This is a genomic window from Haladaptatus marinus (assembly GCF_051194195.1).
In genome coordinates, this window is record NZ_JBLZNK010000003.1 from 1,088,134 (window position 1) to 1,197,374 (window position 109,241).

Annotated in this window: 124 protein-coding genes and 1 tRNA gene (2 of these 125 only partly in view); 69 read left to right on the forward strand and 56 right to left on the reverse strand. The window is 59.5% G+C overall.

Going from position 1 to position 109,241, the window contains the following annotated elements:
• The 3 genes from ACN2TU_RS11815 to hjc form a co-directional block, all read left to right on the forward strand.
• Nucleotides 1-499, forward strand: the 3' portion of a protein-coding gene (locus ACN2TU_RS11815) for a hypothetical protein (RefSeq protein WP_435155540.1). Its footprint begins 212 nt before the window's first position; the window shows 499 of its 711 coding nt (coding positions 213-711); its start codon lies beyond the left edge, outside the window; the stop codon is at nt 497-499.
• On the forward strand, nt 448-774 hold the full coding sequence (locus ACN2TU_RS11820; RefSeq protein WP_435155541.1) for a hypothetical protein: 327 nt from the start codon (nt 448-450) through the stop codon (nt 772-774). Before ACN2TU_RS11815 ends, ACN2TU_RS11820 begins: the two co-directional genes overlap by 52 nt.
• A gap of 67 nt (nt 775-841) precedes the next feature.
• On the forward strand, nt 842-1,330 hold the full coding sequence (gene hjc, locus ACN2TU_RS11825; RefSeq protein ID WP_435155543.1) for a Holliday junction resolvase Hjc: 489 nt from the start codon (nt 842-844) through the stop codon (nt 1,328-1,330).
• A 38-nt stretch (nt 1,331-1,368) separates the two neighbouring features.
• Here hjc and ACN2TU_RS11830 read toward each other — a convergent pair whose 3' ends face one another.
• The gene (locus ACN2TU_RS11830) at nt 1,369-2,052 is read right to left on the reverse strand and encodes an SWIM zinc finger family protein (RefSeq protein WP_435155544.1); all 684 of its coding nucleotides are present in this window, start codon (nt 2,050-2,052) and stop codon (nt 1,369-1,371) included.
• Between the two features lie 247 nt (nt 2,053-2,299).
• Between ACN2TU_RS11830 and ACN2TU_RS11835 the strand changes: the two genes are divergently transcribed.
• Nucleotides 2,300-2,506 (forward strand): hypothetical protein, encoded by a 207-nt coding sequence (locus tag ACN2TU_RS11835; protein ID WP_435155546.1) that lies wholly within the window; start codon nt 2,300-2,302, stop codon nt 2,504-2,506.
• A gap of 23 nt (nt 2,507-2,529) precedes the next feature.
• Nucleotides 2,530-2,733, forward strand: coding sequence for a DUF7472 family protein (locus ACN2TU_RS11840; RefSeq protein WP_435155547.1), 204 nt, complete (start codon nt 2,530-2,532; stop codon nt 2,731-2,733).
• Here the strand turns inward: ACN2TU_RS11840 and ACN2TU_RS11845 are convergent.
• Nucleotides 2,730-3,797, reverse strand: a complete 1,068-nt coding sequence (locus ACN2TU_RS11845) for a DNA primase large subunit PriL (RefSeq protein WP_435155549.1) — start codon at nt 3,795-3,797, stop codon at nt 2,730-2,732. The genes ACN2TU_RS11840 and ACN2TU_RS11845 overlap by 4 nt on opposite strands.
• 144 nt (nt 3,798-3,941) lie before the next feature.
• Here ACN2TU_RS11845 and ACN2TU_RS11850 point away from each other — a divergent pair, with 144 nt between their 5' ends.
• Nucleotides 3,942-4,529, forward strand: a complete 588-nt coding sequence (locus tag ACN2TU_RS11850) for a DUF7474 family protein (protein ID WP_435155550.1) — start codon at nt 3,942-3,944, stop codon at nt 4,527-4,529.
• A 46-nt stretch (nt 4,530-4,575) separates the two neighbouring features.
• Here the strand turns inward: ACN2TU_RS11850 and ACN2TU_RS11855 are convergent, their stop codons facing one another.
• A complete protein-coding gene (locus ACN2TU_RS11855) occupies nt 4,576-5,319 on the reverse strand; it encodes a DNA polymerase sliding clamp (protein WP_435155551.1) in 744 nt (247 codons plus the stop codon).
• A 170-nt stretch (nt 5,320-5,489) separates the two neighbouring features.
• Here ACN2TU_RS11855 and ACN2TU_RS11860 point away from each other — a divergent pair, with 170 nt between their 5' ends.
• Both ACN2TU_RS11860 and ACN2TU_RS11865 read left to right on the forward strand, forming a co-directional pair.
• A complete protein-coding gene (locus ACN2TU_RS11860) occupies nt 5,490-5,639 on the forward strand; it encodes a hypothetical protein (RefSeq protein WP_435155552.1) in 150 nt (49 codons plus the stop codon).
• Between the two features lie 108 nt (nt 5,640-5,747).
• Nucleotides 5,748-6,506: an RlmE family RNA methyltransferase gene (locus ACN2TU_RS11865; protein WP_435155554.1), complete on the forward strand. Its 759-nt coding sequence runs from the start codon at nt 5,748-5,750 to the stop codon at nt 6,504-6,506.
• An 82-nt stretch (nt 6,507-6,588) separates the two neighbouring features.
• Here ACN2TU_RS11865 and ACN2TU_RS11870 read toward each other — a convergent pair whose 3' ends face one another.
• Genes ACN2TU_RS11870 through ACN2TU_RS11880 form a run of 3 tightly spaced genes read right to left on the reverse strand, consistent with a single transcriptional unit; the run spans nt 6,589 to nt 9,751 of the window.
• Complete coding sequence (locus tag ACN2TU_RS11870) at nt 6,589-7,314, reverse strand: queuosine precursor transporter (RefSeq protein ID WP_435155556.1); 726 nt, start codon at nt 7,312-7,314, stop codon at nt 6,589-6,591.
• Nucleotides 7,307-7,480 (reverse strand): ribbon-helix-helix domain-containing protein, encoded by a 174-nt coding sequence (locus ACN2TU_RS11875; protein WP_435155557.1) that lies wholly within the window; start codon nt 7,478-7,480, stop codon nt 7,307-7,309. Before ACN2TU_RS11875 ends, ACN2TU_RS11870 begins: the two co-directional genes overlap by 8 nt.
• A gap of 36 nt (nt 7,481-7,516) precedes the next feature.
• The gene (locus tag ACN2TU_RS11880; protein ID WP_435155558.1) at nt 7,517-9,751 is read right to left on the reverse strand and encodes a twin-arginine translocase subunit TatC; all 2,235 of its coding nucleotides are present in this window, start codon (nt 9,749-9,751) and stop codon (nt 7,517-7,519) included.
• A gap of 94 nt (nt 9,752-9,845) precedes the next feature.
• Here ACN2TU_RS11880 and tatC point away from each other — a divergent pair, with 94 nt between their 5' ends.
• On the forward strand, nt 9,846-10,709 hold the full coding sequence (tatC, locus tag ACN2TU_RS11885) for a twin-arginine translocase subunit TatC (protein ID WP_435155559.1): 864 nt from the start codon (nt 9,846-9,848) through the stop codon (nt 10,707-10,709).
• A gap of 208 nt (nt 10,710-10,917) precedes the next feature.
• On the opposite strand, the gene larE is transcribed toward tatC, so the two are convergent.
• Entirely contained in the window at nt 10,918-11,793 is an 876-nt protein-coding gene (gene larE / locus ACN2TU_RS11890; RefSeq protein ID WP_435155561.1) for an ATP-dependent sacrificial sulfur transferase LarE, read from the reverse strand.
• A gap of 744 nt (nt 11,794-12,537) precedes the next feature.
• Here larE and ACN2TU_RS11895 point away from each other — a divergent pair.
• The 3 genes from ACN2TU_RS11895 (at nt 12,538) to ACN2TU_RS11905 (ending at nt 16,282) form a co-directional block, all read left to right on the forward strand.
• Nucleotides 12,538-14,535, forward strand: coding sequence for a MutS-related protein (locus ACN2TU_RS11895; RefSeq protein ID WP_435155562.1), 1,998 nt, complete (start codon nt 12,538-12,540; stop codon nt 14,533-14,535).
• 383 nt (nt 14,536-14,918) lie between these two features.
• Nucleotides 14,919-15,077, forward strand: coding sequence for a DUF1059 domain-containing protein (locus ACN2TU_RS11900; protein WP_435155563.1), 159 nt, complete (start codon nt 14,919-14,921; stop codon nt 15,075-15,077).
• A 74-nt stretch (nt 15,078-15,151) separates the two neighbouring features.
• A complete protein-coding gene (locus ACN2TU_RS11905; protein WP_435155564.1) occupies nt 15,152-16,282 on the forward strand; it encodes an ORC1-type DNA replication protein in 1,131 nt (376 codons plus the stop codon).
• Nucleotides 16,283-16,288: 6 nt separating this feature from the next.
• Here the strand turns inward: ACN2TU_RS11905 and ACN2TU_RS11910 are convergent, their stop codons facing one another.
• Nucleotides 16,289-16,594 carry a DUF7718 family protein gene (locus ACN2TU_RS11910; RefSeq protein WP_435155566.1) on the reverse strand — a complete coding sequence of 102 codons (306 nt, stop codon included), beginning with the start codon at nt 16,592-16,594 and terminating at the stop codon, nt 16,289-16,291.
• Between the two features lie 88 nt (nt 16,595-16,682).
• Here ACN2TU_RS11910 and ACN2TU_RS11915 point away from each other — a divergent pair, with 88 nt between their 5' ends.
• On the forward strand, nt 16,683-17,009 hold the full coding sequence (locus ACN2TU_RS11915) for an HVO_A0114 family putative DNA-binding protein (protein ID WP_435155568.1): 327 nt from the start codon (nt 16,683-16,685) through the stop codon (nt 17,007-17,009).
• Between the two features lie 56 nt (nt 17,010-17,065).
• Here ACN2TU_RS11915 and ACN2TU_RS11920 read toward each other — a convergent pair whose 3' ends face one another.
• A complete protein-coding gene (locus ACN2TU_RS11920; protein WP_435155570.1) occupies nt 17,066-17,467 on the reverse strand; it encodes a carboxymuconolactone decarboxylase family protein in 402 nt (133 codons plus the stop codon).
• 259 nt (nt 17,468-17,726) lie between these two features.
• Nucleotides 17,727-18,413 (reverse strand): SDR family NAD(P)-dependent oxidoreductase, encoded by a 687-nt coding sequence (locus ACN2TU_RS11925; RefSeq protein ID WP_435155571.1) that lies wholly within the window; start codon nt 18,411-18,413, stop codon nt 17,727-17,729.
• Nucleotides 18,414-18,499: 86 nt separating this feature from the next.
• Between ACN2TU_RS11925 and uvrB the strand changes: the two genes are divergently transcribed.
• A complete protein-coding gene (gene uvrB / locus ACN2TU_RS11930) occupies nt 18,500-20,566 on the forward strand; it encodes an excinuclease ABC subunit UvrB (protein WP_435155572.1) in 2,067 nt (688 codons plus the stop codon).
• A 177-nt stretch (nt 20,567-20,743) separates the two neighbouring features.
• Entirely contained in the window at nt 20,744-21,658 is a 915-nt protein-coding gene (locus tag ACN2TU_RS11935) for a sulfite exporter TauE/SafE family protein (RefSeq protein ID WP_435155574.1), read from the forward strand.
• A gap of 61 nt (nt 21,659-21,719) precedes the next feature.
• Here ACN2TU_RS11935 and ACN2TU_RS11940 read toward each other — a convergent pair whose 3' ends face one another.
• Together ACN2TU_RS11940 and ACN2TU_RS11945 are read right to left on the reverse strand one after the other, a co-directional pair.
• Nucleotides 21,720-22,844 carry an SPFH domain-containing protein gene (locus tag ACN2TU_RS11940; protein ID WP_435155576.1) on the reverse strand — a complete coding sequence of 375 codons (1,125 nt, stop codon included), beginning with the start codon at nt 22,842-22,844 and terminating at the stop codon, nt 21,720-21,722.
• Nucleotides 22,845-23,483: 639 nt separating this feature from the next.
• A complete protein-coding gene (locus tag ACN2TU_RS11945) occupies nt 23,484-25,217 on the reverse strand; it encodes an excinuclease ABC subunit C (protein ID WP_435155577.1) in 1,734 nt (577 codons plus the stop codon).
• Nucleotides 25,218-25,502: 285 nt separating this feature from the next.
• On the opposite strand from ACN2TU_RS11945, the gene ACN2TU_RS11950 reads away from it, so the two are divergent.
• Nucleotides 25,503-26,966 carry an arylsulfotransferase family protein gene (locus ACN2TU_RS11950; protein ID WP_435155579.1) on the forward strand — a complete coding sequence of 488 codons (1,464 nt, stop codon included), beginning with the start codon at nt 25,503-25,505 and terminating at the stop codon, nt 26,964-26,966.
• A 75-nt stretch (nt 26,967-27,041) separates the two neighbouring features.
• On the opposite strand, the gene ACN2TU_RS11955 is transcribed toward ACN2TU_RS11950, so the two are convergent.
• Entirely contained in the window at nt 27,042-27,644 is a 603-nt protein-coding gene (locus ACN2TU_RS11955) for a hypothetical protein (protein WP_435155581.1), read from the reverse strand.
• Nucleotides 27,645-27,730: 86 nt separating this feature from the next.
• On the opposite strand from ACN2TU_RS11955, the gene ACN2TU_RS11960 reads away from it, so the two are divergent.
• The 4 genes from ACN2TU_RS11960 (at nt 27,731) to ACN2TU_RS11975 (ending at nt 30,117) form a co-directional block, all read left to right on the forward strand.
• Complete coding sequence (locus ACN2TU_RS11960; protein ID WP_435155582.1) at nt 27,731-27,985, forward strand: DUF7967 family protein; 255 nt, start codon at nt 27,731-27,733, stop codon at nt 27,983-27,985.
• 44 nt (nt 27,986-28,029) lie between these two features.
• Nucleotides 28,030-28,947 (forward strand): ABC transporter ATP-binding protein, encoded by a 918-nt coding sequence (locus ACN2TU_RS11965; RefSeq protein WP_435155583.1) that lies wholly within the window; start codon nt 28,030-28,032, stop codon nt 28,945-28,947.
• Nucleotides 28,944-29,822: an ABC transporter permease gene (locus tag ACN2TU_RS11970; RefSeq protein WP_435155584.1), complete on the forward strand. Its 879-nt coding sequence runs from the start codon at nt 28,944-28,946 to the stop codon at nt 29,820-29,822. The genes ACN2TU_RS11965 and ACN2TU_RS11970 overlap by 4 nt, the downstream gene beginning before the upstream one ends.
• Before the next feature lie 97 nt (nt 29,823-29,919).
• Nucleotides 29,920-30,117 (forward strand): hypothetical protein, encoded by a 198-nt coding sequence (locus ACN2TU_RS11975; RefSeq protein ID WP_435155586.1) that lies wholly within the window; start codon nt 29,920-29,922, stop codon nt 30,115-30,117.
• Nucleotides 30,118-30,180: 63 nt separating this feature from the next.
• Here the strand turns inward: ACN2TU_RS11975 and ligA are convergent, their stop codons facing one another.
• On the reverse strand, nt 30,181-32,244 hold the full coding sequence (ligA, locus tag ACN2TU_RS11980) for an NAD-dependent DNA ligase LigA (RefSeq protein ID WP_435155588.1): 2,064 nt from the start codon (nt 32,242-32,244) through the stop codon (nt 30,181-30,183).
• Between the two features lie 107 nt (nt 32,245-32,351).
• On the opposite strand from ligA, the gene ACN2TU_RS11985 reads away from it, so the two are divergent.
• A complete protein-coding gene (locus tag ACN2TU_RS11985; protein WP_435155589.1) occupies nt 32,352-32,693 on the forward strand; it encodes a hypothetical protein in 342 nt (113 codons plus the stop codon).
• Nucleotide 32,694: 1 nt separating this feature from the next.
• Here ACN2TU_RS11985 and ACN2TU_RS11990 read toward each other — a convergent pair whose 3' ends face one another.
• Nucleotides 32,695-33,240, reverse strand: coding sequence for a YIP1 family protein (locus tag ACN2TU_RS11990; RefSeq protein ID WP_435155590.1), 546 nt, complete (start codon nt 33,238-33,240; stop codon nt 32,695-32,697).
• Nucleotides 33,241-33,322: 82 nt separating this feature from the next.
• On the opposite strand from ACN2TU_RS11990, the gene ACN2TU_RS11995 reads away from it, so the two are divergent.
• A complete protein-coding gene (locus tag ACN2TU_RS11995) occupies nt 33,323-33,496 on the forward strand; it encodes a hypothetical protein (RefSeq protein ID WP_435155592.1) in 174 nt (57 codons plus the stop codon).
• 5 nt (nt 33,497-33,501) lie between these two features.
• On the opposite strand, the gene ACN2TU_RS12000 is transcribed toward ACN2TU_RS11995, so the two are convergent.
• Together ACN2TU_RS12000 and ACN2TU_RS12005 are read right to left on the reverse strand one after the other, a co-directional pair.
• Nucleotides 33,502-33,651: a hypothetical protein gene (locus ACN2TU_RS12000; protein ID WP_435155593.1), complete on the reverse strand. Its 150-nt coding sequence runs from the start codon at nt 33,649-33,651 to the stop codon at nt 33,502-33,504.
• 172 nt (nt 33,652-33,823) lie between these two features.
• On the reverse strand, nt 33,824-34,906 hold the full coding sequence (locus ACN2TU_RS12005; protein WP_435155595.1) for an aminopeptidase: 1,083 nt from the start codon (nt 34,904-34,906) through the stop codon (nt 33,824-33,826).
• A 102-nt stretch (nt 34,907-35,008) separates the two neighbouring features.
• On the opposite strand from ACN2TU_RS12005, the gene ACN2TU_RS12010 reads away from it, so the two are divergent.
• Together ACN2TU_RS12010 and ACN2TU_RS12015 are read left to right on the forward strand one after the other, a co-directional pair.
• Nucleotides 35,009-36,025, forward strand: a complete 1,017-nt coding sequence (locus ACN2TU_RS12010) for a threonine aldolase family protein (RefSeq protein WP_435155597.1) — start codon at nt 35,009-35,011, stop codon at nt 36,023-36,025.
• A gap of 68 nt (nt 36,026-36,093) precedes the next feature.
• Nucleotides 36,094-36,267: a hypothetical protein gene (locus ACN2TU_RS12015; protein ID WP_435155599.1), complete on the forward strand. Its 174-nt coding sequence runs from the start codon at nt 36,094-36,096 to the stop codon at nt 36,265-36,267.
• A gap of 6 nt (nt 36,268-36,273) precedes the next feature.
• Here ACN2TU_RS12015 and ACN2TU_RS12020 read toward each other — a convergent pair whose 3' ends face one another.
• Nucleotides 36,274-36,426, reverse strand: coding sequence for a DUF7859 family protein (locus tag ACN2TU_RS12020; protein WP_435155600.1), 153 nt, complete (start codon nt 36,424-36,426; stop codon nt 36,274-36,276).
• Nucleotides 36,427-36,511: 85 nt separating this feature from the next.
• Between ACN2TU_RS12020 and ACN2TU_RS12025 the strand changes: the two genes are divergently transcribed.
• A complete protein-coding gene (locus ACN2TU_RS12025) occupies nt 36,512-37,156 on the forward strand; it encodes an ArsR/SmtB family transcription factor (RefSeq protein WP_435155601.1) in 645 nt (214 codons plus the stop codon).
• A gap of 120 nt (nt 37,157-37,276) precedes the next feature.
• Here ACN2TU_RS12025 and ACN2TU_RS12030 read toward each other — a convergent pair whose 3' ends face one another.
• Complete coding sequence (locus tag ACN2TU_RS12030; protein WP_435155602.1) at nt 37,277-37,798, reverse strand: metallophosphoesterase; 522 nt, start codon at nt 37,796-37,798, stop codon at nt 37,277-37,279.
• Between the two features lie 76 nt (nt 37,799-37,874).
• Here ACN2TU_RS12030 and ACN2TU_RS12035 point away from each other — a divergent pair, with 76 nt between their 5' ends.
• Together ACN2TU_RS12035 and ACN2TU_RS12040 are read left to right on the forward strand one after the other, a co-directional pair.
• Entirely contained in the window at nt 37,875-38,846 is a 972-nt protein-coding gene (locus tag ACN2TU_RS12035) for a cation diffusion facilitator family transporter (RefSeq protein WP_435155604.1), read from the forward strand.
• A 125-nt stretch (nt 38,847-38,971) separates the two neighbouring features.
• Nucleotides 38,972-41,155 (forward strand): ATP-dependent DNA helicase, encoded by a 2,184-nt coding sequence (locus ACN2TU_RS12040; protein WP_435155605.1) that lies wholly within the window; start codon nt 38,972-38,974, stop codon nt 41,153-41,155.
• 21 nt (nt 41,156-41,176) lie between these two features.
• Here ACN2TU_RS12040 and ACN2TU_RS12045 read toward each other — a convergent pair whose 3' ends face one another.
• Both ACN2TU_RS12045 and ACN2TU_RS12050 read right to left on the reverse strand, forming a co-directional pair.
• Nucleotides 41,177-41,677 carry a 2'-5' RNA ligase family protein gene (locus ACN2TU_RS12045; protein WP_435155607.1) on the reverse strand — a complete coding sequence of 167 codons (501 nt, stop codon included), beginning with the start codon at nt 41,675-41,677 and terminating at the stop codon, nt 41,177-41,179.
• A 45-nt stretch (nt 41,678-41,722) separates the two neighbouring features.
• The gene (locus tag ACN2TU_RS12050) at nt 41,723-42,832 is read right to left on the reverse strand and encodes a DUF7537 family lipoprotein (RefSeq protein WP_435155608.1); all 1,110 of its coding nucleotides are present in this window, start codon (nt 42,830-42,832) and stop codon (nt 41,723-41,725) included.
• A 353-nt stretch (nt 42,833-43,185) separates the two neighbouring features.
• Here ACN2TU_RS12050 and ACN2TU_RS12055 point away from each other — a divergent pair, with 353 nt between their 5' ends.
• The 9 genes from ACN2TU_RS12055 (at nt 43,186) to argF (ending at nt 52,071) form a co-directional block, all read left to right on the forward strand.
• The gene (locus ACN2TU_RS12055; RefSeq protein ID WP_435155609.1) at nt 43,186-44,355 is read left to right on the forward strand and encodes an argininosuccinate synthase; all 1,170 of its coding nucleotides are present in this window, start codon (nt 43,186-43,188) and stop codon (nt 44,353-44,355) included.
• Nucleotides 44,348-45,808: an argininosuccinate lyase gene (argH, locus tag ACN2TU_RS12060; RefSeq protein ID WP_435155611.1), complete on the forward strand. Its 1,461-nt coding sequence runs from the start codon at nt 44,348-44,350 to the stop codon at nt 45,806-45,808. The genes ACN2TU_RS12055 and argH overlap by 8 nt, the downstream gene beginning before the upstream one ends.
• 150 nt (nt 45,809-45,958) lie before the next feature.
• Nucleotides 45,959-46,123, forward strand: a complete 165-nt coding sequence (gene lysW, locus ACN2TU_RS12065) for a lysine biosynthesis protein LysW (RefSeq protein WP_049969434.1) — start codon at nt 45,959-45,961, stop codon at nt 46,121-46,123.
• 1 nt (nt 46,124) lies between these two features.
• Nucleotides 46,125-46,985 (forward strand): lysine biosynthesis protein LysX, encoded by an 861-nt coding sequence (gene lysX / locus ACN2TU_RS12070; RefSeq protein ID WP_435155612.1) that lies wholly within the window; start codon nt 46,125-46,127, stop codon nt 46,983-46,985.
• Complete coding sequence (argC, locus tag ACN2TU_RS12075; RefSeq protein WP_435155614.1) at nt 46,985-48,061, forward strand: N-acetyl-gamma-glutamyl-phosphate reductase; 1,077 nt, start codon at nt 46,985-46,987, stop codon at nt 48,059-48,061. Before lysX ends, argC begins: the two co-directional genes overlap by 1 nt.
• A complete protein-coding gene (locus tag ACN2TU_RS12080; protein ID WP_435155616.1) occupies nt 48,058-49,008 on the forward strand; it encodes an acetylglutamate/acetylaminoadipate kinase in 951 nt (316 codons plus the stop codon). The genes argC and ACN2TU_RS12080 overlap by 4 nt, the downstream gene beginning before the upstream one ends.
• Entirely contained in the window at nt 49,005-50,138 is a 1,134-nt protein-coding gene (locus ACN2TU_RS12085) for an aspartate aminotransferase family protein (protein ID WP_435155617.1), read from the forward strand. The genes ACN2TU_RS12080 and ACN2TU_RS12085 overlap by 4 nt, the downstream gene beginning before the upstream one ends.
• Nucleotides 50,135-51,190 carry a [LysW]-lysine hydrolase gene (locus ACN2TU_RS12090; RefSeq protein ID WP_435155618.1) on the forward strand — a complete coding sequence of 352 codons (1,056 nt, stop codon included), beginning with the start codon at nt 50,135-50,137 and terminating at the stop codon, nt 51,188-51,190. The genes ACN2TU_RS12085 and ACN2TU_RS12090 overlap by 4 nt, the downstream gene beginning before the upstream one ends.
• Nucleotides 51,187-52,071 carry an ornithine carbamoyltransferase gene (gene argF, locus ACN2TU_RS12095; RefSeq protein ID WP_435155619.1) on the forward strand — a complete coding sequence of 295 codons (885 nt, stop codon included), beginning with the start codon at nt 51,187-51,189 and terminating at the stop codon, nt 52,069-52,071. Before ACN2TU_RS12090 ends, argF begins: the two co-directional genes overlap by 4 nt.
• A gap of 10 nt (nt 52,072-52,081) precedes the next feature.
• On the opposite strand, the gene ACN2TU_RS12100 is transcribed toward argF, so the two are convergent.
• The gene (locus ACN2TU_RS12100; RefSeq protein ID WP_435155621.1) at nt 52,082-52,558 is read right to left on the reverse strand and encodes a hypothetical protein; all 477 of its coding nucleotides are present in this window, start codon (nt 52,556-52,558) and stop codon (nt 52,082-52,084) included.
• Between the two features lie 171 nt (nt 52,559-52,729).
• Between ACN2TU_RS12100 and ACN2TU_RS12105 the strand changes: the two genes are divergently transcribed.
• The 3 genes from ACN2TU_RS12105 to thrC all read left to right on the forward strand — a co-directional run bounded on the left by ACN2TU_RS12105 (nt 52,730) and on the right by thrC (nt 55,846).
• Nucleotides 52,730-53,728: a CapA family protein gene (locus ACN2TU_RS12105; protein ID WP_435155623.1), complete on the forward strand. Its 999-nt coding sequence runs from the start codon at nt 52,730-52,732 to the stop codon at nt 53,726-53,728.
• A 152-nt stretch (nt 53,729-53,880) separates the two neighbouring features.
• Nucleotides 53,881-54,480: an N-acetylmuramoyl-L-alanine amidase gene (locus ACN2TU_RS12110; RefSeq protein ID WP_435155624.1), complete on the forward strand. Its 600-nt coding sequence runs from the start codon at nt 53,881-53,883 to the stop codon at nt 54,478-54,480.
• Between the two features lie 109 nt (nt 54,481-54,589).
• Nucleotides 54,590-55,846: a threonine synthase gene (gene thrC / locus ACN2TU_RS12115; RefSeq protein ID WP_435155625.1), complete on the forward strand. Its 1,257-nt coding sequence runs from the start codon at nt 54,590-54,592 to the stop codon at nt 55,844-55,846.
• A gap of 25 nt (nt 55,847-55,871) precedes the next feature.
• Here the strand turns inward: thrC and ACN2TU_RS12120 are convergent, their stop codons facing one another.
• The 6 genes from ACN2TU_RS12120 to ACN2TU_RS12145 form a co-directional block, all read right to left on the reverse strand.
• Entirely contained in the window at nt 55,872-57,110 is a 1,239-nt protein-coding gene (locus tag ACN2TU_RS12120) for an MFS transporter (RefSeq protein WP_435155627.1), read from the reverse strand.
• Nucleotides 57,111-57,241: 131 nt separating this feature from the next.
• On the reverse strand, nt 57,242-58,825 hold the full coding sequence (serA, locus tag ACN2TU_RS12125) for a phosphoglycerate dehydrogenase (protein WP_435155629.1): 1,584 nt from the start codon (nt 58,823-58,825) through the stop codon (nt 57,242-57,244).
• Between the two features lie 100 nt (nt 58,826-58,925).
• Complete coding sequence (locus tag ACN2TU_RS12130) at nt 58,926-59,399, reverse strand: DUF8108 domain-containing protein (RefSeq protein ID WP_435155630.1); 474 nt, start codon at nt 59,397-59,399, stop codon at nt 58,926-58,928.
• Nucleotides 59,399-60,364 (reverse strand): prohibitin family protein, encoded by a 966-nt coding sequence (locus tag ACN2TU_RS12135; RefSeq protein WP_435155632.1) that lies wholly within the window; start codon nt 60,362-60,364, stop codon nt 59,399-59,401. The genes ACN2TU_RS12130 and ACN2TU_RS12135 overlap by 1 nt, the downstream gene beginning before the upstream one ends.
• Nucleotides 60,365-60,485: 121 nt before the next feature.
• Nucleotides 60,486-60,668 carry an N-acetyltransferase gene (locus ACN2TU_RS12140; RefSeq protein ID WP_435155634.1) on the reverse strand — a complete coding sequence of 61 codons (183 nt, stop codon included), beginning with the start codon at nt 60,666-60,668 and terminating at the stop codon, nt 60,486-60,488.
• Nucleotides 60,616-60,951 carry a GNAT family N-acetyltransferase gene (locus ACN2TU_RS12145; protein ID WP_435155636.1) on the reverse strand — a complete coding sequence of 112 codons (336 nt, stop codon included), beginning with the start codon at nt 60,949-60,951 and terminating at the stop codon, nt 60,616-60,618. Before ACN2TU_RS12145 ends, ACN2TU_RS12140 begins: the two co-directional genes overlap by 53 nt.
• A 118-nt stretch (nt 60,952-61,069) precedes the next feature.
• Here ACN2TU_RS12145 and serB point away from each other — a divergent pair, with 118 nt between their 5' ends.
• Nucleotides 61,070-61,705 carry a phosphoserine phosphatase SerB gene (gene serB / locus ACN2TU_RS12150; RefSeq protein ID WP_435155637.1) on the forward strand — a complete coding sequence of 212 codons (636 nt, stop codon included), beginning with the start codon at nt 61,070-61,072 and terminating at the stop codon, nt 61,703-61,705.
• Between the two features lie 84 nt (nt 61,706-61,789).
• A complete protein-coding gene (locus ACN2TU_RS12155) occupies nt 61,790-62,194 on the forward strand; it encodes an Hsp20/alpha crystallin family protein (RefSeq protein WP_435155638.1) in 405 nt (134 codons plus the stop codon).
• On the opposite strand, the gene ACN2TU_RS12160 is transcribed toward ACN2TU_RS12155, so the two are convergent.
• Genes ACN2TU_RS12160 through ACN2TU_RS12170 form a run of 3 tightly spaced genes read right to left on the reverse strand, consistent with a single transcriptional unit; the run spans nt 62,184 to nt 65,419 of the window.
• Nucleotides 62,184-62,948 carry a S1C family serine protease gene (locus tag ACN2TU_RS12160; RefSeq protein WP_435155639.1) on the reverse strand — a complete coding sequence of 255 codons (765 nt, stop codon included), beginning with the start codon at nt 62,946-62,948 and terminating at the stop codon, nt 62,184-62,186. The genes ACN2TU_RS12155 and ACN2TU_RS12160 overlap by 11 nt on opposite strands.
• 45 nt (nt 62,949-62,993) lie before the next feature.
• Complete coding sequence (gene metX, locus ACN2TU_RS12165; protein WP_435155640.1) at nt 62,994-64,145, reverse strand: homoserine O-acetyltransferase MetX; 1,152 nt, start codon at nt 64,143-64,145, stop codon at nt 62,994-62,996.
• Nucleotides 64,142-65,419 carry an O-acetylhomoserine aminocarboxypropyltransferase/cysteine synthase family protein gene (locus ACN2TU_RS12170; RefSeq protein ID WP_435155641.1) on the reverse strand — a complete coding sequence of 426 codons (1,278 nt, stop codon included), beginning with the start codon at nt 65,417-65,419 and terminating at the stop codon, nt 64,142-64,144. The genes metX and ACN2TU_RS12170 overlap by 4 nt, the downstream gene beginning before the upstream one ends.
• A gap of 163 nt (nt 65,420-65,582) precedes the next feature.
• Here ACN2TU_RS12170 and ACN2TU_RS12175 point away from each other — a divergent pair, with 163 nt between their 5' ends.
• Together ACN2TU_RS12175 and ACN2TU_RS12180 are read left to right on the forward strand one after the other, a co-directional pair.
• Nucleotides 65,583-66,230 carry a DUF3267 domain-containing protein gene (locus ACN2TU_RS12175; protein ID WP_435155643.1) on the forward strand — a complete coding sequence of 216 codons (648 nt, stop codon included), beginning with the start codon at nt 65,583-65,585 and terminating at the stop codon, nt 66,228-66,230.
• Nucleotides 66,227-66,436: a hypothetical protein gene (locus ACN2TU_RS12180; RefSeq protein WP_435155644.1), complete on the forward strand. Its 210-nt coding sequence runs from the start codon at nt 66,227-66,229 to the stop codon at nt 66,434-66,436. Before ACN2TU_RS12175 ends, ACN2TU_RS12180 begins: the two co-directional genes overlap by 4 nt.
• A gap of 18 nt (nt 66,437-66,454) precedes the next feature.
• On the opposite strand, the gene ACN2TU_RS12185 is transcribed toward ACN2TU_RS12180, so the two are convergent.
• The 5 genes from ACN2TU_RS12185 to ACN2TU_RS12205 form a co-directional block, all read right to left on the reverse strand.
• Nucleotides 66,455-67,081 carry a TMEM175 family protein gene (locus tag ACN2TU_RS12185; RefSeq protein WP_435155645.1) on the reverse strand — a complete coding sequence of 209 codons (627 nt, stop codon included), beginning with the start codon at nt 67,079-67,081 and terminating at the stop codon, nt 66,455-66,457.
• Between the two features lie 55 nt (nt 67,082-67,136).
• On the reverse strand, nt 67,137-68,306 hold the full coding sequence (locus ACN2TU_RS12190) for a pyridoxal-phosphate-dependent aminotransferase family protein (RefSeq protein ID WP_435155646.1): 1,170 nt from the start codon (nt 68,304-68,306) through the stop codon (nt 67,137-67,139).
• Between the two features lie 95 nt (nt 68,307-68,401).
• Complete coding sequence (locus ACN2TU_RS12195; protein ID WP_472850205.1) at nt 68,402-68,821, reverse strand: DUF7965 family protein; 420 nt, start codon at nt 68,819-68,821, stop codon at nt 68,402-68,404.
• A 49-nt stretch (nt 68,822-68,870) separates the two neighbouring features.
• Entirely contained in the window at nt 68,871-69,596 is a 726-nt protein-coding gene (locus tag ACN2TU_RS12200; RefSeq protein WP_435155648.1) for a TIGR00266 family protein, read from the reverse strand.
• 154 nt (nt 69,597-69,750) lie between these two features.
• A tRNA-Arg gene (locus ACN2TU_RS12205) sits at nt 69,751-69,825 on the reverse strand.
• Between the two features lie 92 nt (nt 69,826-69,917).
• On the opposite strand from ACN2TU_RS12205, the gene ACN2TU_RS12210 reads away from it, so the two are divergent.
• Nucleotides 69,918-70,499 carry an AAA family ATPase gene (locus ACN2TU_RS12210; RefSeq protein WP_435155649.1) on the forward strand — a complete coding sequence of 194 codons (582 nt, stop codon included), beginning with the start codon at nt 69,918-69,920 and terminating at the stop codon, nt 70,497-70,499.
• Nucleotides 70,496-70,909, forward strand: a complete 414-nt coding sequence (locus ACN2TU_RS12215; protein ID WP_435155650.1) for an RNA-binding domain-containing protein — start codon at nt 70,496-70,498, stop codon at nt 70,907-70,909. Before ACN2TU_RS12210 ends, ACN2TU_RS12215 begins: the two co-directional genes overlap by 4 nt.
• Before the next feature lie 3 nt (nt 70,910-70,912).
• On the opposite strand, the gene ACN2TU_RS12220 is transcribed toward ACN2TU_RS12215, so the two are convergent.
• From ACN2TU_RS12220 to fer, 4 genes are all read right to left on the reverse strand, one after another.
• A complete protein-coding gene (locus ACN2TU_RS12220) occupies nt 70,913-71,470 on the reverse strand; it encodes a magnesium transporter (RefSeq protein ID WP_435155651.1) in 558 nt (185 codons plus the stop codon).
• Complete coding sequence (locus ACN2TU_RS12225; protein ID WP_435155652.1) at nt 71,471-72,055, reverse strand: magnesium transporter; 585 nt, start codon at nt 72,053-72,055, stop codon at nt 71,471-71,473.
• Nucleotides 72,056-72,135: 80 nt separating this feature from the next.
• Entirely contained in the window at nt 72,136-73,521 is a 1,386-nt protein-coding gene (locus ACN2TU_RS12230; protein WP_435155653.1) for a signal recognition particle protein Srp54, read from the reverse strand.
• A gap of 153 nt (nt 73,522-73,674) precedes the next feature.
• A complete protein-coding gene (gene fer, locus ACN2TU_RS12235) occupies nt 73,675-74,319 on the reverse strand; it encodes a ferredoxin Fer (RefSeq protein WP_435155654.1) in 645 nt (214 codons plus the stop codon).
• Nucleotides 74,320-74,433: 114 nt separating this feature from the next.
• Between fer and thpR the strand changes: the two genes are divergently transcribed.
• The 10 genes from thpR to ACN2TU_RS12285 all read left to right on the forward strand — a co-directional run bounded on the left by thpR (nt 74,434) and on the right by ACN2TU_RS12285 (nt 81,760).
• Entirely contained in the window at nt 74,434-74,991 is a 558-nt protein-coding gene (thpR, locus tag ACN2TU_RS12240) for an RNA 2',3'-cyclic phosphodiesterase (protein WP_435155655.1), read from the forward strand.
• A 53-nt stretch (nt 74,992-75,044) separates the two neighbouring features.
• Nucleotides 75,045-75,197 (forward strand): 50S ribosomal protein L39e, encoded by a 153-nt coding sequence (locus tag ACN2TU_RS12245; RefSeq protein WP_266079873.1) that lies wholly within the window; start codon nt 75,045-75,047, stop codon nt 75,195-75,197.
• Nucleotides 75,197-75,475, forward strand: a complete 279-nt coding sequence (locus ACN2TU_RS12250; protein ID WP_435155656.1) for a 50S ribosomal protein L31e — start codon at nt 75,197-75,199, stop codon at nt 75,473-75,475. Before ACN2TU_RS12245 ends, ACN2TU_RS12250 begins: the two co-directional genes overlap by 1 nt.
• 4 nt (nt 75,476-75,479) lie before the next feature.
• Nucleotides 75,480-76,145, forward strand: coding sequence for a translation initiation factor IF-6 (locus tag ACN2TU_RS12255; protein ID WP_435155657.1), 666 nt, complete (start codon nt 75,480-75,482; stop codon nt 76,143-76,145).
• A 239-nt stretch (nt 76,146-76,384) separates the two neighbouring features.
• A complete protein-coding gene (locus ACN2TU_RS12260) occupies nt 76,385-76,993 on the forward strand; it encodes a DUF7344 domain-containing protein (RefSeq protein WP_435155658.1) in 609 nt (202 codons plus the stop codon).
• A gap of 221 nt (nt 76,994-77,214) precedes the next feature.
• Nucleotides 77,215-77,670 carry a prefoldin subunit alpha gene (gene pfdA / locus ACN2TU_RS12265; protein WP_435156180.1) on the forward strand — a complete coding sequence of 152 codons (456 nt, stop codon included), beginning with the start codon at nt 77,215-77,217 and terminating at the stop codon, nt 77,668-77,670.
• Nucleotides 77,671-77,676: 6 nt separating this feature from the next.
• Entirely contained in the window at nt 77,677-78,840 is a 1,164-nt protein-coding gene (gene ftsY / locus ACN2TU_RS12270) for a signal recognition particle-docking protein FtsY (protein ID WP_435155659.1), read from the forward strand.
• Between the two features lie 425 nt (nt 78,841-79,265).
• Nucleotides 79,266-80,231: a methyltransferase domain-containing protein gene (locus ACN2TU_RS12275; RefSeq protein WP_435155660.1), complete on the forward strand. Its 966-nt coding sequence runs from the start codon at nt 79,266-79,268 to the stop codon at nt 80,229-80,231.
• Between the two features lie 51 nt (nt 80,232-80,282).
• Nucleotides 80,283-81,281 carry a thymidylate synthase gene (gene thyA / locus ACN2TU_RS12280; protein WP_435155661.1) on the forward strand — a complete coding sequence of 333 codons (999 nt, stop codon included), beginning with the start codon at nt 80,283-80,285 and terminating at the stop codon, nt 81,279-81,281.
• On the forward strand, nt 81,278-81,760 hold the full coding sequence (locus ACN2TU_RS12285) for a dihydrofolate reductase (RefSeq protein WP_435155662.1): 483 nt from the start codon (nt 81,278-81,280) through the stop codon (nt 81,758-81,760). Before thyA ends, ACN2TU_RS12285 begins: the two co-directional genes overlap by 4 nt.
• Here ACN2TU_RS12285 and ACN2TU_RS12290 read toward each other — a convergent pair whose 3' ends face one another.
• The 3 genes from ACN2TU_RS12290 to ACN2TU_RS12300 are packed head-to-tail and all read right to left on the reverse strand — an operon-like array spanning nt 81,761 to nt 83,143.
• A complete protein-coding gene (locus ACN2TU_RS12290) occupies nt 81,761-82,138 on the reverse strand; it encodes a hypothetical protein (RefSeq protein WP_435155663.1) in 378 nt (125 codons plus the stop codon).
• Between the two features lie 43 nt (nt 82,139-82,181).
• Nucleotides 82,182-82,544, reverse strand: coding sequence for a DUF7473 family protein (locus tag ACN2TU_RS12295; protein WP_435155664.1), 363 nt, complete (start codon nt 82,542-82,544; stop codon nt 82,182-82,184).
• A 38-nt stretch (nt 82,545-82,582) separates the two neighbouring features.
• Nucleotides 82,583-83,143 carry a TATA-box-binding protein gene (locus ACN2TU_RS12300; RefSeq protein ID WP_435155665.1) on the reverse strand — a complete coding sequence of 187 codons (561 nt, stop codon included), beginning with the start codon at nt 83,141-83,143 and terminating at the stop codon, nt 82,583-82,585.
• A gap of 188 nt (nt 83,144-83,331) precedes the next feature.
• Here ACN2TU_RS12300 and ACN2TU_RS12305 point away from each other — a divergent pair, with 188 nt between their 5' ends.
• Both ACN2TU_RS12305 and ACN2TU_RS12310 read left to right on the forward strand, forming a co-directional pair.
• Nucleotides 83,332-84,063, forward strand: a complete 732-nt coding sequence (locus ACN2TU_RS12305) for a tetratricopeptide repeat protein (RefSeq protein WP_435155666.1) — start codon at nt 83,332-83,334, stop codon at nt 84,061-84,063.
• Nucleotides 84,063-84,353, forward strand: a complete 291-nt coding sequence (locus ACN2TU_RS12310) for a DUF424 domain-containing protein (RefSeq protein ID WP_435155667.1) — start codon at nt 84,063-84,065, stop codon at nt 84,351-84,353. Before ACN2TU_RS12305 ends, ACN2TU_RS12310 begins: the two co-directional genes overlap by 1 nt.
• A 19-nt stretch (nt 84,354-84,372) precedes the next feature.
• Here the strand turns inward: ACN2TU_RS12310 and ACN2TU_RS12315 are convergent, their stop codons facing one another.
• Nucleotides 84,373-84,552 carry a hypothetical protein gene (locus ACN2TU_RS12315; RefSeq protein ID WP_435155668.1) on the reverse strand — a complete coding sequence of 60 codons (180 nt, stop codon included), beginning with the start codon at nt 84,550-84,552 and terminating at the stop codon, nt 84,373-84,375.
• A gap of 117 nt (nt 84,553-84,669) precedes the next feature.
• On the opposite strand from ACN2TU_RS12315, the gene ACN2TU_RS12320 reads away from it, so the two are divergent.
• The 6 genes from ACN2TU_RS12320 to sufU all read left to right on the forward strand — a co-directional run bounded on the left by ACN2TU_RS12320 (nt 84,670) and on the right by sufU (nt 90,178).
• Nucleotides 84,670-85,917 carry an aminotransferase class V-fold PLP-dependent enzyme gene (locus tag ACN2TU_RS12320; protein ID WP_435155669.1) on the forward strand — a complete coding sequence of 416 codons (1,248 nt, stop codon included), beginning with the start codon at nt 84,670-84,672 and terminating at the stop codon, nt 85,915-85,917.
• A gap of 79 nt (nt 85,918-85,996) precedes the next feature.
• Entirely contained in the window at nt 85,997-86,533 is a 537-nt protein-coding gene (locus ACN2TU_RS12325) for a DsbA family protein (protein WP_435155671.1), read from the forward strand.
• A gap of 291 nt (nt 86,534-86,824) precedes the next feature.
• A complete protein-coding gene (locus ACN2TU_RS12330) occupies nt 86,825-87,466 on the forward strand; it encodes an HD domain-containing protein (RefSeq protein ID WP_435155673.1) in 642 nt (213 codons plus the stop codon).
• A gap of 34 nt (nt 87,467-87,500) precedes the next feature.
• Nucleotides 87,501-88,349 carry an ArsR/SmtB family transcription factor gene (locus ACN2TU_RS12335; protein ID WP_435155675.1) on the forward strand — a complete coding sequence of 283 codons (849 nt, stop codon included), beginning with the start codon at nt 87,501-87,503 and terminating at the stop codon, nt 88,347-88,349.
• A 95-nt stretch (nt 88,350-88,444) separates the two neighbouring features.
• Nucleotides 88,445-89,734, forward strand: a complete 1,290-nt coding sequence (locus ACN2TU_RS12340; protein WP_435155677.1) for an MFS transporter — start codon at nt 88,445-88,447, stop codon at nt 89,732-89,734.
• Between the two features lie 27 nt (nt 89,735-89,761).
• Nucleotides 89,762-90,178 (forward strand): Fe-S cluster assembly sulfur transfer protein SufU, encoded by a 417-nt coding sequence (gene sufU / locus ACN2TU_RS12345; protein ID WP_435155679.1) that lies wholly within the window; start codon nt 89,762-89,764, stop codon nt 90,176-90,178.
• Nucleotides 90,179-90,397: 219 nt separating this feature from the next.
• On the opposite strand, the gene radA is transcribed toward sufU, so the two are convergent.
• The 3 genes from radA to htpX form a co-directional block, all read right to left on the reverse strand.
• Nucleotides 90,398-91,429, reverse strand: coding sequence for a DNA repair and recombination protein RadA (gene radA, locus ACN2TU_RS12350; protein WP_435155680.1), 1,032 nt, complete (start codon nt 91,427-91,429; stop codon nt 90,398-90,400).
• A gap of 153 nt (nt 91,430-91,582) precedes the next feature.
• A complete protein-coding gene (gene pspAB, locus ACN2TU_RS12355; RefSeq protein ID WP_435155682.1) occupies nt 91,583-92,188 on the reverse strand; it encodes a PspA-associated protein PspAB in 606 nt (201 codons plus the stop codon).
• A 57-nt stretch (nt 92,189-92,245) separates the two neighbouring features.
• Nucleotides 92,246-93,124 (reverse strand): zinc metalloprotease HtpX, encoded by an 879-nt coding sequence (htpX, locus tag ACN2TU_RS12360; protein WP_435155683.1) that lies wholly within the window; start codon nt 93,122-93,124, stop codon nt 92,246-92,248.
• Nucleotides 93,125-93,296: 172 nt separating this feature from the next.
• Here htpX and ACN2TU_RS12365 point away from each other — a divergent pair, with 172 nt between their 5' ends.
• From ACN2TU_RS12365 to ACN2TU_RS12375, 3 genes are read left to right on the forward strand one after another with little or no spacing between them, the layout of a single operon-like run.
• On the forward strand, nt 93,297-94,178 hold the full coding sequence (locus ACN2TU_RS12365) for an NAD-dependent epimerase/dehydratase family protein (protein WP_435155685.1): 882 nt from the start codon (nt 93,297-93,299) through the stop codon (nt 94,176-94,178).
• Nucleotides 94,179-94,220: 42 nt separating this feature from the next.
• Nucleotides 94,221-95,333, forward strand: coding sequence for a 60S ribosomal export protein NMD3 (locus ACN2TU_RS12370; protein WP_435155687.1), 1,113 nt, complete (start codon nt 94,221-94,223; stop codon nt 95,331-95,333).
• A complete protein-coding gene (locus tag ACN2TU_RS12375) occupies nt 95,326-96,330 on the forward strand; it encodes a class I SAM-dependent methyltransferase (protein WP_435155688.1) in 1,005 nt (334 codons plus the stop codon). The genes ACN2TU_RS12370 and ACN2TU_RS12375 overlap by 8 nt, the downstream gene beginning before the upstream one ends.
• A gap of 113 nt (nt 96,331-96,443) precedes the next feature.
• Here the strand turns inward: ACN2TU_RS12375 and ACN2TU_RS12380 are convergent, their stop codons facing one another.
• The 7 genes from ACN2TU_RS12380 to ACN2TU_RS12410 all read right to left on the reverse strand — a co-directional run bounded on the left by ACN2TU_RS12380 (nt 96,444) and on the right by ACN2TU_RS12410 (nt 106,238).
• Nucleotides 96,444-97,514 (reverse strand): N-acetylmuramoyl-L-alanine amidase, encoded by a 1,071-nt coding sequence (locus ACN2TU_RS12380; RefSeq protein ID WP_435155690.1) that lies wholly within the window; start codon nt 97,512-97,514, stop codon nt 96,444-96,446.
• A gap of 86 nt (nt 97,515-97,600) precedes the next feature.
• Entirely contained in the window at nt 97,601-99,403 is a 1,803-nt protein-coding gene (locus ACN2TU_RS12385; RefSeq protein ID WP_435155691.1) for a helicase C-terminal domain-containing protein, read from the reverse strand.
• A gap of 82 nt (nt 99,404-99,485) precedes the next feature.
• Entirely contained in the window at nt 99,486-101,780 is a 2,295-nt protein-coding gene (locus tag ACN2TU_RS12390) for a cation:proton antiporter domain-containing protein (protein WP_435155692.1), read from the reverse strand.
• A 97-nt stretch (nt 101,781-101,877) separates the two neighbouring features.
• Nucleotides 101,878-103,038 carry a site-2 protease family protein gene (locus ACN2TU_RS12395; protein WP_435155693.1) on the reverse strand — a complete coding sequence of 387 codons (1,161 nt, stop codon included), beginning with the start codon at nt 103,036-103,038 and terminating at the stop codon, nt 101,878-101,880.
• Nucleotides 103,039-103,083: 45 nt separating this feature from the next.
• Nucleotides 103,084-103,293, reverse strand: a complete 210-nt coding sequence (locus tag ACN2TU_RS12400) for a DUF7561 family protein (RefSeq protein ID WP_435155694.1) — start codon at nt 103,291-103,293, stop codon at nt 103,084-103,086.
• Nucleotides 103,294-103,427: 134 nt separating this feature from the next.
• Complete coding sequence (locus ACN2TU_RS12405; protein ID WP_435155696.1) at nt 103,428-105,842, reverse strand: lamin tail domain-containing protein; 2,415 nt, start codon at nt 105,840-105,842, stop codon at nt 103,428-103,430.
• A gap of 120 nt (nt 105,843-105,962) precedes the next feature.
• On the reverse strand, nt 105,963-106,238 hold the full coding sequence (locus tag ACN2TU_RS12410; protein ID WP_435155698.1) for a DUF7967 family protein: 276 nt from the start codon (nt 106,236-106,238) through the stop codon (nt 105,963-105,965).
• 72 nt (nt 106,239-106,310) lie between these two features.
• Here ACN2TU_RS12410 and ACN2TU_RS12415 point away from each other — a divergent pair, with 72 nt between their 5' ends.
• Entirely contained in the window at nt 106,311-107,159 is an 849-nt protein-coding gene (locus ACN2TU_RS12415; protein ID WP_435155699.1) for a YkgJ family cysteine cluster protein, read from the forward strand.
• Nucleotides 107,160-107,180: 21 nt separating this feature from the next.
• On the opposite strand, the gene ACN2TU_RS12420 is transcribed toward ACN2TU_RS12415, so the two are convergent.
• On the reverse strand, nt 107,181-107,354 hold the full coding sequence (locus ACN2TU_RS12420) for a DUF5786 family protein (RefSeq protein ID WP_435156181.1): 174 nt from the start codon (nt 107,352-107,354) through the stop codon (nt 107,181-107,183).
• Nucleotides 107,355-107,527: 173 nt separating this feature from the next.
• On the opposite strand from ACN2TU_RS12420, the gene ACN2TU_RS12425 reads away from it, so the two are divergent.
• Nucleotides 107,528-108,544, forward strand: a complete 1,017-nt coding sequence (locus ACN2TU_RS12425) for a DUF5784 family protein (protein ID WP_435155701.1) — start codon at nt 107,528-107,530, stop codon at nt 108,542-108,544.
• Here the strand turns inward: ACN2TU_RS12425 and ACN2TU_RS12430 are convergent.
• Nucleotides 108,541-108,825, reverse strand: a complete 285-nt coding sequence (locus tag ACN2TU_RS12430) for a DUF5789 family protein (protein WP_435155702.1) — start codon at nt 108,823-108,825, stop codon at nt 108,541-108,543. The genes ACN2TU_RS12425 and ACN2TU_RS12430 overlap by 4 nt on opposite strands.
• A 245-nt stretch (nt 108,826-109,070) precedes the next feature.
• On the opposite strand from ACN2TU_RS12430, the gene ACN2TU_RS12435 reads away from it, so the two are divergent.
• Nucleotides 109,071-109,241 carry the beginning of a PHP domain-containing protein gene (locus ACN2TU_RS12435; RefSeq protein WP_435155703.1) on the forward strand. The gene runs 618 nt beyond the window's last position, so 171 of the gene's 789 nt are visible here — the first part of the coding sequence; it begins with the start codon at nt 109,071-109,073; its stop codon lies beyond the right edge, outside the window.

The window sequence follows — 109,241 nt, forward strand, 5'->3', positions numbered from 1 at the left end:
GTTCGAAACCATCGAACTGGACAGCGAACGACGAAGTCTCGTCGTCACGTTCGAATCCAGCCCCGTAGTAGAAGCGTATCTCGATGACGGCGAAACGACGACGGGCAGTTCGGGAGACGAAACCGAGAACGGAACAAATCAACCAGAAGGAGAGGTGAACGGAACCGAGAGTGGAGCAAGTAGCAACGAAACCGGTTCACTCACACCGCCGACGTTTCGCTCGCTTCTATCCTTCCCATCGGCGTCGCACAGGCACGAGGCAGAGGTGGCCGTGGCGGAAGAGGCGGTCGGAGTGGCGGAAGCGGGAAGAGTGGCAGCGGGAGCGGGTCGAAAAGCGGAGGCGGTAGCGGAAGCGGCGGACGATCGAAATCCGGGAATCGCGGGAGCGGGAAAAGTTCGTTCCGCGGTCGAAATGGTCGGTTCAAGTGGCACGGCGGCCACTACGCGATGTGGCACGACCGATACGGGGACGAAGTGGAAGAGTACGACGCAATCGTGAACGGGTGTGGAATCGGGGACATCGGTTCCGAGGAGACGACCGAATACGACCTCCCGGGAGCAGGCCCCATCGGGTGGGACAACGACTGCGACGGCGACCACACTGAGATGCAGTTCACGACGGACGAGGCAGGATGGTATCGCGTCGGTGCTCGACTAGGAACTTCGGACGGGGAGCATGATTTCGGCTGGGAAGCGGTAGACGTGAAAATCGTCAAAGGGACGGACTCCGAGTGGGAAATCGACAGCCAGTGGAAAGTTTCGCTGCGACTCTGAGTCGGTCGCGTCCGCCGCGTCGTGCGAAAAGCGGAAGTCGGTGCGTACGAGAAGTCGAAGCAGACACATGGCGAACGCGAAAGGCGATAGACTGGAGCGCGAACTCGTCAACAAACTGGACGAGGAAGGGTTCGCGGTCATGCGCGCTCCCGCGAGTGGGGGTGCGACCCAGCGCGAACTGCCGGACGTGCTGGCCGGAAACGGCGACGTATTCTACGCTATCGAGGCGAAATCCAGTTCCGGTGACCCGATTTATCTCTCCGGGGAAGAGGTCGAAGCACTGGTCTACTTCTCGCAGAACTTCGGCGCGAAACCCAAAATCGGCGTACGATTCGACCGCGAGGACTGGTACTTCTTTCACCCGGCGGACGTGCACCAAACTGATGGGGGCAACTACCGGGTAAAGAAGGAAACCGCGTTGGAGGAAGGCGACTCGATGACCGCCCTCAAAACCGACGACGAGAAAGACGCAGCGGAACACGGGATCGATGACGTGCTCAACGCGGTTGCGGAAGGTATCCTCTCGGTGGACGAAGCGGAAGCGATGCTGGAGTAGTCACTCGCGAAACCGATATAAAAAATGCCAACGGGGGACTACTCGTAGTCCGTCTCCGGAAAGTCCGTCAGTTCGGACTGGTCACCCGGCGGCTCGGGGCGTCGGAGTCGCGAGCGCGGGAACGAGTAGTGGCGCAAATGCGACGGTTGCAACTGCTCGGGTCGCAACCCCGCCGGAATCGGGTAGAGAACTTCCACCACGGGGTCGTCCGCCGGGTATCCTTCGTTCATCGGATACTCGGCCACGGTGCAGTCTTTGCCCGGCACTTCGACGGAATCGGCGCGGAAACCTGGCATTCGGACGACGACCATGAGGTCACCGGTTCGTCGGTCGATGACGGGTTCACCGGGTTGCAGTTCGCAGTGGTCACAGAAGTGAACCGCGTCCGCCTTCCGCTCGTCTACGAACACGACCGACTCACATCGGGCGCATTCGACTGCCTCCTTGCCCGGTGGTGGAACCCGGCCCTCGTTTATTTCGATGGCTACCCGGCGGATGTGTTTGCACCGAACCCCGCGCATCATGTGGTCGGGGCAGGTGCATCGACCGCCGAGCAGGTCGGCAAAGTAGGTGTGGTCGCTCTGGCTTTCAACTTCGTAGAGACCGCCACCGAGCGGCGTGACGGCCATTCGCTCCGCTCTGGCACGTTGCGAGCGAGGGTCGGTCTCGCCAGTGTCTGCCAGCGGAGCCAACGATACTTTTCTGGAAGCGGCTGTGTTCATGATGTTGCTTCCTCCTACGCGAAACGAATCCGACGAAATCGACACGCATCAACACCTCTGCGGTCGTTTCTACGTGTAATAGATAGGGACTCAACCAACCTAAGAGTTTCACCTGTTCTCGCAAGTATCAGGTCGTTTTCTGGTTTGTTTTGATGGTAATGGCCCGTTGAAAGTGGACGAAGGATGCGATTTTGGAGTGATTTCTCAATGTTCGCGTTCAAAACTGTTCCTTTGATTTCGACTACGGTTGCCGACTCCAAATGACCGCCACCGCAAGCGGCCGAGTGCGCCGACCGCTGGCACGACGCTCCGCATGCGGTCGTTTGGCGTCGAGAGTTGCAGTCACGACGAGGTAATCGAGAAATGTGGAGTCTCACCGATAGGCGAGGAAGCATGGGAAACCAAAGCGTATTCACAGACCACCCACTCCGACCGAGAAACGGAGAACTTTTGACGGAACCGCGGGAAACGCCGGACATGAATCTCGAGGGCGAGACGCTCCGTGACATCGTCGTCTCCGTCGTGTCGGTCGGTCTATTTATCGCAGCCATGCTCGTCGTTGGCACTCAGTTCGACAGCGGCGGCCTCACGGAACAGGGAGCGCTCGCAGTCGTTGCCGTCATGCTCGGCTTCATCCTGCTGATGACCGCCGTCGGACTCTGGCTGGCAAATCAACACTAACGGTCGCGCCAATCCGTCACAGCGCCGTTTTCGTCCAGCGCGTCCTCGTAGTAGACGAGGGGATGCGTAATCGTCTCACAGCGGTCGTCTTTGTTCACGCAGTCGTCGTACGCCTGGAGCGTCGCGCAACTCGGTGGCGCGAACTGTGCGGTTCGCTCGTCACGCACTCGCTCGACGCGGTAGCGCAGTCTGTCCGCCCGCGCCGTCCCCCGGACTTCACAGAGCGATAGAATCTCGTCCGTGTCGAGACCGATACTGGCGAGAAACGAGACGAGGGAAAATTCCGAGGCGGGAGCGAGGCGCTCACCATCCCGAACGTCCGCGAGCAACGCTTTCATGCACGGGGGGAAGAATCCGGGCGCGAGCGTGTCGATATCGTGTGAGAAGTCGGCATCGGTGAACGACGCCTCCAGTTCCGAAACCTCTTCGGACAGTGCCTCCTCGATTTCCTCCGGCACGGAAAGCGGAAGGTCGGATGCGATGCGCATCTCCGTAGACGCCCGAAGCAGTTCATGAAGCTCCGCCTGCGACACGCCGACGAGTCCATCCGAAAGTCGCCGCGAGACGAGTCTCCATTCGTCGCCAGAAAAATCGCCGATGAGCGAGAGGTACGTGCCGACCGCGACGCCGAAATCGTCCTCGCGCTTCACGACAGACTTGGAGAGGTCGAAATCGGTGAGCAGCGTGTCGAGCGTGAGCGAGATTCCTTGCGTGCTCTTCAAGCCATCGTCCGGTGCCTCGAAGTCGGCGACGAACTGCTCGTAAGCAGTTCCCGCCTCGGCACTGGCGTATTTTTCGACCGCACCGGGTGCGTCGAGAAGCGACACGAGCATCCGTGCGATGGGATACGAGAGCACCTCTGCAGTCGTCCCCCATCGTCGTCCGTCCGCCGCTGGACGAACTGTTCCATCAAGCAGTGCGCGGCGCACGCGCTCCACGCCACGCTCAACCGCAGGGTGGCGGTCGCCCTCGCCAGCGATGATCTCGGCGAGGTTGATGTTCGCATCCCGAACCGCCTCACGAGCGGACGTGAGAAACGGATACCGGGCGTGGAGCGAGTTCATACTCGCCAATTTGTGCGGTCACGAATAAACGCGACGGTCGCTCGGTAACGGTCGATTACCTCGATTCGTCGGAATGGAAATTCGACGTTTCCCGACTGCATCGGAATCCAATCATCTATTACCGACGCGCGAGAAACGGGTTTCGTGCCACGTTTCGCGTATCCGTGTCCCGACTGTCGAACCACGACGAACCTCCACGGCCCGGACTGTCGATTCGACGGGGAACCGTGGGCGGACATCGAAAAGTCGTACACGGACATCATCGCGGTTCTCACCACCGATTCTCACGCGGAAGGGGAACTCCGCGAAGCAGTTCACGGGCGCTGGGATGCGCTCCATGCCGCGGCGCTAGACCGCCTTCGCCACGAAAAGAGAGTCATCGAAAACGACGGTGCGCTCCGACTCCTCACCGCCGACGAGTTCCGAGAGACCGTGTCGGAGCCGAGTTTCGAGCCGATGCAAACGATCTACGAAAAAGGGAGTGTTCCGGGAACGCACGATAACGCCGTCTTTGCCATGATCGCATGGTACGAGATGGTTGGCCTGTCGTGGCCCGAAACGCGCGAAAACGTCGTCGAATGGCTCCACAAGAGCGGAACATGGAGTCGCGGCGGATTCGAGGAATCCTCGCCCGAGGAGTTGGTCGAAAGCAAGCGTCACGTCTACGAAGCGGGATACGGTTGGAAGGAGAAAGCTCAATCCGCGAAGTCGGTTATCGACCGCAATCTCTGAGTTCGACTGCCGCTCAACGAACTGAGAGGAAAAACGAATCGGACAGTTAGTCGCTCTGGATACGCGGCGCAAGCATGTATGTAACCTCACCCATGCCTTCTGCGGTTTCGAAGTGAATCTTCACCGGGAACTCCTCGCCGAGATAGATGGTCACTTCGCCGTTTTTCGGGAGCGCCTTGTTCATATCTTTCAGATAGTCGAGACTGAACAGGGAGTGAGCAGGACCCGCAGTGAGGTCGATGAGGTCGTCGGTGTCGAGTTTCAAATCGACGTTGTCGGTGTCGCCCTCCGCTTCGACGTAGAACAGCTCGTCGTCCTCGTCAACACCGAGTGCGATGTGGTCGGAAACCATGTCGGCGGCTTTGACAGCGCGGTCGATATCCGAGCTTTCGACGACGATGGTTGCGGGAAGGTCGAGGTCCGGGATGTCGGGTTCCTGCCGGATGGAGTCCGGGTCGATGAGTGCGAGGGTGTACTCCAGTCCGTCGATTTTGATGTGGAGTTTTCGGGTTTCCTCGTCCAGTTCCATCTCGATGAGTTGGTCGGAACTGGCCATTCCCGCGATACTTTCGAGTCGATCTAGATTGACGCCGATGACGCCGCCATCGGCCTCGTAGGATTCGAATGCCTCGTTGGAGAGTTGGAGGTCAACCATCCCGACGTTTGCCGGGTCAACCGCCTTGATAGCGAGGCCATCCTCCTCGAGGTGGATTTTGCACTCATCCACCAGGACGCCCACGGAGTCAATCGTCGTCCGGAGCGTATCCGCGCTCACGATAGCCTTGAACATGTTGGCGATTGCTACGAAACCGCGGCATAAAAAGTCACCCGTTCGCGCGCGCGACGTGTGCGTATGACAAACAGTTTTCTGCCCGACTCACCGCTTCCTACCGATTATTACATCCGGTACTAAACAGATTTTTGATAAACGTTTTAGGGGAGAAGGTACTCTTGCCAAATATGTCGCAGGAGTCGCGGTCAGACGGATATACGCTCGATGAAGACGACCCACGGTGGGGGATTTGCGACTACTGCAAGAAAAAGGTCTTCGTCGGCGGAAAGAACAAATCGGATCTCGTCCGACATCAGGACGAGTGTGAGTATCGCTGACCGACATTCTATCGCTAATATCAGTTTGGAGCGGTCGCCGAATGGAGAAACGGTGAGCGGAGCGAACGAAGGGCGTTTACGCTTCGGAACGATACCATTCAGCAACAAATGGCTCGCAAAGACCACTACTACAACAAATCCAAGCAGGAGGGGTATCGCTCCCGATCCGCCTACAAACTACAACAGCTGGACGAAGAGGCACACCTCATCGACAGCGGCGAAACGGTTATCGACCTCGGTGCGGCCCCCGGCGGTTGGCTACAGATCGCAAAAGAAAAAGTCGGCGACGCCGGAACCGTCGTCGGCGTTGACCTCCAGCGAATCAACGAGTTGGACGATGTCGAGACGATTCGCGGCGATATGACGGAAGAGAAAACGCGCGAGAAAGTCCGCGAGACGGTCGGCACCGCCGACGTAGTGCTCTCGGACATGGCACCGAACATGACCGGCGAGTACAGTCTCGACCACGCTCGCTCGGTCTACCTTGCCCGACAGGCGTTCGAGACGGCGCTGGAAGTGCTCGACAGCGGCGGGGATTTCGTCGCGAAGGTGTTCCAGGGGCCAGATTTGGCCGACCTGCGCGCCGACATCAAGGACGAATTCGAGTACGTCAGAACGATGAGTCCCGACGCCTCGCGAGACGAATCGTCCGAAGTGTATCTCGTCGCCCGAGGCTACCTCACCGCACCCGTCGAAGCGGGTGATACCCTCGAAGTGACTATCGAAAGCGTCGGCGACGAAGGAGATGGTATCGCAAAAGTCGAGGGCTACACGCTGTTCGTCCCGAGCACCGAAGCAGGCGACACGGTCGAAATCCGCGTTGAAGAAGTGAAACCGCGGTTCGGGTTCGCACAACGAATCGACTGACGGTTCCTGTCGTCAATAATCGAGGCTCGATATGCCAACCGGAGGTTCGATTCGCCAGCGTTCGCTTTCAGACCACTGAGCGTTAGTCCGCCGTGCTCGGATATGACGGTGCGTGACCCTGCGAACGTAGATAGCCGACGACGGCGTAGACGAGCGGCGTATCGAAGAAGGCGATGAGAAGTTTCAGGATGTACTGGCCGACGATGAGCGCGAGGATGATTTCACCGGGGAGTTTCGCTCCGATGCCGAGGTACTGCGGGAAGACGAAAAAGGCCACGCCGACAAAGATGACGGTGTCGATGGCCTGACTGCTTGCCGTCGAACCGATGTTGCGCGCCCAGAGATGCGCGCCGCCGGTAAGTTCGCGGATTTTGTGGAACACGACGACGTCCCAGTTTTGACTCACGAGGTAGGCCAGGAGGCTACCGACCACGATGGGCGTGCTCGCCCCGAGAACGGTTCGGAACTTTTGTGGATCGACACTGGACTGTGCGGCAGGGGCCTGTATAGTAGACCAGACGAGTACGAGCATGACGAAATTCATGGCGAACGCGACGTTCACCAGTCGCGTCGCCGCCTTTCGGCCGTACAGTTCGGAGTAGCAATCCGACGCGAAAAAGGTCAGCGCGTAGGCCAGCGCCGCGCCCGGGAGGACGAGTGCATCGCCAGCGATTGGCAGCGAAAACGGAAGCGAGAACGCCAACACCTTCGCCGCGGTGAGTTGGGCCGTCACGAGCGCCGTAATGAACAATGCAGCGATGGCGAGTTGGCCCGTGGCGAGAAGTGATTGCGGTCTCCCGCTAGTCATCCTGCAATCTCCCGTGTCGTTCGTCTATCTCGTCCAAAACGTCCAGCATCTTCCTGACGGAGGCACGAATCGCCTCGCTTCGGTTGACGAACTTCCCGTCCTCACCGACGTGCTCGTCCAAATCGGCGAGCAGTTCGTCGGGCACTTCCACGCTTATCTTGCTCATACCGTGATATTCTCAGAAGCATACTTAAGGACACCGTCAGGCGCGTCTGCCGCCGAGCGTGAGCACCCACAGGATGGCGAGACCTAGTCCATAGGCGAACGAGACAGGAATGGCGACGAGGAACATCGTGTAAAGGCTGTCCGGCGTCACCAGCCCCGCGACTGCGAACGTGCCGACGACGAAGACCCGCCAGCGGTTGCGCATCGATTTGTAGTTGAGGATGCCCCCGACGTGGAACAGGAACATCGTGATCGGGATATCCGCGAGGAGACCGATACCGACCGTAGTGAGGAAGACGAGCCAGAAGAAACTCTTCACCCGGTAGGAGATCAGCATGTCCGCGGCGTGGGCGTCGGTGACGAGCCACGAAATGATGCTCGGAGCGACGAGGCCGTAACCGATAGCGCTGCCGACCACGAGACCGCCGAAGAGCATCGCACCCCAGATAAAGAACACGTTGCGGTTCCCCTTGACAAGGGTGCGCTCTTTCATCGCGGGCCAGCCGTAGTACATCACCATCGGGAGGACGGAGACGGCGGCGAGCAGGGTACTGATTTTCACCTCGAAGATGAGCGCCTCGACCGGGTGGAGCGTCACGATGTTGAGGAGGTCACCCTGCTGAACGACTTCCTGTGGAACACGGCTCGTGAAGTCCTCCCTGATGTAGCCGATACCGCCCCGATACAGCGCGACGAACACACCCGCGAGGACGAGCATGAACACGGCGACGATGCGGAACATCTTCGACGTGAGGCTCTGGAAAATGAACGCGATATCGTAGTAGTAGCCGCCGATGTCGTCTTCGGTCGTTTCGTCCTCGGTAAAGGCGTTCGCCATACCGGCAGCAGTGCTCTGGAAGACGTTCCCGTCGTCCTCGCTCGGTTGGTTCGCAACGTCCTCGGCGAGCGGCGCGTCATCCTCCTCGCTGACTTCGGGTTCCGTCTCTTCCGCTTCCTCGTGGACTCCGTCCCACCGGTCGAGGATTAGTTGCGCTTTGTCGGGGTCGTCGTTCTCCATCGCGGCACGCGCGTGGTCGAGCGATTCGCTCTCGCTCATCTCCTCGAACACTTCGGGCGGGGCGGCACGAACACCTGCGGCGTCGAGTTCGTTGATGCCGATTTCACTCGGTGCGCCGGAGCGCTCCATGGTCGAACCCGCGTCGAGCGAGGCGAAGAGGAAATAGAGAACCGCGATGACGAGGCCAAGGAGCGCGACACCAGCCACGACAGCGATGACGGCCGACTCACGGGGAAGGCCGAGAAGTTGTTCGAGCGTCGGGATATCGTTTACGGGCCGATATTCCGCCGGGAGTTTGGGAAGCAGTTCGGTTTCCACGTAGTCGCCGCCGCCACGCGAAATGAACAGGTAGGAACCACCCGCCGCGATGAGGGTGATGCCGACGATGTGGTTCCACTTCTCCCGAACCGTCTTCCGCAAACTCACTTCTTCACTTCCGCGACGGATGGTGACGACGATTTTCGTCAGGTAGAGGCTGAACCCGTAGAGGACGAGCAGCGGCGCAGCCCACATAATCTGCGTGAACGGGTCCGGGGGCGAGAAGAACGCACCGAACGTGAAGATGCCGATGACCGCGTATCGCCACTTGTCACGGAACGTTTCGTAGGGCACGACGCCCGTGTAGCCGAGAATGCTCATGATGAGCGGCATCTCGGCGGCGAGGCCGAACGAGAGTGTGAGGACGAGAACGAACTCCGTCCACTCCACGATACCGTAGTTTGGACTGAACCCCGCGTTGACCGCGTTTTTCGCGAGGAACTTGAACATCAGCGGGAAGAAAAGCGAGTAGCCGTACGAGAGACCCCCGATGAACAGGAGAATGGCGAGAACGACCATCGGGATGATTTTCCAGTAAGAAAGGGAGAGGTCGGGATACCATTCTCGCTGGCGAAGCGAGTCGCGACTGAGATAGAGCAAAACGGGGAGTGCGATGAGTGCACCCGCAACCATCGCGAGTTTCGCCTGGAGCAGGATAACGTCGAACGGGGTTACCGCAACGATTTTGACGTTGTTCATAACGTGCTGTGGCATCCCGGAGGTCGTAACGTCCTTCAGAAACGGCCAGATGCCCGGAAACGGCCCGATGGCCGTCGTCATCGCGTAGAACGTCCCAAGGAACCCGATGACGAATACGATGAAGACTTTCTGCAGATGTTTCTGCGCAGTCGAAAGCATCGCTCCGAGCGTTTCACGGCCACTAGCGACGGTCTTCGCGGTATCTTCACCGATAACGCTGTTCCCCGAGGTAGACATTCCTTGCGAATGGTAACCCCGTCCCAGTTATCAATCTTCTCGTCTCGCAAGATGAAGAAAGCCTATAATAACCCGGATACCTAGCACCGGGTGAATGGGCGAAGAATCGGAGGCGACGGCAGGAAGTAATCTCTCGAAGTCCCCGAGCTCGGAGGATGCTCGGGAGCCGCCGGAGGAAGAGGAACACCTTTACGCGCCAGAAGATCCGGAACCGGCGGTCGAACGACCGAGCCAGCCGACGGAAGACGAGGAAATGCCGTTGGCAGACCACATCGAGGAGATGATAAAACGGCTCGCGGCCATTCTCATCGTTGCGGGCGTCGTGAGCGTCATCACGTTGCCGTTCGCAGACACCGTCATCAACTTCCTCTGGGACTCGGTGCTTCCAGTCAGCCAAAAGACGCGTCCTCGGCTCTACCATCCGCTCGCACTCGTCATGACGGAACTCAAGGTCGCCAGCCTCGCCGGGGTTATCATAGCCCTCCCCGTGATGGTGTACCAGACGTACCTGTTCATGCGCCCCGGTCTGTATCCCCACGAGCGTCGGTACTACCTCGCTGCGGTTCCGACGAGCCTCATCCTCGCCTTCGTCGGCGTCAGCTTCGCCTACTTCCTCATCCTCCCCGCCATCTTCACCTACTTCCTCTCGTACACGCAGGGAGCGGAAGTCGTCACCGTCGCGTTCGGACTGACGAAAACATTCAACCTCATCCTGATGATGATGGGCGTGCTCGCCGTCGTCTTCCAGATTCCGCTGCTCATCATGCTCGCCATCATGATGGGGCTGACGACCCGACAGTGGATGGCCGACCGCCGCCTCTACTTCTGGAGTGGCTTCCTCGGCTTCTCGTTCCTGTTCAGCCCCGACCCGACCGGGATGGCCCCGTTCCTCGTGGCACTCACGATGGTCGGATTGTTCGAAGGAACGCTGTTCCTCCTGAAGTGGACGGGCAGGTAACGTTTCATATCGGCTTCCCATCGAACATCGATTACTCGCGAAACGGCTGCTTTCGAAAGCCGTAATCAGGTTATAACTAAGGGCATTGGTTATCTATTGGAAGATAGCGTTCGTGCCTTGCCCTTAGCTCGCGTGCCAGCAGCTACAGACCGCAGTTCGCGTGCCAGCAAACTGCCACCCTTTGGGTGCGAACGCCCACGCACGATTTCTACGAATCAGTCGGGTACTCGGTCGCAAACACGTCTTCGACCAGCGGCTCGTTCGTTCGTTCCGATTCGCCCTCGGGACTAACGCTTCCGGTTCGGTAGCCACCCAAATCCAGCGTAACGTGGTCGAAGCCGAGCTCCGTGAGATAGTCGTGAGCGGCGCTTGCGAATTCCTCGTCCAACGCGCGGTAGAGTTCGTCTTCGCCGACTTCGATACGCGCGAGCCCATCGTGGTCGCGGATACGAAACTGCGAAAAGCCCCATTGGCGAAGCAGTGCTTCCGCTCGCTCGATGCGTGAAAGTCGCTCTTCGGTCACTTCCAACCCGGTCGGGATGCGCGAGGAGAGACACGCCATGGACGGTTTGTCGGCGACCGAGAGCCCATACTCGTCCGCGATTTCACGAACTTCGGCCTTCGAGATATCGTGTTGGAGCAGCGGCGAGTAGACGTCGAGCTCCTCCACTGCGCGCAGACCGGGACGATGGTCGGCATCGACATCGTCGGCGTTCGTTCCGTCGCAGACGATGTCGATGCCGAGTTCGCTCGCTTTCTCGAACATCGTCCCGAGGCGCATCGTCCGGCAGTGATAACAGCGGTCGTCGTCGTTGGCGACGAACGCAGGGTCGTCGAGTTCGCTGAATTCTGCGATTTCGTGTCGGATGCCGATTTCTTCGGCGACACGCGTTGCGTCTTCGAGTTCGGCATCCGGAAGCGTCTCGCTCTTCGCGGTACACGCAACGGCGTCGTCGCCGAGCGCGTCGTGTGCTATGGCAGCGACGACGCTCGAATCGACGCCACCGCTAAACGCGATGAGCACACCATCGCGCTCGGCGAGGTCAGCCTTTACAGCGGTCAGTTTCTCCTCGGCAGTCGGCATACCAGGGTATCTCGTCCGCGTACGCAAAAGCCCCTCGTGACGAGCGTTTCGTGAGGAATGTTTGCCTGTTCGTTCGTGAAAACGAGTACAACTTCGGATTTTTGACAGCAGATGTGAAGCAGATCGGTGGTTCGTGGACGAAATCAAAGAACAGGATACGACCGGCAGTCTACCGGTTCCCAACGGGCACAAGTGCGACGCTTCGGGTTCGGACGACAGAAAAGCGTACGCCAGAGACGCCGATTTTCACCGATGGTGTCGCTAGCTGCCATCGATTCGGAACAACGATACTTAAACCAACATTCAATCGTAAAAGTCAGTTATAAAAATAAGCTCTAGAATATATGTTTTTGAAAATTTATTTTGGTTGAATGGATTTAATTATTATTGTATGCATTTAACTAGAGCATATCAGACAATATCAATGATGGCGCAAGTTCGAGCCGTCGAACGATTCTAAAAGCAGTCGGTGCCGGTGCGCTGGCCGGTATCACGATTGGTGCCGGTAACGCCGCCGCTGAGGGCGTCGAGCCGATGGTTTTCTGCGAAGACGAGACGAAGTGTTCCACCTACCCCTGTGACCAAGCGACGGGCGGACAATACATGGAACTCAGCCGAGAGTGTTGTACGTACGCGGACGGCTCCGTCGACTGCGAGCCGTGGTCGAACAACGGCTGTTGTTAATTCCGCACGCAACCGCGTGTCGGGAACGTTTTTTATTGGTGACGAAATACCTCGGAGCGAATGGATTTCGAGGCGATACCCGGTGTTGGGGCGAAAACAGCCGATGCGCTCGCGGAACTCGATGACTCCGAATACGCGCTGAAAACCGGCGACGTGGCGACACTCGCACGAGCACCCGGCATCACGGAAGGGCGTGCCGCGGCCATCGCGCGCGCCGCAATCAGGATTCGACACGACGACCCGGGCGGCTTTCTCGCAACCGACAGAGCACGGGAGCTGTATCGAGACGTGCTCGCCCTCCTGCAAGCGCGGGCCGTCACGAGTTACGCGGAGAAACGTCTCGAAACGCTGTATCCGAGCGCGACCGCGTCCCGTATCGAAGAAGTGCGCGAGTTCACCACGCGAGCGATGGAACGCGAGCCGACAGCCGAGGTGCGCGATGCTCTTTGCGGGGTCGAGCCGCTGGCAAACCCCCGCGACGTGAGCGTCCGTGACCGCTGTTTGGCAACGACGGACGCCGAGCGATACGCCGAAGCGCGGAAGAAAATTCCCGAGCTCCCCGTCGAGGTGGTCGAAGACGCCCGCGAGTTGGCCGAACTGGCGCGTGGCTACTCCACCGTCGTCGCGCTGGACGAGTCGTTCACAGGCGTCACCGTCGAGGGGGACGTTCGTGTCGAACCCGCGGCGCTGGAAACTCCAGCTGAACTCGTCCCCGAGCGACCGCTGGCCTTCTTCGCGGAGAATCGCGAGACGCTTCTCGCCGCGGCGGAGGTTCACCGCGCCGCCGGAATGAGTGCCCCGCTCGATATCGAGGCGCTGGAGTCGGCGCTGGCACGCGTCACCAGGGACGGAGGCGTGACGGGCGACGATGAACTCGCCCGACTAACGGATGCGATAGCCGACTTGGATGCCGCCGTTTCGATGGCGGAAAGCGTTGCCAACGACCGACTACGGGATGCAATTCGGGAGCGCGACGTGACCATCGAAGGGTCGGACCTGCTCTCGCTGGTCGAGCGCGGTGCTGGCGTGGATTCCCTCCTCTCGCGTGAACTTGCGGACGAGTACGATGCTGCGGTCGAAGAGGCACGGGAGCATCTGGTGGAGACACTTTCGCTGGACGCTGGCGAAACCGAAATCGCTCGACAGGCGTTTCCCGACGACCCATCGTTTCCCGTCGAACACGACGAGAGCGTGATTACACGCCTTCGAGAGGAGTTGGAAGCCGAGAAGTCCCGACGGGAGGAACGACACAAACGCGATTTGGCGGGCACCCTCGCGGACGAACGTGAGTCGGCGGAGACACTCGTCCACGCCGCGCTCGAACTGGACGTGGAACTCGCGATTTCCCGGTTCGCTCGGGACTTCGAGTGCGTACTGCCCGATTTCGGCGGGAAGGGGTTCGACGGTGATGAAATCGGCGGATTCGACATCGTCGGCGGACGCTCACCAACGCTCGACGTGGATTTTTCGGAGGTCGAACCGGTCGATTACGGGGTTTCAGGTGTCGCACTCCTCTCCGGCGTCAACAGCGGCGGGAAAACTTCGACGCTCGATTTGGTGGCGCTCATCGTCATCCTCGCACAGATGGGGCTTCCGGTACCCGCCACGTCGGTTCGCCTGGCGCGATTCGAGGAGTTACACTACCACGGCAAGACACAGGGCACCCTCGACGCCGGGGCGTTCGAGAGCACGCTTCGGGAGTTCGCGTCCCTCGCGGATGGGGAGGCGGGCCGACTCGTGCTGGTGGACGAACTGGAGAGCATCACCGAACCCGGCGCGAGCGCGAAAATCATCGCCGGAATTCTGGAGGAACTCGGCGAACGCGACGTAACCGGCGTGTTCGTCTCCCACCTCGCGGATGAGATTCGAGACGTGGCAGACGAGGAGGTCGCGGTGGACGGCATCGAGGCCAAGGGGTTGGAAGACGGGGAATTGGTCGTCGAACGTTCCCCGGTGAAAGACCATCTGGCGCGGTCTACGCCCGAGTTGATCGTCGAGAAACTGGCCGACAGCGGGGAGAGTGAATTTTACAGTCGGTTGCTGGAGAAGTTCGACTAGCGATGGGATTTCGTTTGTGAATTAAAAGGATAACTACGAGACACACCACCGCAGAGAGTTGGGACTAGGAAGTCACGACAACACACGACCGCCCCACAAACGCCACGTCCTCCCCAACCGATTCGCTCACTCGCTCGCGCTCGCTCACTCATCCCTCGCGCGACTTCGGCATGCCAGCGCGCGCCACATAGTCCCGTTGGAGTTTCGTGAATCGCTACCTACCGAGAAAAACCGAATCATCGAACGAGAAAGGCAGTTTTCCACAAAAATGCCCGATAACAACTCATTCCCAGCGTCAGTTCACAGCCAGAAACATTACCTACACACCCATCGTCACCGTTTGCACCCCGACGAGGGGCGCGGAGAGAAAGGAGGACACACAAATGGCACAACAGTTCGAATGTACGCAAATGGATTGTGACTTCATGGTACGGGCGGACGACGAGAACGAAGTGGTCGAGATGGTTCAAGAACACGCCCAGAACAAACACGGTATGTCGATGGATAGAAACGACATCCAAGGCGCAATTCAGCAGAGATAGGGCCGAGACGCCCAGTTTACCGTCTTTTTGTCTCTGGCGAAGAATTAAGTACCTCCGGAAGCGTGGTGAAAGTGATGGCAGACGACCCCGACGAGGGGATGTTGTCGTGGGACGAGTCGGTGTTCCGCGAGGAGCACGTCTTCGAAATCGACTACGTGCCGGAGACGTTCGAACACCGCGCATCCCAGATGCAGAGCTTGCAGTACGCCCTCAGACCAGCAGTGCGTGGGTCGCGCCCCCTCAACGTCATGGCACGCGGACCGCCCGGGACTGGCAAGACGACCGCGGTGCAGAAGCTGTTCGATGAACTGTCGGCACAGACCGACGTTCGAACCGTGCGCGTCAACTGTCAGGTCGATTCGACGCGATACGCGATTTTCTCCCGTATCTTCGAGGGCATTTTCGAATACGAACCGCCATCGAGCGGGATTTCGTTCAAAAAGCTGTTCCGCCAGATAACCGAGAAACTGGTCGAAGAGGACGAAGTCCTCGTCGTCGCGCTGGACGACGTGAACTACCTCTTCTACGAGGGAGAAGCCTCCGATACGCTCTACTCACTCCTGCGCGCCCACGAGGCCCACAGCGGGGCAAAAATCGGCGTCATCGTCGTCTCCTCCGACCTCAACCTGGACGTTATCGAGGAACTCGACACGCGCGTCCAGAGCGTCTTCCGCCCCGAGGACGTGTACTTCCCAGTCTACGACCGCAAAGAAATCGTCGGCATCCTCGGCGAGCGCGTCAAACGCGGCTTCCACGAGGGCGTCATCGGCCCCGAGGTTCTCGACCGCGTCGCCGAACTCACCGCCGAGAGCGGCGACCTCCGGGTCGGTATCGACCTGCTCCGCCGGGCCGGATTGAACGCCGAAATGCGCGCCAGCCGAACCGTGAGCCTCCAAGATGTGGAGGATGCCTACGAGAAATCGAAGTTCGTCCACCTCTCACACAGCCTGCACGCGCTGAGCGAGAACGAAGTCTCCCTCGTCCGCGTCATCGCCGAACACGACGGCGAGCAGGCGGGTGACGTGTACGAGGCGTTCCACGACGAGACTGACCTGGGCTACACGCGCTACTCGGAAATCATCAACAAACTCGACCAACTCGGCATCATCGACGCCACCTACACCAACGTCGAAGGTAGAGGGCGGTCGCGGTCGCTGTCACTGCGATACGACCCGGATGCTGTGCTGGCGCGGTTGGAAGACTGAGGCGTGTTATCTGTTGTTTTCGTAGCTTTCTGCGTATCGTCGCCAGTTATCGCTAAGGCGGTCGATTGCATCCCAGATAGTACCATTGAAGGTAGCTTTCGGCTCGTTGGGACGAAAAAATTTATCCAAATGCATGAATCCGTGAGCAGTATCGATACGGGCGATTTGAACTTCGTTTTCGATTTCAGAATCGTTGTAATGGACAGTTACAGCGAAGTCGGTAATGTGATTGAAATTTGGCGACACCCGAACCGTCAGAAAATACGGTCGATTTTCGTAGTGGCCCAGTAAACTCGTGTATTCTTCCGGCACGGAGACTCTGGTTTCGGTATCAGATAAAAACGTTCGCCGTGATAGCACCTGGAATTACTTATTCGTTGATGTTGAATGTCAACGTGCGATGGCAGTAGAGACGAACCATATGCGAAAGCGGACTGAGCTTGTTAATGCGCTCGCACGAGGTGGATTTACGGATGTACTCTTCCTCGACTACGATTCCGCCGAGCGAGTTCTCACACCGAAACGAAGGGAATTGCTGGATAGAGTCAAAAATGAGGACATCAAATCGGTACGGGGGCTTTCGAAACAGGTCGGGCGCGACAAAGCCGCAGTGAGTCGTGATTTGGACGTGCTCTTCCAGTACGATATCATCAAGTACGAGCGAGATGGAAATCGCAAGATTCCGATTCCGAAACACGAGACGGTGCTGGTCGAACCGATTTTCTGAACTGCTCTCTTTGACACACTCGATTCCACAAAATACGTAGACGGCAACCGGCCGATTCAGTCGGCCCCTGCCGCCGCCTGCTGCTTTTCGATGTACTCGACGATTTCGGTCGTTTCTTCGACGAACCCGTCCAGGTCAACCTCCATTCCGTGGAGCACCGTCGAGAAGTACTGCGTCGTGCTGGCGAGGTTGACGGCCTCTTCGAGTTCGACCTCCGTGACACTCTCCATTCGTGCATCTTCCTTGTGGAAGTGGGTGCAGTACGGGCAGCCGATGGCCGCCGCCACGCCGACGCCAATGAGCGCTTTCTCCCGTGCGGACAGTTCTGTCTCCCCAAATTCGAGGTCTCGAACGAGTTTCCAACTGTGATCGCTCGCTGGCTCTGAAAGGTTCTCTATCCAACTTGGAACCTGCCCACAGTCTTCTTCGATTTCGTTCCGTATTTCGGTCGATACCATGTTTCCCCCATTGGATTTCGTAAATGCGTGTACAACTTTCACCTAATCGTTGTCGGTGTCGCACTGGAAATCCACCTGCAATGACGACCAGCGAAGTAATGAAAATCAGCTAATGGCGTCTGATAACAGAACGTATAGCGTTACAGATTTTGCAGTGTAGATTATGAACTACCATGGTAACACGCGGACTAGTACTGAAAAACCACCGCAATTCGCTTCGAGAGGACTGTTTTCGGCAGTAAAATCGTAATTTCTCGCCTCAAAAATCCTCGACGTACGGGCGTAAATCAAATTCGAGCGTCCACGCGTTCCTATCCTGTTCCACGAGATGCCAATATGACTCGACGATGGCGTCGGGGTCGAGATACTCCTCCGGCGAATCGACGTCCGTATCGGACGGGAGAATACCGCCGTCGATGACGATGTGTGCAACGTGAATTCCCTTCGGGCCGAGTTCGCGGGCCATCGACTCCGCCAACCCTCGCACTGCGAACTTCGCACTGCTGAATCCGACCGCACCGCCGCGCCCGCGAACCGCCGAGGTTGCGCCGGTGAACAGTATCGTCCCGCCGTTATCGAGCATGTCAGGGAGAGCTTCCTTCGAGCAGAGGAACCCACCGTAGGCCGCGACTCGCCACGCCTGTTCGAACTCGTCCGTAGAGCAGTCCCGCAAGCCGTTCCACGTCGCGCCGCTGGCATGATTGACCAGTATCTCGACGGGGCCGAGTTCGTCGCGGACGCGCTCGAAGCCTCGTGCGACCTGCTCAGGGTCGGAGATATCGACTTCGACGGCGACGGCTGGAGTCGGAAGTTCCTCGGCCAGCATTTCGACGTAGTCGCGTGAGCGAGCGAAAAGGCCGACGGAACAGCCTTCCTCTGCGAACTTTCGGGCGAGCGACGCGCCGAGTCCAGGGCCGACCCCGGCGATGATAGCAGTGCGTGACATACACAGAGCACGAGGTAGCTCGATAGAAACGTACTGGCTCATGCAAACGACCCGCTCAAGTACCTCCAATCCCTACGGAAAATACCATGAGTGACACCCAGTCAGGCCCGCTCAGGCCCGACAATCCGGACGCCGAAACGGAGTTCCGGGTGGACGCCCCGTTCGACCCGGCAGGTGATCAACCCGAAGCCATCGAGCAGTTGGCGGCGGGATTCGACGAGGGAATGGACAAGCAGACCCTGCTGGGCGTCACGGGATCGGGAAAGACGAACACCGTCTCGTGGGTGGTAGAGGAAATCCAGAAGCCGACATTGGTCATCGCCCACAACAAGACGCTGGCGGCGCAGTTGTACGAGGAGTTCCGAAACCTCTTCCCGGACAACGCGGTGGAGTACTTCGTCTCCTACTACGACTACTATCAACCCGAAGCCTACGTCGAGCAGACCGACACCTACATCGACAAGGATGCGTCCATCAATGAGGAAATCGACCGCCTCCGCCACTCCGCAACGCGCTCCCTTTTGACACGGGACGACGTAATCGTCGTCGCGTCGGTGTCCGCGATTTACGGACTGGGTGACCCGCGAAACTACGAGGAGATGAGCCTACGCCTCGAAGTCGGCGAGCAAATCGGACGCGACGAACTGCTCGCCCGCCTCGTGGATTTGAACTACGAACGCAACGATATGGACTTCACGCAGGGTACGTTCCGCGTCCGAGGCGACACCGTCGAAATATTCCCGATGTACGGGCGGTATGCGGTTCGCGTCGAACTCTGGGGCGACGAAATCGACCGGATGGTGAAAATCGACCCGCTGGAAGGCGAAGTGAAGTCCCAAGAACCCGCCGTCCTCGTCCACCCGGCGGAACACTACTCGATTCCAGAGCAGACGATGGAAGATGCGATCGCCGGAATCGAGGAGGATTTGGAGAATCGGATCCGCTACTTCGAGCGAAACGGCGACCTCGTGGCGGCCCAGCGAATCGAGGAACGAACGACGTTCGACTTGGAGATGATGAAGGAGGCTGGCTACTGTTCGGGCATCGAGAACTACTCCGTCTATCTCTCCGACCGCGAAGTCGGCGAGGCACCCTTCACCCTTCTCGATTACTTCCCCGACGACTTCCTCTGTGTCATCGACGAGTCCCACCAGACGGTTCCACAAATCAAGGGTCAATTCGCGGGCGACAAATCCCGCAAGGACTCGCTGGTGGAAAACGGGTTCAGACTACCGACGGCCTACGACAACCGCCCGCTCACGTTCGAGGAGTTCGAGGAAAAAAGCGCGAAGACGCTGTACATCTCCGCCACGCCCGCCGACTACGAGCAGGAGGAGAGCGAGCAAATCGTGGAACAAATCGTTCGACCGACGCACCTCGTCGACCCGATGGTCGAAGTGAGCGACGCGTCGGGCCAGATAGACGACCTGATGAGTCGAATCGACGCGCGAGTCGAAAACGACGAGCGCGTCCTCGTCACGACGCTGACGAAGCGGATGGCCGAAGACCTCACCGAATACCTCGAAGAGGCGGGTGTCGCCGTCGAATACATGCACGACGAGACGGACACCCTCGAACGCCACGAACTGGTTCGCGGGCTTCGATTGGGCGAGTTCGACGTGCTGGTCGGCATCAACCTGCTCCGCGAAGGGTTGGACATTCCGGAAGTGTCGATGGTCGCGATTCTCGACGCCGATCAACAAGGCTTCTTGCGCTCCGAAACCTCGCTCGTCCAGACGATGGGTCGCGCGGCCCGCAACGTCAACGGCGAAGTCGTCCTGTACGCCGACGAGGTGACCGACGCGATGGCGGACGCGATGGACGAAACCCGACGCAGGCGACAGATTCAACAGGATTTCAACGAGGAACACGGCTACGAACCGCAAACCATCGACAAGGAAGTCTCGGAGGCGAATCTCCCGGGAAGTAAAACTGATACCAGCAGCGTCACCGGAAGCGCACCCGAAACGGACGAAGAGGCGGTCCAATACATCGAAGAACTGGAGGCACGAATGCAGGAAGCCGCGAGCAACCTCGAATTCGAACTCGCCGCCGACATCCGCGACCGAATTCAAGAGGTCCGTTCGGAGTTCGAGGTGGACATGGGTATCGAACCCGAAGGCGGCGTCGAACCGGAATTGGACGAGTTCTAATCTGCATTATCGTTCTCATCGATTCTTTCGAACACCAACCTTTTTCACTGAGAGTAGTCGTGTAGCAGGCACGATGGTACGAGTCCCCCGAGCGGACGCGCTGAATCGACCAGTGAGCGAGACACGGCGAACCGAGTCGCAACACACGTCCCTGCCGGACGAGGGGGTTAGCTGAGAATGTCGCTTCCGCTGGGCTTCTCGCCGGTCGGTCTACTCACGTTCGTTCTGCTGACGTTCGCCATCTGCACGACCGTCAACACCTTCGCCATGGAGGCAGCAGTGCTGTTCACGCCCGCATTCCTGTTCGTCTATCCGAAACTGGTTCCGGCGTTTCCCGACCTCGCGTTGCAGGGCGCAATCGGTCTCGCGCTGTTCGTCGAACTGTTCGGGTACACGAGTAGCGTCACGGCCTACTGGTTCCGCGGGCAGGTAAACTGGGATATCGCCAAATCCATCCTCGTCGTTAGCGTCCCGATCGCTATCGGCGCCCGAGCGGTGTCCTATTTCGTTCCGTCCTCGGCACTCAAACTGCTGTTCGGCGGAATGTTGCTCGTGCTCTCGGGCATTCTCTACGGAGCACATCGTGACGGAAAATCGCTGACCGATTGGGTTTCTGACACCCGATTCGAGGAACTCCTTCCTAACGGGTCGGATGCGGTACGGACGGACGGTGGGACACCCACCACCCAGTTCGACCGATTCGACCGTGTCATCGCAGGCGTTGGCGGGGCAATGGCGGGACTCGTCGGTATCGCCATTGGCGAACTCGCACAGACGCTGCTAACGGTTCGCAAGAAGGTATCCATTCGTCTCTCCACCGGAACGAGCGCGCTCGTCCTTCACGGAACTATCGTCTCCGCACTGGCGGCGAACCTCGTCCTCCTACGCTACGCTCCGGCGTCGTTCAGCGGTCACGACTTCACCGTCCCGTTCGGATTCGGCCTCGTCGCCGGGGTGACCTGTATCGGCGGCGGCCAGATGGGTGCGCTACTCAACAGTCGTGTTCCCGAAGACAGAACGATTCAGACGATGATAGTGGCCTACTCCCTCGTAGGTGTGTTCACCCTCTTCCGCGTCTTCGTCCTCGGCTGACGCCGCCGCGATTTTCCGGTTGCGTCGCTTTAACTTCGCTTGGCCGATTCGACTCCGTCACTCAGTTGGGTTCGGGTTCAACGTCGCCAGCGAGTTCCGACCCCTCGACGGCATCAATATCGAGTTCCGACAGCATCTCCTCGATATCGTCCAACCCGAGCAGTTTCTCGGTTTCCGGGTCGAACTCGTTGCTCTCCAGCATCGCGCCGTTGCCCTGCACGTCGCTTCCGGAGAGACGCTTTCCGTACCGACCGACCAGCGAGGAGAGTTCCTGCGGCAGGACGAACGTGGCCGATTCGCTCTCGCCGATTCGCTTGAGCGAATCCATGCCGCGGTCGATGATTGCCCGTTCACCCATCGATTCGGCGGATTTCGCGCGGAGGACGATGGAAACTGCATCCCCCTGTGCTTCGAGAATTTGGCTCTGTTTTTCGCCCTGCGCGCGGATGATGTTCGAGGCTTTCTCACCCTCCGCCGTCTCGATGGCGCTCCGGCGTTCGCCCTGTGCTTCGAGAATCATCGCCCGACGGCGACGTTCGGCACTGGTCTGTTGTTCCATCGCGCCGACGACGGAGCGACTCGGCATGACTTCGCGGACTTCGACGCTCTCGACGCGAATCCCCCATTCGTCGGTCGGCGGGTCGATTTCCTCGCGGATTCGGGTGTTGATAACGTCTCGCCGACTGAGCGTCTCGTCCAGTTTCATATCCCCCAGCACTGCTCGGAGAGTCGTCTGTCCGAGATTTGCGACGGCTTTCTCGTAGTCATCGACGCCGAGAAACGCGCGTTCCGGGTCCATCACCCTGACGTAGAGGATGGCATCCGCAACAACCGGCGAGTTGTCCTCCGTAATCGCCTCCTGCTTCGGCACGTCGAACACCCGCGTCCGCATGTCGAACCGGTGCGTCGCGCTGACGAACGGCGGGATGAAGTGAATGCCGGGGTCGAGGAGTTTGCGGTACTCGCCGAAGACGGTCAGCGCGCGTTTTTCGTACGGACCCACGATTTCCACGGCGCTATTCACCGTAATCGCGGCGAGACCAAGCAGGAGGATACCCGCAATCGCCATCGCGTCGAGATACGGCAGTGCGAGGAGAAGGAAAACCACGAAACTGATGACGAGGAGGACTGACCCTGCGCTCACCCTCGCGGTCGTCTTGCCGAGAGTGTAGAGGGGGTGGTTCATACGTGTGAGTTACGGCACCAGTCGCTTAACCGTTACGTGCTACCGAATGTCACGTGGGTTGGTTTTGACGTGCTCTTTGTGTCGCACATTCGCGCTAGCTACTGCCGAAACGGTCTCTACGTCCTTTTGCTAGCTATTACCGACTCCAAACATGCCGCACCTCGTCCTCCCCAGCCTCCTCCCTCATTTCGGACGAGCGAACCTCGTCCGAGTTCTCGTTTACTGCGTTCACGAGAACACCATTCGGTCGTCCCTCGCGCGAGCGAACCGGAGGTTCGCTACCGCGCGCCGAAGAAGTTCGTGACGATTCGAGATAGCCGGATTTTCCATGTGGCGTGCGCTGGCACAGGCCCGAGGAGTTTCCCTCCGAGGGCCTGTGGTGAAGCCGCGCGAGATCTTCCTGAACAAGATGAAAGAATGGCTCGTCAGCGCGTGCTCTGACGGTGGACGACCGCAGGGAGTCGGTTGGGGAGGGTGTGGCATGCGAGGTCGCGAAGCGACCTCGGTGGCAAGCGGCAACGCCGCTAGCAGGCGGTGCGGGTGCGGTTATTTGGTGTCGGAAGTTGCTACCTCAGAGAAAACAAACCAACCACTCCCTGCACAACGGTGCGAGGAGTCAAAAGCAGGAAAATCCCGTTGTCAGAATCGTTCCCGAAGTGCGGATACCGTCTTTCCACCGATTCCATCAACCTCGCGCAGTTCGGAATCCGAAGCGGAGCTAATCCCGTCCAGACTGCCGAACCGGCGGAACAGCTTTCGCCGCGTCTCCGGCCCGATGCCGCGAACGCCGTCCAGTTCGGTCGAAATGTTGTCGCGGAGGGTCTGGTGGTACTGCACCGCAAATCGATGGGCTTCGTCGCGCACCCGCTGGAGGACGTGCAACTGCGGGGCGTCGCTCGGCCAGTCGAAGGCTCGGGTCGGCGTGACGACGATTTCCTTGGCCTTCGCCAACCCGACGGCGGGCACGTCCCACCCGACCTCGTCGAGCGCGTCGCGCGCCGCGTCCAACTGTCCCTTCCCGCCATCGATGAGCAACAAATCGGGGTTCGGTCGCTCGTCACGCCCTTCGAGTGCCCGTTTCGCGCGCCAGCGAATCAGGGCACGCATGTTGTCGTAATCGTCGTTCTTTTCGCTCAGTTTCTTCCGCCGATAGTCCGATTTCTCGGGCGACCCACCAGCGAAGACGACGTTGCTACCGACGACGGACGACCCCTGCGCGTGGCTCACGTCGAACCCCTCGATTCGCTCGATTGCGGACATCGAGAGTTCGTCGGCCAAGGCTCGCAGTTCGTCGGGCGCGTTCGCACCCCGGCGGGCGTTTTTCAGCGCCAAATCGACGAGGGTTGCCTCGCGGCCCGCGCCCGGAACACGAACGGCAACGCTTTCGGCTTTCAACCAGTCCAATACGTCCGAATCGTCGGGGCGCTCCGAGAGCAGAAGGGCGTCCGGAAGGTCGCGCTCGGCGTAAAATTGCGGGATGAAGCCGCCGAGCACCGCGGCCACGTCGTCGCCGTGCGGCACGGAAAGCGTGTGTCGGTCGCGGTCGACCAGCTGCCCGCGTTCGCTGTGCAGTCGGGCGACGGTCGCCTGTTCGCCCTCGACAGAGGCGCCGAGCACGTCCACGATTCGCTCGTCAGTCCGCGAGGAAATCGCATCGGCGTCGCCGCCGTGGAACGACTCGACCGCTTCGAGTCTGTCGCGGAGGTTGGCCGCGCGCTCGAACTCGCGGCCTTGTGCGGCGTCCTCCATCTCCCGGTGCAGGGGACTCACCAGTACGTCCGTTTCGCCGCTCAAGAATCGTTCGACGCTTTCGACGTCGGCGAGATACGCCTCACGCCCGATTTCGTTCGTGCAGGGCGCGGTACAGAGGCCGATGTCGTAATCGAGACACGGCCGGTCGCGGTTGGCGAACTTGTAATCGGAACAGCCCCGAATTCCGTAGGTCTCCCGGAGCGCCTTGACGACGGTTTCGACGTGGGACTTGTTCGTGAACGGGCCGAAAACGGTCGCACCCTCGCGATCCGGGTCGCGGGTGATCTCGATTTGCGGAAACTCGTGGCCCGTCACCTGTACGAGCGGATACGATTTGTCGTCTTTCAGCCGAACGTTGTACCGCGGTTGGTAGCGTTTGATGAGGTTCGCTTCCAACAAGAGCGCCTGGGTTTCCGTGTCGGTTACCGCGAAATCGAGCGCGTCGGCGCGTTCGACCATCCGACCGATTCGATTGCTTCTCGGATCCGCGTATGACCGAACCCGTGCTCGAAGATCCACCGCTTTGCCGACGTACCGGACGGTGTCGCCCTCCAAAAACTGATACACTCCGGGTTCACGGGGAAGTTCCGTCGCGCGCTCTCTGACCGTCGCGGCGTCCATTGCTTTCGGCTAGTCGGTGCGGGAGTTTGAACCTGTCCCTATCGGGGGTCGTTTCTCGTCTCTCGATTGCCGATACTACCCTTTACGTTGCCCTTCGGTGGCGCCTGGAATGCTAGCACGCCACTAAATACATTTCAATACCGATACAATATTTGTCGCGTTCGACCAATCGTTTTTATTCAGCGGGTAACGATAGTGGGGGTAGAACATGGCTAATCGCACGAACGAGATAGTATCGATTCCGAACCGAACTGGATGGACTGACGTCCATCGATAATCGCATCTATGATTTCAATCTCTAAACGCCGCCTTCGAGCGCTGTTTGCCGCCCTCCTCGCACTATCGGTCGTGACGGTCGGCTACGGAGTCGCGACATCGTGGACGGAGACGACGTTCGAATCCCATATCGACGGAAACGACGTGAATCGAGACGTGAAAGTAGCGCCCGAAACAGATGGCATCACGGTCATCGCCACGGACTCCAACTCCTGGCGCGGACAGGCCAGCGAAGGACCACGGGCGAGGGCCGAACTCGTCGCGCTCAATCCGAACGGAACAGTGAGGTATTACAACGACACACACACCCGCTATTGGGACGTTGACCCGGTGCCGGGAACCTCCGCGACGGTCGAGTACTCCTACGCCGACCATCTCAGTGGGGACGAGTGTCCGGGTGCCGACGAGTGGAACGCGAGCGACTACGGCGTCAGCCAAGAGACGTGGGACACCTACTACGAAACCCACGGCGACGTAAACGCCTGTACGTACAACGGCGTCGAGCGCGTGAACCTTACGACCGGCGAAGTTCAACAGGTGTGGGGTCAGCCAACGCCCGGAAAGGAGGCGACGCGATACCACGACGTTGACCGGATCAACGAGACGCATCTCGTCGTCGCCGACATCTACCTCGATGGGGTGTTCGTCATGAACACCGAGTCCGACCAAATCGAGTGGCGCTGGAACGCCTCCGACGACTTCGACACACAGAAAACCGGTGGATCGTTCCCCAAGGATTGGTCACACATCAACGACGTCGAAGTCCTCGATGACGGGCGTATTACGGTGAGCATCCGTAATTTGGACCGCGTCGTGTTCCTGTCCCCGGACGACCATTCCGCTATCAAGCAACAGTCCCTCGGCGAGGAGGATAACTACGACATCCTCTACGAGCAACACAACCCCGACTACATCAACGAATCCAACGGCGGCCCGGCCGACATCGTCGCCGACAGCGAGAACAACCGCGTCATCGAATATCAGCGAAACGGCGACGGAAAGTGGGAGCAAACGTGGATATGGCGGGACGGACGAATGCAGTGGCCGCGGGACGCAGACCGGCTTCCGAACGGTCATACGCTCATCGGAGATTCGAACGGCAATCGCGTCTTCGAAGTCGATGAGAACGGCAAGGTCGTTTGGCAGCTCAATATCGCGTTCCCCTACGAAGTGGAACGGCTCGGAACCGGCGACGAATCCACGAACGGCCCGAGTGCCCAGTCCGCGAACGTCGCTTCCCGCACCGGAAACGTTGGGGACCAGTTCTGGATTGCAGTGAAGGGCTTCATTCCGGGTAAATACCTGAACGGGTTGATGTACATCACCCCGGTCTGGATGGGTGTTCCCGAAGTGTTCGCCATCGCGCTCGGCTTCGTCGTTGCCCTCGTGTGGGGCGGCATCGAAGCGGGCTGGTACGTGAGTCGACGCCGAGAGACATTGGCGGAGCGTTCCGACGAACAGTCCACGGACTGAGTCGACGACTGATTCCGTGTTTCAATCGATTTTCGACGCAATTTTTGCGCCAGAATTCACTCCCGTTTGTCGCGTTTACTGCTGGATTTCTTCCCGTCCGAGTACGGAACGAATCCGGCGGGCCGCGTCTTCGGCCTCTTCGCCAGCGACGGGAACGTAAATCGGCTCGCGGCCAGCGCGCTCGATAACCAGTTCCTCGGATCGAGTGGTGAAGTACAGTCCGCCGAACGTGAGTGCGGCGAACAACAGCACACCGCCGATTAGCAGTAGTGCATCCGTGAGAACGCCAAACATAATCGCCATGGACGAAATCATTTGTCCGATGCCGCCGACGATTTGTCCGTCCGATGTCTCCGTGCTGCCGAGTTCCGTGAGAATGCCGCTGCTGTTCAACAGGTAGCCCCCGCCGAGTAGAATGATTCCGTAGACGACGCTCCGGATAGTCCACGAGAGATAGCCATTTTGGCCGGTCGGCTGGACGCTTGCATTGAGGACGTTGGGCCGGTCTGCGTGGTCGAACCGTCTTCCACCACCCTCCGGCATGAACGCGAGGACGCGATGACTCGTTACAGCGATTCGCGCGCCTTCGAGTTCGATTTCTTCTTCGATTTCTTCGCCCGCGAACAGCATATCCAACAGACGGTCATCGGACGCCTGGGATAGCGGGGACTGTCGCATCGTTTATCGGGACTATCACTGAGTTAAATAAGGTTGCGGCTGTGCCCCTCGCCAGATACAAACCGAAGACGAGTGAAGATTTGGCCATGACCGACGTGCGCGTCTGGCTCGTGGAGCGAACGTACAGCGACCGCGACCTGTTGACGCTGGTGTACGCGACACCCGACGGCGAACGATACCTGCAAAAAGAGCTGGCGGGCCGACTCGGCGGCGAGACGACTGCCGCAATCGATGTCGAAGAGGAGCGGCTCGCGCAAGTGGCCGACGAGGCCGTTCGGGAGCGATACGCGGCCGAAACGGAACGAATGATGGAGAAACACGACCCGGGAGATATGGTGTGACATAGAACAGTAACGTTTTATGTCCGTTGCTGCAACCCGGAACCATGACCGCCATTCGACTCGACGGTGTGACCAAACGATACGGGACAGTCACCGCCGTCAACGACCTCTCGCTCGAAGTAAAGGAGGGAGAGGTGTTCGGTTTTCTCGGGCCGAACGGAGCGGGAAAATCGACGACTATCAATCTCATCCTCGACTTCATTCGGCCGACGGAGGGCACCGTCGAAGTCCTCGGACGGGACGCACAGGAGGAGAGCGTCGCCGTCCGCGAACGAACCGGCGTCCTGCCGGAAGGCTTCTCGGTGTACAATCGTCTGACGGGGAGACAGCACATCGAGTTCGCCATCGAATCGAAGGAGACGAACGACGACCCGGACGAACTCCTCGACAGAGTCGGGCTTTCGGCGGACGACGCCGCCCGAAAGGCGGGCGGGTACTCGAAAGGAATGGCCCAGCGACTCGCCTTCGCTATGGCACTCGTCGGCGACCCAGACCTGCTCATTTTGGACGAGCCATCGACCGGACTCGACCCGAAAGGCGCGCGCGAAATGCGCGAAATCGTCCGGCGGGAGAAAAACCGCGGCGCGACGATATTTTTCTCCAGCCACATTCTCGGACAGGTCGAAGCCGTCTGTGACCGCGTCGGAATCCTGCGCGACGGCGAACTCGTCGCGGAGGACTCCATCGAGGGGCTTCGCGAGACCGTCGGCGGCGACACGACACTCGTCATCGATACGACCTCGCTGCCGTCGGACGCCGTCGAAGAGGTTCGTAAAATCGACGGCGTAACTGGCGTCAACCGGGACGGAAACACCCTGTTCGTCACCTGCGAGACGAACGTCAAAACGACGGTCATCGCCACGCTGGAGAACGCGGGTGCCGACATCGAGGACTTCGACACCGAGGAGGCCTCGCTGGAAGACCTCTTCATGACCTACACGGAAGCCGAGGTGAAAGCATGACGTGGCAGGCAGTCGCCCGGAAGGATTTCCACGATTCGCTCCGGTCGCGGTGGCTGTGGGTGCTGTCGGCGATTTTCGTTGGCCTCTTCGTCGGCAGCGCGTATTTCGTCGGGAAGGGTCTCGGCAACACGAACCAAAACGCCAGCACCGATGCGTTCATCGGCTTGCTCGGTGGCAGGGTCGTCGCGATCCTCGTGCCGCTTATCGCGCTCGTCGTCGCCTACAGCGCCATCATCGGCGAACGGGAGTCGGGAACGATGAAGCTCATGCTGTCGCTTCCCCACTCCCGACAGGATGTCGTCGTCGGCAAACTGCTCGGACGGAGCGGTGTCATCGCTGTGCCGATTCTCCTCGGCATGGTGGCCTCTGCAATCGTGCTCGTATTCTACGGCATTTCTCTCAAAATCGTGAGTTACATCCTGTTCACGATTCTGACGGTTGCGCTCGGCGTGACGTTCGTCAGCCTCGCCATCGGGATTTCGTCCGCCACGTCCACGAATCGCCGCGCGATGGTCGCCTCCGTTGCGTTGTACGTCGTGTTCACGCAACTGTGGACCTACATCCGCAGGGTCGTCCTCGTGATGAACGATAAACTCTCGCTCGGCTTGGGGAACATAGAAATCGTGAAGTACGGCTTGTTCGTCAAATACTTCAACCCGGTTCGTGCCTACGAATCGTTGGCCGCGGCCCTGTACATGAATTCGACACTCGGAGCGCGACTGTACGGTGCGGGACGACTCGGCCCGGTTATCGAACAGCAAATGGGCACGGTACCGTTCTATCTCTCCAACGCCGTCGTGATGGCGCAGTTCCTGCTTTGGTTGCTCATCCCCGTCGCGGTCGGCTATCTGCTTTTCGACCGAGCGGACCTGTGACCACCGAATTCGTGTCCCAAAACGCCGTTTCGTTTTGAACCGACATGGAAGCAGCACGGAGCATTGACCGTCCCTGCCGGGAATGTTTCGACAGACCATGACCCTCCTCCACGAAATCGGATTCCACCTCGGTGCTATTTTTCTGACGATGGTTTCGTTTCGGGTGTACTACGATGGATTGGAACGGCTGTCGAACCTGGAAGCAGGGCTGTGGGCCGTCGCGGTACTGCTGACTGCGCTCTGGCGTCGCTCGCCTTCGACTCGCTCCTGCTGGCGGCCGCCGTGGTTGCGATAGTGGCCCTGCTGTATGCCTTCCGGAGTCATCGATTTGCGCGGTCGTCACCCTGAACGGTTTTGACTACCGTTCCCGTTCGACGCCGTTCCCTTCCAACACGTCCCAGAATTCGTCCTCTTCGAGCACCGGGACGCCTCGCTCCTCGGCGTCGTCGCGTTTCGTCTGTCCCGGATTGTCGCCGACGACGAGGTAGTCAGTATTGCCGGACACGCTTCCCGTGGCGTTCGCGCCGTGTGCTTCGACGAAGTCCGAAATCTCGGAGCGCGATTGGGAGAGCGACCCGGTGAACACAAAGGTTAGTCCGGCGAGTTCGTCGCCGCCCGCCGTCTCCTCGCGGTCCGGTTCGACGTGAGACAGGAGTTCGTGGACGACGTCGCGGTTGCGCTCGGAGTCAAAAAACTCCCGAATTTGGTCGGCGACGACCGGCCCGATGTCGGGAACCGATTCGAATTCGTCACGGGAGGCGTCCATCAACGCGTCCATCGACCCGAATTCGCGGGCCAACGCTCGCGCCGTCTCAAAGCCGACGCGAGGAATCCCGATGGCCGAAACGAAATTCGCGAGTGGGGGCTGTCTCGAATCTTCGATTTCGCCGAGGAGATTTTCCGCACTCCTCTCACCCCACCCATCGAGTTCGAGCAGGTCGTCGGCGTCGAGTTCGTAGAGGTCGGGCAGTGATTCGATGAGGTCGCCGTCGATGAGTTGTTCGACGCGCTCCTCGCCCAAGCCCTCGATGTCGAGTCCGCCGTCGCTCGCGTAGTAGGCGACGGCGCGACGGAGTTGGGCGTCACAGGCGAGGCCGCCGGTGCAGAACGCGATCGGGCCGTCGCGCTCGACAGGACTGTCACAGACCGGGCAGTGGTCGGGAAACTCGTAGTGCCCCTCGCCCCCCTTTTCCACGACTTCCGAAACGTACGGAATCACGTCGCCCGCCCGCTGTACTCGCACTTCGTCGCCGATATTGACGTTCTTTTCCGCGATTTCTTCCGGATTATGCAGGCTGGCGCGCGAGACGGTGACGCCGCCAACGTCAACCGGTTCGAGTAGGGCAACTGGGGTCAGTCGCCCCGTCCGTCCGACCTGGAGTATCACGTCGGTAATTTCGGTCACTTCCTCGCGCGCCGGGAACTTGTAGGCGTAGGCCCATCGGTACGAGCGCGCGGTGGTTCCGAGTTCGTCGCACGCGCTTCGGTCGTTCACCTTGATGACGACCCCGTCGATTTCGTAGTTTAGATCCTCACGTTCTGCCATCAGGTCGTCGCGGTAGGCAATTGCGTCCCCGATGTCCTCAACGAGTTCCGTTCGGCCGACCACCTTCAGGCCGTAGGTCGGCAGGGCTTCGTACTCCGCCCAGTGAGTCGGGAACTCCTCGCTCGCGTCCAGCACGTCGTAGAAGAAACAGTCCAGCGGGCGTTCTGCGGTCACTGACGGGTCGAGTTGCCGGAGTGACCCGGCAGCGGCGTTCCGTGGATTGGCGAACGGGTCGTCGCCCTCCTCGACTCGCTCGCGGTTGAACGCCTGGAAGGCGTCCCGGGGCATATACACTTCGCCGCGAACCGCGAGGAAATCGGGGTAGTCGCCGCGGAGATGGTGGGGAATACTCGAAATCGTGCGTACGTTTTCGGTTACGTCGTCTCCCTCCCGTCCATCGCCGCGGGTCGCGGCGCGGACGTACTCACCGTCTTCGTAGACGACTTCGAGCGACAGGCCGTCGAACTTCGGGTCGCAGACGTATTCGACATCATCTACCTTCCGTCGGATACGGTCGTCGAAGGCGCGCACGTCGTCCGCCTCGCCGCTGGAGTCGATTGAGAGCATGGACGTGACGTGCTTGATGGTTTCCAGTTCGTCCACGGGTTCGCCGCCGACCCGGCGAGTCGGACTGTCGTCCGTCCGGATGTCGAAGGCGTCCTCGAGTTCCTGCAAGCGCGTAAAGAGCGCGTCGTAGGTTCGGTCGGCGATGATAGGGTCGTTTTCGACGTAGTAGCGATAGTCGTGGTGTCGAATCGCGTCCCGGAGGAGTTCGGCCTGTTCATGTGCGCTTTCATCGCTCAGTGCTTCGACCGAGTCGAAATCGGTCTGTGGGTCTTCGACGTAGGGATTTTCGTCCGCACTCACCTCAGCCATTGTCTGGGGATTGTTCGGCGTCGGGTAAAATAGTTCAGCAACCGGGCAGCGAGATGCCTGCAATAGCAGCCTGAATTTTTTCCACGATTGCGGTCGGTTTCCGGATTATGATGAACTACAGCGTTCATGAACCGGAGTTCGACGACACGACGGATGACGACTGGAGCGCCCCGCAGGAAAACGACTTCGACACGGACGACCTTTCGGAAATCGCGAGCCATTTCGTGCTCTCCGCCTCGGGATTCGACAGCCCGGACACGTACGACGACCTCAAACTCCCCGTCGTGGGGGCAGATGGACGGTTGAACGAGAATGCCGTCCAAACCGCCTACAGCGGCGGCCATAGCGTCGAAGCGGTCGAGGATATCGACGACGACACCAAACAGGACGCGAAGAACGTACTCAAATCGTTGGCGGACGAGTTTGACGACCTCGATTTGACCGACTGAACTACGCGGTTTCCAACAGGACACGTGCGAGCATCAGGGCAACCGGAACCCCCGCGGTGAGCACCGAGTTTCGAAACGAGAGGTCGTGGGTGTGTCGCAGTCCGAACGACCAAATCGCACCTTGCCAGACGATGGCGAGCGTACTGATGAGAAACGGGAGTTTGGAAGACAGTTCCGGTTCGTACGCAAACGACGTCAGCAGATGCGAGAAGATAAGCGGAAGAAACCCCCACGCGGCCACCTTGACCGTCGTACCGAACGATTCTCCACCGTCGAAGATTGAGGACGCGAGAACGTGGAGAATACTCGCATAGATGCCAAGCAGAAGCAGGTTCCAGACGAACGCAATCGGTATGTTAAAGAGGAGTGTGACGACCGTCATTATCGCTGAATAAGTTTCAGATTGCTCGGGAGCACCTGCGATGACGGATGCGGCCGATACAGCGGATGCGAAACTAGCGACCACGACCATGATTGCGGGCGGAATCGAGGAGAGTGGTGTTCGCTCCCTGAAATAGCGATTTGGATCGTAGAAAAACTCAAGCATGCCGAAAATTTGGCAGTAATGTCACATTAACGTATCTGCTGAAACGAAAACGACTTTCAACGTACCGTTACTCGCCTGACGTATGAGCGACGATTTTCCAGGTGTCCGCTATTCGACTGCAACACTGGACTGGGCGTGCGAGAAACACGACGCACTCGGCGAACATCGACGAATCGATGCTGAGCGACTGCGGAATCGGTTGATTTCGCGCCTCTTGTCACGGTTGCTGAAGCGAGTGTTCGCTCCCCTTCAGTAGTGAGTCTACAGCAGTTCGCCGACGTTTTCGATGGCGTTTCGACAGAACGGACAACGATAGTTAGTAGAGAACCCACTGGATTGGGCGACCGTCTTTGTCTCCAGTTCGTGGAATGCGATGTTCCGACGACAGTCCGGACAGGGTACTTTTGACACGATTGTTCCTTACTACCGGAGATACTTAAATCGCAGGTGGCAGAATAATTATATAATTTTACATCATCGCGCTTTTTTCTATATCAGTCCGAAGCTACAGCTACAAACCCGTATCAGATGCACTAATTCTAGAATGATTACAACAGATATGACTACAGAGTGACCCGTCACGCTACTCTTCGAAAGTGAACGTTCCGCCCCGCTGAACGACTTCGCCGTCGACTTCTATCCGCGAATCCTCGCTCATGTCGACGATCATATCGACGTGAACTGCGCTCTCGTTTTGCTCCTGTTCTTCGGGAACGCAGATGTCGTACGCCATGCCGACCGCGAGGTGGACGGTGTCGCCCATCTTCTCGTCGAAAAGCATGTTGTAGGAGAACTGGTCGATGTCGCGGTTCATCCCGATACCGAGTTCGCCGAGTCGGCGCGCACCCTCGTCCGTGTCGAGGACGCCCGCGAGCACTTCCTCGTTCTTTTCGGCACTGAAATCGACGACCTCGCCCTCCTCAAATTCGAGCCACACGCCTTCCACGATGTGACCCTGATGGACGAGCGGTTTGTCGAACAGCACTTCGCCCTCGACGGAGTCGGGTACCGGCGCGGTGAACACCTCGCCGCCCGGGAGGTTGTTCTTTCCGTGGTCGTTGATGGTTTTCATGTCCATCACGGACATGCTGAGGTCGGTGGTGTCGCCCGAGACGATGCGCACTTCGTTCGCGCCGTCGAGGGTTTCGACCATCTGCTGCTGGAACTTGCGCTGTTCGTCCCAGTCTTTGTTCATCGCGCCGTAGACGAACGCTTCGTACGTGTCGGTGCTCATCTCGGCCAACTGCGCGCTTCCCGGCGAGGGATGCTGTGTGAGACACCATGGCATCGAGAGGATTTCCTCCTGTACCGGTTGGTAGGCTTGATTGTACGCCGCGTGCGTCTCCGCGTCCACGTCGCTCATGTCGGAGGCGTTTTCGTGTGCTCTGACGTGGACGACCGCGTCCGCGGCCTCGAACAATGCTCGTTCGTGTTCCGGGGTGTCGAGGTCATCGGGGGAAATCGACTTGAGAAATGCGGCGCGTTTTCGATCCCGTCGTCCGGCGGTGACGAGCGGGAATGCGCCGCGCTCGCCGAGCAGCTCCGACAGTGCAATCGCGAGGTCGTCGGCGACCGACGGAACGCGAAGCACGACGTTGTCGCCCGCCTCGATATCGAGCGAATGATCAACGATGATTTCGGCGTGTTTCCGAATCCGTGAATCCATGATGATGGATTTCATGGATGCCGGAAACCGCTTTCGATACGCCACCCCGGAACGGCGTCGCCTACCCTCGATTATTTGTCCACTGCCACGGAAGGGGCGCACATGATAGATCTGCGGAGCGACACAGTAACGAAGCCGAGCGACGAGATGCGCGAATCCGCCCACGAGGCCGACGTCGGCGACGACGTGTACGGCGAAGACCCGACGGTCAACGAATTGGAAACGCGCGCCGCCGAGTTGATGGGGATGGAATCAGCCCTTTACGTTCCGACGGGGACGATGGGCAACCAAATCGCCGCGCGCGTCCACACCGACCGCGGGCAGGAAATCCTCGTTGAACGCGAGAGCCACATCTACAAATGGGAACTCGGCGGACTGGCACAGCACGCAGGCCTACAGGTTCGAACGCTTGACGGTGGCGAGCGAGGGATTCCGACGCCCGAACAGGTACAGTCGGGTTACGTCGAGGAAGACGCACACAGACCGGGAACCGGCCTTCTGAGTCTCGAAAACACACACAACAGCAAGGGTGGCGTCGCCATCTCCCCCGAGAAAATCGACGCGGCGGCGGAGGCGGCCCACGACCTCGACGTTCCCGTTCACCTGGACGGTGCGCGAGTGTGCAACGCCGCCGTCGCACACGACGTGTCGCCCGCCCGATTTACCGACGAGGTCGATTCCGTGATGTTCTGTCTCTCGAAAGGTCTCGGCGCACCGGTCGGGTCGATGCTCGCCGGGAGCGAAGGCTTCATCGCGCGCGCTCGGCGCACGCGAAAGCTGTTCGGCGGCGGAATGCGGCAGGTCGGCGTGTTGGCCGGGCCGGGACTGTTGGCGCTCGACAACGTCTCCCGACTCGCGGACGACCACGAAAACGCTCGCGTCCTCGCCGAGGGGTTGGCCGACGCCGACGGTCTCGCGGTACAATCGCCGGAGACGAATATCGTCCTCGTGAACACGGAAGAGGCGGGACTGACGGCCGACCAGTTCCTGACTGCGTGCGAAGAGATGGACGTTCTCGGGACACAGTTCGATACCCACGTCGCTCGGTTTTGTACGCACTGGGATGTGAATCGAGAAGACGTGAAAACCGCGGCTGAGAGCGTTCGAAACGCGCTCTGAGCGGAACCTGACCGGTAGGACATCACAGCATCCAGAAAGCATTTGATTAATCGATCGGTCAGAGCGGTATGCAAACGACGGACGCCCTCTTGCTCGGAATCCTGTTGGTGTTGTTCGACGGAATCGCGATTCTTGATGACGTACTCCTCCCTTCCGAATGGGCGGTCGGCACGCTGTGGCTTGGGCTCTTCGTCGGTGTCGATGGCGCGGTGTTCGATCAGTTCGGGCCGACGGAGTCGTAGTCGGGATTATCGCTGGCCTTTCTGCACGCCTTCCTGAAAGCCAGTCATCGTCCGACGGATGAACAAGTAGATGAAGAAGACGAAGGCGAGCATCGCGACGAGTAGACCGACGAACACGGGGTCGCCGAGGAAGTCTCCGATGATTCCGAGTGGTTGCATACTCGTGCCTATCAGTTCACGAACCAAATTCGTTTCGCCGTGCTAGTGACAAAGTTGATTGACGAGCGGTTTCATATGCATAAATATGGCAGACCTCTTGCCCTCCAGCACGGACGTGGAACCCCCGACGGGTGGCAACCCGCGGGTACTCGGCGTCGATAGCGACGACGCCGACGATTTGCTCGGGGCACTCTCGTCAGGGACGGCCCGAAGCCTCCTCTCCGCGCTTCACGAACAACCCGCGACTGCGTCCGAACTGAGTGACGAAGTGGACACCTCGCTTCAGAACGCCCAATATCACCTCCAGAAGTTAGAAGACGCCGAACTCATTTCTCCGGTCGATACCATCTACTCGGAAAAAGGCAGAGAAATGAAAGTGTATGCACCGACGGACGGCCCACTTATCCTCTTTGCCGGGCGTGAAGATCAGGCAACGGGACTCAAGGACGCTCTCTCCCGCGTCCTCGGTGTTTCCGTCCTACTCGGCGTCGTCAGTGCCGCGATTCAGTACGCGGTCACGGAAGGAATAGTGGGAATCGGTGGGCAAGCGGCCGAGAAGAGCACCGATTCGAGCGGCGGAATAAGTATCGCATCGAACGAGGGGGCACAGGTTTCCCAGGATGCAGCGAGTACTGTAGCGACGACGGTTCCGCCGGGCGTGCTGTTCTTTGCGGGCGGAGCGCTCGTCCTCGCACTCGGCGCTATCTGGTTGTATTACGTTCGAGATTGATGCGAATTTCCCATGTGGAATGGATAACTAAAACGCTTTTTTGAGCTTACCAAGGGTACATTATGTCGTAGTGCATACTATGAAATGGAACCGCCCTGCTTCGGCCCTCCGCCAACGCCATCAGCTTTCCACCACCCCTCCAACGGGAAACTCCTGAACGAGTTTCCCGTTCCGCCTGTAAATCGCACCACCGAAGTCTTCCTCTTGCGGTTCCAATTCGATGTGTGTCGGGAGTCCGCCTCGTGGCCTTGCGTGACTCCCGGGATTCATCAACAGTACTTCGCCAGTGTCTTCTGCGAGATGTCTGTGTGAGTGACCGAAAACGACCACGTCAGCGTCTCGTTCCCGTCCGAACAGTTCCAGTCCCGTGCTTCCGCCTCGTCGTCGATGTGTCAGTGCGAACCGAACCCCGTTCTCCTCGAAGGTTCGAACTTCCGGGAGTCTGTCGAGCACTCCCGGAGTCGCATTGTTGCCGTGAACCGCGACGAGTCGATTGCTCTCCGACTCGAACGCATCGAGCGCAGCCTCGGTCGTGAAATCGCCCGCGTGCACGACGAGGTCGGCCGCACGGACTGCATTGAGGGTTCGTCCCGAGAGTTCGTGCCCCGTCTCGCTGTGCGTGTCGGAGACGATAGTTATCATATTCCGGTGTTGGCATCGAATCGACTTCCTTGTTCCGTCGTAAGGACTTTGACACCTCCGTGACGCTATTCGAGTAATGGCGAGTAGCAAATCCGTCGTGATTGCCGCCCTCATCGCGAACGGGGCAATTGCCGTGTTGAAGTTTATCGGGTATCTCCTCACTCTGAGTCCGGCGATGCTCTCCGAGACGTATCACTCCATTTCCGACACTGGAAACCAGGTATTCCTCCTCATCGGCATTCGGTACAGTGGACGTGAGGCGACGAGAGGCCACCCCTTCGGCTACGGCAAGGCACAGTTTTTCTACAGCTTTCTGGTTAGCGTCCTCCTCTTCGGTATCGCCGGGTGGGAGAGCGCGAAACACGGGTATAACGCGTTGATGAACCCACACGTCGAACACGCCAAGCCAGTCCACCTTCTTGGACAAACGTTCGACCCAGTGTATGTCAACTACGCCGTCCTCATCGGTGCCATCCTCTTCGAAAGCTACGCGTTCATCAAGGCATACAAGGCGATGAAAATCGAAATCAACCGTCGCGACTGGAGCGGCTTTCGGGAAGCCTTCCGCAAGACCAGCGACGTGACGACGTTGACGGCGCTCACCGAGGACACCATCGCTCTCGGCGGTGCCGGAATCGCGCTACTCGGCGTCTACCTCTCCCGAGCAACTGGGAACCCGATGTACGACGCGGCGTCCGCCCTCCTCATCGGCCTCATGCTGATGGGATTTGCCATCGCGCTCGCGTGGGAGAACAAGCGTCTTCTCCTCGGCGAGAGTCTCCCAGAAGAAGAGGAAAACGATCTCCGCACGATGCTCAAAAAATCGGAGGGCGTCACGGAGATTATCGACTTCCGAACCGTCTACTTCGGTTCTGGGAAGGTCATCATTACCGCAGACGTGGCCTTCGACCCGGAACTCGACACGGGTGAAATAGACGATCGAATCACCCAAATCGAAAACGAGATGTTCGACGCGAACGACCACGTGAAGAAGGTGTACATCGAACCCGAAGTACAGGAGGAGACGGCGTCGCAGCCCGTCGTTTAGAGTTTGGTTTTGGGTTTTCTTTTAGAATGCGGTATCGACTGGGAGGAACTCACGTCTGCATATCAGACCCGGCACAATCTCGCGTAGGCAAGCCTTTTTGAACCAAGCCGCGAATATCCCGTATCGTGTCGACGACGAACGAGTACATGCGGTTCTTCCCCTACGAGTCGCCCTACGACAATCAACAGGAGGCGATGGACCGCATCTACAACGGGCTGGCGCGCGGACAGGACGTGGTCTTCGAAGGCGCGTGCGGGACGGGAAAGACGCTTTCGTCGCTCGTCCCAGCGCTGGAATACGCCCGCGAGGAGGACAAGACGGTGGTCATCACGACTAACGTCCACCAGCAGATGCGCCAGTTCGTCACCGAAGCGCGCGAGATAAACCGAAACGAATCCCTGCGCGCCGTCGTCTTTCGCGGCAAAGGGTCGATGTGCCACATCGACGTGGATTATCAGGAATGTCAGGTGCTTCGGGACAACACCTACGAAGTCGTCGATAAGGAACGCGACAAGCAGGAACTCGAACAGCGCCAGCGCGAACTGCTCGAAGTGATGCAGGATGGCGACAAAACCGCCGCGGAAGCCCGCAGTGCGGTGATGGACGAACTCGACCAGATACAAGATGAAGTCGAGAATCTGCGCGAAGCGAACGTCTGTGACTACTACTACAACAACCTCACCGAGGATACTGGCGAGTTCTACCAGTGGCTCTACAAGGACGTTCGGACGCCCGACGACATCTACGAGTACGCCGAAGAACAGGGGATGTGTGGCTACGAACTGCTGAAAGACGGAATGGAGGGCGTCGATTTGGTCGTCTGCAACTATCACCATCTGCTCGACCCGATGATACGCGAGCAGTTCTTCCGGTGGTTGGGCCGCGACCCGGAGGAGGTTATAACCATCTTCGATGAAGCGCACAACATCGAGGGGACGGCCCGCGACCACGCCTCCCGGTCGCTGACCGAGAACACCCTCGACAGCGCGCTGGACGAGTTGCAGGAGAGCGACGACTTCCGCAGCGAGACGGGGTTCAACGTGCTCGCCGCGTTCCAACGCGCACTGAAAAACACCTACGAGGACTCCTTCGGCTTCGGCGAACGCGAAGCAGTCGGCGAGAACTGGCAGGACGTAGCAGTTGCGAACGAGAACAAACGCGACGACCTCACCCTGAATTTCCTCCAGGAATATACCGGAAAGGGAATCGACGACGAACTGGACGACGCGCTGAGCCTCGCCAAGGAACTCGACCAGCAGTACGAGGAAGCGTACAAGGAAGGGGACGCGAAAACCCGGCAGGAATGCCAGACGCTCCAAGCCGCGAGTTTCGTCAAATCCTACATGGACGAAGGGGCCGAACTCAGCCAGTACCCCGTCGTCGGAGTTCGGCGCGACGACGGCACCGACGAGGTGTACGGGAGAGCAGAACTATACACCTGCATCCCGCGCGAAGTGACGAAAGATCTCTTCGACGAGGTGTACGCGACGGTGCTGATGAGCGCAACCCTTCGCCCCTTCGACGTGCTATCGGACGTGCTCGGGTTGACGGAACCAGTGACGCTCGCCTACGGTCTCCAGTTTCCGGAAGAAAACCGCCGAACGTTCGCCGTCGAATCGCCCGCGCTGTTCGCTAGCGAGCGAAGCGAACGGGAGACCCAAGAAACCATCGCGGACGTGCTGACCGACACGGTCAAATTCACCGCCGGAAACACAATCGTCTTCTTCCCGAGCTACAGCGAGGCCGAACGCTACCGTGACCTCGTGCGAAACCGAATCGACGGACAACTGTATTTCGACGAGGCGGGTACGCCGGTCGAAGAACTCCGGCAGCAGTTCACGACCGACGACGGCGGCGTCCTCTTTACCTCGCTCTGGGGGACGCTGGCGGAAGGCGTCAGTTTCGACGGCGACGACGCTCGAACCGTGGTTGTCGTCGGGGTACCGTATCCGCATTTGAACGACCGAATGGACGCCGTGCAGGACGCTTACGACAGAGTGTTCGCCGACCGCTCCGGGAGAAACTCTGGCTGGGAGTACGCCGTCGAAATTCCGACGATTCGGAAGACGCGGCAGGCGCTCGGCCGCGTGATTCGCTCGCCGGAGGATTTCGGCATCAGGGTGCTACTGGACAAACGTTACACCGAAAAGAGCGTGCGAGAAATGGGCAAGTACAGCGTCCGAGAGACGTTCCCGTCTGAAGAACGGGATGAAATGTTGGATATCACCCCCGAAAAGCTCAAATTCGCCATGCTGAACTTCTTCAATGATAAGGACGCGTGGGACGGCGAACCGCCGAAACCGCAGTGAATCGGGGTTGGTCGCGGTAATTCACGCAGGAAGCGAAATCGTCGCGGTCGGTTCCTCGTAAGTCGCATCCCAAAGTTGGAGTCGCGTGACGTTCCACGTAATCGGATCGATGTCGTGTTCCGTGAGTTGCTGAGCTACATCCGGATTTCCGCCACGAGCGAGCGTCACGTGCGGGACATAGTCGTCGCCCTCGATGTCCTCGATGCGGTCGAACTCGGCGATCAGTTCGCGATGGAGTTCGTGTAGGCCGGGGCTTTCGACGGTGAGGTAGACGACGGGGCCATCTCCGCGTGCCGGATTTTCGAAACAGTCGATTTCTGAAATTCGGGCTTCAAATGCAGGAGACCCGACGAGCGTGGTTCGAACCTGCATTTCGAGACGGTCGTAGTCGTCGCGGTTGCCGAATCGCTTGACGACTAAGGTGTGCTGGTCGCGCACGCTGTCGAACTGGAAAAGCGACGGCCGCAGTTGCTCGGCGAGTCGGGCGACCTCGCCGGGAACGGGAACGTTGAGGCTGTACACTATCTGATTCGAGAAAGGGGAAGGATATGAGGGTGGCGTTCGTCGTCAGTCATTTCCGGACGAACCGTCCAAAGCACGGGTAGTCCAGTTTTCGGTGCCGATATCGACCCAGACAGTCCAGTTGGAAAGTGAAATGGCCGATTCGTTTGCCGGTGGCTGATTCACAGCCACCTCCCCGTCTGCGATAAGTCGTCCATTTCCGCTTTCCTCAAAGCCCTGAACCGAGAGATACGCGACATCGCCCGGTTTGAGTGGTTTCGAAAGTTCGACATCGCCGTATGGCCGGGTCGAGCGGTTGGAGGGGTCGAACAGGGAGAATACGACGGTTGTGCCCGCCGGAACGACTGCACCACCTTCGTGTTCGATAGCGATGATATCGGATTCGGAGTGCACGGTTATCCGTGGCACGTTGCTAACCCAGTCCGGTTTCTGCGGTGGTGATTCCACCGCCGAATACCGATACGAGAAATCGACCGAAACGGCTCGGCTACCGCTCGTTTGGAGCGACCCGGAGAGTTCGTGAATCAGCCCCCGCTCGTCCACGAAGACGGTTGCGGAGAGGGATTGGGTGTCGGGAAGTTCGGTGTGGCTACTCGCTCGGTAGCGATACAATCTGGTTCCGTTTCGAACCGTCGTTCCGTCCCACGTGAAATCCGAACTCGAGAGGATTCGTTTCATCTGGGAGTCGTTCTCGATGTCCTCTCGAATCGGATACGAGATGTTGGTCATAGAGCGATATCGGTTCTCCTCCTTCTCTCTCGAAATTTTCATCATCGTAGTGTAATTCGCCACGTAGCCTTCGTACGAACCCCGAAAACCGACGTAATCGGGGAGGTCACCCTGCTGGTTAACGCGGGTTCGTTCCTCTCCAACGTGCGCGACGAGGGTCGAGTTTGCCCATTCCTTCGAACCAACACTATGATTCGGGCGAATCCGAACCTCCTTTCGATAATTCATTCCAGCCAAAGCGGACTCATGAGCGGAGAGCAGTCGTTCCGCGTCGAATATCCACTGTGTGTTCGCGCCGGGGGGCGGATTCAGATTGGTTTGTGAGTCCGTCTTCGGCTCCGGTGACTGCTCCAACCACGGGATGTAGTCGGCACACCCAGATGTGACGATGAGGAGGGCGAGCAGGAGGGCAGGGAGTCGTCGCATTCTACATCGTTTCTGATGACAGGTGATAAATTATAGCCAACAGAAACGAATCGCTGGCAACCCTTGCCGCGCCGAAAGGCTTTATACGAATCACGCGAGAACAGTCTCGTAATGTCGTGGACTCGCGCCACCGGGGTCGCCCCTGCCGTGAGCGACGAGTCCGCCTTCACCTCCTTCTGCGTGCGACGGCGGCCGGGGCTTTTCTAGTCCCAATAATACCTATTCCACCCCGACCCGACGTTCGTTCAACGCGAATCCACACGCTATTAATTTGCCTATAGTCCATTTTGCAACTTTATTTCTAAAATTTTTGAGAAGAATTTAAGTGGGTGGAGTCCCTGGCATCGTTCACAATGAAATCCGTTGCACTCGCCTTCTCGGGCGGTCTCGACACCACAGTATGCGTCCCACTCCTCGAAAAGGAGTACGACTACGACGAGGTCATCGGCGTCACCGTAGACGTAGGACAACCAGAAGAGGAATTCGCGGAAGCGGAGGAAACCGCGGAAGCACTCAATCTCGAACACTACGTCGTGGACGCGAAGGACGCGTTCGCGGAACAGTGCCTCGACGCGGTGAAAGCCAACGCGACGTATCAGGGCTATCCGCTCGGGACAGCACTCGCACGTCCGGTAATCGCCGAGGCGATTCTGGATGTCGCGAAGGAGAACGATTGTGACGGCATCGCGCACGGTTGTACCGGGAAAGGGAACGACCAGTTGCGCTTCGAGGCGGTCTGGCGCGCTTCCGACTTGGAAGTCATCGCACCAGTGCGTGAACTCGGCCTGACTCGCAAGTGGGAGATGGAGTACGCCGACGACCACGACCTGCCAGTCGAGGGCGGCAACGAGGGCGTCTGGAGCATCGACACGAACCTCTGGAGTCGTTCCGTCGAAGGCGGCAATCTGGAAGACCCCGGCTACGTCCCGCCGGAGGAAATCTACGAATGGACCGAAAAACCAGGTACGGAAACCGAGCTCGTCGAAATCGAGTTCGAGAACGGCAAACCCGTCGCAATCGACGGCGAATCCTACGACGCAGTTGAACTTATCGAGTATCTGAACGAACTCGCGGGCAAACACGGCGTCGGTCGCACCGACCTCATGGAAGACCGTATGCTTGGCCTGAAAGTGCGCGAGAACTACGAACATCCCGCGGCGACGACCCTCCTCAACGCACACGAGGCCCTCGAAGGACTGGTGCTGACGAAAGAGGAGCGCTCGTCTAAGACGGGTATCGACCAGCAGTGGTCCGAAAAAGCCTACGAGGGACTGCTTTCCGCACCGCTCGTGGACGCCCTCGACGGCTTCATCGACACGACGCAGGAGAAGGTCACCGGTACGGTAACGGTCAAGTTCGAAGGCGGACAGGCCCGTCCGGTCGCCCGCGAAAGCGAATACGCGGTGTACTCCGAGGACGCCGCCTCGTTCAACACCGAAACCGTCGGCAAAATCGAGCAGGCCGACGCGACTGGCGTCGCGAAATACCACGGCTATCAGTCCCGCCTCGCGAATAATGAGTGAGCACGGGAGCGGAATCGGCGGCGACGGGGATGTCGTCCGCGGCGACCGCTTCAGCGGCGGTCCCGCCCGCGGATTTCTCTCGTCGCTATCCGCCGACGAACGCATCTTCGCGGCAGACCTCACGGTAGACCGCGCCCACGTCGTGATGCTCGCGGAACAGGGCATCATCGAGGACGAAACGGCGGGTGAGATTCTCACGGCGCTAAACGTGGTCGAAGTCGATGGCCACGGGTCGCTTCCCGACGGCGAGGACGTGCACGCCGCAATCGAGACGTCGGTCGTCCAGAAGGTCGGTGCCGACGGCGGCAAGATGCACACCGCCAGAAGCAGGAACGACGAGGTTGCGACATGCATCCGCTACCGCCTCCGCGAGGACGTTTTGGACGTTCTGGATGCGACCCTCGCGCTCCGCAAAGCACTGCTCGAAGTCGCCGAATCGCACGCGGATACGGTGATGCCGGGGTACACGCATCTCCAACCCGCCCAACCGACCACGGTCGGCCACTTCCTCGCGTCCTACGAGCAGGCGATTGCGCGCGACACGGCTCGCCTGCTTGATGCGTACGGGAGGGTGAACCAGTGCCCTCTCGGCGCTGCGGCGTTCGCGGGAACGCCGTTCGACGTGAACCGCGAGCGCGTAGCAAAACTGCTCGGATTCGATGCGGTTCTCGGAAATTCGATGGACGCGGTATCCACCCGCGATTTCCTCGTGGAGACGATATCCGCGCTGGCCAACCTCGCCACGACCCTCTCCGGAATCGCGGAAGATCTCGTTGTCTACTCGAATCGCGGGTTCGTGGAACTGTCGGACGATTATTCGTCAACGTCGTCAATCATGCCCCAGAAGAAGAACCCCGACACCCTCGAATTGGTTCGTGCGGTGGCGGGCGATGCCCACGCCGGATTGTCAGGCTTGCTTTCGACGCTCAAAGGACTTCCACGCGCATACAACCGCGACCTTCAGCGCGCGACACCCCACGCGTGGGACGCCACCGACGCCGTGATCGACGCAGTCGAGGTCACGGCGGGCGCGGTGGCGACCGCGACGTGGAACGAAGACGTGCTGGCCGAAGCGTCCGAGGAGGGCTTTTCCACCGCAACAGGAGTTGCCGACCTGCTGGCGATGTGCGGCGTCCCGTTCCGCACGGCACACGAACTGGTTGCGACGGCGGGAGAGGCAAACTACGACGCGCTCGATTCCGCCGCGAAGGACGTACTCGACGCACCACTCGCCGAATACGTACCTCGTGAGGAGGTCGAGTCCGCACTCGACCCCGAAACGAGCGTCGTGATGCGCGATTCGCACGGCGGCCCTGCCGATGATGTGATGGTCGAAGGGTTGAGCGACGCCGAGGCGACGCTCGTCGTCCACGAAGAGACAGTCGCCGAACTCGCCGAATCGCTTGATGCAGCGAACGAACTGCTCCAGACAGAGGTGAACGACTATGTCTAAACTACCGCGACCCCTCCGGGGGCAACTTATTTGATCACAAATTCGAACCGCGAAATTCGCCTCCTCACGCCGTGAGACGGTAGTCTGACCTTTTTATTCATAATTAATAACGACGGATTTAAGTCCGATAGTGCGATATGGGAGAGTACAATGGCAGAATGCGTTGAGTGTGGGGCGGACGTACCCCTGCACGACGATCTGGAATCGGGCGAAATCATCGACTGTGCAACCTGCGGTGTCGAACTAGAAGTCATCGACGTGAACCCGCCAGTCCTCGACCGGGCACCCGAGCTCGAAGAGGACTGGGGGGAGTAAATTGCAGGTTGGACTGCTCTACTCCCGTATCCGCAAGGACGAAAAGCTCCTGCTCGCCGAACTCCGTGACCGCGGGCACGAGGTGACGAAAATCGACGTGCGCAAGGAGACGTTCGACCTGACGGACGCGCCGGACACCTTCGAAAACCTCGACCTCGTCATCGACCGCTGTCTGGCAACGAGTCGGAGCCTGTACGCCACGCAGTTCTGCGAGGCCTACGGCATCCCCGTCGTCAACAGCCACGAGACGGCCGACATCTGCGCCGACAAGGTGAAAACCAGCCTCGCGCTCGCGGGCGCTGGCATCCCTACGCCCGCGACGAAAGTCGCATTCACAACGAAAAGTGCGATGGAGGCCATCGAGTCCTTCGGCTACCCCTGCGTGCTCAAACCCGTTGTCGGGTCATGGGGTCGGCTTATGGCGAAAATCGACTCGAAAAGCGCGGCAGAAGCCATCTTGGAACACAAAGCCACGCTTGGCCACTACGAGCACAAGGTGTTCTACGTGCAGGAGTTCGTGGACAAACCCGGCAGGGATATCCGCGTCCTCGCACTGGACGGCGAACCCGTCGCCGCGATGGCCCGCCACGACGACCACTGGCTGACGAACGCCGCGAAAGGTGCCGAAACCACGACGTTCGAACTGGATTCGGAAGCCGAGTCGTTGGTCGAACAGGCCAGCGATGCGGTCGGTGGCGGCCTGCTCGGCGTCGATCTGATGGAGACCGACTCGGGCTACACGATTCACGAAGTGAACCACACGGTCGAATTCAAGGCGCTGAACGAAGCGGTGAACCTGGACGTTCCCGCCAGCGTCGTCGATTGGTTGGAATCCAAGGTTGGAATGGAGGTGGTTGCCTGATGGCCGCCGCGACCGACGCCGAGACCACGGAGAGCGCTGAAACGCTCTCCGCCACCGTCATCGGAGCCAGCGGATTCACCGGCGGGGAACTACTCCGTCTGCTCTCCGGCCACCCGAATTTCGAGGTGGCGCAAGCGACGAGCAGGGAGTACGCAAACAAGACGGTCGGGTCGGTGCATCCCAACCTTCGCGGGACGAACCTGCGCTTTTCCGAACCCGGTGACCTCGAATCGGTGGACGTGCTGTTCGCCGCGACGCCCCACGGCGTCTCGATGGAGCACGTGGACGAGTTCACGGAGTGCGCCGACACGGTGGTCGATTTGAGCGCCGACTTCCGCCTCGACACCAAAGAAGAGTACGACGAGTGGTACGACGGACATACCTGCCCAGAATATCTGGACGAAGCAGTGTACGCCCTCCCGGAAATCTTCCGCGAGGAACTGCTCGGCGCGGAGTTGATTGCGGCGGGCGGCTGTAACGCCACCGCGACGATTCTCGGCCTGTATCCCCTGTTCGACGCGGGCATTCTGTCCGGAAGCGAGCAACTCGTCGTGGACGTGAAAGTCGGGTCGTCGGAAGGCGGCGCGACACCCAGCAAGGCATCGAGCCACGTCGAACGCTCTGGAATCGTTCGTCCCTACGCACCGACGGGCCACCGCCACGAGGCGGAAATCGAGGGCATTCTGGATACCAGCGTCTCGTTTACCGCCCACGCCGTGGACATGGTTCGCGGAGCATCCGCGACGAGTCACGTCTTCCCCAACTCACCGGTTTCGAAGGGTGACCTCTGGAAGGCGTACCGGAACTGCTACGAGGACGAACCGTTCGTCCGCCTCGTCGCGGGCGGGAGCGGCGTCTATCGCTACCCCGAACCGAAGGCGGTCGCCGGAACGAACAACGCCGAAGTCGGGTTCGAACTCGACCCGAGCAACAAGCGCGTGGTCGTCTTCAGCGCCATCGACAACCTGATGAAGGGGTCGGCGGGACAGGCGGTTCACGCCGCAAACGTCGCACTGGGATTCGAGGAAACTACCGGACTGGAGTTTCAGGGACTGCATCCCGTGGGGTCGCCATGAACGGAAAAGGGTACACACACGACGAACTGTTCGACGCACACGACCAACTCATCGACAACGACAACGTTCCGAACGACGGCCTCCGCGCTGATGGAGGTATAATCGAAGACGAGACCACGCCCATCGTCGTGAAAATCGGCGGTGCCCGCGCGGTGAATCCGGCGGGCGCGCTGGGCGACATCGCCCACCTGACCGCCAACGGCGAGGACGTGGTGGTCGTCCACGGCGGTTCGACCGCCGTGGACGACACGCTCGAAGAACTGGGCGAGGAACCCGAATACGTCGAATCACCCAACGGCGTCGTTGGACGTTTCACCGACGAACGCGCGATGGAGGTGTTCGAGATGGTCATGCCCGGGGAACTCAATACAGACTTGACTGCGGATTTGCAGGCCGAAGGCGTCCGCGCCGTCGGGCTTTCGGGCGTCGATGGAGCGCTCCTAACCGGTCCCAGAAAATCCGCCGTTAGGGTGGTCGAAGATGGCAAAAAGAAAATCCGTCGTGGTGACCACTCCGGCAAAATCAAGGATGTGAACGCCTCGCTTCTCGAAACACTGCTCGGGGAGAACTACACGCCCGTCGTGACGGTGCCGATGTTGGCCGACGACGGAACGGCGGTCAACGCCGATGCTGACCGTGCGGCGGCGGCAATCGCTGGCGCGCTCGGCGGCGAGCTCGTCGTCCTGACGGACGTTCCGGGGCTCCTCGAAAATCCGGACGACGAAACGACGCTCATCGAGCAGGTCGCCACTCCTGCAGAGATGGCGACTGCAAAGCAGGTGGCTGAAGGGTTCATGACGAAGAAGGTCATGGCGACCACCGAAGCCCTGAAAGGCGGCGCGAAATCGGTCGTCATCGCGGATGCGAACAACCGTGACCCGATTACCGCGGCACAGAAGGGCCACGGAACGAAGTTCACGCCCGCCTCAGTGGGAGGGTCACAATGAGCGAATTCGTCTACTCCCAGAAGCCCATCCCAATCGAGCGCGGTGAGGGAGTGTACCTCTACGCCGAGGATGGCACCGAATATCTCGATTTCGGCGCGAGCTACGCGGTTTCGCCGGTCGGGCACTGCCACCCGGAAGTCGTTTCGGCGGTCGAGGAACAGGCCGCGGAACTGCTGTTCGTGCACGCCTCGTACCCGACCGAATCCCGCGATTCGCTGTACGAGAAGTTGGCAACGGTTGCCCCTTCCGGCCTCGAAAACGTCTGGCTCTGTAACTCCGGCACCGAGGCGAACGAAGCGGCGTTGAAGTTCGCCCGGAGCGCGACCGGAAACTCGAAAATCGTCGCCGCGAAGCGTGGTTTCCACGGACGCACCATGGGGTCGCTGTCGGTGACGTGGAAGCCGAAATATCGCGCGCCGTTCGAACCGCTCGTGGACGACGTGGAGTTCGTCACCTACGGCGACGAGGACGAACTCGCGGACGTAGTGGACGACGAAACCGCCGCCGTCATCCTCGAACCGGTGCAGGGTGAAGGTGGCGTCAATCCCGCGACGAAGGACTATCTTCAGACGGCACGCGAATTGACGACCGATTCGGGGGCCGCACTGGTGTTCGACGAGATTCAAACCGGGCTCGGTCGGACGGGGTCGCTCTGGGCGTGCGAACACGCGGGAGTGACGCCCGACATCCTCACGACTGCGAAAGGATTGGCCAGTGGCCTGCCAATCGGGGCGACCCTCTGTGCCGACTGGATAGCCGAGGATGCCGGGTCACACGGTTCAACCTTCAGCGGCAGTCCGGTCGTCAGTGCGGCGGCGGAGGCGACCCTCTCCGTGCTCGTTGACGAGAACCTTCCGGCGCATGCGGCTGAGATGGGCGAATATCTCCAGTCGGAACTGCACGCCGCGAACCTCCCGGTTCGCGACGTTCGCGGTCACGGGTTGATGGTCGGTATCGAGGTGAAACGTGGCGCGAATCGTGTCGTGAAGGAACTCGCACTGTCGCATGGAATACTCGCGCTTCCGGCGGGACGGAGCGTCCTGCGTCTGCTGCCGCCGTTGACCGTGGAAACGGAACATCTCGATGCCGTCGTCGATGCCCTCTCCGACGTGCTGGGGGAAACACAATGACCCTGTCAAAACCTATGACGACTACGAAAATCACACAATCGGAGGCGCACGACCTGCTGGTCGAACTGGTGGAAACACCATCGGTATCGGGTAATGAGGAGGATTGCGCCGACCTACTCGTTTCGTTCTTCGAGGAACGAGACCGTGAAGCGTGGATAGACGACGCTGGCAATGTCCACGCGCCGGGAAACGGAATCCTGCTGACATCGCACATCGACACCGTCCCAGGCGAGATTCCAGTCGAATTGGACGACGGCGTCCTTTGGGGTCGCGGAAGCGTCGATGCCAAAGGACCACTCACCGCGATGGCAGTCATAGCATTCGAAACGGGCGCGAGTTTCGTCGGCGTGGTCGGCGAAGAGACCGATTCGCGCGGCGCTCGTCATCTCGTGGAAAACTACGCGGAACCCAACTTCGTCGTGAACGGCGAACCCAGTGGCTGGGATGCCCTGACGCTCGGTTATCGTGGGTTCATGTCCGGAACCTACTCGGTTTCCGTCGAATCCACGCACACCTCTCGCCCGGAAGCGAACGCCATCCAGCACGCAGTCGGATGGCTCTCTGCAGTCGAATCGGCGTTCGACTCGGACGCCGATTCCGTCTTCAAGTCCGTGACCGCGAAACCGGTTTCGTTCGACGGCGGACTCGCTGCCGACGGATTGACGACCGAGGCGGAGGTCGAAGTACAGTTCAGAATCCCGCCGGGAACGACGGCGGACGAGATTTGCGAGATTGCTGACGCCGAGTTGGAGGCAGGAAGCGTCTCGTGGAACGAGGCGATTCCCCCGACGATGGCTAGTCCGCGCACCGAGCTGTCGCGGGCGTTTCGCGTAGCGATTCGCGGAGAAGACGGCGACCCGAGTCTGCTCCGCAAAACCGGGACGAGCGATGCGAACATCTACGCGGAAGCGTGGGATTGTCCGGTCGTGACCTACGGACCGGGCGACTCGTCGCTCGACCATACGCCGGACGAACACATCGAACTCGCCGAGTTCGACGAATCAGTGGCCGTCCTTTCCGGGGTCTGCGAATCGTTGGAGGGGAAGCCATGACTCGCCATTTCCTCGACGTTGACGACCTGTCCCCGGACGAATTGGCGGAAGTGCTGGCGCTAGCCGAGGAGTTCAAATCGAACGGATCGCCGCCCGAACTGGCCGGGCAGACGCTCGCCATGTTGTTCGAAAAACCGAGCACCCGCACCCGCCTCTCGTTCGAGACGGGGATGACGCAACTCGGCGGGCACGCCGTGTTCATGGGACCGGACGACACCCATCTCGACCACGGTGAACCCGTCTCCGACACGGGCCGAGTACTCTCGCGTTACGTGGATTTCGTCATGGGTCGCGTGTTCGACCACGATTGTCTGGTCGAGATGGCCGAATACGCGACGGTGCCGATTATAAACGGACTGTCCGACATCGCTCATCCGTGTCAGTCGCTCGCCGACCTGCTCACGATTCAGGAACAGTTCGATTCGTTCGAAGACCTGTCCGTCGCGTGGGTCGGCGACGGAAACAACGTACTCAACTCCTTCGCAATCGCGGCATCGACGGTCGGACTGGATCTGACGATTGCGACGCCCGAAGGGTACGAACCGTCGAACGACGCGCTTTTGCGGGCGAGCGACCGTGGTCGCTCGCCCGTGTTGACGAACGACCCCGAGGAAGCAGTGGCCGACGCGGATGTCGTCTACACCGACGTCTGGGTCAGCATGGGCCAGGAGGACGAACGCGAGGAGAAACTGGCCGCGTTCGATGGCTTTCAACTGAACGACGAACTGCTACCCGACTCGGCGCTCGCTATGCACTGTCTACCAGCCCATCGCGGCGAGGAGATTACCGGCGACGTGCTGGAAAGCGATCGCTCGCTATCGTGGGACCAAGCCGAAAACAGGCTTCACGCACAGAAGGCTCTGTTGGCGTATCTCGCTTAAAAAGGGTGACTCAGCGGCGATACCACGCGGCGAACACCGCGCCCAACACGACGCCGTAAACGAGGTGACCGACGAGGCTCATTGGGTCGAAGTTCGGAACCGGGGGCATCTCCATTCCGATCGCACCCAACCACAGGGGCATGACGATGCCCGCGGCGACGACCCACAGGAGGACACCGTATGCCGCCCCGAGGCCGGTCGTTGGTGCGATTCTATCGGCGTATTTTCGGAGACGAGTCATGGTCATGATGCCCCCGAAAACGAGGCCGAACACGATGCTGTGGAAGAGGTGTGCAACCCATCCCATCGTCGCGCCGTCGAGTCCGTAGAGGGACGCGATGGCTGGCATCATCCCCATGGATTGCATGAGGACGCCGAAAACGATGCCACCAGCCAGTCCGCCGAGAATCGAACTCGACCACGTCCTGTTGATTACCCCGCGCTCTCGCACCGATTCTCTGATGCTTTTTGTTCTCTGTTGTGCCATACCGAATAATTATCATGAATAAATATATAGGTTTCCGCAGATATCGGACAGGACGGATAGCAGCGAGAACCGCTAACACCACCGATTATCCTGAAATAGCGGGATGGAAAACGTCCCAATCAGCGGGTAGCCTTTTGCTCTCATCGTGCGAAGATATGGGTAGGGATTACGATGGGACAGAGGGATTCGGTTCGATTCGGGTTTACGGGGGACGTAATGATTGGACGGTTGATCGACGAACGGCAGCGACAGCGCAGTATCACTTCCATCTGGGGTAACGTCGAGGAGCATCTCCAATCGTTGGACGGCCTGTTCATCAACCTCGAATGTTGCCTCTCAGCGCGCGGGACGCCGTGGACGGACACCTATCGGCCGTTCCACTTCCGAGCGGATCCGGATTGGGCGATTCCGGCGCTACAAGCGGTCGGCGTCGAGTGGGCGACGCTCGCCAACAACCACATTCTGGATTACGGTGCGGACGCACTCACCGATACCATCGACTATCTCGACGAGGCGGGAATCGCTCACTCCGGCGCAGGTGCTGACAAAAATGCGGCCCACGCTCCTGCCTTCGTCTCGGTCGGCGGCCTCGACATCGCATTCGTCTCATTCACCGACAACACACCCGAATTTGCCGCAGAACGGGACGAACCCGGCACGGCGTACGTGGAGTTCGACGTAACCGACGACAAAGCGGCGCGCATCGTCGGTGACTCCCTCGCACAGGCCCGCGAAACAAACCCCGACTTACTCGTTGCGTCGCTTCATTGGGGGCCGAACATGCGAACCGAACCCAGCGTCGAGTTCCAGGAGTTCGCTCGCTGGCTGTCCGAACAGGGCGTCGATATCATCCACGGCCACAGTGCACACGTCTTCCACGGCGTTGAGGTCGTCGACGAGACGCTCGTCCTGTACGATACGGGTGATTTTCTGGACGATTACGCGGTCGATTCCGAGCGACGAAACGACCGGGGATTCTTGTTCGAACTGGCCGTACAAGACGGCGACCTCACGGAACTTCGACTCCATCCGACCGAAATCTACGACCTTGCCGTCCACGAGGCGGAACATTACGCAGGCAACTGGAGTATGCAACAGATGGATACCCTTTCGTCGGCGTTCGGAACGCAGTTCGAGCGTGAGGACGACGTACTCGTGCTTTCGTTGTAGCCAAGCGACGGCGTCGCCGTATTACGTTAAAACCCGTCTCATCCCGTCTCGTGTCAACTGGTTCGAATGTGGGATTTTGTTTCTAATTAGTACATTATTTTAATATATTACTAAAAGAAATAATAGTGGACAAAGAGAGTAGAAAATGCATCATGCAATCACGACGTACACTACTGAAGCGAATCGGTGCGGCAGGAACGGCGAGTCTCGGCGCGGTGGCAGTGTCGAGCAGCACGGCGGCGGCAAAGCCAGCGGTTGACTGGGAACCGGCCCATTCGAGCAACTATACGTCCGCGAACCGTGGTGCGGCAGAAATCGACGCCATCGTCATCCACGTCGCCCAAGGGTCTGCCGAAGGGACGGTTAACTGGTTCCAGAACCCGGACACCAACGTCAGCGCTCATTACACCATCCGGGACGACGGGTACAAATACCAGAGCCTCAGCGACATCAACATCGGCTGGCACGCTGGCGGCGTTTCGTGGTACAACGACGCCACCATCGGCATCGAACACGGCGGCTACGTGAGCAGTGGGTTCCCGGACGCACAGTACCAGAGTTCCGCCGAACTCGTCCGCTGGTTGTGTGACCAGTACAACATCCCGAAGAGTCGAATCTCCGGCGTCGGTGCGTGCGGCGGAGAGAGCGGCATCATGGGGCACCATCAGGTACCCGAAGGCGATTGTGGCTACAACGACCACACCGACCCCAGGAGCAACTGGGACTGGGACTACTACATGAGTATCATCTAACGACGACCGCACGCATTCACGCTATTTTTACACCGACCAGCAACCACCAACTGGTTAGCGTTGCCACCGACCATCCCATTTTTCACCGCCGAACACATCCAACCGGGCAATGACGCTGACGCTCTCGAATCCAACCGCGCCAGTCCCCGACAGTGCCGACGACGGGGTATGGCTCGCCTGTATCGACTGTGAGTGGACCGGCCCCCCGTTCGACGAGATTCGCTATCGCTGTCCCGACTGTGACGGCCTGCTCGAAGTGCGCTACGCCAACCATCCGACGTTCGACGATTTCGAGGGTAGCGGCGTCTGGCGCTACGCCGACGCCCTCCCCGTCGAATCCGGCGTGAGCATCGAGGAAGGAAACACGCCGCTGTACGAAACACCCACAATCGAGGACGAAGTGGGCGTCTCAAACCTGCGCGTCAAACACGAGGGGATGAACCCCACCGGCAGTTTCAAAGACCGCGGGATGACGCTGGGCGTGAAAGTCGCCAAAAAACTCGGCACGGACAGATTGGCCTGCGCCAGCACCGGAAACACCAGCGCGGCGCTCGCGTGCTACGGTGCGCGGGCCGGAACCGAAGTCCTCGTTCTCCTCCCCGCCGGAAAAGTCGCCGCCGGAAAGGTAGCACAAGCGAGTCTTCACGGCGCGCGAATCCTCGAAGTGGACGGCAACTTCGACGACTGCCTCGATATCGTGTCTGACCTCGCGAACCGCGGCGAGGCCTACCTGCTCAACTCGCTCAACCCCTTCCGACTGGAGGGACAGAAAACGATTGGACTGGAAATTATCGAGCAGTTCCGCGACCAGACCGGCGACCTGCCCGACCGAATCGTCCTCCCGGTCGGCAACGCCGGGAACACCAGCGCACTGTACAAAGCGTTCCGCGAACTCGTCGCAGCAGGGGAACTGACGCCCGAGGAAGTGCCAATTCTGACCGGCGTACAGGCAGAAGGCGCGGCCCCGATGGTCGAAGCCATCGAAACAGGCGCGGACGAAGTTCGTCGCTGGGACGACGTCGAAACGATTGCCACCGCCATCCGAATCGGCAATCCGGTCAACGCCCCGAAAGCACTGCCAGCGATTCGGGAAACCGGCGGAACCGCGATCACCGTCACGGACGAAGAAATCACCGACGCACAGCGAGCGTTGGCAGGAGACGGTATCGGCGTCGAACCCGCCAGCGCGGCGAGCGTCGCTGGCCTGCGAAAACTTCGAGAGTCGGGAGGGATTTCGGCGGACGAGAACGTTGTCTGTTTAACCACGGGGCACTTGCTGAAAGACCCCGACGCCGCCGCAGCGGCGGGTGTCGAACCGGAACCCGTGCCCGCCGACACCGATGACGTGCTCGAACACCTTTCGTGATATAGCGCTGCTGACGGTGTACGGACTACCGCGCTAGCAAGAGAACGATGCTCGCGCTGACGAGCAAACAGATGAGGAGGCCCGAAAATGCGACGGCGTATCCGGCCCGCTCCGCGACGAATCCGACGTAGGTCGTTCCGAGGCTGCCGAGACCAACGTAGATGGTTCGGGTCGCCCCGAGGTCACCGCCCATACTGCCGTCCGGAAACACGTCCATCAGGTGTGCCTGCATCGCCGGTGGGAAGGCCATCAGCCCCGCCGAGAAGACGACCACGCTCCCCGTAACTGCGAGCGTGCTGCTGGTAACGATGACGCCTGCGAGGGCAAGCGTCGCAACCACCAGCGATCCGGCGGCGACGACGGGTCGCGAGATTCGGTCACCGAGCGACCCTGAGAAGGGTTTCACCAGTGCACCGACGACGAACAACACGGCGAAGCCACCGCCCGCGAGTTCCGGCGAGAAATCTTTCGCATTCTGCAAAAACGTCGGGAGGAATCCCGTGACGGACTGCCAGACGAAGGCGTACAGCGAGTAGGCGACGAGCAGTGCCGCGGTTCGGCGGTTGGCAAATCGCGTGGCGGTCTTTTGAACATCGAGGAGCGCTGCTTGGCTGGTTCCCACATCGAATTGTGGAGCGGTGTACTCCTCGCGGTTCCAGCGATGAAGGAGGATGAACACGACCACGAGAAGGAGGACGACCGGAAGGAACGCGAAACGCCACGTCGCAGTTGCGAGCACGACGACTGCAAGCCCCGCCGCGACCGCACCGCCACCGTCCCCCGATGCCCCGTGGAGGCCGAACGCCTGTCCCCGGCGGGTGACGAACAGGTCGGAAACGAGCGCTCTGGCAGGAGTGGGGTAGAGACCAGCGCCAATCCCGACGACTGCCGCGCCGAGCAGGAACACCGAGTAAGTCGGCGCGCTGGCGAGCACGCCAAATCCGACGATGAGGAGCGAGAGTCCGGTCGCGAGCAACGTTTTTCGGGAAAGGTTGTCGGAGAGCCTCCCGCTCGGATACTGACCGAGGGCGTACAGCCCCCAGAGCAGGGTGAACGCCAATCCAGCCTGAAACTCCGTGATGTGAAGCGAGTTCATCACGGTTGGAAGCATGGGCGAAAGGACGAGCCTGCCCGTTTGAATTATCGCCCAGCCGAGTGAAACCGCAAGCAGGAGTTTGCCGGAATAGCCCGTCACCAGTCGCTCGTCGTCCGCAGGTGGGGCGTCGTCCGTGGGTTGAGGTTCGTCTTCGAGTTGCTCGGCCACGATTTGAAGGGAGGAATGGTGGGTACTTGAGTCCGGCTTTCGCGGCGGGGCCAACTATCGGAATCCAGTCGCCGCAACCTCACCGGTGTTGGTTCCGTTTTCGTATAAAAAGTTAGTCCGTGAAACGGTCGTTATGCGCCGTTCAGCCCGATACTCCGCACCTCGATGATGCGTTCGTCGGCTTCGAGTGCCTCCTTGGCGGCCGTCGTGAGTTCGTCGTCCAGGTTGTAAACCGACAGTGCTTCCCCGCCGTCGGTTTCACGGGCGTTGAACATCCCTGCGATGTTGATGTCGTGTTCACCGAGCACGGTGCCAACGAATCCGATGACGCCGGGTTTGTCCTGATTGCGCGCGACCAGCATGTGGCCGTGGGGAATCGCATCGACGCGATAGCCGTCGATGCGCACGATTCGCGGGTCGTCGCCCGCGAACAGGGTTCCCTCGACAGTGATTTCCTCGTCCGCACTCTCGACCGTGACCGCAATGAGACTCTGGAAGTCCGCCGCCTGTCGGGTCTTGCTCTCGGTGACCTCGACGCCGCGTTCCTCCGCGATTTGTGGCGCGTTGACGGCGTTGACATGCCATTCGAGCGGTTGGAAGATGCCTTTCTGGGCGCTGGCCGTGACGAGGTCAACTTCCTCCTCGGCGATGTCACCCTCGTAGTTCACTTCGATGCGCTCGATGCGCTCGTCGAGGAGTTGTGTGGCGATTTTGCCCGCCGTCTCCGCGAGTTCGATGTAGGGACGGACGCGGGGGAACGCGCTCTCTTCGACGGACGGCGCGTTGAGAGCGTTGATGACTGGCTCTTCCTTGAGTGCCGCGACCACCTGGTCGGCGGTGCTGGTGGCGACGTTCTCCTGTGCCGCCTCCGTGCTCGCGCCGAGGTGAGGCGTGACGATGACGTCGTCCACGTCGAGCAGTGGATTGTCCTCCGAGAGCGGTTCCTCTGCGAACACGTCGATGGCCGCACCCGCGAGAATTCCGTCTTCGACCGCGTTGGCGAGCGCTTCCTCGTCGATGACGCCGCCGCGAGCGCAGTTGACGACGTAGCCGCCTTCGATCTGCGCGAGCTCCTCGTTGCTGATGAGACCCTCAGTTTCGGGGGTGAGTGGCGTGTGAACCGTGAGGAAGTCCGCCCGGTCGAGACATTCATCCAGTTCGACCAGTTCCGCACCGAGTTGTCGGGCGAGGTCTTCGCTGATATATGGGTCGTACGCGACGAGTTCCATCCCGAGGCTATCGAGTTTTTTGGCGACTTCCTGCCCGACTCTGCCGAGTCCGACGATACCGAGCGTTTTCTTGTTCAGTTCCGTCCCGAGGTAGTCGCCCTTCGCCCACTCGCCGTTCTTGAGTCGGATGTGCGCCTGTGGGATGGAGCGCGCGGCGGCAAACGCCATTGCGACCGTATGCTCGGCGGCGGCGCGGACGTTGCCCTCCGGAGCGTTGGCGACGATGACGCCGTGTTCGGTCGCGGCTTCGATATCGATGTTGTCCACGCCGATACCAGCGCGGCCGACGATGACGAGTTCGGATGCGGCCTCGAACACGTCGCGGTTCACGTCTGTGCCGGAGCGGACGACGAGTCCGTTCGCGTCCGCGACTGCGTTCAAAAGGGCATCGTCCTCTACATCGTAGGCCGTCTCTACCTCGTAACCTGCCTCGCGGAGCCTGTTGAGACCCGCGTCGGCGATGGGGTCGGTGACCAGAACCTTCATTGGTGGAGAGAAAACACCTGCCGCCCGTTAACGCTTTCTCTCATTGCGAAGATTGCCAGCATATTTTCCCGAGTTTTGTGTGGAAATTTTATCCGTGAGATTATCCGGCGCGCTCCCGTTCCTCGGAATCGATTCGTGATCGTATCTCAGCATCCATCCCGGTATTACTCTCCGAGGCCGTCTCGGCGCATTCCGAACAGTAGTCGTTCTGCCCGCTTTCGACCAGTGCGACGGGGACGCCATCGACGACGAGTTCTTTGACGAATCGTCGCCGTATTCCGGTCTGTCCTCCGGTTTCATCGCGCTCACAAACCGAACAGCCATCGGCCGAGAGCGTCGTCCGTTCGGCAACGACGCGTCGCCCGATTCCGTACCGACCACGGTCGTAGGCGCGCTGTGCCTTGCTGAGTCGATACGACAGGAAAAACGCGGGGACGAGAACGACGAGTAAGAGGAGTACTGCTTTCCAACTGACCAGCGGTTTGGCCACGACACCGAGAAGAACGGCCCCGAAAAGGATGCTCGCCCAGACGAGCGCCCACTTCGCCAGTCGACCTACGGCATCTTCGTCCATCACGCGGACGACTGATTACTCGAGCCGTTACCGGTATTTCCGCCCGAATCGTCCTCGATATTTCGGACGAACTGCGGGTAGCCCTCGCCGCCGACGGGGATATACACCGTGTCAGTGTCGTCCAACTTCTCGATATACTTCTGGGTGAGGACGTTCCGGTCGAGCGATTCGCTCAGGATGCGGTTCGCTTCGGCCTGTCCTTCCGCCGCGATTCGCTTCCGGTCGGCTTCCAGCTTTTCGACTTCGAGTTCGTTTTCCTTCTGCTGTCTGCGCTGTTTCGTGATCTCTTTCTGTTCGACCGCTTGGGCGTACTGCTTGGGCAGGTTGACGTTTCGAATCTGCACCGTTTCGAGGATGAGACCGTCCTCGTTGAAATCCTTCTGGAGCGCCGTCTGCGCCGCCTCTTTGAGTTTCGTCTGGCCCTCACCGGTGTAGATTTCGGTGACCGGGAGGCGTCCCGCCTCGGTTCGGAGCACCGACCGAATGCTCGGACGGATGAGACGCTGTTCGGCGGTTTCGACGTCGCGGTAATTCTTATAGAACTTGACCGCTTCCGTCGAATCGACGCGATATCGAACGCTGATATCGATGTCCACCTGCAGTCCGTCCTCGGTGAGGACGGTTATCGCGTCGTCGGTGTTATCCTTGCTGCCTTCACCTTGCTGACTCGACATCGTGTACGTTTGGGGGCGAGTCGAGAGCGACACCGTGCTTTGGGAGACGGGGTTGACGAAGTGCGCGCCGGGTTCGAAGACGGTTCCAGTGGCCGCACCCCACTTTTTGACGACTTTCACATTCCCCTCATCGACGGGTTCCCACGCCATGAATCCGGCAACCGGCGCCGCGATGACGACGATTGCGAGGCCGATAAGAAGTGTGTTCCCCAAAATACTGCTCAGATCGATGTCCGGAATTGGACTTGACGACCCGTCCGGGTCGATCGGAATATCGTTGTCAGAACTCATGTAGAACGTTCGGAGGGTGTTCGAACGAGCATCATAGCTCTTGTCATCTCATTTTTATTCTTCTTCGAATATTCCAACGGGACGAGGATTTGGCACGAAGAATCAGCGTGGCGAATCGGCGTTACCGAATCCGTTTTTCCATGACGATTTCATCGTAATCGCGATACTCCAGCGGATAGTCGTCCGTTTTCTCGTACCCACGACGCCGATACAGTTCGGGAAGGAAGGGATGATTTTCAAGTGTCGTGAGCCTAATAGTTGCATAGCCACTGCCTCGAACGACTTCCTCGGCAAATTCCAGCAATCGACTCCCAACACCCTTTCCAATTTTCGTGAACGCCGAGACGACTGAGTTTTACGCGCTCCCCATTCGTCGCTTCGAGTCGGACACCGCCGATGATTTCGCCCCCAACCTCCGCAACGTACACCCGATGCTCTCGAACCCACTCCGAAAGTTCGTTTTCCGTTACGGATTCCGCTTTGGCGGGAAATCCGAGGTTGCGATTTTCCTGATACGCACTCCGGTATACGTGGACGAGTTGTTCGGCATCGGCGACGGTTGCTTGTCGGATTCGTGGTTCGGTCATATGTAGTGTATTTCGCACGCATCTGTGAAGATGTCAGCAGTAGTTTGGTTTCCTCATCTCGGCAATTTCCACGACGACCACGCTATTTTAACAACCGGAAGCACGAATCCCGATTCGAATGAAGATAGTCGCGTTCGACTTCGACGGTACGCTTTCCGATTCGGAAATGACGGTGCTGCTCGGCAAGCAAAAGGGTGTCGCCGACCAGATGGAAGACATCACGGCCCGCGCTATGAACGACGAAATCAGCTACGCCGAAAGCCTCCGCGACCGGGCGGCACTGCTCGAAGGCCTCCCGCTGGACGAGGCCGAAGACGCCTTCTCGGAGGTTCGCCTGCGCCCCGGCGCGGCGGAAATTCTCTCCGATTTGGCCGAGAAGGGAACCCACGTCGCGATTTTGACCGGCGGGTTCGAGCGCGGCGTCCAGGCCGCGCTCGACCGCGAGGGCGTCTCCGTGGACACCATCATCGCCAACCGACTGCCGAACGACGGCGAGGTGTTAACCGGCGAAGTCGAAGGGCCGCTCATCGAGGGGACGAAGGACGAAGCATTGGAGTCGCTGGCGAAGGAGCAGGATGCAGACATGGTAAACACCGTCGCAGTCGGCGACGGAGCGAACGACCTGCCAATGCTGGAAGTCGCGGGATTGGCCGTCGGCTTCGAGCCAAAACCCGCCGTGGCACCGGCCTGTGACACAATCGTTTCGCACATGAACGAACTCCACGACATCCTCGCAACGAAAAACGCAATCTGAGGAGAGAAGCCCATAGACACGTGATATTCAGTGTCTCGCTATCTTTATTATTTCAGAAGTCCTCTAATACAGTCGGTGATTGTAATGGAACGATACACCCCCTTTGAGGATATGGATCGAATGTTCGAACAGATGCGCTCGCGCATGTGGGGCGTAAGCGACCCCCGGGGCGACGGCCGACGTGGCACCCACATCGACCTAAAGGAACACGACGGACAGTTCGTCCTCGTCGCTGACCTCCCCGGATTCGAGAAAGAGGAAATCGACCTCACGTTCAGTGACGACGTGCTGACCGTCTCCGCGAAACACGAGGTCACTGGTGACGACTTCAGCCGTGCCCGTGAACTCTCGGAGCGCGTGAGCCTCCCCAAGGCAGTCGAAAAGGATGGAATTACGGCCTCCTACCGCAATGGCGTCCTCGAAGTTCGACTCCCGGTCGCGGAAGAAGAGGACGCCGAAGAGGACGACAAGATCGAAATCAGCGACTGATTTTTTCGGCAGTTCGATTCGCGTCGGTGCGATTCGCGTCGGCGATGAGCGACGGTACCGTCCGGCGAACGATTCGCACGGGAATCGCAAAGCCGAGGTTTTCGGTTCCGACGATTCCGGCCGTGTTGACGCCGATGACACGACCCTCACAGGACATCAGCGGCCCACCGCTGTTACCCGGATTGACGGCCGCGTCGGTTTGAATCGCGCCCGAAATCGAGAAGCCTCGCTGCGTCGGGAGCGTTCGATTGACCCCGCTGACGACGCCTTGCGTTATCGTCCCCTGCAAGCCGAGTGGATTGCCGAGTGCGGCGACCCGCTGGCCGGGTTCGGCCCGCCCGTCGGCGAGTGGGAGGGAATCGACGTAGCCCGGAACTCGTTCGACTCGTAGCACCGCGAGGTCGGTTCTGGGAGCAGTACCGACGACCGTTGCTCGGCGGAACTCGCCGCGGTTGAACTGGACTTCGAGTCTGGATGCTTCAGCGACGACGTGTTCGTTCGTGACGATATAGGCAGTCGAATTCGACTCGGTGAGTCGATAGACGAAACCGGAGCCTTCCCCGATGCCGCGGGATGTTTCGACCCTGACCGCGACGACGGAGTCAATCGTCTCGTCGTACAGTGCCGAATATTCGCAGGGCTGTGACGGTTGGTTCTGTCCATCCCGTAGCTGTGTCTGCCCGGCCGCAACAGCACCAACAGTCGATGTGACGACCACGCCGGTGACGAGCAAAACGAGCAGTCGATTTCCCATCTCGGCCTCTGAACGAGGGGAAGGACCATCAATTCAGTGGCCAACTCAATGAGCGAACAAACTGGCATGAACCGGAGCGAACCGTCCCGTCTCGGGATCGAGAAATCGCCGAATCGGCGGGCCAACCGACTCGGGTTCGGTGAGGAACGCATCGTGTCCGTGGTCGCTATCGATGACGCGATGAGTCACTTCGACACCGGCGTCGCGGAGCGCGTTGGTGAGATGGGTCGCTTGTTCGACCGTGAAATGCCAGTCACCGGAAATCGAAAGGACGAGTACCTCGCCATCGAACTCCGCGAGCGCATCCGAATCGGAGTCGTAGCCTGCGGAGAGGTCGTAGTTCTCCATCGCGTGGGTGAGATAGAGATAGCTGTTCGCGTCGAATCTCTGGACGAATTTTTGTGCCTGGTAATCGAGATAGCTCTCCACGTCGCGATAGGAGTCATCGTCGGGAGCGAACTCCGGAACAGAGTCGGGCGAGTCCCCACTCGCACCGAATTCCCGTGGCGGGCAGTCGGCGAGTCGCCTGCCGAACTTGTCCGCCATCGAATCCTTCGACAGGTACGTAACGTGACCGAGTTGTCGGGCGAGGGCCAAGCCGATATCGGGGTGGTCGGGGTAGTAGTCGCCGCCCTGCCACACCGGGTCGGAGACGATTGCTCGCCGAGAAACCGCGGAGAGAGCGAGCAGCTGCGGGTCGAGGCGTGCCGACGTGGCGATTGGAACTACCTTTTCGACACGGTTCGGATACCGTTTCGCCCATTCGAGGGCGTTCATCCCGCCGACGCTTCCGCCGATGACTGCCCGGACTCTGTCGATTCCGAGATGGTCGAGCAGACGACGCTGGGCACGAGTCCAGTCGCCGACGGTGACGGTCGGGAAGTCGGAACCGTAGGCGTCACCCGTTTCTGGGTTCGCACTTTGCGGACCGGTCGTTCCGTAGCACGACCCGGGCACGTTCGCGCAAATCACGAACTGCTTACGAGTGTCGATGGGTTTGCCCGGTCCCACCATCTCGTCCCACCAACCGGTTCCTTGGCCGTCGCCGGTTCCCTGAACTCGGTGACTGCCGGTCAAGGCGTGACAGACGAGTATCGCGTTATTGCCCGTATATTCGCCGTACGTCTCGTACGCGACTTCCAAGTCGGAGATCTCACCACCCGATTCGAACTCGAACGACCCGAGCGAGGCGGTCATTGTGTCGCCCCCTCGATTGCCGAATCGATGTCGGCGAGGATGTCAGCGGGGTCTTCGATGCCAACCGAGAGACGAATCAAGTCTCGGGTCACGCCCGCCGACCGCTGTTCCTCCGGCGAGAGTTGAGCGTGCGTCGTACTCGCGGGATGGATGACCAGCGTCTTCGCGTCGCCGATGTTGGCGAGGAACGAAGCGAGTTCGACCTCCTCGCAGAACGTCTTGCTGGCTTCGTACTCGCCGAGTCCGAAGGCAATCATGCCGCCGTAGCCGGAATCCAAGAATCGGCTCGCGTTTCCGTGCGTTTGGTGTGATTCGAGTCCGGGGTAGGCGACCCACGCCACCTCGTCGTGGTCGGCGAGATACTCCGCCACGATGGCGGCGTTTTCGCAATGGCGTTCCATTCGAAGTGGAAGGGTCTCCAATCCTTGAAGCGACTGCCATGCGTCGAACGGGGACTGCTGGTTGCCGAGGCTTCGGAGGGAACGGAATCGGACGGCGGCGGCGAGCGGTGCATCGGGAAAATCCTGCGAGAAGTCGATGCCGTGATACGCCGGGTTCTCGCCCGCGATTTCCGGATAGCCCTCCCAGTCGAAGGTCCCGTCATCCACGAGGACGCCTCCGACCGTCGTTCCACTCCCGTGAAGCCATTTGGTCGTGGATTCCCAGACGACATCCGCGCCGTGGTTGAGGGGACGACAGAGTGTCGGAGTGGCAAACGTGTTGTCCACGACGAGAGGGACGCCGTGGTCGTGTGCGAGTTCGGCCACGCGCTCGAAATCGGGCGTGACCAGCGACGGGTTGCCGATGGTTTCTACGTGGACGAAGGCGGTATCCTCGTCGATTGCCTCGGCGTAGGCCTCGTAATCGAGCGTTTTCACGAATCTCGCTTCGATTCCGCGACGAGATGCGGTGTGGGAGAAGTACGCCGTCGTTCCGCCGTAGGTGTCGGTCGAGACGACGACGTTGTCGCCAGCCTCCGCGAGGACGAGCGTGAGCGAATCGAGCGCGGCCATCCCGCTGGCGGTGGCGACGGCATCAGTTCCACCTTCCAGCGAGGCAATTCTCGATTCCAGCATTTCGACGGTCGGATTGCTCAGACGGGAGTAGATGTGCCCGTCGGCTTCCAGCGCGTACAACTCTGCGGCGTGGTCGGCGTCCTCGAAGGCGTAGGACGTGGTTTGGTAAAGGGGCGGAGCAACCGCCCCTGTCGCGGGGTCAGGCTCCTGCCCCGCGTGAACGCTCCGGGTGTCGAATCGGGGCTGGTCGTCGCTCATGTGTAGTAAGCATATTTCTACAGAATTTTATAACCAGCAGTTACGGCAACCTTTGCAGAGCGTGCTAGCACACGACATTTTATTTTATACCTACCGGGTAAAGTATTTCCGACCAACTGTCTCACATTACCAGACCAGCCACTGACACGCAACGAGGAAGACCATGCACAACGTCTCTACTGGAATGACCGCGCCCCAAACCCCTGCAGGATATAGCCGACCGACGAGGTTTGACTACTCGTCGCTTCTGCTCGCCGTTCTCTCGACAATCATGCTGGTCATCTCTGCGGTCGAATTCGGGGCCATACTCTGGTACTTTCAAGGCAAGCCGGAGGAAATCAGCGTCGGCATCACCATCACCAGCGGAAGCGACTTTCTCGCGCTTTTCGCAGGAATCGGCGTCTTCATCGGCACGCTACTCGTCCACGAGGCGATTCACGGACTCGTCTCCCGGTTGTTGGGATACCGCGTTTCGTACGGATTTGAGCCACGAATTCCGGCCCTCTACACCGCCGCGTTCGGCCAATTCGTCACGCGACGGGACAACATGCTGGTCGGAGTCGCACCGCTCGTCGTGATTACCCTCGTTGGAATTCCACTGTTGGCCGGGCCGATGCCAGTCGCGTTGGCGGCGTATTTCGCCCTGCTCGTCAATACGTCGGGAGCGGTCGGCGACCTGTACCTTCTGTGGCGACTCTGGCGGCTGCCACCCGAAACGATGCTCTACGATACGGACATCAGACACAGCTACGTCTTCGAACCCGCGAGCGACACCGCTATAGGCGTCGGGAAACTCGTGGAAAACCGATGAAAAAGCGCACGTTCGTTCTGCTTGGATTCGGCGCGTTCGCCCTCATCCTCCTGAGTTTTCTTCTACTCGGTTTCGGACGACTCGTGCTTTCGTACGAAACCGCACGCTATCTCTCCGCGCCGACGATGTTCGTCTCGTTCTCGCTCGTTCTCGTTCTGCTGGTGCAGTCGGTACTGGCAGTAATGGGAGTTTCCGAACTCGAATAGGTGGACTCGCGCCATGAGTTACCTGTCGTCCTGCAACGAACCATACGCCCGTACCCACCACGCTTGGAAGGGTGCGATGAGAAGTATCGTCCAATACGCGAGCTCCAAACTGACCAGACTCACCGCTATCGAGAACAGGAAGACGGCGGGAGCGATGAGACCCCGAAGGGAAATCAGGCGAGCGTGACGGGTGCTGATTGCTTCGAGCGTAAAGTCCCGCCGTGCGGCATACCACCACGTCGCCGTCATCGTCAGACCGACGAGCGCGAAGTTCGTCGCGTACAGTCCCCACGTAAGCCGAGTCGAGTACGTTCCGATCAACTCCGTCGGGAATGGGAGGAAAGAGATGGTGAGCAGGAACAGCAGGTTCAGATAGAGGAGGATTCGGTCGTGGTGTTCTATCTGCTGAAAGATGTTCTGGTGGATGACCCAATACAACCCGACGGTGAAGAAACTCAGCAGATAGCTGAACATCAGCGACTGGAATTCAAGAAGACGAAGCGGGAGTTGGCTGTCAGCCTGCGCAGGTGGAACGGTCGGCACCTCGAACTGAAGTACCAGTAGCGTTAGAACGATGGCGAAAACGCCGTCGCTGATGGCTTCGAGTCGGTCAGTTCCCTTTCCCTCCAACACCCGGACAGGCATGGTCAAAGTTTCGACGGAATAACAGGTAAGTACACCTGCCGGAGTTATCACCGAATCAGCGCAACTGCTCTCGCGCGGCGGCCATTCCTGCCTCCAAATCCACGTCTTCGCCGACTTCGTGGTACGCCTCGCCGATGGCGCGCACGCCGCGCAGAATCTGCTCCGACGAGAGGTTGCCCATGTTGCTCACGCGGAATATTTCGCCGCCGAGATGGGCCTGTCCGCCGCTGATGCTGACACCGCGGTCGGTTACCGCGTCGAAAAACGAATCCGGATTTTCGCGGACGCCTGCGGGAAGCGAAACGGCAGTGAGGGTGTTCGAGTATTCCGACGCCTCGTTTCGCTCAGGGAACATCGACAACCCCATCGCGATGAACGCGGATCGAAACGCCCCAGACTGCCTGCGGTGGCGGGCGATTCGTTCCGGCATACCTTCCTCTTCGATGTGTTCGACCGCAAGCGCTAATCCACGGAACAGCGGGACGGCACTCGTAAACGGCGTCTGGTGCGATTCCGCCTTTCGGAGATGCCAGTCTAAATCCTCGTAGAACGGCGCGTTCTCGCCGTCGAAGGCCTCCTGTGCGCGGGGCGTGGCGTACATCGCGCTGGTTCCCGGCGGGGCGGCGAGACATTTCTGGGCGTCCGTAACCGCGACATCGACGTTCCAATCGTCCACGAGGAACTCGTCACCGCCGAGGGAAGTGACGCCGTCCACGACGAAGTAAGCGTCATGTTTCGCCGCGATTTCGCCGACTTCGGCGACCGGATTGAGGAGTCCGGTGCTCGTCTCGTTGTGAACCATCGTCACGACTTTCGTCTCGTCGCTGATGGCCTCCGCGACCGTTTCCGGGTCGATGGAGTGGCCCCAGTCGAACTCGACGGGAGTGACGTTCGTGTACCGGTCGGCGATTCGCTTGAATCGCCGACCGAACTTCCCGTTGACGACGGTGACGACTTCGTCGCCCTCGCCAGCGAGGTTGGCGACGGCGGCCTCCATCGCCATCGTCGCCGTGCCGTTGAAGATGAGGCTGGTACCGCCGCTGGTGGTCGGTGTTCCGTCGAGCGACGACCGTTCGAAAATGTAATCGAGGCTATTCTGTGCGCGCTCGTACACCGATTCGAACTCCGAGGAGCGGTGCGAAACCATCGGTTCGCTCATCGCGGTTCGAACGTCACGAGCGAGGGGAACTGGACCGGGGTTGAGTAGGAGAAAATCCTCTCGCATACTGCTCCGTTCAACCTCCCAGTAAATAAGCGTCGTGCGGGACGCAAATTCCGCCACTTGTCGCCGTGGCCGATTATATCGGGAGAATAAATCGACTACGTTCGAGCCGTTTCCGTTTGCACCCGATAGGCCACCCGAACGACGACCACGTCGATGAGGGCGAAAAAGAGGCCGACCACACTTCCGATGATGAGCGCAATAAGTCCACCGATGAGGGCAGTGAGCAGGACGCTCAACGGTTGAAGGGGCGTGTTCGGCGTGAACAGTTGTGGAACGACAGCGATTATGACGGCACCCACGAGAAAGAGAACGCCGACTGCACCCCCCCAGAGCGTTCCCCGGACGAGGACGGCTTTCGTTCCCGACCACGAAACGGCCTCCGAGAGCGGCACCGCAGTGAGCACTTTTCGTATCGTCCACCAGACGATGAACCAGAGCAGTGCGAACAAACCGAGTCCAAGGAGAGTGTTCAACCCTCTGAGCAGGTCACCTAATCTGGCGGAAAGGTGGGCAATGAGGACGCTGACAGAGAGATAAGAAAATTGCTACTGTTCGTCCGGTGGATTACCGCTCGTCGGGCAGGTTCGAGACGAGCCACGCGAGAAACGCCGCCGGACTGCGTGACTGCATCCAGATGGTACCCGGACCTTCGAACTCGCAAGCGAGACCCTCGCCTTTTCGAGTAGACGATTTGACGCCACCCAGACGATGATCCGAGAACTCGACCGTCTCCTCGAACGCGACGACGTGGCCCGTATCCACGACGTGCTTTTCTTCGGGGTCGAGACTGACGACGGAAGTCGCGCCGTAGCTCGATAGAAACGATAGCCCCGAACCGGATAGTTCGAGCAGGAAGTCACCAGCACACTCGATGAACGTCTGTCCGCTACTGAATTCGGCATCGAGTTCCACGCCCAACTCCGCGGCGAGAAACGAACGGGACGGCGTGTACAGCGTCTCATCACGGAGTTCGTAATGGAAAATATCGCCCGGAAACGGCGGTGATAACGTGACGGTTCCCCGCCGGTTTACGGTGAACGTCGTCGAAAACGGGCTGTGCTTTTCGAGCACCGAGTCAGGTAATGAATCTCTCAGTTTGTCGTCCTTCCCCGCCGCAACCTCCACGCCTCCAGAGCAACTGACCAGCGACCCGGCCTCAGCTCGAATCCCGTCGTCCGAATCCAGTGTCACATCGAGTTGGGTGAACGCAGGTCGGTTCGTGATTTCGTACTCCATACTCGCAAGAGACACGAGATGGAGACCCATAGCCCTCGCGGCCTCGTGACTCATGGATGATGTGCAATCCGTAAGGGATTTCTCGACATTGACACAATTATTTCGGCGCGTGCGCCAGCAGGCGGTGGCGGTTATTTGGAGTCGGCAATAGCTGGCCTCACAAGGGAAAAGAGGGACAATGCCGACACAAGGGAATTCGATAACTCAGCGGGCACGATGGGATTCGAACCCACGACCGTCGGATTAGAAGTCCGACGCTCTATCCAGACTGAGCTACGTGCCCTCAGCATCACATTATCGGGCGGTCGTCATAAGGGATTGGGATTTCGAGCGAGAGCACAGCCCTTAAGCACGGTTCACGAGAAATTCAGAGCAATGCGAGTAATCGGAACCGTCGGCCTGCCGGGGAGCGGCAAGGGCGAAGCCGCAACCGTGGCGGAAGAGGTCGGCCTCCCTGTCGTCACGATGGGCGATGTCATCCGCGAGGCCTGCCGGGAGCGCGGTCTCGACCCGGCGGAACACCACGGCGAAATCGCGAAGACACTTCGGGAAGAAAACGGCCCGGACGCCATCGCACAGGCGTCACTGCCGCAAATCGAGGACGCATTGGAAGAGTCAGACACCGTCCTCGTGGACGGCATTCGCTCCGGGGTCGAAGTCGAACGATTCGAATCCGCCTTCGGCGACGACTTCGTGCTGGTGAGCATCGAAGCGCCGTTCGAGGTTCGCGCCGAGCGACTCGGCGAGCGGGGCAGAGACCACACCGACGAAGACACGGAAGGACTCCGACGACGTGACGAACGCGAACTCGGCTTCGGTCTCGACCGGGCGATGGCGCGGGCCGACGCCGTCATCGACAACACGGACACGCTCGACGCGTTCCGGAGACAGATTCGTGCCCTCCTCGAAGACGGACTTTCGGGGTTGGAGAACGTACAGGCTGCGGAGGGAACATGATTTACAGCGTCGATATTCAGATTACGGCACCCGTACGGGACACCGAAATCGAAGCGCGAGTGGTGGACGCAATCGAGAACGTCTTCCCCGGCGCGAAGGTTGAATCGGGACACGGCGAACTCATCGCGACAGCTCATAGCGTCGAGGAGTTCTCGGAAGCACTCCACCGGCAGGAAATCCTCGACACGGCACGGGGCGAGTTTTTCGGCGGACGAGAAGGGAGCACCCTCTCCTTTTCACTGAAAAAACAGGCAGCCTTCCAGGGCGTCATCAACTTCGCGGTCGGTAACCCCGACGAACTCGGCGACATTCACGTCCGAATCGAGGTAAACGACCCCACCGTCGAGGAGTTCATCGACTACGTCGCACCGCCGACTGAAGACGGGAAACCGATTACTGACGACGGATAGACGTCACACTACTATTCTCACGACGACGAACAGCACGATAACGCCCAGCACGTCGCAGGCGTTCGTGACGACCGGAATGACCACGTCGTCGGGGTCGAGTTCGAACCGGTAGGCGACGTAGGTCGCGACGAGCGTAACCAGCACCGCGATAAACGCCAGTGCGATTCCGCTCATCAGCGAGATGAGGACGACGATGTGGAGACCTAATTCCGTGCCACCGATGAGCCACGTCAGAGACCAGGCACCGAAACCGACGACCGGGAACACCGTAACGGCGAGTGCGACCGTCGCCACGGCGTTTCCCGCGAGGAGGTCGTCACCGCGAGTGAACGAGAGCGTCCCGAGGTGGAACGCGGTGGAAAGTCTGGCGGCGAGGATGCTTCCGAGGTTACCCGCCGTCCCGATGGTAACCGGCACGAGCGCGAGGAGCGTCGGATACCGAAGCAGGGTGCCCTCGAACGAACCGAGGACGAGACCACTGCCGATTTCGACGATGGTCAACGCGAGCAGAACCGGGAGCATGGCCCGCATGATGGCGCGAACCGTCCAGCGCGTGGGCATTCAGCCGCCCCCGAATCCGAGTCCAAGGACGATTCGAACCGCGAGCAGGAGGAACGAAATTCCGAACACGTCGCCCGTCGTCGTCACCAACGGGCCGACGAGCGTGTCGGGGTTCTTCCCCTGACGATAGCCCGCAAACACCACGAGAACGACGGCAACTGTCAATGCGGTTCCCGAAAGCAGGCCCGCGATGAGTGCGATAGCGACCAAGGTTGGCAACGGTGCAACCGGGTCGGAAAGGAGACGAAGGACGGAAAACGCGACCACCGACGCGAACAAGCTAGCGAGAATCCCGTTCGCCAGCGAGGCCACGATGGCGGCCCACACCCGTTCGTCGTCCGGAACGAACGACGGTTCGACCAGCCCTTGGTGAAGTCCGGACGCGAGGCGCGCACCCAGCGACCCGTAAACGTTTCCACGGGTGGCGAGGAGAGCAGGGACGAGAACCAGCAATCCCTGCACATCGCGGAGTTCGGCGCGCATTCCGCCGAGCACGACGCCCGCGAACAAGCCGCCGACTACGCTCGCAGCGAGCGCAGGGAGGGCCTCGCGATACGCCTCGGCGGCGACTTCCCGGACGGACATCTACCGGAATGGATGCGGGCGCACGACAAAAAAGCGGTGTGTTATAGCATGGGCGTCAGTAGCCCACGGGATGATGCTCGTTATCCGAACGGGCCGAATCCGCCACCACCGCCGCCACCGCCGCCCTGCATCTTCTTCATCATGCGCTCCATGTCGCCGCCCTGTCCCATCCCTTGGAACTGTTTCAGCGTCTGGGACATCATCTTGTGCTGCTGGAGCAGTTCACGGATGCGTTCCTCGTCCTTGCCGCTGCCGCGGGAAATCCGTTGGATTTGGCTCGCGCCGATAGAACGCGGGTTTTGGAGTTCGTTCTCGGTCATCGAGTCCATGATGACCTCGAAGGCGCGCATGCGGTCTTTCGTCACGTCCATCGCGTCGTCCGGCAGCTCGTCCATGATTCCGCCGCCGAAGCCGGGAATCATGTCCATCACCTGTTCGAGCGGCCCCATCTTGTTCATCGCGTTCATCTGGTGACGCATGTCCTTGAGGGTGAACTGGCCCTTCAGCATGTCCTCCGGGTCCCAGTCTTCCTCTTCTTCCTGGGTCTCCTCCATCGCCCGCTGGACGCGCTCGGTGAGCTGGCCGAGGTCGCCCATGCCGAGCAGGCGCGAGATGAAACTGTTCGGCTCGAACCGCTCCACGTCCTGAACGGTCTCACCGGAACCGAGGAACGCGATTGACGAATCGGTCTCGTTGACCGCCGTCAGCGCACCACCACCTTTTGCGGTTCCGTCGAGCTTCGTGATGACGACGCCGTCGATGCCGATGGATTCGTCGAACTGCTGAGCTTGGTCTTTGGCACCCTGTCCGATTGCGGCGTCGAGAACGAGCAGATTACGGTCGGGGTTGACTTCCGCCTCGATTTCCTCGATTTCGTCGATGAGGTCGTCTTCGAGCGCGTGCCGACCCGCAGTGTCCACGATGTGGATATCCGCGTCAGCGGTCTCCTCCAATCCCTTGCGGGCGATATCGACCGGGTCGTCGTTGTCGGGGTTGCCGTAGAAATCCACCTCGGCGCGGGCACACATCTCCTTGGCCTGGTCGTAGGCACCGGGACGGAAGGTGTCTGTCTGGATGACCGCGGGACGGAGTCCCTTCTTGGAGAACCACCACGCCATCTTGGCGGAGGTGGTCGTCTTACCGGAACCCTGCAAACCAGCAAGCAGGATGGTCTGGTCTTCGAGCGGGATTTCCGTGCTTTCGCCCACGAGGCCGACGAGTTCCTCGTACACGATGCTGAGCACGTGGTCGCGGGCCGTCGTCCCACCGGGCGGTTCTTCTTCCAGCGCTCGGGTCTTGATGGAGTCCGAGAGCTCCATCACGAGGCTCACGTCAACGTCAGCCTGCAGGAGCGAGCGCTGAATCTCTTTTACAATTTCCTCGATATCATCCTCGCTGACGCGGGACTTCCCACTCAACGTGTCGAGGGAGCCGCGAAGAGAACTACCGAGATTGTCGAGCACCATCGTTGTCTTTCCTTGGGTTCGTAGTCGTTTAAAGCCTTTTTCTAGCTCGTCCGTTTAGGCTGGTTTGCACCGTCATTCGTCGTTTTAGACCACACATTTATCACCCGAAACGGCTCTCATAACGGTGGGCAGTGAGCGTAGGTGGTGTAACGCTCAATCGTCAGAAGAAGCCTGTCCGAACTGTTGTGGTGGCAATCGGAGTTCGTCAAGACCGGGAAGGTGCTTGACATTGTAGACGACTTGCATATCGTCAGTCGCCGGTTCACAGATGCAGGACAGGCGGAACCCGCGGTCGGTCATCTCCGAGGAGAGGACGTGGTTCGAGAACATCTCCGTCTCCCCCGCCACGACTGCAACCGCACAGTTCGCACAGGCACCACCGCGACAGGCAAACGGCCAGTCGAAACCACGGTTCTCGGCGGCTTCGAGAAGCGATTCCTGTGGTTCGACCCGGAACTGACCGTAATCCTCCGAATCGAGTCCGGCCGCGGCGGCTTTCCGGAACAGATTTTGGTCGTCGATTTCCCAGCCGTAATCGTCGAGGATTTGGTAGTTGAGATACTCGACCTGCGGATAATCTGGCGTCCGCACCTCTTCGACTTTTACCTGTTTCTCCTCGAACTCCTCGGTTCCGTATCCAGCTTGAATCCGTTCGTATGCCGCTTTGACTCGCTGAAACTCCCGTGCAGAGCCACCTACATCTGGATGTGCCTCTTTCACTCGCTGTCTGTATGCCGCAACGATTTCCTCGTCGTCCGCATCCGCATCGATCCCTAAAACATCGAACGGGGAGTTCACATGTAATGATAGGAAATCGAAGCCATAAATCCTCTCCCCAACCTCGGAAGGGAGGGACGACAACAGCAAGTCACGGAACCAATTTTGAAGCCCTTTCGCGGCGAACGATTACATATGCGACTGTTCGTGAGTATCGACCTGCCGGATACCCTCGTGGAAGGTGTCGCGGGCGTACAAGACCGGTTTAGCGAGGCTGACGGTCTATCGTTCACCGATCCGCGACAGACCCACGTGACGCTGAAATTCCTCGGTGATGTGGATGCAGACCGCGTTCCAGCCATCGAGGATGCCCTCGAACTGGCGGTCGAGTCGGACATCGATTTCGGCTCGTTCGATGCGACGGTCGAGGGACTGGGCGTCTTCCCCAGTCTCGATTATATTCGAGTGGTGTGGCTGGGTATCGGGGACGGGGAAAACGAAATGATCCTGCTCCACGATGCCGTCGAGTCGCGCGTCTACGACCTCGGTTTCGAACCGGAAGAGAACAAATTCATCCCACACGCCACCATCGCCAGAATGCAACACGCTGGCGGGAAAGAACTGGTTCAGAAACACGTCCGAGAACTCGAACCGGAAATCGGGGAGATGGAAGTCGAGGAAATTCGGCTGACGAAAAGCGAGTTGACGGCGGAGGGGCCGGAGTACTCGACGGTTTCCGCGTTCCGGTTGTAACCCCGTTTGAAAGGAACAAGATTTTATGCGACGGCGGAAAAGTGGCAACCACTATGGGCAAGAAGTCGAAGGCCAAAAAGAAGCGGCTTTCCAAGTTGGAACGGCAGAACAGCCGCGTCCCTGCGTGGGTCATCATGAAGACCGACCGAGACGTGATGCGAAACCCAAAGCGTCGCAGCTGGCGGCGTAGCGACACTGACGAATAATGAGCGCAAGTGATTTCGAGGAGCGAGTCGTCACAGTTCCGCTCCGAGACGTAAAAGCAGAACCGAAGCACAAACGCGCCGGAAAGGCGATGAAAGTGGTGCGCGGACACCTCGCCAAGCATTTCAAGGTTGACGAGGAAGACGTGCGTCTCGACCCCTCCATCAACGAGGCAATCTGGTCGCGCGGCCGAAAGAAGCCGCCGCGAAAGATCCGCGTTCACGCGGCACGCTTCGACGAAGAGGGCGAAGCCGTCGTCGAAGCGGAGTACGAAGAGTAGAGCGGTGTTTCGTACCGCGTTTAATGGGTCGTCGTACGTTGGTGTGTTCGCTCATGCCACTGACGAGTATATCCTGATTCGACCCGATTTGGACGACGAACTGGTCGAATCCCTGACCAAGGAGTTGGAAGTCGAAAGCGTCGAGACGAATGTCGGTGGGTCATCGACCGTCGGCGCACTGGTCGCAGGCAACGAGAACGGCCTGCTCGTGAGCAGTCGAATTACCGACCACGAGCGGGAAGCAATCGAAGAAACCATCGATGTCCCCATCACCGAACTGCCGGGACGCATCAACGCCGCCGGAAACGTCGTTCTTGCGAACGACACTGGCGCGTACGTTCACCCGGACCTGCCACACGAGGCAGTACAAGCCGTCTCGGACGGACTCGGCGTCCCAGTCGAACGCGGCATGATCGCCGGAGTTCGGACGGTGGGAACCGCCGCGGTGGCGACGAACAGAGGCGTTCTCTGCCACCCGAAAGCGACCGACGACGAACTCGACACCGTCGAGGACGTTCTCGGCGTTCCCGCCGACATCGGTACCATCAACTACGGCGGACCGCTCGTCGGGTCGGGACTCCTCGCGAACGCCAACAGCTACGTCGTCGGGGAGGAGACGACCGGACCGGAACTTGGCCGTATCGAGGACGCACTAGGCTACATCGACTGATTTTCACGTATCGAGGGCGATGCGTTTCTCGCTACCCGTTCTCAATATCGGATTGTATCGCTTCGAGGGATTTCTGGCGTATCAAGACGGAGTCTGCAACAGTTGCATCACGGTACAATGCCGCACGGAAACCATCGAGTTTCTGTAACCAACTGGTAAAAGATGTTACACCAATAAGGGCACTGGCGAACATGTATGTTCCGTGGTCTTCCCCGTCGTCGGGGAGGAGGGAGCATGAGATGACCCAGACAGTATTACAATCCGTCAATGACGGGTCGAACGAAACGACAGTCGATGAGAAAGACAGCGGGGATACGGTATCGCGGGACGAGATATTTCACATCCTCCGGAATCGACGGCGGCGATACGCGATTCACTATCTCAAACAGCACGATGGTTCAGTCTCCATCGGTGAGTTAGCAGACCAAGTGACTGCATGGGAACACGGCATCACACCCGAAGCAATCACCTCTCAGCAGCGAAAGCGCATCTATAACTCGCTTCAACAGACGCATCTTCCGAAACTCGCCCGGACGGGATTCGTGGAGTACGATTCGGCGCGCGGAACCGTCGAACTCAAAGAGCGGGCCGTACGGCTCGACATGTATCTGGAAATCGTCCCCGAGCGGGATCTACCGTGGGCACAGTACTACCTCGGGCTGGGTGGCGTCAGCGTCACCTTGATGGGTGCTGTCTGGTTGGAAGCGTTTCCGTTCAGCCTTCTTCCGAGCGTAGTTTGGGGGCGTACGTCACGAGTGTACTTCTGTTCTCCAGCGTCGCACACGTGTACTCGCTCCGGTCGGCTCGACTCGGAGCGAGCGATGACCCACCGGAAGTGGAGCGATTAGCGTAACTACCGATAATCTGATAACGGAACTCGCCCACGATTACGGTTCAAAATCGTCCGTTGAGAAGGAGCGCAGGGATTTTTCGCCCTCATCTAACCGATACCATAATCGTACTGAAAACACATCGGCGGGGAGTTCGAGTTAGGAAGATTCTTCCCGCTCGCTCCCGCAGGTGTTGACATGAGCACGATTACTCGCGGAACGGAGAGTGAAGAGCGATGATGGGCGGCGGAAACCAAGAGCTCCAGCAGTTGTCCCAGCAACTCCAGCAGTTGGAGGCTGAGAAAGAGGAACTGGAGGGCGAAGTCGAAGAGCTGCGCGACGAAAAAAGCGAGATGGACGAGGCCATCGAGGCCATCGAGACGCTCGACACTGGGTCGGTCGTCCAAGTACCACTCGGCGGCGGCGCGTACATCCGCGCTAGCGTCGAGGACATCGACGAAGTCGTCGTGGAACTCGGTGGCGGCTACGCCGCGGAGCGCGACCAGAACGGAGCCATCGAATCGCTGAAGAGCCGAAAAGACGTCGTCGACCAGCACATCAGCGACACGCAGGAAGAGATCGCGGAAATCGATGCCGAGAGCGACCAGTTGGAGCAGAAGGCCCAACAGATGCAACAACAGCAGATGCAACAGCAGATGCAGCAGATGCAACAGCAGGAAGACGAGGACGAATAACCGGCGATGTTCGACAGTCTGAAGGAGAAACTAAGCGGGTTCCGTAAGGACGTCGAGGAGACGACCGAAGAGAAGGCCGAAGAGGCCGCAGACGAAGTCGAGGACGAAGCAGAGAAAGAAACGGAACCCGTCGAGGAATCGGTCGAAGCGGAAACTGAGTCGTCGGAATCGGTCGAAGCGGAAACTGAGTCGTCGGAATCGGATACGGATTTGGGCGCAACGGAGGAGTCGGAAACGGAATCCGAACCGGAGTCTGAAACCGAAGAGACGAACAACGGCGGCTTCATGCAGAAAGCGACGTCGTTCGCCCGCGGTGAAATCGTCATCGAGGAGCAGGACGTCGAAGACCCCCTCTGGGAGTTGGAGATGGCGCTCCTCGAAAGCGACGTGGAGATGAGCGTCGCGGAGGAGATGCTCAAAGGCATCCGAAGCGACCTCGTCGGCGCGACGCGGAAGTTCAGCGCCGAGACCGGAGACGTGGTCGAAGAGGCGCTTCGTGACTCCCTACTGTCGGTCATCAGCGTTGGCCAATTCGATTTCGACCAACGCGTCGCGGAAGCCGACAAACCGCTCGTCATCATCTTCACCGGCGTCAACGGCGTCGGGAAGACGACGAGCATCGCCAAACTGTCGAAGTATCTCGAAGAGCGCGGCCTCTCGACCGTGCTGGCGAACGGCGACACTTACCGTGCTGGCGCGAACGAGCAGATCGAGGTGCACGCGGACGCACTCGACAAAAAGCTCATCAAGCACGAACAGGGTGGCGACCCCGCAGCGGTCATCTACGACGCCGTGGAGTACGCGGACGCCCACGACATCGATGTGGTGCTGGGCGACACGGCAGGTCGTCTACACACCAGCGAAGGCTTGATGGATCAGTTGGCGAAGATCGACCGCGTCGTTAACCCGGACATGACTCTCTTCGTGGACGAGGCCGTGGCCGGACAGGACGCGGTGCAGCGTGCCAAGGAGTTCAACGACGCCGCCGAAATCGACGGATCCATCCTGACGAAGGCGGACGCCGATTCGAAAGGTGGGGCCGCGATTTCCATCTCGCACGTGACCGGGAAACCGATCCTCTTCCTCGGAACCGGGCAGGGGTACGACGACATCGAACGATTCGACCCCGAAACCCTCGTTGAGCGACTTCTCGGCGACGAAGACGAGTAATCGAAGTTCCGCTTTTTTCGAACGAGCAACCCCATTCCGAGGAGCGACAGCTACTTCCGGAATCGTGCATTTTCACAACCGTCAGGACGCGGCGAGGACACCTGAGCCAGCGGTCGGCGAAGGTGTTCGAGTACCCGGGGAGGAAAGGGGACACCAAGGGCGGGCGACCGTGTGGTTCCGGTCGCCCGCCCGCATGCGTGTGCGGTGTTTTTGCGGTGTTTTGAGTCGGGAGTTGCAGTTACGACGGAAAAAGCAACGCAACAGTCTCCACGCAATTGCAGTCACGCTAGAAGAATCAGACCAGTAGCCGTCTTACGAGAGCCGCACCATTTCACACGTAATTCGCAATTCCCAAGACCGACGCACGATTTTGCTCGAACGACAGCGAACCAACTCCGGTGAAATAATTCGCGGAAAATCCAACAGTGTATCTACTTGAACTCGGCGGAGAAGACGACGAATTTGCGGCCTGTGAGGCGGAGAGCGCGGCGACTGGCGTCGAACTCGTCGCGCCCGGAGTCGCGCGAGCGACGGCCATCACGGAGCGCGTCCGGAACCTCGCGTACACGCATCGAGCGAGCGAGGTGGTGGGAGAAACAGACGCCGATATCGGCAGTCCGCGTGCACTGCTCTCCGCCGCGTCTATCGACCGCGAAGGAACGGTCGCCGTGCGTGCGCGCGCGGTGCGCGAAACGAAAATTAGCACGCAGGAGGCGGAGCGAGAACTCGGTAGCATACTCGTCGAACGGGGCTTTTCGGTCGATTTGGACGACCCCGACCACGAACTGCGGGCCGTCTTTTCGGATGACGTGTGTTTGCTTGGGTGGCTCGAAATCGAGAGCAAACGCGACTTTGGCACCCGGATGCCGACCGACCGACCGTTTTTCCAACCCGGAAGTATGCACCCATTGCTCGCACGCTCGCTGGCCAACATCGCCGGAGCGAGGGACGAAACAACGATTCTCGACCCGATGTGCGGAACAGGTGGTGTGCTCATCGAGGCCGCGCTGGTGGGGGCGCGACCGCTTGGCGTCGATGCACAAGAGAAGATGGTCCGTGGGGCAGCGAAGAATCTCGCCCAGTATGGTTCCGACAGCGACGCAGGAACGGTTAGAGGCGATGCGACACATCTGCCGTTTCCCGACGATTCCATCGACGGCGTGGTGTTTGACGCTCCTTACGGCAGGCAGTCGAAAATCGCGAATCTCGAACTGGATGTCCTCGTGGAAGGTGCGCTTTCGGAGGCCCATCGTGTTGCATCTCGCACGGTCATCGTCGGTGACCGTTCGTGGACGGACGAAGCGCGGAATGCGGGATGGACGGTCGAGGAGGAGTTCGAACGGCGTGTCCATCGCTCGTTGACACGATACATTACGGTACTCTCTCGATAGGTCGGTTGCCGAATCGAACACATATTTTACGCCCGGTGCAAACCCACACCTATGGAGCAGTATCTGGGTCTCGTGGACGACGTACTTCAGGAGGGGACGTACAAGCCCAATCGAACCGGCGTGGATACGATTTCGACGTTCAGTCAGCATTACGAAATCGACCTGCAAACAGGATTTCCGCTGTTGACTACAAAGCAGATGGACGGTTTTCGCTGGGACTCGATGCTACACGAACTCCTCTGGTATCTCTCCGGCGAGGAGCACGTTCGGAACCTGCGCGAGAAGACGGGCATCTGGGACGAATGGGCCGACGAAAACGGGAACCTCGACACCGCCTACGGACGGTTCTGGCGACGATTCCCGGTTCCGGAATCGGGGCTCCCGGGCGAGTCGTGGCCGGAGGACGGCCATCGCTGGCTGAACGAGGATGGAACGTTCGACCAAATCCAGTACGTCATCGATGGCCTCCAAGAGAACCCGAACTCGCGCCGATTCGTCGTTTCGGCGTGGCATCCCGCGAATGCGGCGGTTTCGACGCTTCCACCCTGTCATTACACCTTCGTCGTCAACGTACAGGGTGAGACGTTGAACCTCCATCTCACCCAGCGGTCGGGCGACGTGGCACTCGGCATCCCGTTCAACATCGCGGCCTACGCCCTGCTTGCAACCGTTCTCGCACGAGAAACCGGGTTCGAAGTCGGCAAATTCGCCCACACCATCGTTGACGCCCATATCTACTGTGGCGAGGGCGATCGCGGCGAGTGGTACCGCCACAACCTCGGCGAACTGCAAGCCCGTCTGGACGACGTGGAGTCGAAAGCCGAGTTCGAGGAAGTACGTGAGTGGCTCGAATCCGAAGCCCCGGAAGAGGCTGAAGGAAAGGATGGTTTCGACCATGTCCCCGGCCTGCTGACCCAACTGTCCCGTGAACCGAAATCGCGTCCGGAAATCGAGATTTCGGTGGACTCGCTCGCCGAGTTGACGTACGACGATATCAGCCTCCGGGAGTATGACGCCCATCCCGGCATCCGATTCAGCGTGGCAGAATGACGCGTCTCGTCCTCATCGCCGCCGTCGCCGAAAACGGCGTCATCGGCGACGACGGCGACATGCCGTGGCATTATTCCGAGGATTTGCGCCACTTCAAGGAGACGACGATGGGTCATCCAGTCATCATGGGTCGGACGACCTACGACAGCATTGCGGGACGAATCGACGGCCCGCTACCGGGCCGGACGAACATCGTCCTCAGTCGGTCGAATCCCGATCTTCCGGAGGACGTGGTGTTGGTTCACGGAATCGAGGAAGCGATTTCGGAGGTGGAGAAGTTGGACGACATCGCCTTCGTCATCGGTGGTGCCACGATTTACGAACAGTTCTTCCCCCACGCTGATGGGATGGTACTGACCGAAATTCACGAGGAGTACGACGGGGATACGCAGTTTCCGGAATGGAATCCGAAAGCGTGGCGAGAGGTCGAGCGTGACGAGCGCGGCGAGTTCGATTTCGTCCGATACGAACGTCGCTGATTAGGCGTTACTTCGTCGCCACTGCGTTTTCGGATTCACCCACGCGACCAACGCACCCACGAGCAAAGCAACGAGCCACGTTCCGATTGCAGTCGATTGGTCTGTGGTCACACTTTCGACATCGAATACCATCCATAGAGCGACTGTGGCGAGCCAGCTGACGATACTGAACGCCCAAACTTGATGGTAGGAAACCGGAAATTTGTCGAAGGCAATGAGGATGCCGACGACAAGGCCCGGAGAATACACGAGCAATGCAGTCTGCCACAGTTGTGGGTTTTCAACGAGGAGCGGCGTAAACACGGTTATCGAAAGCGAGAGCATCAGCACGCTCCCAAGGACGATACCGGTTTGTTCGAGGCGGCGGGGGAGGGACATGAAAAGCAGTTCGAAGTCCAGAATAATACGTCTTCTGTCGAGTTTAGCTCGGTGGGGCGGGCGGGCCGAGCGAAACGATGTAGACGATACCGCCGATAATGAGGCTCGCCAGAAAGCTGACGAGGACGTGAATCGCGGTGACGAACCCCGCGGTTCGCCATTTGATTCGGTAGACGATGTGGAAGAGGGTCAAGTCGAGCGCCAGCGCGATGACGACGATGAGGAGTCCGAAATATCGCTGGAGGAGGAACGGAAGCACCGCTATCGGGGGACCGATTGCGAGCGCGCGAGTAAGCGGCACACTTCCGAGAAAGTTTCTCGCGGCGATGTGCGCCGTCAGTGTGAGAAAGCTCGCCAGAAGGAGATATGTTCCGACGATTGGCGTCAGTTCACCCAACAGTGCCATACTCGTTATTCACGAGTCTGGCGTCTTGGGTGTGGCGATTATTCTAGCAGACCGAGTTCTTCGAGCCGCGAGACGATTTTGTCAACCGCCTTCTCCGCGTCTTCCGGTTTCTTGCCGCCGGTGATGACGAGTTTGCCGGAACCGAAGAGCAGCGCGACGACTTCGGGTTCGTCGAGACGGTAGACGAGACCGGGGAACTGCTCGGGTTCGTACTCAATGTTCTCCAGACCGAGACCGATAGCGATAGCGTTGAGATTGAGATTGCGTCCGAGATCCGCACTGGTAACGATGTTCTGAACGACGATTTCCGGATTTTCGTTGACTTGGATATTCAGTTCACGGAGTTTGTCGAAGACGATTTCGAGACTCTCGTGAACGTCGGCAGTGCTCTTTGCGCCGGTACAGACGATTTTACCGGAGCGGAAGATGAGCGCGGCCGATTTCGGGTTCTGGGTACGGTAGACGAGGCCGGGGAACTGCTCGGGGTCGTAGTCCGCACCTTCGAGGTCCATAGCGACACTCTGAAGGTCGAGTTCCTGCCCGATGCCCGTCGAAGCGACCACGTTTTCAATGTTGATGGTTTCCTTGGGGTCGGTCATAGCGCGACTTAAATGACGTATTTAAGGTTTATAAAGGTTGGTAGTCCTCACTGACACGTCTTAAATGGGCTTTATGAACGCTCTGGAGGCAAAATCGTGATACTACGGTTTTCAATGGCGTCTCGCGCCGGTCTCTTCGAGGCTCGATGGCGCAGACCTTAACAGTACGCCGCCCCAATCCACGGGTAATGACCGACGAGCGAAGTCACAAGTTTTCGGAGGGAGAAGGCTTCGGCGACCCGTACGACGAGTTCGACTTGGACCCACCCGAACTCGAAGTCGACCCGGGGGAAGTAGACCCTGTGGACTCCCGTGTCGTCACCGACATGCTCGACCAGCAGGCGATTCCGAGCGACAGGGTGTCCGTCAAAGACCTCGTCGAGGTTGGCCTGAGCTATATGCAGATCAACCGCTTCGAACAGGCGACCGAGACGTTCGAACGCGCGGCCCGCTTCGCCGACGAGGACTCCCTCGAAGCCCAGGAAGCGTGGGTGAACAAGGGTGCGGCACATGGCCAGCTCGAGGAGTGGGACGAGGCAATCGGTTCCTACCGCGAAGCGCTCCGAATCGACGATGACAGCGAACACGCCGCCACTGCGGAGACGAATCTCGCCTACGCACTCTGGGAGTCCGGCCAGACCGAACAGGCGCTCGAACATTCCGAGCGCGCGGTCGAAATCGACCAGCGATTCCCGCAAGCGTGGTTCAATCGCGGGTTCTTCCTGCTCGAACGCGGCCTCGCGGAGGACGCGCTGAACTGCCTCGACAACGCGATTCGACTCGGCTTCCGGAACACACAGGTCGTCGAGGAAAAAGCTCGTGCGCTGGAAGAACTCGGCGAGGACGAAGAGGCCGAAAAGCTCGCGGAGGAGGCAGAAGAGATGCGTAAGGAGGCGGAACAAGAGCTGATTCAGGAATAATGATTCTCAGGGAACGAGACACACAGGAAGGACTGCTCGTCGCTGTCTGTGACGACGACGTGCTCGGCGAGACGTTCGAGACAGGCGACGTGTCGTTCACCGTCACCGAGGAGTTCTACGGCGGCGACGAGGTGGACGAAGGCGAAGTCGTGGACAGTCTCACCCGCGCCAGCGTGGCGAACATCGTCGGCACCGACGCCGTGACGCTCGCAGTCGAGAACGGCTTCGTGGACGAAGAAAGCGTTCTCGATTTGGATTCCACGAAGCACGCTCAGTTCTTGCGGATGTAGTTTCGGGTCAAACTGCGTATCAGTCGAGCAGTGCGGGGACGTTCACTGCCACCAAACAAAGCAGCGAACCGACCGTGAAACCCGCGCCGACCATCGTCAATCCGGTGTCGAAGGCGAACGAGAGGAACGTGTGGAAGGCTCCGACGAACGCGAGACCGAGAAAGAGCAGACTCGCGCCCAGTCGTCGTTTCGAGACCATACTGACAGCAAGGGTTGGAGTAGCTTAAGTCACGTTGCTAACAACGTAACGAAAACCGGTTTCATCGCACTCGGGAGACCGAAGGAGTGTTTTGACTCGAACACTAACCCCTATCCAATGGAACCACAGCAGTCAGACGCGCTGGACGTGGCGCGCATCCGGGAGGATTTCCCGATTCTACAGCGGGAGATAAACGGAAACCAGTTGGTGTATCTCGACAACGCGGCGACGACCCAAACGCCGGAACCGGTCGTCGAAACCATCTGTGAGTACTACCGGAACTACAACGCGAACGTCCATCGCGGCATCCACCAGTTGAGTCAGGAAGCCTCCATCGCGTACGAAGAGGCCCACGACCGGATGGCGGAGTTCATCGGTGCGAGCGGCGGCCGCGAGGAGATGGTGTTCACGAAGAACACGACCGAATCCGAGAACCTCGTCGCCTACGCGTGGGGGCTTTCCGAACTCGGGCCGGGCGACGAAGTCGTCCTGACCGAAATGGAACACCACGCCTCGCTCGTGACGTGGCAGCAACTCGCCAAGAAGACCGGCGCGGAGGTGAAATACATCCCAATCGACGAGCAGGGCTACCTCGACATGGATGCCGCGCGAGAACTGATCACCGACGACACGGAAATGGTGAGCGTCGCCCACGTCTCGAACACGCTCGGGACGACGAACCCGGTCGGCGAACTGGCCGACATCGCACACGACCACGACGCCTACATCTTCGTGGATGGCGCACAGGCGGTGCCGAATCGCCCCGTCGATGTCGAAACCATCGATGCCGACTTCTACGCATTCTCCGGGCACAAGATGGCCGGGCCGACCGGTGTGGGAGGACTGTACGGCAAACGGCACATTCTGGAGGAGATGGAGCCGTACCTCTACGGTGGCTCCATGATCCGCAAAGTCACCTACGACGATTCGACGTGGGAAGAACTGCCGTGGAAGTTCGAGGCCGGAACCCCGAACATCGAACAAGGAATCGCGATGGCCGCTGCGGCCGATTATCTCGACGACATCGGCATGGAGAACGTCCAACACCACGAGGAACAGCTCGCGGAATACGCCTACGACCGCCTGACCGAAGAAGGCGACGTGGAAATCTACGGCCCGCCGGGCGACGACCGCGGAGGACTCGTTTCGTTCAACGTCGATAGCGTCCACGCCCACGACCTCTCCAGCATCGTCAACGACCACGCGGTGGCGATTCGGGCCGGCGACCACTGTACCCAGCCACTCCACGACACACTCGGCGTCGCGGCCTCGGCGCGGGCGTCTTTCTACATCTACAACACCCGCGAAGAGGTCGATAAGTTGGTCAAAGCAGTGGACGATGCCCGGCAGTTGTTCGCGCAGTAGGTTTCGGCAGACGGTCGATTCTTCAGCAGTTCGCGGTAGCTCTATGACCGATGACAGTGGAAGGTCTAGTGGGGGTTCGATGAGTCAATCACGCGCAACACAGCTTGCTGTGCCGGTAAATCAGCACGACCACATCGATGGCGCAGTCGATGCGACCGTCACATTAGTCGAGTATGGCGACTATGAATGTCCGTACTGTGAAGAGGCACAGCAGGCGGTGAAGGAACTGAGACGGACGATGAACGACCGAGTGCAGTTCGTCTTCCGTCATTTTCCGCTTACACAGTTACATCCGCATGCAGAACGAGCGGCAGAAGCGACAGAAGCGGCGGCGGAGCAGGGGAAGTTTTGGGAGATGCACGACCTGCTTTTCGAGGAACCGACCGAGATAACGGAAGGAGAGTTACAGGACGCTGCCGCGACGCTTGACCTCGATATGACCCAGTTTGACGACGAACTCGCGATGCACACTCACCGCAACCGAGTTCACGAGGATCTCATCTCTGGCGCACAGAGCGGCGTTATCGGAACGCCGACGTTCTTCATCAACGGAGAGCGCTACGATGAGCAGTGGGACGTAACACCGCTTCGAGGGGCGCTCGAAGATGTGATGTAATCGTCACAGCGGGAATGGGATGTGCGAGATTTCGCAACTATTGTTTCGAAAAAGACGGAGCGTCAATTGAACAACTCGTCGTTGAGTCCATCACATCCGACCCAGTACGAGCGAAGGTACAGTTCATCTCAACGAGTAGTTACCGCTCAGTTGTCATCATGTATCGTGCAGTTGCCGAGCGACGTGTTGCGTTCAGGACGTGTGACAAAAGAACAGGTCGATTATTTTCAGTGGAACGTTACGGATCGCACACTATTTTCACGACCGTTAACAAAACAGCGACAGAGACGAATGTCGGAACGAAAGCTCCCAGACGTAGTCCTCCCTCGTGCGAAAGCTCACTTCGGAGATGTTGCCCCCGCTCACGATTGGCATCACGTTCAGCGAGTGGCGAATCTCGCGGAAACGCTAGTCGAGGAGCACGAAGCGAACGAGACGATTCTCTTTACGGCAGTGTGGCTTCACGACATCGGTCGAGCACGCGAAGACCGTGGCGAAATAGACGACCACGCCGAGTGGGGTGCCGAGGAAGCGAGGCGAATCCTCGCCGAGCACGATGTAACCGAGACCGAAATCGAGGCAATCCAACACTGCATTCGGGCACACCGCTTCTCGAACGATGTGGAACCCGAGACGCTGGAAGCGAAACTACTCAGCGATGCGGACAACCTCGACGCCCTCGGCGCGGTCGGAATCGCCCGGAATTTTTGTTTCAGCGGCGAGCTCGGACAAACGCTCCACGACCCGAATCTACCGATAGATGCGGACAACACGACGACCGGAGCAACGGCGATGAACCATTTCCACAAGAAAATTCTCCGACTTCCGGAGAGTATGTACACCGATGTAGGTCGCCGCATGGCGAACGAGCGACAAGCGTTCGTGGAGGAGTTCATGGAGCGTTTCGAGCGCGAAGTCGCTGGCGACACCTGAAAACTATTTTCAGACCACCTGTGTATCACCTCGTATGAACACCGATGAGCGGGATGTATCGCCGGAGAAAACCTTCTCCCTCCTCGGAAACGACACGCGAATCGGCATTATCCAGGCGCTCTGGAAGGCTGACGAACCGCTGTCGTTTTCTGAACTGTACGACCGAGTCGGCCTCAGCGACAGTGGACAGTTCAACTATCATCTGAACAAACTCGTCGGCTTGTTCGTCCGGCAGAAAGACGGGAAGTACGAACTCCCCTTTGCGGGATTTCGTGTCATCGGTGCGATTCTCTCCGGAACGTACACACAGCGCGCCGAACCGGCGACGTATGAACTCGATCTACCCTGCATCAAATGTGAAACGAGACTGGAGGCGGAATACGACGAGGAGATGGTGACGGTTCGGTGTCCGACCTGTAACGAACAACGGTCGGCGTTCGGATTTCCACCGGGTGCATTCGAAGGGCGCGATGTGGACGAACTCCCGCAAACGTTCGAGCGATGGCTTCGAAACGTCTTTTCGATGATGACCGACGGTATCTGTCTGAACTGTTCGGGGCGAACGGTTGGGTCGCTCGTCACCGAGTCCGAGTACTTCGAACAGGAAGCGGAAATCGGCGTCGAGTTCGTCTGCGAACGGTGCAACGACCACGCTTTCGGGTCGGTCGGGTCGTACATTCTCCAGCATCCAGCGGTCGTCGCGTTCCACTACGAGCGCGGTATCGACCTCTGCGAGCAGTCCGCGTGGGAACTCGAATGGCTCATCGATAACGACTCCAGAATCCTCTCGGACGAACCGCTGCTGGTCGAACACACCGTCGAACTCGATGGCGACGAACTCACGCTGACGGTGAACGATGAATTGACCGTCGAAGTCGAGTAGTTGTAACATCGAAAACAGAATTCGATTTCGGCAGGTTCGGCGACAGAAATGTATTTTTGTGAATAAATATCTCGTGAGAAATCCTGTTTCGTTCTATGCGCTCTCTATTCAAAAATCGGGCATTCGCGCGACTCTTCCTCGGACGCTTGATAACGAACGCCGGAGACAGCGTCTACACCATCGCGGCGATGTGGCTCGCGTTCGAACTCGGCGGGTCGTCGTTCTACACCGGATTGGCGGGGTTTCTCACCATGCTTCCACAAGCGTTTCAGTTTCTCGTCGGACCGCTCGTGGACAGGTGGCAACTACGCCGGATTTTGGTCGGAACGCAGATCGTACAGGGAATTTTGGTTCTCACGATTCCGTTCGCCGCGGCGATGGGATGGCTCTCGGTGGGGGTCGTCCTCGTCGTGATGCCAATCGTCTCGCTCCTGAATCAGTTCGTCTACCCGGCACAGCAGGCCGCCCTCCCCCGCGTCGTCGAGGAGGAGGAATTGGTCGAAGCGAACTCCGCGTTCTCGTTCGCCTATCAGGGCGTCGATTTCGTTTTCACCGCCCTCGGCGGTATCGTCGTCGCGGCAGTTGGTGCTGTGTCGCTTTATCTCATCGACTCGGTCACCTTCGCCATCGCCGCACTGGTGTTCGTCGGCGTCCGAATCCCGCCCGCCGACACCAACGACAGTGACCGCGACGAAGACACGAAAAACGTCACCTCAGCGATGGGCGACTATCGTATGGAACTCTCGAACGGAATCCGCTACGTTTGTGGTTCAGCTCTCGTTTGGGTACTCCTCGGAAGCCTCGTCGTCAATGCAACCATCGGGACGGCTCTCGCAGTTCTGCCAGCCTACGCAAACGCCTACGGTGGGCCGGACACGTATGGATTCATCCTCGCCGCAATCACTGGCGGGATGCTCGTCGGGTCGCTTTCAGCAACACCACTGAAACGGTTCTCGCTGGCGGCATTGAGCGTCGGCGGCTTCGCACTTAGTGGCCTTTCGTGGCTCGCCGCTGTCGCGGTCGGATGGCTTCCGGCCACCGTGGGATTGTTCTTCCTCGCAGGCGTTCCAATCGGCGCGACGAACGTTATTTTTTCAGCGATGGTACAATCCGTCGTCCCCGAAGACTTGATGGGACGTGTTTCGTCCGTACTCGCCAGCGGTTCAGTTGGTGCAATGCCGCTCGGGTCGCTTCTCGGCGGAATCGGTGGCGATGTGTTTGGGAACGCGGTCGTCATGACTACTGCCGGGTTCGGACTCCTGTTCATCTCCACCTGCTGGCTAACACATCCACTCCTTCGAAACCTCGCCGATGTCGAAGACCTCCGTGTGGAACGATACGGACTGACACGCTCGAAACAGCCAGAACCGTCGGAATCCTTTTAGGTGACACCCTCCTACCCAGATTTAACAATGAGCATGGGTTCGGACATGTACCGGCAGCAGATTCTCGACCACTACCGAAGCCCGCGCAACTACGGTGAACTGGAAGAATCCCATTTCACTCACGAAGGGGTCAACCCCTCCTGCGGCGACGAGCTCGAATTCGACGTGGCGCTCGACGACGACGAAGAGACCATCGAGCGGGTCGCGTTCCGAGGCGACGGCTGTGCCATCAGTCAGGCTAGTGCGAGTATGCTGTCGCAGAGGCTACCGGGAATGACGCTCGACGAAGTCGAGGAGATGGATAGGGACGACGTTATCGACATGCTCGGCGTGGACATCAGCCCGATGCGGGTGAAATGTGCCGTCCTCGCCGAGAAAGTCGTCCAGGACGGAGCAGAGATTTACGAAGGGGAAAAGGAAACCGAGCAGACGACGACCGAATAAGGGTACAGGCGTCATCATGCCGTGCAGTGGCGGACAATTTTCGTCGGTAACGGTTCTTCGGTGTGCGTAGCGAGATTACATCGAGCGGTCGGCTTCGGCGAATCCAGTGGATGTCGGTGCGATGTGATTTTACGACGAACGAATCGACACGGACGGATGCGATTATCGAAAGGAAGGAAAAATTTCGGGGGAAGCGTCGGTGTGGAGCGCTAAGGAGAGTTATTCGGGTTTCAGGCCGCCGTCCTGCACACGCATGACAGCCTCGCCGTCCGCGAGGTTCGGCGCGTCCACGAGACGGACGATACGCTTGTCGCCTTTCGACTTGCGGAGGTACATCCGGAACGTCGATTTGTGGCCGAGGATGTTACCACCGATAGGCTGGGTCGGGTCGCCGAAGAAAGAATCCGGGTTCGAGGAGACCTGATTTGTCACGACGATAGCAGTGTTGTATAGGTTGCCGACCTTGTCGATGTCGTGGAGGTGTTTGTTGAGCTTCTGCTGGCGTTCTGCGAGTTGACCACGGCCAACGTACTCGGCACGGAAGTGGGCCGTGAGGCTGTCGATACAGACCAGTCGAACTGGCCACTCACTGTCCTCGTGTTGTCCGGCGAGTTCCTGTGCCTTCTCCGCGAGGAGCATCTGGTGGTTGGAGTTGAACGCCTTCGCGACGTGAATTTTGTCGAGGAAGTCGTCGATGAGCTCGTCCATCGCCTCATCGTCGTCGGGCGAGCCCTCGATTTCGCGGTCGTCCATCGTGGCCTGCAGGACTTCGTCCGAAAGGCCGCGAACCATGTCGTCGACACGTTCGGGACGGAACGTGTCCTCGCTGTCGATGAAGATGACGCTACCACCGAGACCACCCTGCTCGCGTGGAAGCTGAACGTTTACGGAAAGCTGGTGCGTGACCTGCGATTTCCCGGCACCGAACTCGCCGTACACTTCGGTGATGGACTGCGTTTCGACGCCGCCGCCGAGGAGGTCGTCCACTTCGTCGATTTGCCAGCTGAGTTTACCGATTCGTTCGCGTCGTTCGAGAACCTGCGAACCGGTCTCGAATCCGCCGATGTCGGCTTCCTTCCGCGCGGCCTGAATGATGTCCGCGGCGGTGCTCTCGCCCACGTCTGCGGTGTTGCTGAGTTCGCCGGGACTCGCAACCGCGAGACTCTGGTAGGAGTCGAATCCTGCATCATTGAGTTTTTCTGCTGTCGCCGGTCCAACGCCCGGTAGTGCTTCGAGGTCTACGTCTGCCATCGTACTCCACCCTTGTTCTCACCATCATATAAACCCCCGTTAACTGCGGAGTGAAAGTGAAACTGGACGACTGCGGAGGGGTGGATGAGTTGGAACAGCAGGGTTTAGATAGGAAGAGTCAGTTCTGTGGGAGTTACCCACACACGCGAAGAGTCAATCCCACGGATGTTCGTGGATGTTGTCGGGCCAGAGCGGGTACCAGTACTGTTCGTCCGACTCGATTTCGAGTTCGCCGTCGAGGTTGCTCTCCAGTTTGAACTCCGCGGCGGAATCGCGTTCGTGGCCGCGTTTCGGGGCGAAGGGGTAGTATGCGCCGCGGCGGAACGAATAGACCCAATAAACGTTGTTTCCGTCGCGCCGAAACCCGAAGAGAGCGGCGAGCAGGCGCGACCCGTAGCCCTGTTCGACGAACGTATCGGCGGCGAAGTGGAGACTGGTGACGAGATCTTCGAAGTCGTCGTCTTCGAGGACGACCCACGAATAGCCGTGGTTGTCCACATGCGCGTGCGCCTCTGTCCCCGTTTCTTCCTTTCCGGCTTCGAGGATGGCGTGAACGTCGTCCACTGCGTTCTGGAAATCGGTGCTATCCACTTCCGAAAAACAGAGGGCAGCCATCCCGACCGGTTCGTAGCCAAGGTCGGCCTCCATCGTGACGTAGGCCGTGCTCATGCCGAAGAGGTCTTCTGGGTCTGCATCCCGTCCAGCATCCGTCTCGGCCCGGATACCGAGCACTTCACGGATTCCATCCAGTATTCCCATGCGCGAGTGTACGCACGCGGAGCGGAAAAAGGGAGACGATGCTTATGTGATTACGCCTTAGTACGATTCCATCTCGCGTTCCATCTCACGCAGGCGTTCGACCCGGCGCTCGGTGCTCGGGTGCGTGCTGAACAGTTTCCCGATGAAACCGCTCTTGATGGGGATGATGAAGAAGGCGTTCATCTCCGCCTCCTCGCGCAGATCTTCTTTCGGGACTCTGTCCATCCGACCGTCGATGGTCAGCAGGGCCGACGCCAGGGCCGACGGCTTGCCGGTGATGGTCGCCCCACCGCGGTCTGCGGCGTACTCGCGGTAGCGTGAGAGCGCGCGAATGAGGATGTAGCTGACGATCCAGACGACGAACGAGGCGAGGATGGCGACCCAGACGGGCGCCTGATTGCGGTTGTCGCCACCACCGCCGAACAGCCAACCCCAGCGGACGACCATGAACGCGATGGTCGAGAGGAACGACGCGATGGTCATGACCATCACGTCGCGGTTTTTGACGTGCGCGAGTTCGTGGGCGATAACGCCCTCCAACTCCTCCTGATTGAGAGTTTGCATCAGGCCAGTCGTCACGCAGACGGCAGCTTTCTTTTGGGAACGTCCCGTTGCGAAGGCGTTCGGGACACGAGTCTGGGAGACAGCCACCTTGGGTTTCGGCAGGTCAGCCTGTTGGGAGAGACGGCTCACCATCCCGTGCAGTTCCGGATATTCGCTTTCGCTGACTTCGTGTGCACCCATGCTCCACAGCGTGAGGCGGTCGCTGAAGAAGAACTGGGCGAATGAGAAGCCACCCAGTATCAGAAGCATGACAAATGGTGCAAAATCGAGAATTTCGACTAGCACAACGGCGAACACAATGTACAACGCGAACAGCAGGAACATCGTCAGGCCCATTCTGGCCCGGAGGCCCCAGTCTGCCTTCCATTTCATACACCTGTCTAGGGATTCCGACCGTTTAAACATTCGTCAGTCGTGCCGAGAAGTATCACACAATTATTGCACACCTATTATATTGCAAATATTGGGAAGAGGGCCAGAACGCTTACCCACGGAGGGGCGTTAGGGACGGTATGTTCTCGTGTGAACCGACGAGGGTACGTCGATGACCGGAACGGTACTTTTAACCGGTAGCCTCGACCGTACCGGACGGTGGCTTGCCGTCCATCTCGCGGAGCAAGGGTGGGACGTCACCTGCGTCGGTCTCTCGCGCTCGGAGTGGAATCTTCAGGGATATCAGGGCCTTTCGTTTCGGACTGCGGATCTAACTGAACAGGTCGAAGCGTCGGAAGTCGTTTCGACCGAGAATCCGGACGCCGTCGTCCACTGGACGGCGCGCCCGTCCCCGGAGCGCCACGCCGGGATGCGCGTCTTCGAGAACAACGTCATCAGCGTCTACAACGTGCTGACTGCCGCGGGTCGAGCAGATGCGCGCGTCGCGTGGGCGTCGAGCGAGAGCGCCTACGGATTTCCGCTCGCTGGCGCGCCATCGCTTCCGGAGTACCTGCCACTGGATGAAAACCATCCGCTTCGTCCCGAAGATCCCTACGGCACGTCGAAGGTCGTGGGCGAGGAAGTCGGGGCGATGGTCGCCCGGCGGCACGGCGTCCCCGTCGCATCGCTTCGCGCGTCGTGGATACAGTTCCCCGGCGAGTACGACTGTCTTGATGCGCGAGCAGACCTCGCAACCGGCGCGGGGAACTTCTGGTCGTACGTGGATGTTCGGGACGTTGCAACCGCCATCGAGGACGCCATCACGGCCGATTTCAGCGGGCACGAACCGTTTCTCGTGGGTGCGCAGGACAACTACCTCGATGTCCCTATCGAAGACGTGCTCTGTGAGTTCTTCGGCGAGCTTCCCGAAAACTGTGACATCGCGGGCACCGATTCGGCCCTTTCGACCGCGAAAGCCCAATCGATGTTGGGGTGGGAACCAGTCTACTCGTGGCGTGATTCGGAGGACGAAGACGTGTCGCTGTTCGCGTAAGAGTTCTACAGCCTTAAAAGTGAGAACGACATAGAACCGTCAATGACTGAGTCCCGCGAGTTTTGCCCGAACTGTGGCAACACCATCGAAGTGGATATCACGGAACGGGACTACCCCGCCTCTGCATCTAGTCAAGACCGAAAACTCTGTGACGACTGCTACTTCGAGCGCTTCGACCTCGTGGACGCCCCGGAGCGAATCGAAGTCCGCGTCTGCGCGCAGTGTGGTGCGGTCTTCCGCGGCAGACGCTGGGTAGACATCGGCGCACAGGATTACACGGACGTTGCGATAGAAGAAGTGAGCGAAGCCCTTGCCGTCCACGTGGACGCCCGCGACGTGTCGTGGCAGGTCGAACCGGAACAGATAGACCAGAACACGATTCGGATGCACTGTTATTTCTCCGGCGTCGTCCGCGGAACGCTGGTCGAGGAGGAAGTGATGGTACCCGTCATGCTCGCTCGACAGACCTGTACCCGCTGTGGCCGCATCGCGGGCGACTACTACGCCAGCATCGTCCAACTGCGCGGCGTTGACCGAGTCCCGACGCCGGAGGAGGAAAAACGTTCCAAGGAAATCGCCAACGAAATCGTCGCCGACATGGAGGCGACGGGCGACAGAAACGCGTTCATCACCGAAGTGGACGAGACGCCGGACGGGTTGGATCTCAAAGTTTCGACCAACAACATCGGCAAGAAGATTTCCAACAAGGTTATCGAGGAGTTCGGCGGCAGTTTCACCGATTCCGAGACGCTCGTCACGGAGGACGAGGACGGCAACGAAGTGTATCGCGTGACCTACGCGATTCGCCTCCCTCCGTTCACCCACGGCGACATCATCGACCCGGACGACGACGAAGGGCCGGTGCTGGTTCGCAGCGTCCGCGGAAACCTGAAGGGAATCCGAATCACGACCGGCGAGCAGTACGAATCCCAGTTCGAGGACGGCGACGCCCCGGACGCCAAAAAACTGGGCCACATCGACGACGCCGAAGAAACCACGCTCGTCGCCGTCGAGGACGAGCACGCGGTGCAAGTCCTCGACCCGGAGACCTTCCAAACGAAGACGATTGCGCGACCCTCGTACATGGACGACGACGCCGACACGATACCAGTGTTCAAGAGTCGGTCAGGGCTCTACGTGGTTCCCGATGAATGACCTCGCCGTTCTCGTCGAAAAACCGCGGGCGGAAACCGCGATTGCCGAACTGACCGCGGAAGGGGTGTACGACGACGCCCGAAAAGTATGCGAACACGACGGCGAAACGGTCGAACTGCCGGTGACGGAGAAACCCGCGGAAACCGATGTCCTCGACGTTATCGAGCAGGTGAGTCCGGAACACCGACTGCCGGATTTGGAATCACATCTTCGAGCACAGGGCTGGGACGACGACGAACTCGACAGGGCACCGAAATCGTGGGCCGTCATCGGGAGCGTCGTCCTCGTCCAGTTCGGCGACTGCTCCCGGAAAGAAGAAGTCGGCAAAGCGCTCCTCGATTTGCATGGCGAGGCGGACACCGTCCTCGCCCGCGAAGGCATCTCGGGTGAGCACCGCGAACCCGAGATGACGGTCGTTGCAGGGTCTGGCGACACCGAAACCATCCACACCGAGCATGGGACGAAGTACGCTCTCGACTTGCGGGAAGTGATGTTCGCACCCGGAAATCAGCAGGAGCGTGCCCGAATGGGTGCCGTAATCGAACCCGACGAGCGCGTCCTCGACATGTTCGCCGGAATCGGCTACTTCACGCTCCCGATGGCCCGCGCCGGAGCGCACGTGACGGCAGTCGAGCGCAATCCGACCGCGTTTCAGTTCCTCCTGGAAAACGCTGTGTTGAACGGCGTAACCGACAGAATCGACGCGTATCGAGCTGACTGCCGGAACGTCGAGATGGACGAACCCGTAGAGCGCGTCGTGATGGGCTACTACGAAACCCACGAGTATCTGGACAGCGCCCTCACGGCGCTGGAATCCGGCGGAATCGTACACATGCACGAAACGACGCCGGAAAACCGACTCTGGGATCGACCCATCGAACGACTTCGGGAGGCGGCAAAAAATCACGAACGTGCGGTCGAAATGCTGGATACACGGCGTGTCAAGAGCCACAGCGAGGGCGTCTGGCACGTCGTCGTCGATGCACGAATCGAGTGACCGAAGATTTATTTTCCTCGGATAGTTCGGGTTTCGTATGGAAAATTTTCGACAAAAACTGATTTCGCTGTTGTTCGTCTTCCTGATGGTGAGTTCAGGGGTCGCCTACACCGTCAGTTTGATGTGAGCCAGTAGCCAGCAGACCACCCGGTGTCACCGCTTTCGTACTCCACTTTCCACCAGCGGTAGCCCGTAGTATCGACCGGGCCACCTGCGATGGTTCCGGTCGTCCCTTCGGGAACGACCACAAGCCGTTCTCCGTCCGGTTCTGCCCGCACGCTGAGCCCTGAAGTCGTTGCCACGGACGCCCCAACATCGAATCGTGCGTAGAGCACGTCGTCTGCCGGAACCGACCCGGAGGTTCCATCGAAGTCGAGTTTGTACCACTGCGTGCCACCGCGAACGAGGACGTTTCCGGTGGCGGTGCCGACCGCTCCCGCAGGGATATCCATGATTCTCGCGTGTTCGTCCGGGCCGTGATGAACCGCACCATTCGAGAGGACAACGGCGTTTTCGTCGGATTCCACGTCCCAGCGGCGGATGAACCCTTCGTAGCGCCCCCAGTTCCAGAGCGAACCCGGGTCGTAGTGGCCACTGATGCCGCCCGGTTTCGTGCAGTCGTTCGGGTTCGGAATCTGGTCGTGACCGATGACACCGCCCTCCCCGTCCGTCGCGTCACAGGGCGCGATATCGTAGCGTCGGACGCGCTTCGGAAAGTCGAACTCGGTCGCGGCCCAGCGGACGATTTTCGCGGAGACTTCGTACAGTATATCGGTATACTCCGTTTCGTTGACCCAACCGGAATGTTCGATGCCCAGCGAGTGCTGGTTGTACGGCCAGTTCTCCGCGTGCCAGCCGATATCCGACTCGGCCAGCATCTGCGTGAGATCGCCCGTCCGATGGTCGGCGACGTAGTGCGTGCTCGCGTTTGCATTCGGGTTTTGGAACCAGTTGACCGTCCAGTCCGCTTCAGCCTGTGCGACGTGAACCACGAACCATCTGATGTCGAGGTCGGATTCGCGTTCCGCCTCGTTATAGTTCGATTCGTCCGCTGGTGCCCACTGCATCTCGGGTTTCGTCGCTGGAAGTCGCATCGCTTTCTTCGCACTTGTCTGGCTGGAAATCGCACCCGTACCCGCGATACCACCGATCGTCTTGAGAATCGTTCGTCTCGTTTCTCTCATCGTTCGTCCTGATTCCGTCGAACAAGAGGATAAATTAGACACCCACCATGGTTGATTAGATGCCGATTCCGCGGGTCATCAGCCGTCTACTCCGTGTCCCATACATCCGCCATCGGACTCTTTCGCTTGCGTGAGTACTGCGATTTGGATCGTGAATTCGTGTCCGACTCGCTATCATCACGCTGACCGTGACCCCCACCAGAACTGCCACCCTCACCGGAACCGCCACCGCCGCCTGCACCACCGCTACCGTTTCCGCCCGAACCGGGGTCGAACTCCGGCAGGTCGGGAGAACTCATCCTGTCCACCTGTTCGGCGAACCAGTCCGGCATGTCGGTGCGAGCGCGGTCGAACAACTGGAGGAGGCTGGAGTCCGCGAGGTAGGTCGCGCCGTAATCGTCCGGAGCGCGAATCACCCGGCCACAGGCTTGAATCACGGTGCGAAGCGCGGCCCGGTAATACCACGCCCACTGGCCGTTTTCGAGGCGGTGGGCGACCCGCGAATCGCTGGTGTTCAAGAACGGAGCCTTGCAAAGCACCTGCCAGCGCGCGAGGTCGCCTTTCAAATCGAGGGCTTCCTCCATTTTCACCGAGACGAATACGTCCGGGTCGTCGCTGGCCTTCCACGCTTCGAGGTCCGCGTCCCTGCTGTCGCGTTCGTGGGCGCAAACGCGGTCACCGACGCCGAACTCGTGGAGTTTCTGCGTTAGCTTCCCCTGAATGTGGTAGGAGTGGGCGTGAATAATACCCTTCTCGTCCGGATGTTTCTGCATGAGTTTGACGATGGTGCGCGCGATTTTCGGCAGGGTTTTCTCGCGATGTTCGTACGTCATCTTCCCCTGCGTCACATCGTAGAGCGGACGGTTCTCGACCGGGAAGGTGTGGCCAACGTCCACGAGCGCGACGTTGGCCGGGTCGAGACCGACCTGCCCACAGAACGCCTCCTTGTTCAGGATGGTAGCGGAGAGGAGTGCGAACTTGTTCCCGCGCTCCCAGACGGTGTGTGAAAGATAGCGTTCCGGATTCATCGGCTTAATAGTTATCGGGCCACCCTCCCCGTCGGGTTGGTCGACGACCCACTCGGTGGCGCTGTCGGGGTTTCGGTAGTCGTCCACGAACCAGTCCAACTCGGAGATAAGTTCTTGCAGGCGGTCTCTCCGAGCCGCTTCGGGGGCGGTGAGTTCCTGCTGTGCGATGAGGTCGTCCTTCCGCCGCTTGCAGGTTCCCGAGAGGCTATCGGCGTACTCCACCGCCCTGTCCAGCCCGGTTATCTCCGGAATCTTCAGGTCGTCCCAGATGGGGACAGTACGGGGATTCAAGTCGATGGTCGCGTACATCTCGGCCCACTCCGCAAGTCCGTGGGCTTCGTCGATGACCACCACGTCGCGCTTTCGGAACACCTCCGACCCGGCGGTTCGCATGAAGTACGCCAGCGTCATCGCCGCAATCTCTCGATTGCTGGCGATGGCCCGGTCGGAAAAGTACGGACAGCGATGTTTGACCGAGCAGTCATACCCCTTCTCCCGGGCGCAGGGCGCTCTATCGACGGGCGTGTCGTGCTCGCCCGGCAGGATGCAAGAGTAGTTTCGTTTCCCGCGAATGATTTTTAAATCGGAAAGCAGGTCGTCACCAGCAACGTCGTCCAGTTGGGACACCTGTGGCGTCGTGTAGTACGACCCGGTGGCATCGACCGGGTCGGCATCCTCGATCCGTTTGGCACACCCTGCGATGGAACGTGCGAGGAGCGACTTGCCGCTCCCCGTCGGGGCTCGAACCAGCACCACATCGTTGTCGCTCTCGAAGGCCGCCCGAATGTCTTCGAGAGCATCCTGCTGGTTGCCACGAAAGGAGGGCGCGGGAAACTCGTCTAAAATCCGCTCGGGGTTCACTGTATAGCGTAACGATAGCCGAGGGGTAAAACCTGCGGATTTCTCGATGAATGGAAGGGTTGGCCGAACGAAAAACCCGGAATCAAGGCGAACTGACGACCGCGACCGAACACGGTGCGTTCCGAAGGATGTGTTCGACGCGGTGCCCGAGGAAAACGCGCCGGGACAGGGGCCGCGTCTTGGTACCGAGCACGACGAGGTCGGTTTTCTTGAGCATCGCGCGTTCCACGACGCTTCGTTCGGGTCTGTCACTGATAGAAACCCGCTTCGTCACGTCGGCATCCATCTGCCGACCGATTTCGGCCTCCAGTTCGACGATATCCTCGCCGAACTCGACCGCTTCGGAGAGATCCGTTTCGCCGAGAAACAACTCCTCGACTTGGAGACGATTGACGATGTGCAGGATTTCGACCTGTGCGCCGCACGCGTTCGCGATCGCAAACGCGATTTCGGCGGCGTGACGACTGTACTCGTTTCCGGTGGTCGGCAGGAGGATGCGTCCGATGGAGTCATCACGAAGCGCACGCTCCGGATTTACCGGACTCGCGCTGACGGCCATCACGGGACACGGACTCGCCTGCAAGACGTCGTCGATTTCGGTGCTGAACAGCGATCCGTTGGGTTCTTGCAGGTTTCGAGTCGCCCCGACGACCAGCATGTCGTATCCCTGATTGGCCTCGTCGAGAACCGTCTCGCTCGCGTTTCCGTTCGACTGCCGAACCGTCGAACGAATGCGTCTGGGCGAGAGCGAGAGCTGTTCTTGCATCGAGTCGAGACACGTCTCTGCCCGTTCGCTCGCATCCGTCGGTTGTACCGTCCCACCATCGGACTGGGTTCGTCGCGTTGCCGTCGGCGCACCTGAAAGCATTCGCTTGACGCGACGAACGAGCGAGCCACCGCTTGCGACCTGCTCTTGCTCGCGCGTAACGTAGGTACACGTCACCTCCATCTCCCGGTCACGTGCGACGTGACCTATCAACTGCGCCGCGAGCAGCGCATCGACGCTGCACCGTGTCGGGAGCAGAATACGGACGACGTTTCCGAGGAAGCTTCGTTCTTCCCGTTCTTTCCGTGCGAGTCGTTCCGCCTCTGACCCCGACATCTCGACGTGAGCAAGCGATGTGCGAAGGAGCGGCGGTGCGATGAGCGAGGTGACGATTGCGACGACGACGATGATGGTGTACATCGTCCCGGTCAGAACGCCGACGCTGATACCGATGGTCGCGACGATTATCTCCAGCGCACCGCGGGCGTTCAATCCCGACCCGAGCGCGATACCTTCCCAGTTCGAGAGTCCGGCCGCCTTCGCGCCGATGAACGACCCCGCGAACTTCCCCGCGATGGCGACGCCCAGGACTGCGAGCGCGGCGACGAACGTCGTCGGAACGAACAGGGCGGTCAAATCCACGCGAAGGCCCGCTGTCGCGAAGAAAATCGGCGCGAAAACGCCGAGCGTGATGACCTCGAACGTGTGCTGTGCCGCTTGGTCGAATCGCTTGACCCGACCGACGAGAATACCCACGACGAACGCACCGAGCACCGCCTCAAGCCCGAGATAATGGGTTATCGAACCCACACCCAGCGTGAGAATCATCGCCGTCGTCGTGAGCGCGAGGTCGTCACCGATGTTGTTGTCCACCCATCGAAAGATACCCCGCACGAGTCGTTCACCGAACAGGAACGCCCCGCCGAGGAACAGAGCCAGTAACACGATTGTTTCGCCCGCGGTGACCAGTGCTTCGCCGCTTCCGCTTCGGGCGAGACCTGCGACGATGGCGAGAAGGATCCAGCCAACGGTGTCGTTTATCATTCCCGATGCGATGGTTATCTGCCCGATATCGCGGTCGATGACATCCAAATCGATGAGCACCTTTGCGATGACCGGAATCGCCGAGATGGAAAGCGCCGTCGCGATGAAGAGGCTGAACACGAGTCGCTGGTCGTCGCTGGCGAGGAACTGTGCCGGGAGGAGATACGCCACGCCGAACCCCATCGCGAACGGAACGACGATACTGGCTCCAGCAGTGTACGTTGCCGTTTTTGCCCGACTGGCGATGAGGTCGAGGTCGGTTTCGAACCCGGTGATGAACAGCAACATGATGAGGCCGAGCCACGAGACGACCTCTATCAGATGGTACTGAACCGCTTCCTGCGGGAAAAGCGCCACGAACAGACCCGGCGCGAGCGTGCCCAACAGCGATGGGCCGAGCACGATGCCCGCGAGCAACTCACCCAGAACGGACGGGAGACCCACGTACTTCGCGCCCTCTCCCAGAAGACGAGCGGTCAACAACAGGAAGAACAGTTGGACGAACAGGAACAGTAGTTGGTGCTCGCTAAGCGGCGGAAGCACTCCGCCCGCCGTTTCGAGTATCATGATATTTTACCCTCCACCACTATCGCGGTTTCCGCAATCCGGCTGAACGGAAGAACGCCGACGAACATAGCTCTGTCTGCCCCGCCAAGTCGTGAATTCACGGCCACGATGTCGGTTTGATACCGGCTATCTGTTGTCTCGCTTCGAGCATGTGAAGGAAGTCCGGCTTGGTCAGCACGCCGACCGACGTGGGAAACGAAACGAGGACGTAGTTCGTCCGCTCACGAAGGAGCAGATACACGTCAAACGCGTTTTCGTCCGGTCGAACGACGACGAAGTCCGTAGAAGCAAGCTTTCCAACACTCGTCGTACTTTGCGTTCTCGCTCGTTCCTCCCACGATTGGAGGGTGGTCGTCGTCAGGACGCCGATTGGCTCCCCGTCCCTGTCGCACACCGGATACTCGTCAAGTTCATCGAGATCTGGCTGTTCGTCGGCGATGAAATCCTCCACCGCCGTTTTCGCCGGGATGCACTCTTCCTTCCGTCGAACGAACTCGGACACCGGCATGTCGCCGAGAAACAGCTGATTCGTCACCAGTTGGAGCTCGGAAACGGTCGAGAAGTAAAAGAAGACGGCAATGAGTCCGAGAAGGACGTTGCCGAGCACGACGGCGGCGTAAAATATTATGCCGATTGCCAGCACCTGACCGAGGAGACTCACCGCGCGTGTCGCCGTCCGTGCGGAGCTAACGCGAGTCGCCAACGAACGAAGGAGGAGCGCGCCGTCAAACGGAAAGATCGGCAACAGATTGACGAGCAATATCACGCCGTTGAACATCGCAAGTAGGCCGAACGACGCCACGAACTCCGGGGTAGTTCCGGGGAGCAGCCAAAGGATAGCAGTGAAAAATCCGGTGAGGAACGCGCTCGAAACCATTCCGGAAAGCGCGATACGCGTCTCGTATTCGAAGTAGGTCGCGTCGTAATCGAACTGCGAGAAGCCGCCAAAAATCCATAGCAGAATGTATCGGACGCCAACGCCGTGCCGTCTGGCCATCCACACGCGGGTGAGTTCGTGGACGAACAGGCTCGCCGCGAAACCGAAAAACACGGTCGCACCGATGAGCCAGGGAGTCGTCCCTGAACCGATTTCCGAATAGGTGAGCGTATGCGGCGAAATCGCCGTGAGAACGTCTATCCACACACGAACCGACACACCGCGTTGAATCCACCACCCTGCGACGGGAAGCGCCAGCAGGAGACTGATATCGATTCGAACGGGAACCCCCCACACCGACCCGAAGCGAACCCCCCTCATAGCGTAGTATAAACGACGTGAACACGCGTCAATATTGCGACTAGCCTAGTCGGTGTTTCCAATCGCTGCAACGTCCGCTGCCTCCGGAAAGTCGGGCAACTGGTCGATGCAGGCGTAACAGAGGAAGTGCTCGCTCCCATCCTCGAACTCCAGCGTCATCCCACCCGACGACTGCGGGGACGTATTCCAGAGATTGGCGATGCCGCCCGCGATGGGCACCCCCTCACCACAGCCGTCGCATTTCTCGGTGGCCATGACGGGTGATAGGTGGTTCACAGGGAAAGAACGTTCGGCAACGGGAGGGAAATCGCAAGTAACCGAGCTGACGTTCGGGATGCCGACCGTCGCCGACGAAAAGAATCGAAGATGGATTACTGGTGTAACGCAGTTCAATACGACTTGTTGGTGTGCAGCGTGCCGCTGTCGTCGTAGACGTTGACGGTGTCGCCACCGTTGTTCCATACTGCGGAGCCGGTGCGACCCCAGTAGAGGTCTGTCTGGGTGTCCGTGCCGGTGCCGGAGTGGAGCGTCACCTGCGCGCCCGCAGCGAGGGTGAAGCCGCCCGGGAAGTCGTACGTCTTCCCGACTTCGTCCTGCACCGACCAGCCGGTCAGGTCGAGGTCGCCGCTGCCGGTGTTCTCGAAGACGACGTATTCGTCGTTGAGGTTGTTCGTGTCGTCGCCCGACGCGTCCGCGTGAATCTGTGCGACCGAGAGGGACCCGCTTCCGCCGTCTCCGCCGCCGGTCGAACCGTCGTAGGCGTCGAAGAGCGGGAAGGAGGTGTCGAACGCCGTGGTCGTCGGAATTACGGAGTCGCTGTTGACGTTGTTCGAACTGTCGGTCACTTGATCGCCGTTGAGTCGGAGGTCGGAATCGAGTCCGGACGAGAGGTCGTTTAGGTTCGCGCGGGCACTCGATGGGGCCGTGCCAGCGCCGACGAGGATGACCGCGCCGCCGTCCGCCGCAAACGTGCTGAGGGCGTCGATTTCTGCCTGTGTGAAAGTCGAGACGGGCGTCGTGACAACGACTGCTCGCCAGGTGGAGAGGTCGAAGGTGTCGAGGCTGTTCGACTGCTCGAAGGAGATGCCGATGCCTTCGAGGAACCGTTGGCAGTAGGCGGCGTCGTCATTCGAGAGTGCATAGCTCGCGTCGAACTGGCCGTGGCCGCCGTCGATGAGCACGTTGCCGGACGTGTCGCTGAGGTAGTCGATGAGGTTCGTCAGGAAGACGAAGTTCTCGTAGCCCGAGGTATCGACCGCGAAGCCTTCCGAACTCTCGTACGTCTCGTCGATGAGCGGGCTTCCGACCATGGCGACGTTCGCGGACTCGTCAACCGCCGCGAGTGGGATGTCGCTGCCGTAGGAGTAGCCGCCGTTCTGCGTCGCCGTACTCTCCGCGTAGACCGGAACGCGGGAGTCCGCGACCGCGCCGGATACCGATTTGACGCTCGCCGTCGTCGGGAAGAACAGGTTGTCCACCGCGCGGTTTCGGATTTCCGTGGAGTTCGCGGGGTCGCTTTGCCTCCAAATGTTGGTGCCGTTCGAGCGAGCCGCGTCTTCCGCGCTCCAGAAACTGTCGTGGTGCGAGAAGCCGGAGCCGTACACTCGGGCGTAGCCGTCCCGGACTGCGTTGCGATTGTAGAAGTTGTCGCGGGTGCCACTGCCGTCCGCGTCGTAGTGGAGGTAGCCGAGGACGCGACCGTAAACGTCACGAACGGGTTCTTCGGAATCGAACGAGAGGTCGACCGTCTTGCCGCTGAGTTCGCCCTGCGCGTAGCTCGTCGCGTTCGACCCCCACGTTCCAAGGTAGTCGAGGGACTCGATTCCTTCCCACTCCTGAACGCGCTCCGCGGATCTGTTCGCGGCCTTTTCCGGCGTGTCGATACCGAGAATTCGAATGCTTTCGGTCGAGCCATCGCTGAACTGCACGTCCACCGTGTCGCCGTCGGTGACGCTGGTCACGTCCACGGTGTACGTCTTGTCCTTGTCGAGGCCGAGTCCGGTTCGGTCGGCGAAGTAGGCGAACGAGGTGTTGAGCTCGTCGGTGAGCGGCTTGTAGTCCGCCCCGCCGTTGTTCGTCGTGTCGAGGACTTCGTCGTCGTTGAACCGGAAGCCGAGCCCGAGGAAACTCGCGATATCGTTCAGGTTGGCTGTCTCGTCGTAGTCGCTGTAGTCGGACTGGCTGTGCAGGAAGACGGAACCACCTGCCGCTACGAAATCGCTGAGGTCGCTCAGTTCACTGCTGGTGAAGGCGTTGCTCGGCGAGGTGATGACGACTGCGTCCGCCGAACCGAGGTCTTGCGAAAGGGTGCTCGTCGCTGTCACCGAGTAGCCGTTGTCTTCGACGTAGCTTTCGAAGTTCGAGAACTTGCTGAGGGTGTAATGCTGGCCGTGACCCTCGTCCCAAAGGACGGTACCGGAGCCACCGAGTTCGTCGTCCCACGTGTTCAAAACGAACTCCTCGTTGCCCCGCTGCCAGTTGGTGCCGTCCTCGACGAGGGTCGATCCGAACGCGACGACGTTCGAATCGGCGGTGACGAGCGGAATCGACGTTCCGCTGCTGTAGAGCGTCGCATCCCCGTTGCTGTCACCGTCGTTGTTCGTGGCGGAATCTTCGGCCCAGACGGCGATCACCGAACTGTCCGTCAGTTCGCCGCCGCTTGCGTCGAGAAAGCTCGACGTGGAGTAACACTCGACCGGCGAAATCCCACCCGAGGCGGCCCGTACCTCGGAACTGAGGTTCGCAGTGATTGGTGCTGATGCTGTGGCTGTTGCGAGCGCGGACAGGAATGTTCGTCGTCGCATCACCAGAAGACGACTGCTGCTGGAAGATAAATTATTACATCCCCTTGTAGTATTTTACTTATTATAATACATATTCCTATACATCTCAATGTATAAAATTTCGAAGTGAAACGGGAACTATCACACTGAATCCTCCGGTGCGTACTCGTCCGCCATTCGGGCGGCTTCCGTCGCGTAGCGGTTTCTCGTTTTCGTATCATCGACCGTTCCCAGTCGGTCGAGTGACACCTTCAGACTGGCTAACGTTTCGCGGGCAGAGCCGGTAAAGCTCGGTAACGCGCGTTCTTTACGGAAATAGCGTTTTCCGTCGAGTGTCGCATAGACGAGGATGATGAGATTCTGCTCGTCGTCGGAATACGTTCGCTCGACCAACCAGACGCGCACTTCGTCACCCATACTCGCAGTCGGTACTGGACGATTGTAACTTCTCCCCACGATTTATGCTCACGAACGCCGTGTGTAGTTAGAATGAAAGTGAACTGCGAAGGCTGTGCTGGCTGTTGCATCGACTGGCGAGCCATCGCACCGACCGTTTCGAGCCACGAAAGACGTGGGCCGCGCAAACCGCTCGACGACGCTTACAATCTCGTTCCACTCACGCGCGAAGACGTGCGTTCTTTCCTAGATGCCGGACTCGCCGACGCGCTGACCCCCCGACTGTGGGAGGACGAATCCGGGGTCGAAATCGACGGCGTCGAACTCGCCGCAATCGAGGGAAAGCCGGTTTTTTTCGTGGGAATCCGCAAACCGCTGAAGCCGGTCGCCCCGTTCGACACCGATGCCTCGTGGCTTCCGACCTGCGCGTTTCTCGACCCGAAGACGCTTCAGTGTCGGATTCACGAGACGGACGTGTATCCCGAAGAGTGTGCGGAGTATCCCGGCCACAACCTCAAACTCGGCCAGCAAACCGAATGCGAGCGAGTCGAAAACGCGTTCGACGGCGAGCGACTGCTGAACGATGAGCCGCCACGCGCGCTTTCGGGATTGCTACTCGGCCCGCAGGCACTCGGCCAAAAGGTGTTCGTCTATCCCGACCCCGACGGATTGACGGGCGTCATCGACCGTCTCATCGACGGCGAGTTGACCGACCGCGACCGTGCACGGTTTGTCGCTGCCGCTGTTGCAGGACGACCTGGAACGACGGGCACCAACCACGAACACTACGAGAATGCGCTACACGAAGTCGGGAGCGCAGATTCGTGGGTCGGACGGGCGATTCCGGAGTGGGAAGTGATGGCGACGACCGAAAAGCCAGACCCGTCGGTAGCCACGCGAGTCGAGGACGAACGCGGCGCACCACCGACTCCCGATTGGTGAGTATCGCGGAAAAAGACCGAACTACTGCGACTTAATCTCCTCGAACTGCTTCAGCAAATCCTCCGCTGAGTCGCCGGAATCGTACTCAACAGTACCGTGATAGTCAGAGCGTACATCATCAAAATCCGTGTCTACGGTACTGTTTTTGCGCTCACGGCGCTCGTGTTCTTCTTCGTCATAGGCACCCATTGACATGACAACCACACTCATGCTAGGTGTTACCCAGTTATTAATGTAACGGATAATCACATCGTTTACCCAAGTTGGAAAATCGTCAGACAGAGAGGAGACGGAAAACGACACCGACGAGGGCGTCGGAATTTTCGCGGTGCATAACACGTAAACACTCCCGGTTACTACGTTCTCGTGTGGCAAGCCCGCTCCGCTTTCGCCGCTCTTCGGAGCGGTGGGACGACGAACGCATCATCGAGGAGTTGTACTCGCACCTCGATTCGAACCTCGGCGCACGTTCGGTGACGCCCCATTACGTCGCACCCGACGGTTTCGAGACGCGACGATTCGAGATGGAAAACGGTGATATGGCTCTTTTTGCGTGGAACGACGACACTGCATACTGGCTCGGCAACACGGAAACGCCGCCAGCACTCTGGCGCACATCGAAATACACCTTCGATGAAATACCGTACCGAATCGCCCGCTGGGGACAGCGAGAACTGCTCGGCGACCTCATCGTCGAATCGCCGTGGTTAGCGAAATACGATTACATCTCGTGGTTTTTCCTCCCCGTGTTTTTCTCGAAGGATGGGCGAGAAACGTCACGCGCCTTTTTCCGGAAGTACGCTGCCGGATTTCCGGATGCGACGCGCGAAGAGGCACTCTCGTTTTACGAACGATTCCTCCAAACTGGTGCGTTGGACGACTACCGATACACGATGGCGTCGAAACTCGGAACCAGCCAGTACTTCGATACGAACCGAATGAGTTCGGCGATGAGCGAGTTCACCGTCGCGAAGGTGTTGACCGACGCAGGATACGATGTGGTTCCCGAAATCGAAGTGACAACGGGTCACTCCCTCGATTTCCGTGCTGACCCGCAAAACGACAACCGCGACCAGTCGTCGCTCGTAGAGGTCACACGACCGCAACCGCCGACGCAGCGAGCGGCGGACACGCCAGTCGCCGCCTTGCGTGAGACGGCGGAGACGAAATCGAACGGGCAGTTGAACGAACACGGTGGCGGTGCGGTGCTGTTCGTCGACTGTTCCGGATTCCGTGACGACGAGTGGCGTGCCGTCGTCGGCGAGCAACCTGACGTTCGCCATCGACCGGCAGTCGTCTTCCGTGCCCGTCCCTCCGGGGAAATCGAGGCCTACAAAAAAGGGTCAGTACCGCTGTCGCTGGGGCGGGCGGTCAAGTGGGTTTAGAACGACACTTGGTCAGGACCGGCCGTTCCCATCGTGGTCGGGTCGCGGTCGCTGTACTGTCTCCGTCCAATCGCCTTACTGCTGAGGGCACCGTACATCGCTTCGCGGGCTTGCTGCGGTGATTCGTACGTCTCGCTCCCTGCACGGGTGAGCACTTCTTCGAGCGTTTCAGTGCCGTTCGGGAGGTCGATAACGTAGTCACCGTGTGCGGAAATAAGCTGCTCCGTGTTCGATGGATACTGTTGTGCGTCGAGCAACCGATTTGCCTGCTTTAGCGTCATCGTGGCCAATCCTACACCAATGTACATGATAAAGGTTGTTGCTAGCAAATCATTATGAATATAAGGTGTTTAATGGGTATTATCGAATATAGAACGTCAAAAAGTGAGAGCAGGCGTTCAAATAGAGGAAAGTCGCTATCGAACATTGAATACGGAATGTCGAGAGGCAGATATACAGTTTGGAATACGTACTGGACGACATCGAACACCGAAACCGCCTTGCTACGGCACCACGGAGAAGTCGTATGAGTATTTTCGCGGATCTTCATGTCCATACGACCAACTCGGATGGGTCGATGGAACTGTCGGAGATTCCCGCAGTCGCACGGTCTTCCGGCGTGTCGGTCGTCGCTATCACCGACCACGACCGTTTACATCCCGACCTGCCGACACCCGTGACCGTCATGGAAGGCGTG

Bases quoted from the DNA above. Each gene is read 5' to 3' on its own strand.
- ACN2TU_RS12295 (WP_435155664.1), bottom strand. From the start codon at position 82,544: ATGGCACTGTTGGGTGAACTGACGCCAATCGTCGGAACATATCTCCTT.
- ACN2TU_RS12030 (WP_435155602.1), bottom strand. From the start codon at position 37,798: ATGATAACTATCGTCTCCGACACGCACAGCGAGACGGGGCACGAACTC.
- ACN2TU_RS12290 (WP_435155663.1), bottom strand. From the start codon at position 82,138: ATGTCCCTCCCCCGCCGCCTCGAACAAACCGGTATCGTCCTTGGGAGC.
- argH (WP_435155611.1), top strand. From the start codon at position 44,348: ATGAGTGAGCACGGGAGCGGAATCGGCGGCGACGGGGATGTCGTCCGC.
- ACN2TU_RS12365 (WP_435155685.1), top strand. From the start codon at position 93,297: ATGACCGGAACGGTACTTTTAACCGGTAGCCTCGACCGTACCGGACGG.
- ACN2TU_RS12170 (WP_435155641.1), bottom strand. From the start codon at position 65,419: ATGAGCGACGACCAGCCCCGATTCGACACCCGGAGCGTTCACGCGGGG.
- ACN2TU_RS12375 (WP_435155688.1), top strand. From the start codon at position 95,326: ATGAATGACCTCGCCGTTCTCGTCGAAAAACCGCGGGCGGAAACCGCG.
- pspAB (WP_435155682.1), bottom strand. From the start codon at position 92,188: ATGGGAATACTGGATGGAATCCGTGAAGTGCTCGGTATCCGGGCCGAG.
- sufU (WP_435155679.1), top strand. From the start codon at position 89,762: ATGAGCATGGGTTCGGACATGTACCGGCAGCAGATTCTCGACCACTAC.
- ACN2TU_RS12230 (WP_435155653.1), bottom strand. From the start codon at position 73,521: ATGGTGCTCGACAATCTCGGTAGTTCTCTTCGCGGCTCCCTCGACACG.
- ACN2TU_RS11820 (WP_435155541.1), top strand. From the start codon at position 448: ATGTGGCACGACCGATACGGGGACGAAGTGGAAGAGTACGACGCAATC.
- ACN2TU_RS11840 (WP_435155547.1), top strand. From the start codon at position 2,530: ATGAATCTCGAGGGCGAGACGCTCCGTGACATCGTCGTCTCCGTCGTG.
- ACN2TU_RS12025 (WP_435155601.1), top strand. From the start codon at position 36,512: ATGGCAGACCTCTTGCCCTCCAGCACGGACGTGGAACCCCCGACGGGT.
- ACN2TU_RS11925 (WP_435155571.1), bottom strand. From the start codon at position 18,413: ATGTCACGCACTGCTATCATCGCCGGGGTCGGCCCTGGACTCGGCGCG.
- ACN2TU_RS12105 (WP_435155623.1), top strand. From the start codon at position 52,730: ATGGGACAGAGGGATTCGGTTCGATTCGGGTTTACGGGGGACGTAATG.
- ACN2TU_RS12330 (WP_435155673.1), top strand. From the start codon at position 86,825: ATGTCGGAACGAAAGCTCCCAGACGTAGTCCTCCCTCGTGCGAAAGCT.
- ACN2TU_RS11830 (WP_435155544.1), bottom strand. From the start codon at position 2,052: ATGAACACAGCCGCTTCCAGAAAAGTATCGTTGGCTCCGCTGGCAGAC.
- ACN2TU_RS12320 (WP_435155669.1), top strand. From the start codon at position 84,670: ATGGAACCACAGCAGTCAGACGCGCTGGACGTGGCGCGCATCCGGGAG.
- ACN2TU_RS11965 (WP_435155583.1), top strand. From the start codon at position 28,030: ATGACCGCCATTCGACTCGACGGTGTGACCAAACGATACGGGACAGTC.
- ACN2TU_RS12215 (WP_435155650.1), top strand. From the start codon at position 70,496: ATGATTTACAGCGTCGATATTCAGATTACGGCACCCGTACGGGACACC.
- thrC (WP_435155625.1), top strand. From the start codon at position 54,590: ATGACGCTGACGCTCTCGAATCCAACCGCGCCAGTCCCCGACAGTGCC.
- ftsY (WP_435155659.1), top strand. From the start codon at position 77,677: ATGTTCGACAGTCTGAAGGAGAAACTAAGCGGGTTCCGTAAGGACGTC.
- ACN2TU_RS11985 (WP_435155589.1), top strand. From the start codon at position 32,352: ATGATGAACTACAGCGTTCATGAACCGGAGTTCGACGACACGACGGAT.
- ACN2TU_RS12020 (WP_435155600.1), bottom strand. From the start codon at position 36,426: ATGCAACCACTCGGAATCATCGGAGACTTCCTCGGCGACCCCGTGTTC.
- thpR (WP_435155655.1), top strand. From the start codon at position 74,434: ATGCGACTGTTCGTGAGTATCGACCTGCCGGATACCCTCGTGGAAGGT.
- ACN2TU_RS11940 (WP_435155576.1), bottom strand. From the start codon at position 22,844: ATGAACCACCCCCTCTACACTCTCGGCAAGACGACCGCGAGGGTGAGC.
- ACN2TU_RS11875 (WP_435155557.1), bottom strand. From the start codon at position 7,480: ATGAGCAAGATAAGCGTGGAAGTGCCCGACGAACTGCTCGCCGATTTG.
- ACN2TU_RS12185 (WP_435155645.1), bottom strand. From the start codon at position 67,081: ATGCCTGTCCGGGTGTTGGAGGGAAAGGGAACTGACCGACTCGAAGCC.
- ACN2TU_RS12250 (WP_435155656.1), top strand. From the start codon at position 75,197: ATGAGCGCAAGTGATTTCGAGGAGCGAGTCGTCACAGTTCCGCTCCGA.
- ACN2TU_RS12130 (WP_435155630.1), bottom strand. From the start codon at position 59,399: ATGGACGAAGATGCCGTAGGTCGACTGGCGAAGTGGGCGCTCGTCTGG.
- uvrB (WP_435155572.1), top strand. From the start codon at position 18,500: ATGAGTGACACCCAGTCAGGCCCGCTCAGGCCCGACAATCCGGACGCC.
- ACN2TU_RS12090 (WP_435155618.1), top strand. From the start codon at position 50,135: ATGACCCTGTCAAAACCTATGACGACTACGAAAATCACACAATCGGAG.
- ACN2TU_RS12160 (WP_435155639.1), bottom strand. From the start codon at position 62,948: ATGGGAAATCGACTGCTCGTTTTGCTCGTCACCGGCGTGGTCGTCACA.
- ACN2TU_RS12415 (WP_435155699.1), top strand. From the start codon at position 106,311: ATGAAAGTGAACTGCGAAGGCTGTGCTGGCTGTTGCATCGACTGGCGA.
- ACN2TU_RS12260 (WP_435155658.1), top strand. From the start codon at position 76,385: ATGACCCAGACAGTATTACAATCCGTCAATGACGGGTCGAACGAAACG.
- metX (WP_435155640.1), bottom strand. From the start codon at position 64,145: ATGACCGCCTCGCTCGGGTCGTTCGAGTTCGAATCGGGTGGTGAGATC.
- ACN2TU_RS12145 (WP_435155636.1), bottom strand. From the start codon at position 60,951: ATGACCGAACCACGAATCCGACAAGCAACCGTCGCCGATGCCGAACAA.
- ACN2TU_RS11900 (WP_435155563.1), top strand. From the start codon at position 14,919: ATGGCACAACAGTTCGAATGTACGCAAATGGATTGTGACTTCATGGTA.
- ACN2TU_RS11880 (WP_435155558.1), bottom strand. From the start codon at position 9,751: ATGTCTACCTCGGGGAACAGCGTTATCGGTGAAGATACCGCGAAGACC.
- ACN2TU_RS11970 (WP_435155584.1), top strand. From the start codon at position 28,944: ATGACGTGGCAGGCAGTCGCCCGGAAGGATTTCCACGATTCGCTCCGG.
- ACN2TU_RS11950 (WP_435155579.1), top strand. From the start codon at position 25,503: ATGATTTCAATCTCTAAACGCCGCCTTCGAGCGCTGTTTGCCGCCCTC.
- ACN2TU_RS12190 (WP_435155646.1), bottom strand. From the start codon at position 68,306: ATGCGAGAGGATTTTCTCCTACTCAACCCCGGTCCAGTTCCCCTCGCT.
- ACN2TU_RS12050 (WP_435155608.1), bottom strand. From the start codon at position 42,832: ATGCGACGACTCCCTGCCCTCCTGCTCGCCCTCCTCATCGTCACATCT.
- ACN2TU_RS12400 (WP_435155694.1), bottom strand. From the start codon at position 103,293: ATGGCCACCGAGAAATGCGACGGCTGTGGTGAGGGGGTGCCCATCGCG.
- ACN2TU_RS12245 (WP_266079873.1), top strand. From the start codon at position 75,045: ATGGGCAAGAAGTCGAAGGCCAAAAAGAAGCGGCTTTCCAAGTTGGAA.
- ACN2TU_RS12175 (WP_435155643.1), top strand. From the start codon at position 65,583: ATGCACAACGTCTCTACTGGAATGACCGCGCCCCAAACCCCTGCAGGA.
- thyA (WP_435155661.1), top strand. From the start codon at position 80,283: ATGGAGCAGTATCTGGGTCTCGTGGACGACGTACTTCAGGAGGGGACG.
- ACN2TU_RS11935 (WP_435155574.1), top strand. From the start codon at position 20,744: ATGTCGCTTCCGCTGGGCTTCTCGCCGGTCGGTCTACTCACGTTCGTT.
- ACN2TU_RS11860 (WP_435155552.1), top strand. From the start codon at position 5,490: ATGTCGCAGGAGTCGCGGTCAGACGGATATACGCTCGATGAAGACGAC.
- ACN2TU_RS12325 (WP_435155671.1), top strand. From the start codon at position 85,997: ATGAGTCAATCACGCGCAACACAGCTTGCTGTGCCGGTAAATCAGCAC.
- ACN2TU_RS11845 (WP_435155549.1), bottom strand. From the start codon at position 3,797: ATGAACTCGCTCCACGCCCGGTATCCGTTTCTCACGTCCGCTCGTGAG.
- ACN2TU_RS12430 (WP_435155702.1), bottom strand. From the start codon at position 108,825: ATGACGCTAAAGCAGGCAAATCGGTTGCTCGACGCACAACAGTATCCA.
- tatC (WP_435155559.1), top strand. From the start codon at position 9,846: ATGGGCGAAGAATCGGAGGCGACGGCAGGAAGTAATCTCTCGAAGTCC.
- ACN2TU_RS12315 (WP_435155668.1), bottom strand. From the start codon at position 84,552: ATGGTCTCGAAACGACGACTGGGCGCGAGTCTGCTCTTTCTCGGTCTC.
- ACN2TU_RS12200 (WP_435155648.1), bottom strand. From the start codon at position 69,596: ATGAGTCACGAGGCCGCGAGGGCTATGGGTCTCCATCTCGTGTCTCTT.
- larE (WP_435155561.1), bottom strand. From the start codon at position 11,793: ATGCCGACTGCCGAGGAGAAACTGACCGCTGTAAAGGCTGACCTCGCC.
- lysW (WP_049969434.1), top strand. From the start codon at position 45,959: ATGGCAGAATGCGTTGAGTGTGGGGCGGACGTACCCCTGCACGACGAT.
- argF (WP_435155619.1), top strand. From the start codon at position 51,187: ATGACTCGCCATTTCCTCGACGTTGACGACCTGTCCCCGGACGAATTG.
- ACN2TU_RS12395 (WP_435155693.1), bottom strand. From the start codon at position 103,038: ATGAGGGGGGTTCGCTTCGGGTCGGTGTGGGGGGTTCCCGTTCGAATC.
- htpX (WP_435155683.1), bottom strand. From the start codon at position 93,124: ATGAAATGGAAGGCAGACTGGGGCCTCCGGGCCAGAATGGGCCTGACG.
- ACN2TU_RS12110 (WP_435155624.1), top strand. From the start codon at position 53,881: ATGCAATCACGACGTACACTACTGAAGCGAATCGGTGCGGCAGGAACG.
- ACN2TU_RS12155 (WP_435155638.1), top strand. From the start codon at position 61,790: ATGGAACGATACACCCCCTTTGAGGATATGGATCGAATGTTCGAACAG.
- ACN2TU_RS11905 (WP_435155564.1), top strand. From the start codon at position 15,152: ATGGCAGACGACCCCGACGAGGGGATGTTGTCGTGGGACGAGTCGGTG.
- ACN2TU_RS11960 (WP_435155582.1), top strand. From the start codon at position 27,731: ATGACCGACGTGCGCGTCTGGCTCGTGGAGCGAACGTACAGCGACCGC.
- serA (WP_435155629.1), bottom strand. From the start codon at position 58,825: ATGAAGGTTCTGGTCACCGACCCCATCGCCGACGCGGGTCTCAACAGG.
- ACN2TU_RS12220 (WP_435155651.1), bottom strand. From the start codon at position 71,470: ATGCCCACGCGCTGGACGGTTCGCGCCATCATGCGGGCCATGCTCCCG.
- ACN2TU_RS11865 (WP_435155554.1), top strand. From the start codon at position 5,748: ATGGCTCGCAAAGACCACTACTACAACAAATCCAAGCAGGAGGGGTAT.
- ACN2TU_RS12100 (WP_435155621.1), bottom strand. From the start codon at position 52,558: ATGGCACAACAGAGAACAAAAAGCATCAGAGAATCGGTGCGAGAGCGC.
- ACN2TU_RS12010 (WP_435155597.1), top strand. From the start codon at position 35,009: ATGATAGATCTGCGGAGCGACACAGTAACGAAGCCGAGCGACGAGATG.
- ACN2TU_RS11945 (WP_435155577.1), bottom strand. From the start codon at position 25,217: ATGGACGCCGCGACGGTCAGAGAGCGCGCGACGGAACTTCCCCGTGAA.
- ACN2TU_RS12015 (WP_435155599.1), top strand. From the start codon at position 36,094: ATGCAAACGACGGACGCCCTCTTGCTCGGAATCCTGTTGGTGTTGTTC.
- ACN2TU_RS12210 (WP_435155649.1), top strand. From the start codon at position 69,918: ATGCGAGTAATCGGAACCGTCGGCCTGCCGGGGAGCGGCAAGGGCGAA.
- ACN2TU_RS12285 (WP_435155662.1), top strand. From the start codon at position 81,278: ATGACGCGTCTCGTCCTCATCGCCGCCGTCGCCGAAAACGGCGTCATC.
- ACN2TU_RS11895 (WP_435155562.1), top strand. From the start codon at position 12,538: ATGGATTTCGAGGCGATACCCGGTGTTGGGGCGAAAACAGCCGATGCG.
- ACN2TU_RS11955 (WP_435155581.1), bottom strand. From the start codon at position 27,644: ATGCGACAGTCCCCGCTATCCCAGGCGTCCGATGACCGTCTGTTGGAT.
- ACN2TU_RS12055 (WP_435155609.1), top strand. From the start codon at position 43,186: ATGAAATCCGTTGCACTCGCCTTCTCGGGCGGTCTCGACACCACAGTA.
- ACN2TU_RS12410 (WP_435155698.1), bottom strand. From the start codon at position 106,238: ATGGGTGACGAAGTGCGCGTCTGGTTGGTCGAGCGAACGTATTCCGAC.
- ACN2TU_RS12135 (WP_435155632.1), bottom strand. From the start codon at position 60,364: ATGAGTTCTGACAACGATATTCCGATCGACCCGGACGGGTCGTCAAGT.
- ACN2TU_RS11975 (WP_435155586.1), top strand. From the start codon at position 29,920: ATGACCCTCCTCCACGAAATCGGATTCCACCTCGGTGCTATTTTTCTG.
- ACN2TU_RS12405 (WP_435155696.1), bottom strand. From the start codon at position 105,842: ATGCGACGACGAACATTCCTGTCCGCGCTCGCAACAGCCACAGCATCA.
- hjc (WP_435155543.1), top strand. From the start codon at position 842: ATGGCGAACGCGAAAGGCGATAGACTGGAGCGCGAACTCGTCAACAAA.
- ACN2TU_RS12370 (WP_435155687.1), top strand. From the start codon at position 94,221: ATGACTGAGTCCCGCGAGTTTTGCCCGAACTGTGGCAACACCATCGAA.
- ACN2TU_RS11915 (WP_435155568.1), top strand. From the start codon at position 16,683: ATGGCAGTAGAGACGAACCATATGCGAAAGCGGACTGAGCTTGTTAAT.
- ACN2TU_RS12380 (WP_435155690.1), bottom strand. From the start codon at position 97,514: ATGAGAGAAACGAGACGAACGATTCTCAAGACGATCGGTGGTATCGCG.
- ACN2TU_RS12300 (WP_435155665.1), bottom strand. From the start codon at position 83,143: ATGACCGACCCCAAGGAAACCATCAACATTGAAAACGTGGTCGCTTCG.
- radA (WP_435155680.1), bottom strand. From the start codon at position 91,429: ATGGCAGACGTAGACCTCGAAGCACTACCGGGCGTTGGACCGGCGACA.
- ACN2TU_RS12310 (WP_435155667.1), top strand. From the start codon at position 84,063: ATGATTCTCAGGGAACGAGACACACAGGAAGGACTGCTCGTCGCTGTC.
- pfdA (WP_435156180.1), top strand. From the start codon at position 77,215: ATGGGCGGCGGAAACCAAGAGCTCCAGCAGTTGTCCCAGCAACTCCAG.
- ACN2TU_RS12035 (WP_435155604.1), top strand. From the start codon at position 37,875: ATGGCGAGTAGCAAATCCGTCGTGATTGCCGCCCTCATCGCGAACGGG.
- argC (WP_435155614.1), top strand. From the start codon at position 46,985: ATGGCCGCCGCGACCGACGCCGAGACCACGGAGAGCGCTGAAACGCTC.
- ACN2TU_RS11995 (WP_435155592.1), top strand. From the start codon at position 33,323: ATGAGCGACGATTTTCCAGGTGTCCGCTATTCGACTGCAACACTGGAC.
- ACN2TU_RS12085 (WP_435155617.1), top strand. From the start codon at position 49,005: ATGAGCGAATTCGTCTACTCCCAGAAGCCCATCCCAATCGAGCGCGGT.
- ACN2TU_RS12305 (WP_435155666.1), top strand. From the start codon at position 83,332: ATGACCGACGAGCGAAGTCACAAGTTTTCGGAGGGAGAAGGCTTCGGC.
- ACN2TU_RS12420 (WP_435156181.1), bottom strand. From the start codon at position 107,354: ATGTCAATGGGTGCCTATGACGAAGAAGAACACGAGCGCCGTGAGCGC.
- serB (WP_435155637.1), top strand. From the start codon at position 61,070: ATGAAGATAGTCGCGTTCGACTTCGACGGTACGCTTTCCGATTCGGAA.
- ACN2TU_RS12390 (WP_435155692.1), bottom strand. From the start codon at position 101,780: ATGATACTCGAAACGGCGGGCGGAGTGCTTCCGCCGCTTAGCGAGCAC.
- ACN2TU_RS11990 (WP_435155590.1), bottom strand. From the start codon at position 33,240: ATGCTTGAGTTTTTCTACGATCCAAATCGCTATTTCAGGGAGCGAACA.
- ACN2TU_RS11855 (WP_435155551.1), bottom strand. From the start codon at position 5,319: ATGTTCAAGGCTATCGTGAGCGCGGATACGCTCCGGACGACGATTGAC.
- ACN2TU_RS12180 (WP_435155644.1), top strand. From the start codon at position 66,227: ATGAAAAAGCGCACGTTCGTTCTGCTTGGATTCGGCGCGTTCGCCCTC.
- ACN2TU_RS12335 (WP_435155675.1), top strand. From the start codon at position 87,501: ATGAACACCGATGAGCGGGATGTATCGCCGGAGAAAACCTTCTCCCTC.
- ACN2TU_RS11920 (WP_435155570.1), bottom strand. From the start codon at position 17,467: ATGGTATCGACCGAAATACGGAACGAAATCGAAGAAGACTGTGGGCAG.
- ACN2TU_RS12005 (WP_435155595.1), bottom strand. From the start codon at position 34,906: ATGGATTCACGGATTCGGAAACACGCCGAAATCATCGTTGATCATTCG.
- ACN2TU_RS12340 (WP_435155677.1), top strand. From the start codon at position 88,445: ATGCGCTCTCTATTCAAAAATCGGGCATTCGCGCGACTCTTCCTCGGA.
- ACN2TU_RS12080 (WP_435155616.1), top strand. From the start codon at position 48,058: ATGAACGGAAAAGGGTACACACACGACGAACTGTTCGACGCACACGAC.
- ligA (WP_435155588.1), bottom strand. From the start codon at position 32,244: ATGGCTGAGGTGAGTGCGGACGAAAATCCCTACGTCGAAGACCCACAG.
- ACN2TU_RS11870 (WP_435155556.1), bottom strand. From the start codon at position 7,314: ATGACTAGCGGGAGACCGCAATCACTTCTCGCCACGGGCCAACTCGCC.
- ACN2TU_RS12225 (WP_435155652.1), bottom strand. From the start codon at position 72,055: ATGTCCGTCCGGGAAGTCGCCGCCGAGGCGTATCGCGAGGCCCTCCCT.